Origin of the sequence: Aeromonas sp. S9(2024), assembly GCF_041403185.1 — a bacterium.
Taxonomy (GTDB): domain Bacteria; phylum Pseudomonadota; class Gammaproteobacteria; order Enterobacterales; family Aeromonadaceae; genus Aeromonas; species Aeromonas enteropelogenes.
Window position 1 is genome coordinate 1 of the sequence record NZ_JBGLRE010000014.1, and the last position, 114,138, is coordinate 114,138.

At 59.2% G+C, this 114,138-nt stretch carries 106 protein-coding genes and 1 pseudogene (1 of these 107 only partly in view); 39 read left to right on the plus strand and 68 right to left on the minus strand.

Annotation, left to right across the window (positions count from 1 at the left end; genetic code table 11):
- Positions 1–356: 356 nt before the first annotated feature.
- Genes ACB028_RS18510 through ACB028_RS18535 form a run of 6 tightly spaced genes read right to left on the minus strand, consistent with a single transcriptional unit; the run spans position 357 to position 5,184 of the window.
- Positions 357–1,535, minus strand: a complete 1,179-nt coding sequence (locus tag ACB028_RS18510; protein WP_371144911.1) for a hypothetical protein — start codon at positions 1,533–1,535, stop codon at positions 357–359.
- 2 nt (positions 1,536–1,537) lie between these two features.
- Complete coding sequence (locus tag ACB028_RS18515) at positions 1,538–2,200, minus strand: TonB family protein (protein ID WP_371144912.1); 663 nt, start codon at positions 2,198–2,200, stop codon at positions 1,538–1,540.
- Positions 2,197–2,598, minus strand: a complete 402-nt coding sequence (locus ACB028_RS18520) for a biopolymer transporter ExbD (protein ID WP_026456830.1) — start codon at positions 2,596–2,598, stop codon at positions 2,197–2,199. Before ACB028_RS18520 ends, ACB028_RS18515 begins: the two co-directional genes overlap by 4 nt.
- Positions 2,595–3,122 carry a MotA/TolQ/ExbB proton channel family protein gene (locus tag ACB028_RS18525; protein WP_371144913.1) on the minus strand — a complete coding sequence of 176 codons (528 nt, stop codon included), beginning with the start codon at positions 3,120–3,122 and terminating at the stop codon, positions 2,595–2,597. The genes ACB028_RS18520 and ACB028_RS18525 overlap by 4 nt, the downstream gene beginning before the upstream one ends.
- Entirely contained in the window at positions 3,119–4,426 is a 1,308-nt protein-coding gene (locus ACB028_RS18530; protein WP_371144914.1) for a MotA/TolQ/ExbB proton channel family protein, read from the minus strand. The genes ACB028_RS18525 and ACB028_RS18530 overlap by 4 nt, the downstream gene beginning before the upstream one ends.
- A complete protein-coding gene (locus tag ACB028_RS18535) occupies positions 4,423–5,184 on the minus strand; it encodes a DUF3450 domain-containing protein (protein ID WP_216993348.1) in 762 nt (253 codons plus the stop codon). Before ACB028_RS18535 ends, ACB028_RS18530 begins: the two co-directional genes overlap by 4 nt.
- Before the next feature lie 210 nt (positions 5,185–5,394).
- On the opposite strand from ACB028_RS18535, the gene ACB028_RS18540 reads away from it, so the two are divergent.
- The gene (locus tag ACB028_RS18540; protein ID WP_026456834.1) at positions 5,395–6,171 is read left to right on the plus strand and encodes a LuxR family transcriptional regulator; all 777 of its coding nucleotides are present in this window, start codon (positions 5,395–5,397) and stop codon (positions 6,169–6,171) included.
- 69 nt (positions 6,172–6,240) lie between these two features.
- On the opposite strand, the gene glmS is transcribed toward ACB028_RS18540, so the two are convergent.
- Both glmS and ACB028_RS18550 read right to left on the minus strand, forming a co-directional pair.
- Positions 6,241–8,073, minus strand: coding sequence for a glutamine--fructose-6-phosphate transaminase (isomerizing) (gene glmS / locus ACB028_RS18545; RefSeq protein ID WP_371144915.1), 1,833 nt, complete (start codon positions 8,071–8,073; stop codon positions 6,241–6,243).
- 57 nt (positions 8,074–8,130) lie between these two features.
- Positions 8,131–8,904, minus strand: a complete 774-nt coding sequence (locus tag ACB028_RS18550; protein ID WP_042073506.1) for a DeoR/GlpR family DNA-binding transcription regulator — start codon at positions 8,902–8,904, stop codon at positions 8,131–8,133.
- A gap of 122 nt (positions 8,905–9,026) precedes the next feature.
- Here ACB028_RS18550 and blrA point away from each other — a divergent pair, with 122 nt between their 5' ends.
- The 3 genes from blrA to creD all read left to right on the plus strand — a co-directional run bounded on the left by blrA (position 9,027) and on the right by creD (position 12,676).
- Positions 9,027–9,701 (plus strand): beta-lactam response regulator transcription factor BlrA, encoded by a 675-nt coding sequence (gene blrA / locus ACB028_RS18555; RefSeq protein ID WP_371144916.1) that lies wholly within the window; start codon positions 9,027–9,029, stop codon positions 9,699–9,701.
- A gap of 37 nt (positions 9,702–9,738) precedes the next feature.
- A complete protein-coding gene (gene blrB / locus ACB028_RS18560; protein WP_371144917.1) occupies positions 9,739–11,160 on the plus strand; it encodes a beta-lactam sensor histidine kinase BlrB in 1,422 nt (473 codons plus the stop codon).
- Positions 11,161–11,305: 145 nt separating this feature from the next.
- Positions 11,306–12,676: a cell envelope integrity protein CreD gene (gene creD, locus ACB028_RS18565; RefSeq protein WP_371144918.1), complete on the plus strand. Its 1,371-nt coding sequence runs from the start codon at positions 11,306–11,308 to the stop codon at positions 12,674–12,676.
- 52 nt (positions 12,677–12,728) lie between these two features.
- On the opposite strand, the gene glmU is transcribed toward creD, so the two are convergent.
- The 15 genes from glmU to mioC all read right to left on the minus strand — a co-directional run bounded on the left by glmU (position 12,729) and on the right by mioC (position 26,504).
- Complete coding sequence (gene glmU, locus ACB028_RS18570; protein WP_371144919.1) at positions 12,729–14,090, minus strand: bifunctional UDP-N-acetylglucosamine diphosphorylase/glucosamine-1-phosphate N-acetyltransferase GlmU; 1,362 nt, start codon at positions 14,088–14,090, stop codon at positions 12,729–12,731.
- Between the two features lie 95 nt (positions 14,091–14,185).
- Positions 14,186–14,614 carry a F0F1 ATP synthase subunit epsilon gene (locus tag ACB028_RS18575; protein WP_026455855.1) on the minus strand — a complete coding sequence of 143 codons (429 nt, stop codon included), beginning with the start codon at positions 14,612–14,614 and terminating at the stop codon, positions 14,186–14,188.
- Between the two features lie 18 nt (positions 14,615–14,632).
- Complete coding sequence (gene atpD, locus ACB028_RS18580; RefSeq protein WP_026455856.1) at positions 14,633–16,021, minus strand: F0F1 ATP synthase subunit beta; 1,389 nt, start codon at positions 16,019–16,021, stop codon at positions 14,633–14,635.
- A 33-nt stretch (positions 16,022–16,054) separates the two neighbouring features.
- The gene (atpG, locus tag ACB028_RS18585; protein ID WP_026455857.1) at positions 16,055–16,921 is read right to left on the minus strand and encodes a F0F1 ATP synthase subunit gamma; all 867 of its coding nucleotides are present in this window, start codon (positions 16,919–16,921) and stop codon (positions 16,055–16,057) included.
- Between the two features lie 42 nt (positions 16,922–16,963).
- Positions 16,964–18,505 carry a F0F1 ATP synthase subunit alpha gene (gene atpA / locus ACB028_RS18590; RefSeq protein WP_026455858.1) on the minus strand — a complete coding sequence of 514 codons (1,542 nt, stop codon included), beginning with the start codon at positions 18,503–18,505 and terminating at the stop codon, positions 16,964–16,966.
- A 15-nt stretch (positions 18,506–18,520) separates the two neighbouring features.
- On the minus strand, positions 18,521–19,054 hold the full coding sequence (gene atpH / locus ACB028_RS18595; RefSeq protein WP_026455859.1) for a F0F1 ATP synthase subunit delta: 534 nt from the start codon (positions 19,052–19,054) through the stop codon (positions 18,521–18,523).
- Positions 19,055–19,067: 13 nt separating this feature from the next.
- Positions 19,068–19,538, minus strand: a complete 471-nt coding sequence (gene atpF / locus ACB028_RS18600) for a F0F1 ATP synthase subunit B (protein ID WP_026455860.1) — start codon at positions 19,536–19,538, stop codon at positions 19,068–19,070.
- A gap of 55 nt (positions 19,539–19,593) precedes the next feature.
- A complete protein-coding gene (gene atpE, locus ACB028_RS18605) occupies positions 19,594–19,836 on the minus strand; it encodes a F0F1 ATP synthase subunit C (RefSeq protein WP_005307205.1) in 243 nt (80 codons plus the stop codon).
- 58 nt (positions 19,837–19,894) lie between these two features.
- Positions 19,895–20,677, minus strand: a complete 783-nt coding sequence (gene atpB, locus ACB028_RS18610) for a F0F1 ATP synthase subunit A (protein WP_042025369.1) — start codon at positions 20,675–20,677, stop codon at positions 19,895–19,897.
- A gap of 8 nt (positions 20,678–20,685) precedes the next feature.
- Entirely contained in the window at positions 20,686–21,096 is a 411-nt protein-coding gene (locus ACB028_RS18615) for an ATP synthase subunit I (protein WP_042025370.1), read from the minus strand.
- Between the two features lie 190 nt (positions 21,097–21,286).
- Positions 21,287–22,195 carry a ParB/RepB/Spo0J family partition protein gene (locus tag ACB028_RS18620; RefSeq protein ID WP_354688683.1) on the minus strand — a complete coding sequence of 303 codons (909 nt, stop codon included), beginning with the start codon at positions 22,193–22,195 and terminating at the stop codon, positions 21,287–21,289.
- On the minus strand, positions 22,192–22,995 hold the full coding sequence (locus ACB028_RS18625; RefSeq protein ID WP_026455863.1) for a ParA family protein: 804 nt from the start codon (positions 22,993–22,995) through the stop codon (positions 22,192–22,194). Before ACB028_RS18625 ends, ACB028_RS18620 begins: the two co-directional genes overlap by 4 nt.
- Positions 22,996–23,021: 26 nt before the next feature.
- A complete protein-coding gene (rsmG, locus tag ACB028_RS18630) occupies positions 23,022–23,648 on the minus strand; it encodes a 16S rRNA (guanine(527)-N(7))-methyltransferase RsmG (RefSeq protein ID WP_026455864.1) in 627 nt (208 codons plus the stop codon).
- Between the two features lie 8 nt (positions 23,649–23,656).
- Positions 23,657–25,546 carry a tRNA uridine-5-carboxymethylaminomethyl(34) synthesis enzyme MnmG gene (gene mnmG / locus ACB028_RS18635; protein WP_124239393.1) on the minus strand — a complete coding sequence of 630 codons (1,890 nt, stop codon included), beginning with the start codon at positions 25,544–25,546 and terminating at the stop codon, positions 23,657–23,659.
- A 508-nt stretch (positions 25,547–26,054) separates the two neighbouring features.
- The gene (mioC, locus tag ACB028_RS18640; protein WP_042025374.1) at positions 26,055–26,504 is read right to left on the minus strand and encodes an FMN-binding protein MioC; all 450 of its coding nucleotides are present in this window, start codon (positions 26,502–26,504) and stop codon (positions 26,055–26,057) included.
- Positions 26,505–26,887: 383 nt separating this feature from the next.
- On the opposite strand from mioC, the gene ACB028_RS18645 reads away from it, so the two are divergent.
- The 5 genes from ACB028_RS18645 (at position 26,888) to fhuB (ending at position 34,429) form a co-directional block, all read left to right on the plus strand.
- The gene (locus ACB028_RS18645) at positions 26,888–28,984 is read left to right on the plus strand and encodes a TonB-dependent siderophore receptor (RefSeq protein ID WP_371144920.1); all 2,097 of its coding nucleotides are present in this window, start codon (positions 26,888–26,890) and stop codon (positions 28,982–28,984) included.
- A gap of 83 nt (positions 28,985–29,067) precedes the next feature.
- Complete coding sequence (locus ACB028_RS18650; RefSeq protein ID WP_371144921.1) at positions 29,068–30,714, plus strand: multidrug ABC transporter permease/ATP-binding protein; 1,647 nt, start codon at positions 29,068–29,070, stop codon at positions 30,712–30,714.
- Positions 30,715–30,760: 46 nt separating this feature from the next.
- Positions 30,761–31,525, plus strand: coding sequence for an ATP-binding cassette domain-containing protein (locus ACB028_RS18655; protein ID WP_371144922.1), 765 nt, complete (start codon positions 30,761–30,763; stop codon positions 31,523–31,525).
- 31 nt (positions 31,526–31,556) lie between these two features.
- Complete coding sequence (locus ACB028_RS18660) at positions 31,557–32,450, plus strand: ABC transporter substrate-binding protein (RefSeq protein ID WP_371144951.1); 894 nt, start codon at positions 31,557–31,559, stop codon at positions 32,448–32,450.
- Positions 32,447–34,429 (plus strand): Fe(3+)-hydroxamate ABC transporter permease FhuB, encoded by a 1,983-nt coding sequence (fhuB, locus tag ACB028_RS18665; protein ID WP_371144923.1) that lies wholly within the window; start codon positions 32,447–32,449, stop codon positions 34,427–34,429. Before ACB028_RS18660 ends, fhuB begins: the two co-directional genes overlap by 4 nt.
- Before the next feature lie 106 nt (positions 34,430–34,535).
- On the opposite strand, the gene ACB028_RS18670 is transcribed toward fhuB, so the two are convergent.
- Entirely contained in the window at positions 34,536–35,468 is a 933-nt protein-coding gene (locus tag ACB028_RS18670) for a LysR family transcriptional regulator (RefSeq protein ID WP_371144924.1), read from the minus strand.
- A gap of 115 nt (positions 35,469–35,583) precedes the next feature.
- Between ACB028_RS18670 and ACB028_RS18675 the strand changes: the two genes are divergently transcribed.
- Both ACB028_RS18675 and ACB028_RS18680 read left to right on the plus strand, forming a co-directional pair.
- The gene (locus ACB028_RS18675; RefSeq protein WP_371144925.1) at positions 35,584–36,684 is read left to right on the plus strand and encodes an NADH:flavin oxidoreductase; all 1,101 of its coding nucleotides are present in this window, start codon (positions 35,584–35,586) and stop codon (positions 36,682–36,684) included.
- Positions 36,685–36,691: 7 nt separating this feature from the next.
- Positions 36,692–37,309: a LysE family translocator gene (locus tag ACB028_RS18680; RefSeq protein WP_371144926.1), complete on the plus strand. Its 618-nt coding sequence runs from the start codon at positions 36,692–36,694 to the stop codon at positions 37,307–37,309.
- A gap of 492 nt (positions 37,310–37,801) precedes the next feature.
- On the opposite strand, the gene ACB028_RS18685 is transcribed toward ACB028_RS18680, so the two are convergent.
- The gene (locus ACB028_RS18685; protein ID WP_266135150.1) at positions 37,802–39,121 is read right to left on the minus strand and encodes a type II toxin-antitoxin system HipA family toxin; all 1,320 of its coding nucleotides are present in this window, start codon (positions 39,119–39,121) and stop codon (positions 37,802–37,804) included.
- Positions 39,121–39,375: a helix-turn-helix domain-containing protein gene (locus tag ACB028_RS18690; RefSeq protein ID WP_042878568.1), complete on the minus strand. Its 255-nt coding sequence runs from the start codon at positions 39,373–39,375 to the stop codon at positions 39,121–39,123. The genes ACB028_RS18685 and ACB028_RS18690 overlap by 1 nt, the downstream gene beginning before the upstream one ends.
- 319 nt (positions 39,376–39,694) lie before the next feature.
- Here ACB028_RS18690 and ACB028_RS18695 point away from each other — a divergent pair, with 319 nt between their 5' ends.
- Genes ACB028_RS18695 through ACB028_RS18705 form a run of 3 tightly spaced genes read left to right on the plus strand, consistent with a single transcriptional unit; the run spans position 39,695 to position 42,374 of the window.
- Positions 39,695–40,189, plus strand: coding sequence for a permease (locus ACB028_RS18695; RefSeq protein ID WP_151286439.1), 495 nt, complete (start codon positions 39,695–39,697; stop codon positions 40,187–40,189).
- 39 nt (positions 40,190–40,228) lie between these two features.
- On the plus strand, positions 40,229–41,353 hold the full coding sequence (locus ACB028_RS18700) for an HlyD family secretion protein (protein ID WP_151286438.1): 1,125 nt from the start codon (positions 40,229–40,231) through the stop codon (positions 41,351–41,353).
- Entirely contained in the window at positions 41,343–42,374 is a 1,032-nt protein-coding gene (locus ACB028_RS18705) for a DUF2955 domain-containing protein (RefSeq protein WP_167565534.1), read from the plus strand. The genes ACB028_RS18700 and ACB028_RS18705 overlap by 11 nt, the downstream gene beginning before the upstream one ends.
- 449 nt (positions 42,375–42,823) lie before the next feature.
- On the opposite strand, the gene ACB028_RS18710 is transcribed toward ACB028_RS18705, so the two are convergent.
- Entirely contained in the window at positions 42,824–43,252 is a 429-nt protein-coding gene (locus ACB028_RS18710; protein WP_151286436.1) for a DUF86 domain-containing protein, read from the minus strand.
- A gap of 604 nt (positions 43,253–43,856) precedes the next feature.
- On the opposite strand from ACB028_RS18710, the gene ACB028_RS18715 reads away from it, so the two are divergent.
- Complete coding sequence (locus ACB028_RS18715; protein WP_107683433.1) at positions 43,857–44,474, plus strand: recombinase family protein; 618 nt, start codon at positions 43,857–43,859, stop codon at positions 44,472–44,474.
- Here ACB028_RS18715 and ACB028_RS18720 read toward each other — a convergent pair.
- Positions 44,471–44,794, minus strand: a complete 324-nt coding sequence (locus ACB028_RS18720; RefSeq protein ID WP_021231525.1) for a hypothetical protein — start codon at positions 44,792–44,794, stop codon at positions 44,471–44,473. The genes ACB028_RS18715 and ACB028_RS18720 overlap by 4 nt on opposite strands.
- A gap of 738 nt (positions 44,795–45,532) precedes the next feature.
- Between ACB028_RS18720 and hsdR the strand changes: the two genes are divergently transcribed.
- The 9 genes from hsdR (at position 45,533) to repC (ending at position 56,170) form a co-directional block, all read left to right on the plus strand.
- Positions 45,533–47,980 carry an EcoAI/FtnUII family type I restriction enzme subunit R gene (hsdR, locus tag ACB028_RS18725; protein WP_266135151.1) on the plus strand — a complete coding sequence of 816 codons (2,448 nt, stop codon included), beginning with the start codon at positions 45,533–45,535 and terminating at the stop codon, positions 47,978–47,980.
- 120 nt (positions 47,981–48,100) lie between these two features.
- Positions 48,101–49,576, plus strand: a complete 1,476-nt coding sequence (locus ACB028_RS18730) for an N-6 DNA methylase (RefSeq protein ID WP_266135152.1) — start codon at positions 48,101–48,103, stop codon at positions 49,574–49,576.
- Positions 49,576–51,333 carry a restriction endonuclease subunit S gene (locus ACB028_RS18735; protein ID WP_266135153.1) on the plus strand — a complete coding sequence of 586 codons (1,758 nt, stop codon included), beginning with the start codon at positions 49,576–49,578 and terminating at the stop codon, positions 51,331–51,333. The genes ACB028_RS18730 and ACB028_RS18735 overlap by 1 nt, the downstream gene beginning before the upstream one ends.
- Entirely contained in the window at positions 51,333–52,301 is a 969-nt protein-coding gene (locus ACB028_RS18740; RefSeq protein ID WP_266135154.1) for an Abi family protein, read from the plus strand. The genes ACB028_RS18735 and ACB028_RS18740 overlap by 1 nt, the downstream gene beginning before the upstream one ends.
- A 204-nt stretch (positions 52,302–52,505) precedes the next feature.
- Complete coding sequence (locus tag ACB028_RS18745) at positions 52,506–53,291, plus strand: hypothetical protein (RefSeq protein WP_266135155.1); 786 nt, start codon at positions 52,506–52,508, stop codon at positions 53,289–53,291.
- Between the two features lie 20 nt (positions 53,292–53,311).
- Complete coding sequence (locus tag ACB028_RS18750; protein ID WP_266135156.1) at positions 53,312–53,914, plus strand: hypothetical protein; 603 nt, start codon at positions 53,312–53,314, stop codon at positions 53,912–53,914.
- Between the two features lie 235 nt (positions 53,915–54,149).
- The gene (locus ACB028_RS18755; protein ID WP_266135157.1) at positions 54,150–54,485 is read left to right on the plus strand and encodes a helix-turn-helix domain-containing protein; all 336 of its coding nucleotides are present in this window, start codon (positions 54,150–54,152) and stop codon (positions 54,483–54,485) included.
- A 7-nt stretch (positions 54,486–54,492) separates the two neighbouring features.
- A complete protein-coding gene (locus ACB028_RS18760; RefSeq protein ID WP_266135158.1) occupies positions 54,493–55,344 on the plus strand; it encodes a helicase RepA family protein in 852 nt (283 codons plus the stop codon).
- A 46-nt stretch (positions 55,345–55,390) separates the two neighbouring features.
- On the plus strand, positions 55,391–56,170 hold the full coding sequence (repC, locus tag ACB028_RS18765) for a replication protein C, IncQ-type (RefSeq protein ID WP_266135159.1): 780 nt from the start codon (positions 55,391–55,393) through the stop codon (positions 56,168–56,170).
- Positions 56,171–56,414: 244 nt separating this feature from the next.
- Here repC and ACB028_RS18770 read toward each other — a convergent pair.
- From ACB028_RS18770 to ACB028_RS18815, 10 genes are all read right to left on the minus strand, one after another.
- A protein-coding gene (locus ACB028_RS18770; protein WP_266135160.1) for an IS3 family transposase occupies positions 56,415–57,619 on the minus strand; the annotation gives its coding sequence in 2 pieces (ribosomal slippage) (positions 56,415–57,301 and positions 57,301–57,619; 1,206 coding nt in all).
- Positions 57,620–57,802: 183 nt separating this feature from the next.
- The gene (locus ACB028_RS18775) at positions 57,803–58,942 is read right to left on the minus strand and encodes a site-specific integrase (protein ID WP_266135161.1); all 1,140 of its coding nucleotides are present in this window, start codon (positions 58,940–58,942) and stop codon (positions 57,803–57,805) included.
- 163 nt (positions 58,943–59,105) lie between these two features.
- A complete protein-coding gene (gene mnmE, locus ACB028_RS18780) occupies positions 59,106–60,467 on the minus strand; it encodes a tRNA uridine-5-carboxymethylaminomethyl(34) synthesis GTPase MnmE (RefSeq protein ID WP_371144927.1) in 1,362 nt (453 codons plus the stop codon).
- 98 nt (positions 60,468–60,565) lie between these two features.
- Positions 60,566–62,212 (minus strand): membrane protein insertase YidC, encoded by a 1,647-nt coding sequence (gene yidC, locus ACB028_RS18785; RefSeq protein ID WP_026457270.1) that lies wholly within the window; start codon positions 62,210–62,212, stop codon positions 60,566–60,568.
- 5 nt (positions 62,213–62,217) lie between these two features.
- The gene (gene yidD / locus ACB028_RS18790) at positions 62,218–62,466 is read right to left on the minus strand and encodes a membrane protein insertion efficiency factor YidD (protein WP_010672280.1); all 249 of its coding nucleotides are present in this window, start codon (positions 62,464–62,466) and stop codon (positions 62,218–62,220) included.
- Entirely contained in the window at positions 62,433–62,792 is a 360-nt protein-coding gene (gene rnpA / locus ACB028_RS18795) for a ribonuclease P protein component (RefSeq protein WP_026457269.1), read from the minus strand. The genes yidD and rnpA overlap by 34 nt, the downstream gene beginning before the upstream one ends.
- A complete protein-coding gene (gene rpmH / locus ACB028_RS18800; RefSeq protein ID WP_005307156.1) occupies positions 62,792–62,926 on the minus strand; it encodes a 50S ribosomal protein L34 in 135 nt (44 codons plus the stop codon). Before rpmH ends, rnpA begins: the two co-directional genes overlap by 1 nt.
- 270 nt (positions 62,927–63,196) lie before the next feature.
- The gene (locus ACB028_RS18805) at positions 63,197–63,931 is read right to left on the minus strand and encodes an amino acid ABC transporter ATP-binding protein (protein WP_216993362.1); all 735 of its coding nucleotides are present in this window, start codon (positions 63,929–63,931) and stop codon (positions 63,197–63,199) included.
- A gap of 11 nt (positions 63,932–63,942) precedes the next feature.
- Entirely contained in the window at positions 63,943–64,611 is a 669-nt protein-coding gene (locus ACB028_RS18810; protein WP_124239400.1) for an amino acid ABC transporter permease, read from the minus strand.
- A complete protein-coding gene (locus ACB028_RS18815) occupies positions 64,612–65,370 on the minus strand; it encodes an amino acid ABC transporter substrate-binding protein (RefSeq protein WP_216993363.1) in 759 nt (252 codons plus the stop codon). It lies immediately after the preceding gene.
- A gap of 312 nt (positions 65,371–65,682) precedes the next feature.
- Here ACB028_RS18815 and dnaA point away from each other — a divergent pair, with 312 nt between their 5' ends.
- From dnaA to gyrB, 4 genes are all read left to right on the plus strand, one after another.
- Positions 65,683–67,053: a chromosomal replication initiator protein DnaA gene (gene dnaA, locus ACB028_RS18820; RefSeq protein WP_042027058.1), complete on the plus strand. Its 1,371-nt coding sequence runs from the start codon at positions 65,683–65,685 to the stop codon at positions 67,051–67,053.
- Between the two features lie 83 nt (positions 67,054–67,136).
- Positions 67,137–68,240, plus strand: coding sequence for a DNA polymerase III subunit beta (gene dnaN, locus ACB028_RS18825; RefSeq protein ID WP_026456354.1), 1,104 nt, complete (start codon positions 67,137–67,139; stop codon positions 68,238–68,240).
- A 2-nt stretch (positions 68,241–68,242) separates the two neighbouring features.
- A complete protein-coding gene (gene recF, locus ACB028_RS18830; protein ID WP_371144928.1) occupies positions 68,243–69,346 on the plus strand; it encodes a DNA replication/repair protein RecF in 1,104 nt (367 codons plus the stop codon).
- Entirely contained in the window at positions 69,343–71,754 is a 2,412-nt protein-coding gene (gene gyrB, locus ACB028_RS18835) for a DNA topoisomerase (ATP-hydrolyzing) subunit B (protein WP_026456353.1), read from the plus strand. The genes recF and gyrB overlap by 4 nt, the downstream gene beginning before the upstream one ends.
- Positions 71,755–71,874: 120 nt before the next feature.
- Here the strand turns inward: gyrB and ACB028_RS18840 are convergent.
- Positions 71,875–72,027 (minus strand): annotated as a pseudogene (locus ACB028_RS18840) (drug:proton antiporter); the annotation flags it as partial.
- A gap of 283 nt (positions 72,028–72,310) precedes the next feature.
- Here ACB028_RS18840 and ACB028_RS18845 point away from each other — a divergent pair.
- Both ACB028_RS18845 and ACB028_RS18850 read left to right on the plus strand, forming a co-directional pair.
- The gene (locus ACB028_RS18845) at positions 72,311–72,724 is read left to right on the plus strand and encodes an Hsp20 family protein (RefSeq protein ID WP_010635612.1); all 414 of its coding nucleotides are present in this window, start codon (positions 72,311–72,313) and stop codon (positions 72,722–72,724) included.
- A 93-nt stretch (positions 72,725–72,817) separates the two neighbouring features.
- Positions 72,818–73,258 carry an Hsp20 family protein gene (locus tag ACB028_RS18850; protein ID WP_026456288.1) on the plus strand — a complete coding sequence of 147 codons (441 nt, stop codon included), beginning with the start codon at positions 72,818–72,820 and terminating at the stop codon, positions 73,256–73,258.
- Between the two features lie 75 nt (positions 73,259–73,333).
- Here ACB028_RS18850 and ACB028_RS18855 read toward each other — a convergent pair whose 3' ends face one another.
- A complete protein-coding gene (locus tag ACB028_RS18855) occupies positions 73,334–74,584 on the minus strand; it encodes a valine--pyruvate transaminase (RefSeq protein WP_026456289.1) in 1,251 nt (416 codons plus the stop codon).
- A gap of 282 nt (positions 74,585–74,866) precedes the next feature.
- On the opposite strand from ACB028_RS18855, the gene ACB028_RS18860 reads away from it, so the two are divergent.
- A complete protein-coding gene (locus ACB028_RS18860; RefSeq protein WP_080630621.1) occupies positions 74,867–75,100 on the plus strand; it encodes a hypothetical protein in 234 nt (77 codons plus the stop codon).
- Here ACB028_RS18860 and ACB028_RS18865 read toward each other — a convergent pair.
- Positions 75,030–75,854, minus strand: a complete 825-nt coding sequence (locus ACB028_RS18865) for a helix-turn-helix transcriptional regulator (RefSeq protein ID WP_371144929.1) — start codon at positions 75,852–75,854, stop codon at positions 75,030–75,032. The two genes, ACB028_RS18860 and ACB028_RS18865, sit on opposite strands and share 71 nt — an antisense overlap.
- 92 nt (positions 75,855–75,946) lie before the next feature.
- Here ACB028_RS18865 and ACB028_RS18870 point away from each other — a divergent pair, with 92 nt between their 5' ends.
- Positions 75,947–77,074: an MFS transporter gene (locus tag ACB028_RS18870; RefSeq protein WP_371144930.1), complete on the plus strand. Its 1,128-nt coding sequence runs from the start codon at positions 75,947–75,949 to the stop codon at positions 77,072–77,074.
- 96 nt (positions 77,075–77,170) lie between these two features.
- On the opposite strand, the gene ACB028_RS18875 is transcribed toward ACB028_RS18870, so the two are convergent.
- The 11 genes from ACB028_RS18875 to glpE form a co-directional block, all read right to left on the minus strand.
- Positions 77,171–77,854, minus strand: a complete 684-nt coding sequence (locus tag ACB028_RS18875; RefSeq protein ID WP_017766638.1) for a response regulator — start codon at positions 77,852–77,854, stop codon at positions 77,171–77,173.
- A gap of 38 nt (positions 77,855–77,892) precedes the next feature.
- The gene (locus ACB028_RS18880) at positions 77,893–80,481 is read right to left on the minus strand and encodes a DUF4118 domain-containing protein (RefSeq protein ID WP_371144931.1); all 2,589 of its coding nucleotides are present in this window, start codon (positions 80,479–80,481) and stop codon (positions 77,893–77,895) included.
- 102 nt (positions 80,482–80,583) lie between these two features.
- On the minus strand, positions 80,584–81,111 hold the full coding sequence (locus tag ACB028_RS18885) for a potassium-transporting ATPase subunit C (RefSeq protein WP_274438675.1): 528 nt from the start codon (positions 81,109–81,111) through the stop codon (positions 80,584–80,586).
- Between the two features lie 60 nt (positions 81,112–81,171).
- Positions 81,172–83,229: a potassium-transporting ATPase subunit KdpB gene (gene kdpB / locus ACB028_RS18890; RefSeq protein ID WP_342011204.1), complete on the minus strand. Its 2,058-nt coding sequence runs from the start codon at positions 83,227–83,229 to the stop codon at positions 81,172–81,174.
- 55 nt (positions 83,230–83,284) lie between these two features.
- On the minus strand, positions 83,285–84,967 hold the full coding sequence (gene kdpA, locus ACB028_RS18895; protein ID WP_371144932.1) for a potassium-transporting ATPase subunit KdpA: 1,683 nt from the start codon (positions 84,965–84,967) through the stop codon (positions 83,285–83,287).
- A gap of 10 nt (positions 84,968–84,977) precedes the next feature.
- Complete coding sequence (locus ACB028_RS18900; RefSeq protein WP_371144933.1) at positions 84,978–85,262, minus strand: hypothetical protein; 285 nt, start codon at positions 85,260–85,262, stop codon at positions 84,978–84,980.
- Positions 85,263–85,268: 6 nt separating this feature from the next.
- Positions 85,269–86,618: a glutathione-disulfide reductase gene (gene gorA / locus ACB028_RS18905; RefSeq protein ID WP_371144934.1), complete on the minus strand. Its 1,350-nt coding sequence runs from the start codon at positions 86,616–86,618 to the stop codon at positions 85,269–85,271.
- Between the two features lie 76 nt (positions 86,619–86,694).
- A complete protein-coding gene (locus ACB028_RS18910; RefSeq protein WP_216993374.1) occupies positions 86,695–88,662 on the minus strand; it encodes an ATP-binding protein in 1,968 nt (655 codons plus the stop codon).
- 250 nt (positions 88,663–88,912) lie between these two features.
- Positions 88,913–89,170, minus strand: coding sequence for an accessory factor UbiK family protein (locus ACB028_RS18915; protein ID WP_042027076.1), 258 nt, complete (start codon positions 89,168–89,170; stop codon positions 88,913–88,915).
- A gap of 89 nt (positions 89,171–89,259) precedes the next feature.
- Positions 89,260–90,090, minus strand: a complete 831-nt coding sequence (gene glpG, locus ACB028_RS18920; protein ID WP_371144935.1) for a rhomboid family intramembrane serine protease GlpG — start codon at positions 90,088–90,090, stop codon at positions 89,260–89,262.
- Complete coding sequence (gene glpE / locus ACB028_RS18925) at positions 90,087–90,410, minus strand: thiosulfate sulfurtransferase GlpE (protein ID WP_042073460.1); 324 nt, start codon at positions 90,408–90,410, stop codon at positions 90,087–90,089. Before glpE ends, glpG begins: the two co-directional genes overlap by 4 nt.
- Positions 90,411–90,579: 169 nt before the next feature.
- Between glpE and ACB028_RS18930 the strand changes: the two genes are divergently transcribed.
- Complete coding sequence (locus ACB028_RS18930; RefSeq protein WP_224212247.1) at positions 90,580–91,173, plus strand: LysE family translocator; 594 nt, start codon at positions 90,580–90,582, stop codon at positions 91,171–91,173.
- Here ACB028_RS18930 and ACB028_RS18935 read toward each other — a convergent pair.
- The 6 genes from ACB028_RS18935 to ACB028_RS18960 all read right to left on the minus strand — a co-directional run bounded on the left by ACB028_RS18935 (position 91,152) and on the right by ACB028_RS18960 (position 97,034).
- Positions 91,152–91,997 carry a helix-turn-helix domain-containing protein gene (locus tag ACB028_RS18935; protein WP_371144936.1) on the minus strand — a complete coding sequence of 282 codons (846 nt, stop codon included), beginning with the start codon at positions 91,995–91,997 and terminating at the stop codon, positions 91,152–91,154. The genes ACB028_RS18930 and ACB028_RS18935 overlap by 22 nt on opposite strands.
- Before the next feature lie 72 nt (positions 91,998–92,069).
- Positions 92,070–92,771: an ABC transporter ATP-binding protein gene (locus ACB028_RS18940; RefSeq protein WP_026457081.1), complete on the minus strand. Its 702-nt coding sequence runs from the start codon at positions 92,769–92,771 to the stop codon at positions 92,070–92,072.
- A 14-nt stretch (positions 92,772–92,785) separates the two neighbouring features.
- Entirely contained in the window at positions 92,786–93,553 is a 768-nt protein-coding gene (livG, locus tag ACB028_RS18945; protein ID WP_371144937.1) for a high-affinity branched-chain amino acid ABC transporter ATP-binding protein LivG, read from the minus strand.
- Positions 93,554–93,650: 97 nt separating this feature from the next.
- Positions 93,651–94,919 carry a high-affinity branched-chain amino acid ABC transporter permease LivM gene (locus ACB028_RS18950; RefSeq protein ID WP_042027083.1) on the minus strand — a complete coding sequence of 423 codons (1,269 nt, stop codon included), beginning with the start codon at positions 94,917–94,919 and terminating at the stop codon, positions 93,651–93,653.
- On the minus strand, positions 94,919–95,845 hold the full coding sequence (gene livH, locus ACB028_RS18955) for a high-affinity branched-chain amino acid ABC transporter permease LivH (RefSeq protein ID WP_042073454.1): 927 nt from the start codon (positions 95,843–95,845) through the stop codon (positions 94,919–94,921). The genes ACB028_RS18950 and livH overlap by 1 nt, the downstream gene beginning before the upstream one ends.
- Before the next feature lie 67 nt (positions 95,846–95,912).
- Positions 95,913–97,034 (minus strand): branched-chain amino acid ABC transporter substrate-binding protein, encoded by a 1,122-nt coding sequence (locus tag ACB028_RS18960; RefSeq protein WP_371144938.1) that lies wholly within the window; start codon positions 97,032–97,034, stop codon positions 95,913–95,915.
- Positions 97,035–97,468: 434 nt separating this feature from the next.
- On the opposite strand from ACB028_RS18960, the gene ACB028_RS18965 reads away from it, so the two are divergent.
- From ACB028_RS18965 to ACB028_RS18975, 3 genes are all read left to right on the plus strand, one after another.
- A complete protein-coding gene (locus ACB028_RS18965; protein WP_042073452.1) occupies positions 97,469–98,473 on the plus strand; it encodes a substrate-binding domain-containing protein in 1,005 nt (334 codons plus the stop codon).
- A 190-nt stretch (positions 98,474–98,663) separates the two neighbouring features.
- Entirely contained in the window at positions 98,664–99,881 is a 1,218-nt protein-coding gene (locus ACB028_RS18970) for a 4Fe-4S binding protein (protein WP_371144939.1), read from the plus strand.
- 250 nt (positions 99,882–100,131) lie between these two features.
- A complete protein-coding gene (locus ACB028_RS18975) occupies positions 100,132–101,358 on the plus strand; it encodes an aromatic amino acid transporter (protein WP_042073449.1) in 1,227 nt (408 codons plus the stop codon).
- 71 nt (positions 101,359–101,429) lie between these two features.
- Here ACB028_RS18975 and ACB028_RS18980 read toward each other — a convergent pair whose 3' ends face one another.
- The 5 genes from ACB028_RS18980 to glyQ form a co-directional block, all read right to left on the minus strand.
- Positions 101,430–101,837 carry a g-type lysozyme inhibitor gene (locus ACB028_RS18980; protein ID WP_371144940.1) on the minus strand — a complete coding sequence of 136 codons (408 nt, stop codon included), beginning with the start codon at positions 101,835–101,837 and terminating at the stop codon, positions 101,430–101,432.
- Between the two features lie 376 nt (positions 101,838–102,213).
- Positions 102,214–103,161 (minus strand): transposase, encoded by a 948-nt coding sequence (locus ACB028_RS18985; protein WP_371144941.1) that lies wholly within the window; start codon positions 103,159–103,161, stop codon positions 102,214–102,216.
- Between the two features lie 151 nt (positions 103,162–103,312).
- Positions 103,313–104,803 (minus strand): AAA family ATPase, encoded by a 1,491-nt coding sequence (locus tag ACB028_RS18990; protein ID WP_371144942.1) that lies wholly within the window; start codon positions 104,801–104,803, stop codon positions 103,313–103,315.
- Between the two features lie 232 nt (positions 104,804–105,035).
- A complete protein-coding gene (glyS, locus tag ACB028_RS18995) occupies positions 105,036–107,105 on the minus strand; it encodes a glycine--tRNA ligase subunit beta (protein WP_371144943.1) in 2,070 nt (689 codons plus the stop codon).
- A 9-nt stretch (positions 107,106–107,114) separates the two neighbouring features.
- Positions 107,115–108,044 (minus strand): glycine--tRNA ligase subunit alpha, encoded by a 930-nt coding sequence (glyQ, locus tag ACB028_RS19000; protein ID WP_010672400.1) that lies wholly within the window; start codon positions 108,042–108,044, stop codon positions 107,115–107,117.
- A 209-nt stretch (positions 108,045–108,253) separates the two neighbouring features.
- Between glyQ and ACB028_RS19005 the strand changes: the two genes are divergently transcribed.
- Positions 108,254–108,850, plus strand: a complete 597-nt coding sequence (locus tag ACB028_RS19005; protein ID WP_371144944.1) for a DNA-3-methyladenine glycosylase I — start codon at positions 108,254–108,256, stop codon at positions 108,848–108,850.
- Positions 108,851–108,996: 146 nt separating this feature from the next.
- Positions 108,997–109,653, plus strand: coding sequence for an OmpA family lipoprotein (locus ACB028_RS19010; protein WP_026456800.1), 657 nt, complete (start codon positions 108,997–108,999; stop codon positions 109,651–109,653).
- Between the two features lie 117 nt (positions 109,654–109,770).
- Here the strand turns inward: ACB028_RS19010 and ACB028_RS19015 are convergent, their stop codons facing one another.
- Both ACB028_RS19015 and tusA read right to left on the minus strand, forming a co-directional pair.
- Positions 109,771–110,118, minus strand: coding sequence for a RidA family protein (locus ACB028_RS19015; protein ID WP_371144945.1), 348 nt, complete (start codon positions 110,116–110,118; stop codon positions 109,771–109,773).
- Positions 110,119–110,138: 20 nt separating this feature from the next.
- On the minus strand, positions 110,139–110,384 hold the full coding sequence (gene tusA, locus ACB028_RS19020) for a sulfurtransferase TusA (protein WP_026456802.1): 246 nt from the start codon (positions 110,382–110,384) through the stop codon (positions 110,139–110,141).
- Positions 110,385–110,553: 169 nt separating this feature from the next.
- Between tusA and ACB028_RS19025 the strand changes: the two genes are divergently transcribed.
- Entirely contained in the window at positions 110,554–110,745 is a 192-nt protein-coding gene (locus ACB028_RS19025) for a hypothetical protein (RefSeq protein WP_026456803.1), read from the plus strand.
- 63 nt (positions 110,746–110,808) lie between these two features.
- On the opposite strand, the gene ACB028_RS19030 is transcribed toward ACB028_RS19025, so the two are convergent.
- The 3 genes in view from ACB028_RS19030 to ACB028_RS19040 are tightly spaced (at most 51 nt apart) and all read right to left on the minus strand, a layout consistent with a single transcriptional unit that may run on beyond the window.
- A complete protein-coding gene (locus ACB028_RS19030) occupies positions 110,809–112,047 on the minus strand; it encodes an ABC transporter substrate-binding protein (protein ID WP_371144946.1) in 1,239 nt (412 codons plus the stop codon).
- A 7-nt stretch (positions 112,048–112,054) separates the two neighbouring features.
- The gene (locus ACB028_RS19035; RefSeq protein WP_042027102.1) at positions 112,055–113,497 is read right to left on the minus strand and encodes an ATP-binding protein; all 1,443 of its coding nucleotides are present in this window, start codon (positions 113,495–113,497) and stop codon (positions 112,055–112,057) included.
- A gap of 51 nt (positions 113,498–113,548) precedes the next feature.
- Positions 113,549–114,138 carry the 3' portion of a response regulator gene (locus ACB028_RS19040; protein WP_042073435.1) on the minus strand. Its footprint extends 133 nt past the window's final position, so the window shows 590 of its 723 coding nt (coding positions 134–723); its start codon lies beyond the right edge, outside the window — the gene reads right to left on this strand; the stop codon is at positions 113,549–113,551.

Sequence of the window (114,138 nt, forward strand, 5' to 3'; positions counted from 1 at the left end):
ACTTAAAAGTTGCTTTGGTCACTTCATCAGACATTGATATCAAAAATTGTTTTTGATGCTCGATGCTGTGAGTGCCCACACAGATTGCTTGATTCAAATTGTTAAAGAGCGCTACGCTTGTCGCGTTGAGGAAGCGCATATTACGCCTCTCACTTCGAAAGTCAAGCGATTGTTTTCGCTTTTCTTTCGGCGCCTGCTTCTTAAGGAAGCTGGCTCATCAGGTTGGCGTGTTCTGCCGTGCTGGTGAGGGCGCATTATAGGGAGCCGCGCCGGGATGACAAGAGCTTTTTGTAAAAAATCGTTCGTTTGCTGAAAAAGCGAACTGAAAGCCCTAAAACCTTCTGTATACTCTCGATTTATGCAGCTTTTTTGCTCAACTCTTCGCTTTGCGCCTGAATATAGTTGACCCAACTGGTCGCCCGCTGTTGCCAGTTGCCTTGTTGTTGCAGCTCGCGAGCCAGTTCCAGCGCCTGGGCATACTGCTCCTTATTGAGGTGTACCTGCACCAGCAGCGCCTTGGCACGATTGCCCTGCTCTCCCTTCACCGACTTCATCGCCATCAGCTGGGCCATAGCGGCATCCAGCTTGCCCTGTTGCAGCAACAGCTCGGCGGCACGCATGGCAGCTTTGGGCCTGGCGTGCTGTTTGGCCAGCAGCTGCCAGCTATCGACAGCCTTTGGCCACTCACGAGCGCCTTCCCACAGCTGAGCCAGCAGTTGCTGGTTTTCGGCGCTCTGCTTCATCTGCCCCTTCGCTATGGCCGCCTCCAGCAGCCGGGCTCCACGATAAGGCAATCCTTGCCAGGCATAGAGACGGATCAACTGGTTGCGGGCAGCGGCATCATCCATCAGTTTTTTATCGATAGCTGTCTGCAACAAGGCCAACGCCTGATCGCCGCGCTTGGCGGAGAGGTTGAGAGACACCGCCTGTTGCCACCACTTGCTCTCTTGTGGTTCATGGCGGATCAGCTCTGCGGCCTGATCGGCAGCAACCCCGTAACGCTGCAGCGCGGTGAGAGCTGAGAGACGAATGATGGCAGCCTGCTTCTGCCAACTCTTTTTAAGCAGTTGTTCGCTCTGGCTGACCGCCTTGCTGTATTGCTTGTTGTGGTAGCAGAGGCCGGCCAGACGCAGGCGAAGAGCATCGTCGGCCTTGATGGCCAGCGCCGCCTTATAGCTGGCGATGGCCCCGGACCAGTTGGATTGCTGGGCCTGGATATCACCGCGCAGTCGCAGCAGCTCGAGCTGTTGCTGCTCTGGCCACTCTTTATAGGCCAGAGCCTGTTCTACATAGCGACTCGCCTGCGCGGTCTGCTGCAGGTTTGCGGCGAGCGATGCCTGCAGCTGGGCGAGCCAGGCACGTTCTACATCTGTGCCTGGCTTGAGTCCGACCGCCTTGCCCTGGGCCTGTTGCCACTGGCCGGATTGATAGAGCTTCATCACGGGTTCAAGCTGGCGAGAGAAGTGCGGGCTCACCTCCATCGCCAGACAGGCTTGGCTGACCAGGGCCAGCAGACAGATCCAGATCCGCAACATGGTTATGACTCCAGTTTGAATTTGAGCGTGATGACTTGCACCAGCTTGTCTCTGGCGCCGGGCCTTGGCTGATAGCGCCACTTGTTGATCGCCTGAATGGCCGCACGTTCGAACTGCCGCTTGGGCTTGGCCTCGACCACTTCCACATCCTGCACCCGTCCCTCGGCATCGACGCTGAAGCGCAAGGTGACGGAGCCTTCGATCCCCGCCTGCTGGGCACGGTAGGGATAAACAGGTTCGACTCGTTGCAGCGGCATCAGCATGTCACCGGCACCGATCCCGGCGCCCTGTTGCTGGCCATGGAAGTTGCCGCTCGCGACCGGTGTGGGGCTGGTCGCCACGCCGGGGGCTGAGACCTGTACCGTACTGAGGCTGGAGACCAGATCCAGGCTGGGTTGCACCGCAGGCAGGGGGGCTGCTGCAGGAAGAGGCAATGGGGTGGATGCCAGGGCAGCAGGGGGCTCCGGCAAGGGTTCTGGTTCCTGGGGAACGGGGCGCTCTCGCACCTGCACCTCGGTCACCTCATTTTGCATGTTGATGACGATGGGCTTTTGTTCGCGCGCCATCTTCTCCCCCTTGGGGGGCTCCACCAGAGTGGCCATAAACAGCAGGATCGCCAGACTGAGGGCAACCCCCAGGCCCAGGCTCATCAGCTTGTATCTCATTTCGGCGCCACCGCTACGGCGATGTTGGCGATGCCCGCCGCCTTGGCCTCATCCATCACCCGCACCACCTTGCCATGGGGCACCCGTTCGTCGGCCTGGATCACCAGGCTGGCATCTGGCTGCTCCGCCAGCAGTCGGGCGATGCTGACCTGCACCCGCTCCACGTCGATCTGCTTGCGGTCGAGGAAAATCTGCCCCTGGGCGCCGATCGCCAACATGATGCTGGAGGATTTCTGTGCCTTGGCCTGGCTGGCCTGGGGTCTGTGCACCTCCAGCCCGGCTTCGCGCACGAAGGAGGTGGTGACAATAAAGAAGATCAGCATGATGAACACGATATCCAGCATGGGGGTCATGTCGATCTGCACTTCATCACGCTGGCGTTTGGATTGCCGTCTCATTGTATTTTCTCTTCTCGCAGGCCGTCCCGGGTCTTGGCCAGCGCTCGCTTGGCCTGGCTCTCGAGCCGACTGAGTAACAACACGCCGGAGAGGGCCACCACCATGCCGGCCATGGTGGGAATGGTGGCGCGGGAGATCCCGCCCGCCATGCTCTCGGGGTTAAAGCGGTTGGCAGCTGCCAACGCATCGAATACGCCTATCATGCCGGTCACTGTGCCGAGCAGACCCAGCATGGGGCAGAGCACAACCAGGGTGCGGATGAAGATCAGATGTCGGTTGAGTGCAAGCTCCGCCTGGGCCAGCCAGCGGCCGCGAATGGCCCTGGCATGCCAGCTGTGGCGCTCGCTGCGCGCCTGCCAGCGAGTGAACAGCTGGTGCTGCCGTGGGCCAAAACCCAGACTGAGGTAGAGCAGCCGCTCGATCATCATAATCCACATCAACACCAGCAGGGCCAGAATGACCCAGAGCACGGGACCACCTCGGCCCATGAAACTCTGCAGCTGCTGCCAGATGTCGAACATCATGCCGCCCGCTCCATCCCTTGCAGATTGCTCTCGGCTCGTTCTGCCAGAATGCCGGCCACCTGTTGCTCCAGCACATTGGATAGTTCGCTGAAACGGGATTGCAGCAGACTGTGGGCCAGGATCAGCGGAATGGCCGCCACCAGCCCCTGCACCGTGGTGACCAGGGCCATGGAGATACCACCGGCCATGATCTTGGGATCACCGGTACCGAACTGGGTGATGGCCTGGAAGGTACCGATCATCCCGGTCACGGTACCGAGCAAACCCAGCATGGGGGCGATGGCCGCGATCACCTTGACCATGCCGATACCGCGCTCGAGACGGGGTGTCTCCTGCAGGATCGCCTCATCGAGACGCAGCTCCAGCGTTTCCATGCTCAGTTCGGGATGCTGATCCGCCACCGTCAGTACCCGACCAAGGGCATTGTCGGCGTGGTATTCACCCTGCTTGAGCTGGCGACGCACCAGGGTCAGCTCGCGGGTCAGAGTCCACAGCCGTACCGCAGCGATGCCAAGGCCGGTGAGGGCCAGCAGCACGATAATGGCGCCAACCTGTCCCCCCTGCAGAACCTTCTGCCAGAAGGTAGGAGTCTGGGCCAGCATTTCGAGCAAGGTGCCGTGGGAAGGATCCAGCGGCAGCGCTTCTCCCTCCTGGCCCTGATAAGACGCCAGCTCGGAGTGTACGCTGCCAGGCAGACCCAGCACCGGGCTCAGTCCCTCTGCGGTCGGTTGCAGGAAGCCCGTATCGCCAAACAGGGCAAAGCTGCCTAGCCGGCTCAGCGACTGCTCGCTGGCATTCCCCTGAGCGTCGAGCACCTTGCCGTTGAACTGGGCTACCCGACCCGATTCACGGATCTCCTGTAGCAAGGTCGCTGGCAACAAGGCGAGGGCGGCGCGATCCGGCACATCCTTGTCTTGTGCCATGGCTTTCAGAGGAGCAAGGCGATCCGGATATTGTCCCTGCACTGCCGATTCGGAGAGCAGCTTGACCGCCTCGCCAGCTCCCTGGCGGACAACCGCGAAGATCTCGTTCATGTCACCGGAGGCTTGCTCCCACTGGCCGTTGAGTTCGACCAGCTGTTTTTCATTGCTGGCAAACAGGCTGGCCAGCTGCTTGCTGAGGTTCTGGGCTTCCTCCAGCCTGGCACGGGCGCGATTCAATTCGCCGGAAACTGCCGCCAGATCCTGTTGTGCCTGCTGCTCGCGCGCCTGTTCCTGCTGTTGCCACTCATCATTGGCAATGGCGGCATTGGTCCCGAGGGAGAGGGCTATAACAAGGGGAAACCACTTCATGGCGACTCTCATGATTGGGCCTCCTGACTACGGCTGACAGACAGGGGGACATTCAACAATTGCGGTACCTTCTTGTCGGCCGCGATATCCAGGGCATCGGCAATGGGGGAGAGCCACTGGCCATCGAGGGCTTGCCACTGTTTGTTCTCGACAGACCAGCGCCAGGCCTGGCTGCGATCCGCAGTCATGGCCAGCAGGGCCACGCGGCCTACCGCCAGTACATCGACCCGGCGCGAGGCACCGTCCAGGGCGATTTCGGTGGAGTAGCTGTCCATCCGGCTGCCATATTCGGCTTCGATCTGGTAGGCCTGCAGCAGCTGGCGAAACTTCTCGGCCTCGCTCACATCGGCTCTGGCCATGGTGGCTTTCAACTGTTCGACTCGCGCTACACGCTCTTCCTTGCGCAGCGGAATATCCTCTTGCACCAGTTGTTCCAGATCGGCCTGCATCTGCAGCATCAGGGGGATCAGGCCCTGACGGGTCTCTTGTACCGCATCCAGCTGGCGGGTGAGCTTGTCCAGCTCATTTTGCTGATCGGCCACCAAAGACTGCATGTAGCGGTTGTAGGCTTCCAGATCCCGCAGTTGCAGCTGGGCATTTTGCAGTTCCAGTCGGGCGGCGACGGCCGCATCGGCGGCTTTTTCCACCCGCTGCTGGGAGGCTTTTCCGGCAGCGATGCTGTTTTTCAGGGAGGGCGCAACCAGATCATCGGCACTGGCGGCGAAGTGAACTGTTAATGGCAACAGGGCCAAACCCCAATACTTGTGCATGATATAATTCTTAACAATGATAACTATTCTCATTGTCTCAGAGAGTGGGGACAGTATCAATCAGAGGATTTCCTTGGCCTTCGACGGCAAAAAACAGGATAATTTTTAAACACGCACGGAATAATGGCATTGGATGCCATCTCAAAAATTATAAATAACTAGAAAAATCTTTTCGGTCAGACGGATAGCTGGTCGAGAGAGGAGAAAGTCATGCTCAACGATGCGATCTGGGAACACATAGACCAGTTCACCAAGGCCACCAAAACCAGCGACATCCAGCAACTGCTGGAGCGTTTTAGTCATCAGATGGGCTTTGATTACTTCCGGCTGCTGATTATTTTCCCCATCAGCATGCAAAAATCCCACGTGGCACTTTTCAACAACTGCCCGACCAGCTGGTTCGATGCCTACAGCGAGAATCAGTATCTGACCCAGGATCCGGTCGTCTATCTGGGATTGAAGCAGACCCAGCCGATCTTCTGGAACAAGCTAGATTGCGACTCTCCCTGGTTACCCAGTGCCAGCCGGGATGTGATGAACCTGGCGGCGGACTTCGGGGTGCGCAACGGCGTCTCCTTCCCGCTACACACTCCGCAGGGGGAACATGGCATCCTCTCATTCATTACCAAGGACAAATCCAATTCCGACCTGATGTTTGAAAACGTTCCCCTGCTCTCTTTCTGTGCCAGTTACATCTTCAATTCTGCGCTGCAGCTCATCAAGAGCAGACCGGACCTGATGAGATACCTGACCGAGCTCTCCGATCGGGAGAAGGAGTGCCTGTTCTGGGCCAGCGAGGGCAAGACCTCCTGGGAGATCGCCACCATCCTTGGTATCAGCGAGCGGACCGTGAACTTCCACCTCACCCAGGTCACCAACAAGACCGACTCGAAGAACCGCAGTCAGGCCATCGCCAAGGGGATCACCAGCGGCATCATAGTGCCCTCACTGGATGAGGTGACCATCACCAACCTGCGGCTGTCATGACGCCAGCCTGACAACACAGCCAATAAAAAAGAGCCGCATTGCGGCTCTTTTTTCATTTGTGGCAATGGCTTATTCCACGGTCACGGACTTGGCCAGGTTACGCGGCTGATCCACGTCGGTGCCCTTGATCAGGGCCACGTAGTAGGAGAGCAGCTGCAGCGGCACGGTATAGACGATGGGCGCGATCACCTCTTCCATATGGTTGAGGTTCATCACCCGCATGGTCTCGTCGCTCTTGAAGCCGGTCTCGGCATCGGCGAAGACGTAGAGGATACCGCCGCGGGCGCGCACCTCTTCCACGTTGGACTTGAGCTTCTCCAGCAGGTCGTTGTTCGGCGCCACCACGATGATGGGCATCTCGGCGTCGATCAGGGCCAGCGGGCCGTGCTTGAGCTCACCGGCGGCATAGGCCTCGGCGTGGATGTAGGAGATCTCCTTGAGCTTGAGTGCCCCTTCCATGGCGATGGGGTACTGATCGCCACGGCCCAGGAACAGGCTGTGGTGCTTGTCGGCGAACTCTTCGGCCAGGGTCTCGATCTGCTTGGCGAGCGACAGGCTCTCCTTGATGCGCTGGGGCAACGCCTGCAAGGACTTGACCAAGGCGGCCTCGGCAGCGGCGTCCAGGTTGCCGCGGCAGCGGCCGATGGCGGCCACCAGCATCAACAGGCCGGCCAGCTGGGTGGTGAAGGCCTTGGTGGAGGCCACGCCGATCTCGGCGCCGGCACGGGTCATGAAGGCCAGATCCGACTCACGTACCAGGGAGGACCCCGGCACGTTGCAGATGGCCAGCGAGCTCATGTAGCCGGAGGCCTTGGCCAGACGCAGGGCTGCCAGGGTGTCGGCTGTCTCACCGCTCTGGGAGAGGGTGATGAGCAGGCTGTTGGGACGCACCACCGACTTGCGATAGCGGAACTCGGAGGCGATCTCCACGTCGCAGGAGACGCCGGCGATAGACTCGAACCAGTAGCGGGCCACCATGCCGGAGTGGTAGGAGGTACCGCAGGCGACGATCTGGATGTGCTCGACCTTGTCGAAGATGGCGCGCGCGCCGTTGCCGAAGGACTCGACCACCACGTGATCGATGCCCAGGCGCCCGTCCAGGGTCTGGTTGATGGCGGCCGGCTGCTCGTGGATCTCCTTGAGCATGTAGTGACGGTACTCGCCCTTGTCACCGGCATCGTGGGAGATGTCGGACTCTTTCTCCTCGCGTACTACCGGCTGGCCGTCGATATCGAACACCTGCACGTCGCGGCGGGTCACCTCGGCAACATCACCCTCTTCCAGGAAGATGAAGCGGCGAGTTACCGGCAGCAGGGCCAGCTGGTCGGAGGCGATGAAGTTCTCGCCGATGCCGCAGCCGATCACCAGAGGGGAGCCGGAGCGGGCCACCACCAGACGGCTGTCGTCACGGGTATCCATCACCACGGTACCGTAGGCGCCACGCAGCTGCTTGACCGCCTTTTGCATGGCGGTGATCAGGTTCGGCGCCTCTTTCAGCTCGTGGTGCACCAGGTGGGCGATCACCTCGGTGTCAGTGTCGGAGGTGAATACGTAGCCTAGCTCCTTCAGGCGATCGCGTAGGGGCTCGTGGTTCTCGATGATGCCGTTGTGCACCACCACAATATGCTCGGAGACGTGAGGGTGGGCATTGCGCTCGGAGGGCTCGCCGTGAGTGGCCCAGCGGGTGTGGGCGATACCGGTGCCGCCGTGCACGGACTGCTCTTCCAGGGCCTTGGCCAGCTCGGCCACCTTGCCAAGGCGGCGCACCCGCTGCAGGGGGTGCTGGGCGCTGAACACGGCCACCCCGGCCGAGTCGTAGCCGCGGTACTCGAGGCGGCGCAGCCCCTCGACCAGGATTTCAGCCACATCACGCTGGGCAACAGCCCCGACGATGCCACACATAGACTTCTCCTTGAGACGTAAAAACGAAACTTCGTTTGGATAATTCAGACTTCAATATCAGCCTGCAACAGGGGCACAGATCAGTGTCACCCCTTTGGCTTGAATCAGTTCACGGGCCTCGGCAGCCAGCCCGTCATCGGTGACCAAGGTCTGGATACTTGACCAGGGCAACTCGAGATTGGGGATCTTGCGACCAATCTTCTCGGACTCGACCATGACGATCACCTCCCGCGATACCTCGGCCATCACTCGCGACAGCCCCACCAGCTCGTTGAAGGTGGTAGTGCCGCGTTCCGGGTCTATGCCATCGGCGCCGATAAACAGCTGGTCGAAGTCGTAGGATCGCAGCACCTGCTCCGCCACCTGACCCTGGAAGGACTCGGAATGAGGGTCCCAAGTGCCTCCAGTCATTAACAGGGTAGGCTCATTTTCCAGCTCGCGCAGGGCACCGGCCACATTGAGAGAGTTGGTCATCACAATGAGGCCGCGCTTGTTGCCGAGCAGCGGGATCATGGCGCTGGTGGTGCTGCCGCTGTCGATGATGACGCGGTTGTGATCGCGGATCCGCTCCGCGGCGGCACGGGCGATTGACATCTTTCGGTTCGAAACTTGCTCCGGATTGGACTCCACCACCATCTCGCTCGGCAGGGGCACGGCCCCCCCATAGCGGCGCAGCAACAGGCCGCCGGTTTCCAGCACCGCCAGATCCTTGCGAATGGTCACCTCAGAGGTGGAAAAGTGTTTGGCGAGGGCATCGACACTGACCTCACCCTGTTCGTTAACCAGCGTCACTATGGTGTGACGACGCTGCTGGGTATTACGTTTAGTCATCTTTAAGTTTCGATTCGAAAGAATGTCGAAATATTAGTGCCTTTTTGGCAAAAATCAAACAGCAAATAGGATCCAATTTGGTTAGGTGCCAGAATGAGGTGCCGACTTGCGACGAGGATGCCATGCAAAAACGACTCATCTGGCTGGTGGAAGATGAAGCCAGCATTGCCGATACCCTGATCTATGCCCTACAAACCGACGGGTTCGAGGTGGAGTGGTTCATGCTGGGCCAGCAGTTGCTAACTAGGCTGGCACAGGTACAACCCGATTTTCTGATTCTCGATGTGGGACTGCCCGACATCAGCGGGTTCGAGCTGTGCAAGCAGGTACGGGCCCGCAGCGATGTACCCCTGATGTTTCTGACTGCCCGCAGCGAGGAGATAGACAGGCTGATTGGGCTGGAGATCGGCGCCGATGACTATGTGGCCAAGCCCTTCTCGCCACGGGAGGTATGCGCCCGGGTGCGAGTCATTCTGCGCCGCAGTCAGCCGACGGCCCCCAAGCAGAGTGCAGCTCTGACTCTGGATGAGGAGCGGGCCCGCATCCACTTTCACGGCCAGCCTCTGGTACTTACCCGCTACGAATACCTGCTGCTCAAGACGCTCATGCAGTCACCAGGCAGGGTCTACTCGCGCCAGCAGCTGATGGATCTGGTGTGGCAGGATGCGGAGGAGAGCCTGGATCGCACCGTCGATACCCACATCAAGACCATCCGCGCCAAGCTGCGAGAGCAGGACCCGGATGCCAACCTGATCCTGACCCATCGCGGACTGGGCTACAGCCTGGAGCTGGCATGAGAACAAGAGTGCAACGGCGGCAAGACAGGGAGCGGATATGAGACTGGGGCTGCAACTGCTGTGCGGACTGCTGCTGATCTTCGCACTGGCCGCCTGGTTCGTGATGGAGATCTTCGTGGAGGAGATCAAACCCGGTGTGCGCAGCGCCACCGAAGATACCCTGGTGGATATGACCCAACTGCTGGCGCCACTGGCACTCGACGATTTGCAGGATGGCAATATGATGAACGGGCGGCTGGCCAGAGCCTTCGCCGGACTCAACCAGACGCCCATCAATGCCCTGATCGACGGTCACCTCAAGCAACAGGCCGAGTACCGCATCTATGTGACCGATGCACACGGCGTAGTGATTTACGACTCCGACGGAACGGATCTGGGCAAAGACTACTCCCGCTGGAACGACGTCTACCTGACCCTGCGTGGCGAATATGGCGCCCGCAGCACCCGCACCGATCCCGATGATCCCGCCAGCTCGACCATGCATGTGGCGGCTCCCCTGCGGGATGGGGATAACATTATCGGCTCCCTCACCGTCGCCAAACCCAACCGCACCCTGATGCCAGCCATCAAACGGGGGGAGCAGGAATTGTTGCGCGCCGGGGGTCAGATGCTGCTTGTCTCCCTGCTGATCGGCAGCCTGCTGGTGTGGTGGCTCAACCGCTCCATCGGCAAACTGGTGCACTACGCCGATTCGGTCAGCAAGGGGGAGGTGGCGCCCTTGCCACGGCTGCATACGGTCGAACTGGATCGCCTCGGTCATTCCCTGGAAACCATGCGCCATCAGCTCGATGGCAAACGCTATATCGAACGTTACGTACATGCCCTGACCCACGAGCTGAAGAGCCCGCTGGCCGCCATTCGCGGGGCTGGGGAGATCCTGGCCGAAACACCGCCCCCCGAGGTGGCCAGCCGCTTCATCGGCAACATCAACCAGGAGACGGCCCGCATGCAGCAGTTGATCGAACGCATGCTACAACTGGCCAGACTGGAGTCGGGGCAGGGGCTGGATCGCCAGCCGGTGGAGCCGGCAAGCCTCGGCAAACGCGCCCTCGACGCCCGCCAGATCATCGCCCAGCGCCGCCAGGTCAGGCTGGTGGGCGAACTGGCCAGCGCCCCCAGGCAGAAGTGGGATCCCCTGCTGGTGGAGCAGGCGATTGGTAACCTCTTGGACAATGCCATCGACTTTTCCCCCGCCGAGGGGGTGGTGACCCTGAGCGGTACCCGCCTGGATGGCGGCTATTGCTTTCGGGTTTGCGACCAAGGGCCGGGCATTCCTGACTATGCCCTGCCCAGGATCTTCGAGCGTTTCTACTCCCTGCCTCGTCCCGACAGGGGCAAGAGCAGCGGCCTTGGCCTCAGCTTCGCCCATGAGGTGGCCCACCAGCATGGTGGCCGCCTGACACTGGTCAATCGTCAGCAGGGAGGCGCCAGCGCCGAGCTCTGGTTGCCACTCGCCTGACCGCGCTCCCGCCGCTTTGTATGCGAAATGCAAAGCGGCGCCCGATACCGGTTTTTTTTGTCTTCCTTCACAGTAGCTTCACACAGCCCCATCTCCCCTTCACCCGTGCACGGCACACTCGCCCCATTCAACAAGGAGAGGTGTCATGGTCAAACAGATATTCAGCCACAAGATCGTCCTGCTGCTGTTGCTCAGCCTGCTACTGATGGTACCGGTGCACTCCATCATGGAGCTGAACCGGGAGCGCCAGGCCTACCGCAGTCAGGCCATTCACAGCATCATGGCCAGCAGCAGCGGCCCGCAACGCCTGCTCGGCCCCGTTCTGGTGCAGCCTTATACTCGCACCGTCACGGTGGAGCAGGATGGCAAGCGATTCGAACGCACCGAACAGCTTTACCGTTATCGGCTGCCCGAACAGCTGAACGTGCAGGCCGGCATGGTGGTCACCCCGCGCAAGCTCGGCATCTATCAGGCACAGGTTTATCAGACCCGGCTCTCCCTTTCCGGACGTCTGTCAACCGGGAAGGACGACAAACCACAGGATCTCGATGACACGGATCCCACACTGGTAGCTGGCAACCCTTATCTGAGCCTGGTGCTATCCGATGCCCGCGGCATCAGCAGCGTGCCAGCGCTGCAACTGGGCGAACAGCGGATCCCGTTTGCCCCCGGCGCCAGGCTCGGGGGCAAGCTGGCCGGCATCCATGCACCGCTGCCAGCCTTGGCTGATGATGAGGGCATCTTTCATATCGAACTGGATCTGCAGGGGATGAATGCGCTGGAGGTGGTGCCCCTCGGCCAGGACAGCAAGCTGAATTTAAACGGCAACTGGCCCCATCCCAACTTCATCGGCGACTTTCTGCCGGCCAGTCGCACCCTCACCGAAAAAGGGTTCGACGCCAGCTGGCAGAGCAGCTGGTTCGCCACCGACATGGAGAGCCGTTTCAACCGCATGATGAAAGGAGAAGGGGATCCGCTGCCCGCCTTCAGCGTCAGCCTGGTACAACCGGTGGATCACTATCAGCTGAACGAACGGGCGGCCAAGTATGCCCTGCTGTTTATCGGTCTCACCTTCATCAGCTTCTTCATGTTCGAGCTGCTCAAGGGATTGCGGGTACACCCGATCCAGTACGCCCTGGTGGGCATGGGCTTGGTCATCTTCTATCTGGTACTGCTGGCGCTGACCGAACATCTGGGTTTTGCCCTGGCCTATCTGCTCGCCGGCCTTGCCAGCGTAGCCCTCAATGGCTTTTACCTCAGCCATGTGCTGGGTGGGCCCAGACAGGGGATCGGCTTCGCGGCCCTGCTGGGGCTGGTCTACGCCATCCTGTTCGGGCTGCTGCAGGCCGAAGAGATAGCCCTGCTGCTCGGCGCCCTGCTGTTGTTCGCCATCCTGGCGCTGATCATGGTACTGACCCGCAAGCTGGACTGGTATCAGGTGATGGACTATGACTCCCCCACCACCGTCTGGGCAGCTCCCCTCCCGTCGACGAGTAACACCAGCCATCAGCCATAAGTCCAAAAAAACCGGCGCCATCAGGCGCCGGTTGCATTTTATTGATCGGGCATCACTTCTTCTTGACCGGGCGAGCCCAGTTCTTGATGTGACGCTGGGGTACCCGGGTGATCACCAGCTCGTTCTCCGCCACATCCTTGGTGATGGTGGAGCCGGCCCCCAGGGTGGCCCCCTTGCCGATGCGCACCGGCGCCACCAGCTGGGTGTCGGAACCGACGAAGACGTCATCCTCGATAATGGTCTGGAACTTGTTCACCCCGTCGTAGTTGCAGGTGATGGTACCGGCACCGATATTCACCTTGGCACCGATTTCGGCATCCCCCAGATAGGTCAGATGACCACACTTGGAACCAACACCCAGCCGCGCCTTCTTCATCTCGACGAAGTTGCCGACGTGGGCGTCCTGCTCCAGCACCGCGCCCGGGCGCAGGCGGGCAAACGGACCGACCGAGCATTGATCAGCCACCTGGGCGCCCTCGATGACGGAGTAAGGCTTCACCTCGGTGTGATCGCCGATCACGCAATCCTTCAGCACGGCTCCCGCACCGATGCGCACATGGTTACCCAGCGTCACCTTGCCTTCGATGATGACGTTGACGTCGATCACCACCTCTTCCCCGATCTCCAGCTCACCGCGCAGATCGAAACGGGCGGGGTCGATCAGGGTGGCGCCGGCAATCATCAGCTTCTCGGCCTGCATCTGCTGATAGCTGCGCTCGAGTGCCGCCAGCTGAACCCGGTTGTTGGCCCCTTCCACCTCCGTAGCACGCTCCGGGTGGACGGCGGCGATGGGGCAACCATCGGCATGGGCCATGGCGATGACATCGGTCAGGTAGAACTCACCCTGGGCATTCTTGTTGTCCAGACGGGAGAGCCAGCCGCTCAGCTGGGCGCCGCTCGCCACCAGCACGCCGGTGTTCACTTCACGAATAGCAAGCTGCTCGGCGCTGGCATCTTTCTGCTCGACGATACCGACCACCTGGCCATTGTCACGCACGATGCGACCGTAGCCGGTCGGGTTGTCCAGCACCACTGTCAGCAGTGCCATGCCATCCGCCGCCTTGGCGGCCAGCAGCCGTTGCAGGGTCTCGGGCTGGATCAGCGGGGTGTCGCCGTACAGCACCAGTACGTCATCTTCGTCGTTCCAGAACGGGATGGCCTGAGCCACCGCATGGCCGGTCCCCAGCTGCTGGGCCTGCAGCACCCAGTTCACATCGGCGGCCTGGATCCGCTCCTTCAGCAGCTCGGCACCGTGGCCATAGACCAGGTGCAGCTGTTCTGCACCGATCTGGCGAGCGGTATCGATCACATGGGAAACCATGGGTTTGTTGGCCACCGGGTGCAGTACCTTGGGCAGGGAAGAACGCATGCGGGTACCTTTACCCGCCGCCAGGATCACGACGTTGAGAGACATGGCTTCAACCTTGAACTTGTGTGGAAATACCCGGCGGAGTCTATCCAACGGGCAAAAAAAAAGCGACCCGCAGGTCGCTTTTTGCATCACCGTTATCAGCGGTAATTCTTTTTGACGATATCGATGACCCGCAGTTGGGCCATCGCCTTGGCCAGCTCGGTAGCGGCCTGGGCGTAGTCGATATCACCATGGGAGCTGTGGATCCGCTCCTCGGCCGCGCGTTTGGCTTCCTGGGCTTTCGCCTCGTCCAAATCGTCGGCGCGAATCGCGGTGTCCGCCAGCACGGTCACGGATTCAGGTTGTACTTCCAGCATGCCGCCGGAGATGTACAGCACCTCTTCAGTTCCGTTCTGCTTCACCAAGCGGACCAGGCCCGGCTTGATGGCAGTCAGCAACGGAGCATGACCGTGGCGGAGACCCAACTCACCTTCGGAGCCTGTTACCTGAGCGGATTGCACGCGACCGGAAAACAGTTTTCCTTCGGCGCTCACCACGTCCAGGTGAAAGGAGATCATCTCTGCCATGGGCCCTCCAGTCGAGGCTTACAGTTTCTTGGATTTCTCGACGACTTCGTCGATACCGCCAACCATGTAGAACGCCTGCTCGGGCAGATCGTCATACTCGCCTTTCAGGATGCCCTGGAAACCACGGATGGTCTCTTTCAGCGGCACGTATTTGCCCGGAGAACCGGTAAACACTTCTGCCACGAAGAACGGCTGGGACAGGAAACGCTCGATCTTACGGGCACGGGCTACGGTCAGTTTGTCTTCTTCTGACAGTTCATCCATACCCAGGATGGCGATGATGTCCTTCAGCTCCTTGTAGCGCTGCAGTACGGTCTGAACGCCACGAGCGGTCTCGTAGTGCTCCTTGCCAACCACCAGCGGATCCAGCTGACGGGAGGTGGAGTCCAGCGGGTCAACGGCCGGGTAGATACCCAGAGCCGCGATCTGACGGGACAGTACGACGGTCGCATCCAGGTGGGCGAAGGTGGTCGCCGGAGACGGGTCGGTCAAGTCATCCGCAGGCACGTAAACGGCCTGTACGGAGGTGATGGAACCAGTCTTGGTGGAGGTGATGCGCTCTTGCAGAACACCCATCTCCTCGGCCAGGGTCGGCTGGTAACCTACTGCGGAGGGCATACGGCCCAGCAGTGCGGATACTTCGGTACCGGCCAGGGTGTAACGGTAGATGTTATCCACGAAGAACAGCACGTCACGACCTTCGTCACGGAACTTCTCGGCCATGGTCAGGCCGGTCAGCGCCACGCGCAGACGGTTTCCGGGCGGCTCGTTCATCTGACCGTAAACCAGAGATACTTTGTCCAGTACGTTGGACTCCATCATCTCGTGGTAGAAGTCGTTACCCTCACGGGTACGCTCACCCACACCGGCGAACACGGAGTAACCGCTGTGCTCGATCGCGATGTTACGGATCAGTTCCATCATGTTTACGGTTTTGCCTACACCGGCACCACCGAACAGACCGACCTTACCACCCTTGGCGAACGGACATACCAGGTCGATAACCTTGATGCCGGTCTCCAGCAGCTCGGTGCTGTTGGACTGATCTTCGTAGCTGGGGGCCTCACGGTGGATGGACCAGCTCTCTTCTTCACCGATCGGGCCTTTCTCGTCGATTGGCTCGCCCAGTACGTTCATGATCCGACCCAGAGTCGCAGTACCGACCGGAACCTGGATGGATTTACCGCTATTCATTACTTCCAACCCACGACGCAGACCGTCGGAGGAACCCATGGTGATGCAACGAACGACGCCGCCACCGATCTGCTGCTGAACTTCCAGCACCAGACCCTGGCCTTGACCTTCGCTGACGACCTTCAGAGCATCGTACACCTGGGGCACGGCATTCTGCGGGAACTCGATGTCCACCACAGCGCCGATGATTTGGACGATGAAACCGTTACTCATGTCAAATCCTCTAAACCTTTGATAACCCTTGCCTTACACCGCAGCAGCACCGGAAACGATCTCTGTGAGCTCCTGGGTAATACTGGCCTGACGGGCCTTGTTGTATACCAGTTGCAGATCGTTAATCAGGTTGCCGGCGTTGTCAGTCGCGGCTTGCATGGCAACCATTCTGGCTGCCTGTTCACTGGCCAAGTTTTCCACTACGCCCTGGTACACCTGGGATTCGACATAACGAACCAGCAGGGTATCCAGCAGCTTCTTGGGATCCGGCTCATAGAGGTAATCCCAGTGGTGTTTCTTGACCAGCTTGCTGTCTTCAGTTACGGGCAAAGGCAGCAGTTGATCGACCCGTGGTTGCTGCACCATGGTGTTGATGAACTTGTTGTACACCAGATACAGCCTGTCAATCTCACCGTTGTCGTAAGCCTTCAGCATGACCTTGACTGAACCAATCAGGTCATTGACGCTCGGGTTATCGCCCAGTCCTGCGACGTGAGCTTTCACCTTGGCGCCGTGCCGTTCAAAGAAGTTGGAGGCTTTGTTGCCGATCAGGGCCAGGTCAACCTTGGCTCCTTTCGCGCTCCATTGCTTCATATCATTGAGGGCAGCCTTGAACAGGTTGATGTTCAGACCACCACACAGGCCACGGTCGGTGGAGACGACGATGTAACCCACTCGCTTGACCTCACGTTCGATGAGGTAGGGGTGCTTGTATTCCAGGTTCCCCTGAGCGATATGGCCGATCACCTTGCGCATGGTTTCAGCGTACGGACGGCTGGCAGACATGCGATCCTGCGCACGGCGCATCTTGCTCGCTGCCACCATTTCCATAGCGCTGGTGATCTTCTGAGTGTTTTTCACACTCCCGATCTTGTTACGTATCTCTTTTGCGCCGGCCATCTCTTCTCTCCATCAGGTGGCAGCTTGCGCTGCCACACACGCTTACCAGGTCTGGGTTGCCTTGAAGTTATCCAGCAACGCAGTCAGCTTGCCAACGATCGCGTCGTTGTAGTCGGCCTTGGCATTGATTTCAGCCATCAGCTCGGCATGCTGGGTATTGGCGTAAGAGAGCAGAGCGGCTTCGAAGTCGAGGATCTTGTTCAGTTCGACATCGGAGAGATAGCCTTTTTCCGCAGCGAACAGCACCAGAGACTGGTGAGCCACGCTCATCGGAGAGTACTGCTTCTGCTTCATCAGCTCGGTCACTTTCTGACCGTGGTCCAGCTGCTTGCGAGTCGCGTCATCCAGGTCGGAAGAGAACTGGGCGAATGCGGCCAATTCGCGGTACTGGGCCAGCGCGGTACGGATACCACCGGACAGCTTCTTGACGATCTTGGTCTGGGCAGCGCCACCCACACGGGACACGGAGATACCCGGGTCAACCGCAGGACGAATACCGGCGTTGAAAGACTGGGAGGTCAGGAAGATCTGGCCATCGGTGATGGAGATCACGTTGGTCGGTACGAACGCGGAAACGTCGCCGGCCTGGGTTTCGATGATCGGCAAGGCGGTCAGAGAACCGGTCTGGCCTTTCACTTCACCCTTGGTGAACTTCTCAACGTACTCTTCGTTGACGCGAGCAGCACGCTCGAGCAGACGGGAGTGCAGATAGAAAACGTCACCCGGGAATGCTTCACGTCCTGGCGGACGGCGCAGCAGCAGGGAGATCTGACGATATGCGACGGCCTGCTTGGACAGGTCATCGTAAATGATCAGGGCATCTTCACCGCGGTCACGGAAGTATTCACCCATGGAGCAACCGGAGTACGGAGCCAGGTATTGCAGGGCAGCCGCTTCGGACGCAGAAGCCACCACCACGATGGTGTTGGCCAGGGCGCCGTGCTCTTCCAGCTTGCGCACCACGTTGGCGATGGTGGAGGCCTTCTGGCCGATCGCAACGTAGACACACTTAATGCCGGAGTCTTTCTGGTTGATGATGGTGTCGATCGCGATGGCAGTTTTACCTACCTGGCGGTCACCGATGATCAGCTCACGCTGGCCACGACCGATGGGGATCATGGCGTCGATCGCTTTCAGACCGGTCTGGACAGGCTGGTCAACAGACTTACGCTCGATAACGCCCGGGGCGATCACTTCTACCGGAGAGAAGCCATCGTGCTCGACCGGACCTTTACCATCGATAGGCTGACCCAGGGTGTTGACCACCCGGCCCAACAGACCACGACCAACCGGCACTTCCAGGATGCGGCCAGTACCTTGTACTTTCATCCCTTCGGCCAGATCGGCGTAGGGACCCATTACTACGGCACCAACGGAGTCACGCTCCAGGTTCAATGCCAGAGCGAAGCGGTTACCCGGCAGCTCGATCATCTCACCCTGCATGGCATCGGCCAGGCCGTGGATACGAATGATACCGTCGCTCACGGAGACGATAGTACCTTCGTTACGCGCTTCGCTCTTTACATCAAACTGCGCAATGCGCTGCTTGATCAGCTCGGCGATTTCAGTGGAATTCAGTTGCATGCTCTAATACCCCAATCAAGATTGCAGCGCGTCAGCCATGCGATCCAGCTTGCCGCGGACAGTGCCGTCGATAACCAGATCACCGGCCTTGATGAGCACTCCGGCCATCAAGGACGCATCAATGCTGCAATTCAGCTTCACTTTGCGCGCGAGACGTTGTTCCAGAGAAGCCTGAATATTGGCTTTCTGCTGGTCGGTCAGTTCGATCGCCGAAATCACGTCAGCCTGAACTTCTTTATCCAGTTCAGCCTTGAGCACCACAAATTCGGCAACGACCGCCGGCAGCACACCCAAGCGACCATTCTCAGCCATCACCCGGATCAGGTTCTGGCCATGCTCGTCGAGTTGCTCACCGCAGATGCTGACAAACAGTTTTGCCAGTTCTTCGGCAGCCACAGAGCCGTTTACCAGGGAGTGGATGGTCTCGTTCTTCACGACTTCCGCCGCGAAGCTGAGCATCCCCAGCCACTGATCAACCGCCTTGTGCTCAACGGCAAACTCGAAAGCAGCCTTGGCGTAGGGGCGAGCGATTGTAGTCAGTTCAGACATAGCCCCGTTCCCGTTACAGTTCTGCTACCAGTTTGTCGACGATGTCGCTGTTGGCAGCCTGGTCGATTTGGCGCGCCAGGATCTTCTCTGCACCAGCGATGGCAAGAGTTGCAACCTGCTTGCGCAGTTCTTCTTTGGCACGATGACGTTCAGCTTCAATCTCGGCACGGCCTTGAGCCAGGATTTTTTCCCGCTCGGCCTGGGCCCCGACAGTAGCCTCATCAATGATCTGGGCCTTGCGTTTGTTGGCCTGTTCAATGATTTCAGCAGCCTGGAGCTTGGCTTCTTTCAGCTGATCGACGGCGTTGGCCTTGGCCAAATCCAGATCTTTCTTGGCTCGTTCGGCAGAAGAGAGACCGTCAGCAATGGCTTTCTGACGGGCTTCGATGGCAGCCATCAGCGGCGGCCATACGTACTTCATGCAAAACACTACGAAGAAGAAAAAAGCAATTGCTTGGCCGAGGAGGGTGGCGTTGATATTCACAGCCGATGTCCTCTTTAGTTAGTTAATGGGTTATGCCTGGAGATGTCGTATCGACTTAGCCAGCAACCGCAAACATCACGTACAGACCCAGACCAACGGCGATCATCGGAATCGCATCCACCAGACCCATTACGATGAAGAACTGGGTACGCAGAACAGGGATCAGATCAGGTTGACGAGCAGCACCTTCCAGGAACTTACCACCCAGAATACCGATACCGATGGATGCACCGATAGCAGCCAGACCCATCATCATTGCAGCAGCGATGTACAGCAGGTCCATGTTCAAGTTTTCCATGAGGATCTCCATTTATTAAGATGTAATTGATTGTATAAAAAGGATTATTTGAGTTGCATCAACCATGATCTTCCTGCGCCATCGACAGATAGACGATGGTCAGAACCATGAAGATAAACGCCTGCAAAGTGATGATCAGGATGTGGAAGATTGCCCAAGGCACGGACAGAATCCACTGTGACCACCAGGGTAACAAACCCGCAATCAGGATAAAGATCAGTTCGCCAGCATACATGTTGCCGAACAGTCGAAGACCCAGAGAAACAGGTTTGGAAATCAGCGTAACAGTTTCCAGGATGAGGTTAACCGGGATGGCCGCCGGGTGGTTGAAAGGCTGAAGCGTCAGCTCCTTCACAAACCCGCCGATTCCCTTGACCTTGATGCTGTAATACAGGATCAAGAAGAACACGCCCAAAGCCATGGACATGGTGATGTTAACGTCAGCAGAGGGAACCACACGCAGATAGGGAATACCCATCAATTGTGCAGCGTGGGGGATAAAGTCAACGGGGATCAGATCCATCAGGTTCATCAGGAAGATCCACACAAACACCGTCAGGGCCAAAGGTGCGATGACCTTGTTTCGACCATGAAAGATGTCCTTGACGTTACCACTCACAAACTCGACCAGCATCTCCACAAAGCACTGCAGCTTACCCGGTACCCCGCTGGTAGCCTTGACGGCGACACGGCGGAACAACCAGATAAACAGGGCGCCCAACAGAACAGAAAATACCATTGAGTCGATATTGACTGTCCAGAACCCAGACCCGACTTGCAGGTGGGTCAAGTGGTGGGAGATATATCCCTGAGGAGTCAGGACTTCTCCGGTTGCAGACATGAGTTTTCCTAATAGTGGTTGTTAAGTGTGAATGAGACCATCCACTGTACAACGAGGGCGAGGATATAAGTGGTGAAGAACGAAGCGGCATGCACTTCAACACCTGCACCAAACAGCAGGCCAAAGAGTCCTGTTGTAGTTATGAGCTTAATCCCTGCCCCACCATAAAAGTCCCGCAAGACCAAGCCTACACTCTCGGCATCCACCTTGCGGCGCAATACCCAGACCGTAAACAGGGCTTGAGGAACCCAGTACATCCCCCCTCCATAGAGGGATGAGTAACCAGCGCTGGCGCCAGTCAGGTAATACCAGACGGCACTCATCGCCAGGATCAGGACCAGCTGACAAACGAGCATAACCAAGGCCAGTGTCAAACCTTCCAAGGCTATTTTCTGCTTCACCAACGTACCCCTGAACATTACAGAACTGTAAAAAATCGGGATCCGAAGACCCCATGTTAACAGCTCTTAAAGCCGGTCAAATTATACCCTTGAGGGCAGCTATTGCAATATGACAAAAATCCTTATTTTTTGCGGCTTTCAGCGCTAAATTCAGGTTATGTACATATCAAAAGGAATGGATGTTTTATTACTACAAAAAGCGTAAAAATCACGATTCCGACACGCCAAAATAGCCCAATATACGGTCCAAATCGGACAAGTTCTCGTAACTAATTACTAACTTTCCGCTATCCCGCTTGCCAGGCTGAAGTTGTACCTGATTACCAATTTTTTCCGCCAGCTGGCGTTCCAGGTAGCCAAACTGGGGATCGCGTGCCGTTTCCACCCTGACTTTTTCCGGCTCCAACGCCTTTTTCACCAGTTTCTCGGTATCTCGCACGGTCAACCCTTTCTGGGCAACCAGCTTGGCCAGCTCGGACTGAGCCTGGCCGCTCAGGGCCAGCAGGGCACGGGCATGGCCCATGTCGAGATCGCCGTGTTCGACGAAGCGCTTCACGTCATCGTTGAGCTGGTTGAGGCGCAGCAGGTTGGTGACCGTGGTGCGAGACTTGCCTACCGCCTCGGCCACCTGCTGGTGGGTGAGTTCGAACTCGGTCAGCAGCCGCTGCAGGGCGACAGCCTCTTCGATGGCATTGAGATCTTCGCGCTGGATGTTCTCGATGAGGGCGATGGCCACCGCCGACTCGTCGGGCACATCCTTGACGATACAGGGAACTACTTCGAGACGGGCCAGTTGGGAGGCACGCCAGCGTCGTTCCCCGGCGATGATTTCGAAAGACTTTTCGGCGACAGGGCGCACCACGATGGGCTGGATCACCCCCTGGGCGCGGATGGAATTGGCCAGCTCTTCCAGTGCATCCTGCGACATATCCTTACGCGGCTGGTACTTGCCGGAGTGCAACCACTCCACCGGCAGCTTGCGCAGCTCCCCCTGGTTGGCGGGGGCCATGGCCTGCTCGGTGCGCTGATCGCTCATCACCTGTTTCTGGCGGGCAGCCGTGCTGGTACTGAGCAGGGCATCCAGCCCCTTGCCCAGACCACGTTTTTTCAGAGTCATATGCTCTCTCGGTCTGCGATGGTCGCCTGACGCTCCTGTTCCTGGCGGCGCAGTATCTCGCCGGCCAGCGCCAGGTAGGCCTTGGCGCCCACCGATGATTTGTCATAGTGCATGGCCGGGGCACCGAAGCTCGGCGCCTCTGCCAGTCTTACGTTGCGGGGGATGATGGTGCGGTAGACCCGGTCACCGAAATGCTGTTTTAGCTGATCGGACACATCATTGGCCAGCCGGTTGCGGTGATCGAACATGGTGCGCAGCACCCCTTCGATCTTGAGATCCGGATTGACCACGGCCGCCAGCTTGCTGATGGTATCGACCAGGGCGGTAAGCCCTTCCAGCGCGTAATATTCGCACTGCATGGGCACCAGCACCGAGTCGGCGGCCGCCATGGCGTTCACCGTCAGCATGTTGAGAGAGGGCGGACAGTCGATGAAGACGTAGTCGTACTTGTCCCGTACCGAGGCCAGCGCGTTGCGCAGGCGGATTTCGCGGGCAAAGAACTCCATCAGACGGATTTCGGCCGCCGTGACGTCGGCGTTGGCGGCGATCAGGTGATAGCCCCCTGTGGTTTCGGGGATGATCACCTCGCCGATGGGGGCATCTTCGATCAGCAGCTCATAGGCGGTGCGCTCGACATCGTACTTGTCGACGCCACTGCCCATGGTGGCATTGCCCTGCGGATCCAGATCGATCACCAGCACCTTGCGCCGGGTGGCAGCCATGGAGGCGGCCAGGTTCACACAAGTGGTGGTTTTACCCACCCCACCCTTCTGGTTGGCTATGGCGATGACTTTTCCCACACGATCCCCTAATTGATACTGCGACCCTATTCGGGCTGGATATGTTTGAATTCCAGCAGGTGACGTTCCCCTTCCAGTTCCGGCACCCGCAACTCGTGACAGGCTACCAGACGGATATTGGCAGGCAACTGGGCCAGCTCCTGTTCGGGATATTGTCCCTTGAGGGCCAGGAAGCAGCCCTGTGCTGACGGCAGATGGTGACACCAGCTCAGCATGTCTTCCAGCGAGGCGAAGGCCCGGCTGAGCACACCGTCAAATCCCTGTTCGGGTTGATACTCTTCCACCCGGGATTTGACTGGCGTGACGTTGGTCAACCCCAGCTCCAGAATGACCTGGCGGATGAAGTTGATCCGCTTGCCCAGACTGTCGAGCAGCACGAACTGCTTGTCCGGATTGATGATCGCCAGCGGCAGGCCAGGCAAGCCGGGGCCAGTGCCCACGTCGATGAAGCGTTCCCCGTGCAAGTGGGGACTCACCACCAGGCTGTCGAGAATATGCTTGACCAGCATGGCGTCCGGATCACGCACCGAGGTGAGATTGTAAGCCTTGTTCCACTTGTGCAGCAACTCGACCAGCTGCACCAATTGGCTCTTTTGGGTATCGGTGATAACAATTCCGGCCTGCATGAGCAGGCCGTTCAATCTTTCCAACATGGGATTCCTCAGGCGGTTTTACGCAGCAGGCCGTGTTTTTTCAGGTGAACCAGCAGAATGGAGATGGCTGCCGGGGTGATCCCCGAGATGCGGGAGGCCTGACCAATGGTCTGTGGCTTGGCATCGTTCAGCTTGGTTTTCACCTCGTTGGAGAGGCCGTTTACATCGCGGTAGTCGAGATCCAGCGGCAGCAGGGTGTTCTCGTTGCGCAGCTGCTTCTCCACCTCGTCGTGCTGGCGCTCGATGTAACCGGCGTACTTGATCTGGATCTCCACCTGCTCGGCGGCAGCCGGATCGGCGATGGCCGGACCGACCCCGTCGATGGCCATCAGGGCATCGTAGGTTACCTCGGGACGACGCAGCAGCTCTTCCAGGCTCTGCTCGCGAGTCAGCGGGGTGTTGACCAGGGCGTTGACCGCCTCCAGAGACGGATGTTGCGGGTGGATCCAGGTCGAGCGCATGCGCTGACGCTCCAGCTCCACCTGTTCCATCTTGGCGTTGAACTTGCTCCAGCGCTCGTCGTCGACCAGACCCAGTTCACGACCGATGGTGGTCAGACGGATATCGGCGTTATCTTCCCGCAGCAGCAGGCGATATTCGGCACGGCTGGTGAACATGCGATAGGGTTCGCGGGTGCCCAGGGTGGAGAGATCGTCCATCATCACGCCCATGTAGGCCTGATCCCGGCGCGGATGCCAGGGATCCTTGTCCTGGGCACGCAGGGCGGCGTTCAGACCGGCCATCAGGCCCTGGGCTGCCGCCTCTTCGTAACCGGTCGTCCCGTTGATCTGGCCGGCGAAGAACAGGTTGGGGATGCATTTGCTCTCCATGTTCGCCTTGAGATCCCGCGGATCGAAGAAATCGTACTCGATGGCATAGCCGGGGCGAGTGATGTGGGCGTTCTCGAAGCCACGGATCGAACGGACGATCTGCACCTGCACGTCGAATGGCAGGCTGGTGGAGATCCCGTTCGGATAGAGTTCATGGGTAGTCAGGCCTTCCGGCTCGACGAAAATCTGGTGCGCGGTCTTGTCAGCGAACCGGGTGATCTTGTCCTCAATGGAGGGACAGTAACGGGGGCCTATCCCTTCGATCACTCCGGCGTACATGGGGCTGCGATCCAGATTGTTGCGGATCACGTCGTGGGTACGCTCGTTGGTGTGGGTTACGTAGCAGGGGACCTGGCGCGGATGCTGGCTGGCATCTCCGATGAAGGAGAACACAGGACGCGGATCGTCACCGTGCTGCGCCTGCATCACGGAAAAATCGACGCTACGGGCATCGATGCGAGGCGGCGTGCCGGTCTTGAGGCGATCGATGCGCAGCGGCATTTCACGCAGGCGCTGGGCCAATGCGATCGAGGGAGGATCCCCGGCGCGACCACCCTTGTAGTTTTCCATCCCGATGTGGATCAAACCGTTCAGGAAGGTACCGACGGTCAGTACCACTGTCTTGCCACTGATGCGGATCCCGCTCTGGGTCACCACACCTGCGACGCGATCCCCGTCCATGATCAGATCGTCACAGGCCTGCTGGAAGATCTTCAGGTTAGGGTAGTTCTCCAGCATCTGGCGCACGACCGCCTTGTAGAGCAGACGATCCGCCTGGGCGCGCGTGGCGCGTACCGCCGGGCCCTTGGAAGAGTTGAGGGTGCGGAACTGGATCCCGCCAAGATCGATGGCACGCGCCATGATCCCGCCGAGTGCGTCAACTTCCTTGACCAGGTGTCCCTTGCCGATCCCGCCGATCGCCGGATTGCAGGACATGTGCCCCAGCGTATCGATATTGTGGGTGAGCAGCAGGGTATTCATGCCCATGCGGGCCGCCGCTGTTGCTGCTTCTGTTCCGGCATGACCGCCACCGACGACGATCACATCAAATTGTTCATGGTATTGCATTGGGATCACCTTGATCTGCACGCCTGAAGATCTTTCTCTGCCTGGGCTAAAAGGGCGGATCATTCTATCTGTTTAGCGTCCTGAGGGGAACGTCTACTTAACGTTCAGTATGAAGGGAGGATCTGCTTATTAGATCTTAAGGATCTTTAGATCGATCTTTTACTGGATCTTTTATTAGGATCCGCCGCTTCTGTTGATAAGCACTTTTTGATCATAAAGATCATTCAGTTAAGAACGATCCATGACTGTGGAAAAGCTTGGATCCTACCCCTTTAAACCCGGGGACAACCCTTGTGTTTATACACAACACCAGGTGGGTCTGGATCTAATTCATAGGATAACTATAGGTTTTACAGAGGTTAAATCTGTAGTTATTCACAAAACTGACGGTTGCTGTGGGTAACCTTGTAGAACAACTTATCCGGATCCGGCTGTTAATAACCTGGTGGATAGCCGATCTGGGGATAAGTCGGGAGATCGCATTTTTTTGCGGATCTCCCGCTCCTGATCAGGCGATCATCGCCATCCACTCCCGGATCCACATTTCCGCCGCATCTTCCGGGATCTCGTGCTGGGTCACATCGATGTCGAGCCGCTCGCCGATCCGGCTGGCACCACACTCGCTCAGCAGATGATCCAGCGTCTTGCCGCCTTGGCAGAAAGTGTCATAACTGCTGTCACCCAGCGCGATCACGCCATACCTGAGGTTATCGAGATCCGGACGCTGCTCGGCAAGATCCCTGGCGAAAGGCTGCAGGTTGTCAGGCACATCACCGGCGCCGTGGGTTGAGGTGACCACCAGCAGGATCTCCTCTGGTTCGCCCAGCACCTCGGCCAGTCGGGCCGGGTTGTGGATCCTGGTCTGATGGCCCGCCTGTTCCAGCAGGCTGGCAACGTGGTCTGCGACATATTCGGCGGCGCCCAGCATGGAGCCGACGACGATATTGAGTTTGGCCATGGAATGGATCCTGATTTCAGACAAGAAAGGAAGAGACGGATTCTACCGCCAAAGGGTGTGGATAAATATGGATAAAGCTTGGGGATAATGGATCCACCCAGAACGGCGATCTGGATCCGGGGGCTTTGGGCCCTGTTCTGCTTCCTTATATGCCTCTCTTTACGGGGCGCTCCTGATGACTCCTTCTGGCGGCGAGATCGGCTGGCAAGGCGCCCACAAGAAGCTAATGCGGATGGTAATGATTGCTAATAACTATATCGATTGAGCTGTTTCCTGTAGTAGGATTGCGCTGCTTTATTCACCCACGGAACAGGGTGATGTCGCTAAAAACGACCAAAAATAACAATTAAAACAACATAACTCATTGATATACGAGACTTAATATGATTGCGCAAAAAAACACTACAGGACTCTGCAGAAAGAGAGGGCTGGGTATGCTCTCGCTGTCCGGCCTGCTGGCCTCTCTGCCTGTGATGGCCGAACAGACTCCCGCCGAGCTGCCCAAGGCCAGTGAAACCATGGTGGTCACAGGGACCGCCATGAAGGTGGAAGTGCCCATGGCCGAGACGCCTCGCGCCGTCTCAGTGGTTAACCGTGAAGAGCTGGACCAGCACGCCGTGCTGAAGCTGGACGAGGCGCTGCGCTATCGCTCCGGCGTGCTCTCCCAGTCTTATGGTGCCGATACCGATGCCGACTGGTTCAAGGTGCGCGGCTTCGATGCAGCCTCTTATCTCGATGGCAACCGTCTGTTCAGCACCGGCTACTATGTCTGGACGCCGGAACCGTTCGGTCTGGAGAGTGTGGAAGTGCTGAAAGGCCCGGCCTCGATCCTCTACGGCGAGGCGCCTCCCGGCGGGGTGATCAATGCCATCAGCAAGCGACCGACTGCTACTCCCCAGGGGCAGGTGGATCTTCAGCTGGGCAACCGGGATCACCGACAAATCGGGGTGGATGTCTCCGATACGCTGACCGACAACAGCCGCTATCGCATGGTCGCCCTCTATAGCGAACGGGACGGCGTGCTGAACGGCAGTTACAACGATCGCGTCTATCTGGCGCCGATCGTCACCCTGGATATCTCGGATCGCACCAGCCTGACCCTGCTGGCCAGCTTCAAGCACGACGAAGGGATACCCACCAACGGCTTCTTCCCGGTCTACGGTACCCTCAATACCTCGGGTGGCCAGATCGATCCCGCTACCAACCTGAGTCAGCCGGATTACGATCGCAACCGCAACACCCAGATCTCCGCCGGCTACGAGCTGGCCCACCAGCTCAACCAGACCTGGGAGTTCAAGCAGAACGTCCGCTTCAACTACAACGATCTGCTGCTGCGCCAGACCTATATCTTCCCCACCTATGAAGGTACCACTGCCTACCGTGGCCTGGTTTACCGCGATGGCGATACCAAGAGCGCTACCATGGACAACCAGATGGTGGGCTACTGGAACACGGATCGTACCGAGCAGACCTTGCTGCTGGGGGTGGATCTCCAGCGCCATGTCAACGAAGGGGTCGAGGCCGACAACTACGGCATGGGATCCATCAACACCTTCCACCCTGATTACAGCGGCTTCCCCGGGTTTGACGAGTCTACCGCCACCCACCAGAAGAGCACCAAGGGCCAGAGCGGCTTCTATGCCCAGCACCAGATCCGCTGGGATGATCGCTGGTTGCTGACCGCCGGTGGCCGTTTCGACTATGTGGAGACCCACAACACCAACGCGACCAAGGACGAGAAGCAGTATGACCACGAGCTCTCCCTCTCCGGCAGCCTGATGTACCTGGCCGATAACGGCCTCTCTCCCTACGTGGCCTATGCCGAGTCGTTCGAGGTGTTGCCGGGGATCGATCCCAATACCAGAAGCTCCTACAAGCCGCTCGAGGGCAAGCTCTACGAAACCGGCATCAAGTATGCGCCTGCCTTCCTCGACGGTTACATCAACCTGGCCCTGTTCGATCTGGCGCAGACCAATTCGCTTGTCTCTACAGGATCCGGCCAGCAGACCCAGGCGGGTGAAGTCACCTCCCGTGGCGTCGAGCTGGAGGGAAGCGTACAGGCCACCGACGCGCTGCGCCTGACCGCCGCCTACACCTATACCGATGCCAAGACCAACGACACCGGCAACGGCGATCGTCGTGCCAGCCTGATCCCGCGCCACATGGCCTCCTTCTGGGGTAACTACAAGGTGCAGCAGGGTGTGGCATCGGGTCTCGAGCTGGGTACCGGCGTGCGTTACGTCGGTTCCAGCGTCGGTATTGGTGCCGTGGATGCCGGTTACAACCCCATCTATGGCTCTGCCGAGGTGCCGGCTCATACCGTGTGGGATGCGATGATCGGGTATGACTTTGCCAAGAACTGGCGAGCCCAGATCAACGTCAACAACCTGCTGGGTGAAACCTATGTGGCCAGCTGTGACTACTACTGCTACTACGGCGAACCGCGCAGCGTAGTGGGCAGCATCAACTACCGCTGGTAATGAAGGCAGGGCGGGGGCCGAGGTTCCCGCCCTGTTTTTCCCGGCATCTTGTTTTGAGCATTCCCCTGAAATAGCGGTCCTTTATGGAACTTTTGTCTCTGGTTTACCGCCAATACCGTTGGCCCTTTCTCGCCATTGTTCTGCTCAGCTTGCTCAGTGCCGTCAGCGGAATTGGCGTGATAGCCTTTATCAATCAATCTCTTATCGAATCAGTTGGTGAGCCGCTACCGGTACTCTGCCAGCTGATCGGCCTTATTCTGTTGCTGCTGGTGATCACCCTCGGCTCCCAGCTGGCCCTGACCACCCTTGGTCATCATTTTGTCTACCGGCTGCGCGGCCGTCTGCTCAAGCAGCTGCTGGATACCGATGTCGGCCGCATCCGCCAGATAGGGCAGGGGCCATTACTCGCCTCTCTCTCCAGCGACATCGGCCAGATCACCATCGCCTTCGTGCGCCTGCCGGAGCTGGTGCAGGGGCTGGTGCTCACCTTGGGATCGGCCATTTACCTGGGCTGGCTGTCGCCGGCCCTGCTCGGCGTCACCACCCTCTGGGTCACCGTCACCATGGTGGTGGGTTGGCTGCTGGTCAACCGGGTCTATCGCCACCTCTCCCGCATGCGTCAGGCTGAGGATCGGCTCTATCAGAACTACCAGGCGATCATCGCCGGCAGCAAGGAGCTGGCGCTCAACCGTGAACGGGCCCATTTCGTCTACCACCAGCTTTATCTGCAGAATGCGCAGGATTACCGCCAGCAGATCATCCGTGCCGACACCTATCACCTGAGCGCGGTGAACTGGTCGAATATCATGATGCTGGGAGCCATCGGTCTGGTCTTCTTCCTGGCCAATGGCCTGGGCTGGGCCAACACCAATGTGGCCGCCACCTTTGCCCTGACTCTGTTGTTCCTGCGCACCCCCTTGTTGCAGGGGATTGGTGCGCTGCCGACCCTGCTTGCCGCCCAGGTGGCATTCGACAAGATTGGCGCTCTGGCGCTGGCCGAGCCGGAACCCGATTTCCCGCTGCCGCCTGCCACCCGCGCCTGGCGGCGCATCGAGCTGGAGCAGGTGAGCTTTCACTATCAGGGGGAGGGCGGCTTTGCCGTGGGCCCCATCGATCTCACCATCGAGAAGGGGGAGCAGATCTTCATCATCGGTGGCAACGGTTCCGGCAAATCGACTCTGGCCATGTTGCTGACTGGCCTCTATCAGCCTGTTTCTGGCCGGATCCTGCTGGATGGCGAGCCGGTTACCGATCGCAACGCCTATCTGGCGCTCTTCTCCGCCATCTTTACCGACTACCACCTGTTCCAGCACCTGCTGGGGCCGGAACCGAAGGACGCGCTGATCGCCGAGTGGCTGGAGCGGCTGCAGATGGACAGCAAGCTTGCCATCAAGGAGGACTTCATCTCCGATATCGACCTCTCCCAGGGTCAACGCAAGCGGGTTGCCCTGCTGCTGGCACTGGCGGAGCAGCGCGAGGTGATGCTGTTTGACGAGTGGGCAGCGGATCAGGATCCCCAGTTCCGCCGCATCTTCTATCAGGTGCTGTTGCCACGACTGAAGGAGATGGGCAAGACGGTGATCGCCATCAGCCACGACGATCACTACTTCTCCCTGGCGGATCGCCTGCTGGAGATGCGTCAGGGCCGGCTCAGCGAACTGACCGGTGAGCGGCGCGAGCAGGTGAGCCGGGATGCGGTCGCCCATCTGGATTGCGAGGTGCCGGCCTGATGCCGGCAGCGATGAGACTGGCCTTTGGCCAGCACAGGTAAAGCTTATGTTTGAGATGAAATCAGCCAGCTTTGCGGTCAATGACCGCACGCTGCTGCACCCCACCGATCTGCGCTTCGAGCAGGGGCAGGTCTATGGCCTCATCGGTCACAATGGTTCGGGCAAATCCACCCTGCTCAAGCTGCTGGCCCGCCAGCAGCCGCTCAGTGGTGGCGAGATCCGGTTCGATGACAAGCCGTTGCAGGCATGGGGCAATCGGGATTTTGCCCGCCAGGTGGCCTATCTGCCCCAGCATCTGCCGAGCGCCGAGAACCTGCTCGGCCGGGAGCTGGTGGAGATGGGGCGCTACCCCTGGCGCGGCCTGCTGGGCCGCATGGGAGAGGAAGATCGTCGCCAGGTGGACAGGGCCATCTCCCTCACCCATACCGAACGCTTTGCCGACCGACTGGTGGACACCCTATCCGGTGGCGAACGGGGGCGGGTCTGGCTGGCCATGCTGCTGGCCCAGGAGAGTCGCTTCATCCTGCTGGACGAGCCGCTGGCAGCGCTGGATGTTGCTCACCAGGTGGAGGTGCTGACCCTGGTCAAACAGCTCAGTCGTCAGCTCAACATCGGGGTCATCATCGTCATTCACGACATCAACATGGCCTCCCGTTTCTGCGATCGGCTGGTGGCGCTGCACTCCGGCCGCCTGCTGACCCACGGCGAGCCCGGGCAGATCATGACTCGCGAGACTCTGCACGCCATCTATGGCATCCCGATGGAGGTCATTCGCCACCCGGCCCATGACCACGCCATTGCCATCGTCTAACAGGGGGTCTCTCTTGAATCGTTTTTTGAAGATGGCTCCCTGCCTCGTCAGCCTGCTGCTGCCACATGCAGCGCTGGCCGAACCGCAAGCCGTTGCCACAGAGGTCGGCAGCGGGACGCCCCGTATCGCTACCGTCGACTGGACCATAGCCGAAACCCTGCTGGCGCTGGGGGTGACGCCGCTGGCAGTGGGGGATGTCAGCTCCTACCATGCCTGGGTCGGTGAACCCAGGCTACCTGTCGCAGTGGTAGACATAGGCCTGCGGGCCGAACCCAACCGCGAGCTGCTGGCCGAGCTGAAACCCGATCGCATCCTGATATCTCCACTGGCGGAGCCTTTGACCGCCACCTTGTCCCGCATCGCCCCCGTGCAGTCCATCGCCCTCTATGAACCCGGCAGCGATCTGTGGCAACGGTTGCACGAGGCGACCCTGACTGTGGCCGGATTGGTGAACAAAACCGCCGAGGCCAGGGAGCTGCTGGCCAGGCTGGATTCGGATCTGGCGCAGATGAAAGCCACTCTGCCCGCCGATATTCCCCCTCTGCTGGTGGTGCAGTTCATCGACGAGCGTCATGTGCGGGTATTTGGTCGCGACAGCCTGTTCGAGGCTGTGATGCAGCGGCTCGGGCTGCGCAATGCCTGGACCGGGCAGACCAATGCCTGGGGCTTTTCGGTGGCCAGCATCGAGCAGTTTTTAGCCTTCCCCGAGGCGCGGCTGGTGGTGGTCGACCCCATTCCCGTCGGGGTGAACGAGCGGCTGCAGGAACCCGGATTGTGGCAGCACCTGCCACTGGTCAAGCAGGCGCCCGTGCTGCATCTGCCCGCGGTGTGGAGTTTTGGTGGCGTCATCGCCGCCCGCCGTTTCGCCACCCTGCTCAGCGAGGCATTGCTGCAGGATGCCAGGGCCGGAGGAGAGCCAAGATGACGCGCCTTTTCCCGTTGCCGCTGCGGCGGCCCTCCCTGATCCTGCTGGGATTGACCCTCTTGCTGATTTGCTGGGAGTTGTCACGCCAGTTGCCTGCGTCACTCTGGTGGCAGAGCCTCTTCTCGCCCGAACTGGAGGATGCCCGCCAGGCTGTGGTCTATTTCAGCTGGCTGCCCCGTCTCGCCATCTGCCTGCTGGCCGGCTCCGCCCTTGGGTTGGCGGGTACCCTGATGCAGCAGGTGCTGCGCAATCCGCTTGCCTCGCCGACCACCCTAGGGGTCGCCTCCGGCGCTCAGCTGGCTCTGATGATGGTGACCCTGTTCGCCCCCTCCTGGTTGCTGCTGGGGCGGGAGTGGATCGCCATGGCTGGTGGCAGCCTCGCTATGGCGCTGGTGTTCGCCCTGGCCTGGCGCCGTCAGCTCAATCCCGTGGTCATCGTGTTTGCCGGTCTGGTGATCAACCTCTACTTGGCGGCCATCAGTATGGGGCTGCTGTTGTTCTTTCAGGAGGAGCTGAAAGGGTTGCTGGTGTGGGGCAGCGGCTCCCTGGTCCAGAACAGCTGGAGCGGGGTCAGCTATCTGCTGCCGCGGCTGCTGGTGGCCGGTGTGCTGGCCGCTGTGCTGGTGCGCCCGCTGGCGGTGCTGGAGCTGGATGATGCCAGTGCCCGCAACCTGGGGGTCTCCCTTCAGCATCTGCGCTTCGCCGGTCTGGGGTTGGCTGTCTTCATCACCGCCTGCGTGGTGAGCGTGGTGGGGTTGATCGGTTTTATCGGGCTGGCGGCCCCCGCCCTGGTGCGACTGCTGGGCATTCGGCGACTTACCCAGCGGCTGCTGTGGGCGCCTGTCCTGGGAGCCTTGCTGCTGACGGCCACCGATCTGCTGCTGCAGACCCTGAGCCGCTTCTGGCCCGTGCTGATCCCGACCGGCGCCATGACGGCGCTGCTGGGCGCACCACTGCTGCTCTGGCTGATCCCGCGCCTTGGCATCAAGTCTGACACGCCGAAGGCAAATGCCGCCCTGCTGGTGACCCGTCACCCGGCTCCGGCTCGTCTCATCGGCCTGCTGCTGCTCGGGTTGCTGGCAGCCATCCTGATCTCCCTGCTGTTCGGGCAGGGGATGCATGGCTGGAGCTGGCCAAGCTGGCTCAGATGGCAGGCCCAGCTGGAATGGCGACTGCCGCGTACCCTGGCGGCCGCTGCGGCCGGCGTGCTGCTGGCGCTGGCGGGCACTCTGCTGCAACGGGTCAGCAACAACCCCATGGCGAGCCCGGAGCTGCTGGGGGTGAGTGGTGGCACCTTTATGGGAGTGATAGGGACGGCGCTGCTGCTGCCCGCCTTGCCGCTGCCCATTATGCTGTTGGGAGGGCTGGTCGGCGCCTTCGGTTGCCTGTTGCTGCTGGTGGCGATCAACCGCAGACACGGCTTTCAGCCGGAGCGGATCCTGCTCTCCGGTATCGCCATCACGGCGCTGTTCGAGCCGCTGCAGGCCATCGCGCTCGCCAACGGCGACCTGCGGGTACAGCAGCTGCTCTCCTGGATGTCCGGTTCCACCTACTACGTCACCCTGCCAGTAGCATCCGCGCTGGTGGGCTTGGCGCTCCTGATGCTGGCGGCCTGCCTGCTGATCAGCCGCTGGCTCGATCTGATGCCGATGGGGGCGGCGGTAGCCACCGCGCTCGGCATTCGCCTGAGCTTGGCCCAGCTTGTCATCCTGCTGCTGGTGGCCGTGCTCACAGCCAGTGCCACTCTGGTGGTGGGGCCGCTCTCCTTCGTCGGTTTGCTGGCACCGCACATGGCCAAGCTGATGGGGCTGGTGCGGGCGCGCTGGCACCTGCTCGGCGCCGCCGGATCCGGAGCCCTCCTGATGGTATCGGCCGACTGGATCGGCCAGCAGATCCTGTTTCCGCAGGACGTACCGGTGGGCCTGGTCTCCACCATGTTAGGGGGCGCTTACTTCATGTGGTGCCTGCGCAGGATCTAGCCTGTGGTTTGAAAAATGAGTACAAATCGAACGTTGAGCGAGGGATAAAAATCACGGGGCTGAGTGATCGGCAAAGCGGAGAGGGAGGCATCATGCCTCCCTCTTCTTATTGGTTATCGTCCGGATGTCCGGATTGTGTTTTCCCTAGCGCCTCGATGACGTAGTCGAGGAAGTGGCCGACCAGGGCCGACTCGGCCCGGCGCTGGGTGTAGAGGGCGTAGAAGTTGGCCCCCTTGGGACGGTAGTCGGGCAGCACCTCGCGCACCCCCCCCTCGGCCAGCTCGGTCGCCACCAGATAGCGCGGCAGGCGGGCGATCCCCAGCCCCTGGCGCATCGCCTGGTGGGCAGCCTTCTTGCTGCTGAAGGCCAGCTCGCCCGCCACTTCCAGCGGGATCTCGCGCCCCTGGGCAAGCAGGGTCCAGCGCTCGTGGCGGCTGTACTCCTGGCAGCGGGTGATGAGGGGGTGCTGCTGCAGATCCTGCGGCTCGCTCAAGGGCGGGTGGTGGTCCAGGTAGTCGGCGCTGGCGCAGAGCACCAGATCGTCCACCGCGATGGGGCGCGCCAGATAGGGCTGGGTGCCAAGCTCGGTGCTGCGAAACGCCACGTGCAGGTTGTCGCGCAGCAGGTCGGCCGGGGTATTGCTGAAATCGGCGATGATCCGCACCTCGGGGTGGTCGGCGCGAAAGCGCAACAGCACAGGGGTCAGCACCACCTCGCCCCACAGATCCGGCGCCGTGATGCGCAGCTCCCCGCACAGTGCCGAGCGGCGGCGCTGCAGGCCGTCCAGCAGCTGCTCGTGCAGGGCGATCATCTGGTCGGCCTGGTGGTAGGCGAGCTCCCCCGCGTCGGTCAACTGCACCCGGCGGGTGGTGCGGCTCAGGAGCGTGTTGCCGAGGCTCTGCTCCAGGTGGCGCAGATCCTTGGACGCCTTGCTCGGGGTGATGCCGAGGTGGGCCGCCGCCGCGGCGAAGGATCCGCAGCGGACGATGGCGACCAGCAGGCGCATCAGGTAGAGGGTGTCGAGCTTGTGGTGACTCATGTGTGGCGGCCTATTGTGTCTTGCTGGGAATGAATGCCTTGCTTGTAAGCCTGATTATATCCTGAGTGCCCGGGATTATAGTGGCGACATTCCATTGCGATCCCGGGAGAGGGTGATGAACAAGGCACTTGGCGACAGCTTCCACTTCGAACGGGCCGGATTGCGGCTCAAGAACCGGGCCGTGCTGGCCCCTTTGACCCACAACATGAGCGGCGCCGACGGCGATCCCGGCCAGGCCGAGCTCGACTGGTTGGCGCGCTGCGCCCGGGGCGGTTTCGGCCTGCTCATCGCCGCCGCCACCCAGGTACAGCCCGGCGGACGCTGCTGGGCGGGGCAGCCGGCCCTGATGACCGACGCCCAGCAGCAGGCCTTCACGGCCCTGGCCGACAGTGCGCGGCAGGCCGGGGCGCTGGTGCAGCTGCATCACGGTGGGATGCGGGCCCTGCCCGAACTGAACGACGGGGCGCCGGTCGGACCGTGCGAGCTGGCACCGGGTGGGCGCTACCCCCTCGGGGTCAAGGGGCTGACGGAGGAGGGGATTCTTACGCTCATTGAAGCCTTCGTGCGCGCCGCCGAGCGGGCCCATGGCGCCGGCCTGCACGGGGTCGAGCTGCACGCCGCCCACAACTTCCTGCTCTGCAACTTCCTCAACCCCCTGCACAACCGGCGTACCGACCGCTGGGGTGGCAGCATCGCCAACCGGGCGCGGATCCTGGTGGAGATAGTGCGCGGCATCCGCGCCCGCCTGCCCCAGGGCTTCCTGGTCGGGGTGCGCCTCTCCCCCGAGAGCTATGCCCATATCCAGGGCATCGAGCTGCCCCATCAGCTGGCGGTGGCGCACCTGCTGGCGGATGAGGGGATCGACTACCTGCACTTCTCCATGGGGGACAGCTTCAAGGCGGTGGCGGGGGATCCCGACGGCGGCGCCCTGCTGGAGGCGGTGCGGGTCGGGTTGGCCGGGCGGGTGCCGCTCATGGTGGCGGGCAAGATCCACGACGCAGATTCGGCCGAGCTGGCTCTGGCCGGCGGCGCCGATCTGGTGGCGGTGGGCACGGCGGCCATCGGCAATCCGGACTGGATGGAACGGGTGAGCCGCGGCCTGCCGCTGCAGCGCGCCCCCTTCACGGCGGCGCAGCTCGCGGAGATCGGCTTCACTCCAAGCGCCCTCGACTACCTGGCCGGCATGGGGGTGCTTGCCCCGTGCGATGCGGCCTGAGGGGGGTATGATGAGCGAGTGGACCCTGCTGCTGATGTTTATCCCGACCTTCTTTCTCATCTCGGTCTCCCCGGGCCTTTGCATGATGCTGGCCATGAGCTTTGGCGCCAGTCTGGGGCTGCGCCGCACCTTGTGGGTCATCGCTGGCGAGCTGGTCGGGGTGGGGCTGATCGCCCTCACCGCCTTGCTCGGCTACACCCGGGTGCTGGCCGAGCAGCCGGCCCTGATGCAGGGGTTTAAATACCTCGGCGCCCTCTATCTGCTCTGGATGGGGGTGGCGAGCTGGCGCGGCGGCGGGCAGGCGGGGACGACCCGCCAGGAGGACAGCGGCCGCCCTGGACTGGTGCTGCGCGGCTTTACCGTCGCCATCTCCAACCCCAAGTCCTGGCTCTTCATGATGACCCTGCTGCCGCCCTTCATCAGCCCGGCCCTCTCGACCGAGTTGCAGACCATGCTGTTTGTCGCCCTGGTCATCCTGATCGAGTGCGTCAACCTGCTGCTCTATGCCTATGGTGGGCAGCGGGCGAATCGGTTGTTACAGGGGCAGGGGCGCGGGGACCTGCTGGGGCGAGTCTCTTCCCTGCTGATGATGGGCGTCGCCGGCTACTGGCTAGTCGGGGGTTGATATCAATCGAGGGAGCCCTGTCCGCCATGGTGTTCAAACCATGGCAGACAGGGTTATCAGGAGGCGTCAGGAGCCGCGAGAAGATGGGGATGCCATCAAACGGTATCTGTTTCTTGCCGGCTCCCGGCGTTGTAGTTCGGCCTTACTTGCCGATACAGAATGTAAATAATCTATTATCTTCAATATGTTAGTGACTTTTCGGGGGCCACTTGGGGTAAAAGTAACTAAAACAGCATATTGAGAGGCCGCTCACGGGTTTCTGCCATCGTGCAGCGTTCCCACATAGTCCATTCTCGATCGTGCAGCCTTCCCATATGAATCAACGCGATGCCACCACACGCAGTCAAAGCCGCTTTTTAGGTGAGTTTTGAACATATTTTGAACCGACTATAGCATCGTCCGGTGCCTAGAAAGCCGCTTTTACTCTTCGAACCGTGCAAACTTCACATAGGTGGTTTGGCTAACCGTGCAATCATCCCACATACCGCCAATTTAATCCCAGCCCTTTATCAGCCTGGCTGAGCGGGCTTTTAGGCCCTCTAGAATGGTGCTGCTGATGGCATCGGGGAAGCCCGCTGGCAATTGCTGGGTAACACGCTCAATAACATCATCAACGGAGTTGGCCAGTTCTGTCAGGATCTCTTCCATAGCAGAACGCTCAAATCCCACAGCTTTCGCCGTTTGGAAGAAATGACGCGGGAATACCTGCTCAATGGCGTATTTCTTTCCCTTGCTGCTTGCTAGGCCCATAGCGAGCTTGGCGTCCCTTCGGTTGAGGCCTCGGCCGCCAAACACTGGATAGACAGATAGGATGTCGTAAAAAGGGGTCAGGCGAAAACGCCCTTCCGGTCCAATAAAGACCGAGAAGTTCTTTGCATGGCCATCGGTGGCCGCCAGCAGCCAGAACAGGACCTGAGATTTCATGAACAGGTAGCGATCCTGTTCTGGTGTCACAGAGCCCAGCAAGGTTTTCATGATGTCAGTGATCCCTGGTCCTCCATGGCTCTCGTATTTCCGTGCTGACGGAACATTCAATACCTGACAGAAATCTTCTTGGGGAAGGCGCATGATCCAACTGGGATCGGCAGCGTAACGTCTGTCGAAGCGTTCCACAGCCAGTGCTTTGACCTGGCCAACCTGCATCATGAAGCAGTTAGGTACGGGTAGACCAAACTCCTTGGCAATCAGAGTGCAGAGATATTCGTTTTCTACGCTCTGGGAGAGGTCTATCGAGTAGGAGTGGCTTTCAATCTTGCCGATAGGGAGTTTGATTATGTGGGTTGTCGGCGTTGCATTGAGTGGCAAGTACCAACGGCCATCGAGATAGAGCAGTGCAGTCTTTTCTTGCGCCCCGGCGATAGAGATCCGGAACTCCTCTTGCTCCCTGACCATCCCCAAAGGGATTCCTGATTTGTAGCTGGTCAGGATCTGCTCGAGCTCGTCATCGGAAAGTGCCTTGTAGTCGATTCGCCTGACATCTGGAACATCGTGCCCTTCGGTAACCAGCTGTAATGCCCCTACGCTATCCTGGCCAATGCAACTGAGCAGATCGAAGGGCTGGGTTGATACCGCTTGATAGCGTGCTACAACCCTATTCCTCACCTCTGTATTATCTGGCAGCAGGTTGTCAAAGAAGTTATAGGCTTCATCGCCCCGGTAGGCCTGATGGCGCAATGGCATGGAGAGTGAGATGGGACGGCTGCCCGGTTGTGCTAGCCATGACTCATGGTACTGAAACTGATGGGCGCCGCTGGTAGTTTTGGTGAATGTGCCTACCCGATAGCCGTTCATGTAGACAGCCAGATTGGCCATTACCACTCCTCCTTCCAGCCCGATGCCGGACTCTCGGATGACTCATTGCGGGGTTTGATGTCCAGTGACAATTCGAGTGCCGCGAGGATCTTGAACAGGGTCTCCAGCTTGGTGGACTCAGGATTGAGCTCGAAGCTGGAGACTGTGTCTTGCCTAATCCCTACTTTCTCGGCCACTTTGCCTTGAGAGAGCTTTTGAGAAAGCCTGGCATCCTTGATACAGGCGCTCAGCTGCTTGGCGCTGGTTACTTTCATGATTCGACAACCTGGTAGCGTGCCTTCTTCCAATTTACACGCTATGGCAGGTACATCAAGTTTTACCTGCTGTGGCGGGTAAAGGTTGTTTACACGCTATAGGCAGTATTTAAGATTTATCCTATATAGCGGGTAAGCAGGAGGTTAGCAGGGGAGAAACTTGAGCCATCCGAGTTAATGTAGGCTGTGTACTGACATAACAGGATCCGAAAGAAACGAGTATTATCAACAGTCAGTTCGAGCGGCTGTGAGATGATAGTTCTAGCCGGTTCTTCGCATTTGTAGCCATTTTTATATTCAGTGATGAGGAAGTTAATTAATGTCAAAACCAGATATCCGGCTTCAGGACTCTCTTGTCGCAGGCTTGATTAACGGTGTGATCAACGGCTTGATTGCACACTGGCATTTCAAGGGGGTCGATTTTGTACCCTTGTCGGTCAATGCCATTGCCCACGAGCAGACATCGGTGTGGGGGGAGGCGGTATCCCTGACCTTCGGTCTGGGGATCATACTGTCGCTGATCACCGCCAAGCTGTTCGTCAACCATCTGCACAAGGCTCGTCCTGCGCTGCAAAGCAGCTTCAATCCCTCGTTTTTGCGCACCATGCTGCCTATAGCGATTACCCAGTGTGCTGCCCTGTTCGGCTGGTTTGTGGCGCTGGCGGTGATCTGGACCAAATACATGGGTGAAATGGCCGTCTCCAGCTTCTGGGCCGCCATTCTGGTCGGTGGATTTGCTTTTGTTATCACCCTGTTTATTGAATATCGCACCAAACAGAATCTGATCTTTAAGAAAGTTAGCCTTCTGGATTGATTCTGCCTCCCCATTTATTTCAGAAAAGGAATAACCCTCATGAGTGATCCGAAGAGCGCGGCAACCGAGAAAACGGCCGCTACCGTGCCTGCTGCACAGGACAAGACCAAGCAGGCCCGTTCGCTGACTTATGGTATTTTCCTGGCGGTTTTTATTCTCTGGATTTACAGCCTGTGGGCCGATCGGGTGACCCCCATGACCGATATGGGAAGAGTCAATGGCGAGGTGATCCGTCTTGCGCCGCAGGTATCCGGCCCGGTGGCCAGCATCCATGCCGCCAATAACGATGAGGTGTCGAAAGGGCAGTTGCTGGTCACCATCGAGAAAGCGCCGTTTGAGCTGGAGGAGAAGGCGGCCGAGCTCGCTTTGCAACAGGCTGCCCAGTCATACCATGCCGATTCTGCCTCCATCAAGGTTGCGAAAGCCAATGAGGCTTCCGCCCGCGCTGCTGCTAACAACGCCAGATTGCAGGTGGAGCGATATCGGGCCCTGCTGAAAAAGGGCACCATCAGCCGTGCAGCCATGGATGACAGCCTGACCCAGCTGCAAACCGCCGAGGCCAATCTGGCGCAAACCGTCTCTGCGCTGGAAAAGGCCCGTTTTGAGATTGGCCCGCGCGGTGAAGAGAACCCCGAGATTCAGGCCGTGCTCAACAAGCGAGCCCAGGCCCGCCTCAATCTCGAACACACCGAGCTGAAGGCACCCGCCAATGGTGTCATTACCAATCTGGCGCTGGCCAAAGGCAACTATGCCAGCGCAGGCCAGCCGCTGCTGACGTTTATCAATACCGATAAGCTCTGGCTGACCGCCATGGTGCGGGAGAACTCGCTGGCCTATTTGAAGCGGGATGATGCCGTCAAGCTGGTGTTTGATGCTTATCCGGGCCAGGTTTTCACCGGCAAGATCACTTCCATCGGTTTTGGCAGCAGTGGCAATGGCAGCCTGCAGGTCAATACCGGCACTGGGTTGCTGGATTCCCCTACCTCCCAGCCAAGCGCCCAGCGCTTCCCGGTCAATATCCAGTTTGATGACCTTCCGCCCGGCGTGAACCCGCGCTTCGGCGGTCGTGCTGTCGTCGCCTTCTACCCGGGAGAGTCCTATCTGGGTGAGCGGTTGGCAGATATCTGGATATGGGCATGGAGCTACATAAGCTATGTTTCATAGTCCAGCCAATGCCTTGCTGCGGGTAGCGCTGTTTCCGGTGCTGCTGCTGTTTTGGCAATTTGTCTTTGGTACGGATTTACCGCTGCTGGCCCCGGCCATGTGCGCGGTATTTCTCACCACCACCCATAACCCGCCACCGCTCATCATGGTGTTTCTGATGGCCGGGGTCTTGTATCTGACCTCCTGGATACAGGCATGGCTGGCAACCTTGTTGCTGGATTACCCCCATGTCTATTACCTCGCGCTGCTGGGCGTCTTCTACTGGTGCATGGATCGCACCCGAAAAAACGCGCAGGACCTGATAGCAATCCTGCTCATCGTGGCGACGGCCATGATTGCGGTGTTCGTCAAACAGAAGGGGATTTCGGTCGACCAGATACCGCTGGCGTTGCTTAAGAACATCTTCGTGGCAGGGTTTACCGCGTATCTGGCCTATTTCATCTTCCCGGGTGGTGAGCCGTTAACGGATGCCTCTGCAGCAGCCAGCAGTGCAGGCAAGACGCCTCATCAGGATTGGCACACTCTGTTCAAGGCGGTGCTGGTGCTGGCTACTCTCTGTGTCGGCATCACCCTGGATCTGGAGCAGAGCACCATCATTGCCATCGTGGTCGCGCTGATCATCAAGGATCCCAATCCGGCGCTGGGGCACAACTACGGTATCCGGCGGTTGCTGACCACCTATGCCAGCGTGCTCTATGCCGTGCCGCCCCTGATCATGTGCGTGTTTCAAACCAACCTGATTGGGCAACTGGGGGTCACTCTGGTGTGCGCCCTGTTTATGGGGATCCACGCCGTCGAGAGAAAGGCCAGTTACAACTCGATTCAGCTGCTCTATTCAAGCTATGTCGTGCTGGTGTTCTACTCGATTACCTCGACCAGCATCGATGCGCTGAGCGATGGCATGATCCGCTTCGGCTCGGTGATGCTGGCGGTGATCCTCGGGGTAATGGCACTGATTATCATGCAGCCCAGATCGCCTGCCGAGGTGGCAGTGCAGCGAGCCGACCACCACCCTGGCTGAGAACCTGCCTCTACTGCTTCAGCCGTAGTCATAAAAAAAGAGCCCTTGAGAAATCAGGGGCTCTTTTTATTGGCAAGCGAGGGTTAATCGATCAATCGATGTGATAGATCTGATTGTATGACTGTAAATGGCTATAAAAATCATAGGAATGATGTAATTTTTCTTATTTTTTTAAGAAACACTACCCAGGCAATGATGACTGCCCCGGTTTATGGTTAACCATCCCCAAAGGGATTCCTGATTTGTAGCTGGTCAGGATCTGCTCGAGCTCGTCATCGGAAATGGCCTTGTAGTCGATTCGCCTGACATCTGGAACATCGTGCCCTTCGGTAACCAGCTGTAATGCCCCTACGCTATCCTGGCCAATGCAACTGAGCAAATCGAATGGCTGGGTTGATGCCGCTTGATAACGTGCTACAACAGGCAAACAGAAAGATGATGTCGAAGTTTCAATCAATATGGGCAGCCAACCAGTCGAGACCTTGCTTTGCAAACGTAAACAGTTGGTCGCTATAGCCAGGAGTAATCACACTGAGAATTATCTCGGGGTCAATATTCAGATAGTCTTGCACCAGCGTATTGCGAAGGCCAATGAGCTTGCTCCAACAGATCAAAGTGTCGGGGCATAGCTCACCACGTAGGACAAGGAACTCGAATGCCTGATTGGCATCCTGTGGGGTATGGCCTGCCAGTGTTTTGGCCCAGTGTTTTGCCACGCCAATACTCGTTTCGATAGAAACCTGCAGGATTCGCTCGGCGGCGCGGTACTCCAGATTGGAAAGGGTACGCTGCGCCAGAATTGCCCGGATCTCTGACAGCTCCGCCTGGTAGCGCGACAAGCTGGTGCGCAAAGCGCCGATATAAGCGTTATCGCTCATCTCTACTTCTCTACTTAAATCGATAACCGAGAGTTTCCCCCAGAACTCATTGCACTACAGCGCCAGCAGTTCTTCAGTGCTGTATCCAGTAGTCCACTCTGTTTAGTCGGAGCAAAGGCCACCGCCAGATCCCAGTTGGTGCTCGGGCAAGCTGTCCCCTTGGTACGGTCATTTGGTAGTTTGAGACAGAATACTTGTCAGTATGGTGTCACATGGTTGGGATTTTGTACGTAACGTTCAATAGCCTGCCGCGCTGCGCTTGGCTGCTGGCTTGTTCGGTGAGTCGAAAAGATGACTCACCGAACAAGCCCAGCTTCTGTAGATTTCCTCCTTTGGCATCCCATTCAGCAGATCAGGAATGGTGAGCAACGTCGCTTAAATACCCAAATACAACTCAAAAGCGACTTTGTGATGACGGATCACACTTAAAGTTTGTGCTGTCAGATCAAAAGGCTATCGAAAGGTTGTGTTTCGATCGTCATGTGGTGGTTCTAAAAAGGTATACCCCATTAAAACCACTTAAGACCCTCTCGAAAATCATATTGAAACCACTTATATTGAACCAATAAGTAGGAACCACTTTAAACAGACTGATGGGGGGTCAATGTTCATACGGGCGTATTTACGTGCATCGACTGTGGAACAGGATGCTGAGCGGGCACGAGAGCTGCTGATTGGTTTTGCTGCTGAGCATGGCCATCAGATTGCCAGTTTCTATGTAGAGAATGAGTCTGGTGCGACGCTGGACAGGCCTGAGCTTATGAGGCTGATCCGCGACGCTGCAGATCGTGACATTGTGCTGGTAGAGCAGATTGATCGTCTGGCTCGCCTCAATCAGACGGATTGGCAAACACTGAAGCAGCTTTTGGCACAGAAACAGCTCTCCATCGTTTCTCCTGAGCTTCCGACTTCCTGGGTGGCATTACAGGGGGACAGCCGCTCCGAGTTCACCAGCGCCATCTTGCAGGCTGTAAATGGCATGCTGTTGGATATGCTCGCAGCCGTCGCTCGTAAAGACTATGAAGATCGCCGTCGCAGGCAGCAGCAGGGTATTGCCAAGGCTAGGGATGAAGGAAAATACCGTGGTAGGCAGAAGGATGAGAAGAAGCGTCAGCACATCGCTAGGCTGTTGGTGACAGGCCACAGTTATTCCGTGATTCAGGAGATGCTTGGTTGCTCAAGGTACCTTATCGCCAGTGTGGCCAAGGAGACACGCCGTTAGCTCCAGAAGTAGTAATTTTTGATGACCGGCCCACCCTTGCGCTGTGGGCGTGGGGTTGTCTTGAGGGTTTTCGCTGTCCAGATGAGTGCGATGCTCAGCGCAGTGAACAGCCCGGCGGGCCAGTGCCAGCAGGTGAGTGCGGCAAGAGCCATTAACTGCAACCTGGCCGTGATGGGGCGCCTAGTGGCCCAGGCCAGTATTGGCCAGCACCAGTAAACCGGTGGCAGGCAGATCAGCAGCCATGCAAACAGCGTGTCGCCAAGTGCCATCAAGCCCAGCGCAACCACCGCCATGAGGGCGATATCAGCGATCGGTTTCATGGTGTCTCTCTTTTGCATGCGCCTTGTAGCTATACAGACTCCACACGAAGACAAGCGTGAAGAAGGCCAGCAAGCCTACCATTCCCCAACTGAACGCATCCATCGTGTTACTCCACCAATGAACATGATTTCAGCATGGCACTGAAGGTCTTAGTAATCAATCAACTTATTGAAAATGTTGACTTTGTTCGTTCGTGACAAAGTTGGAGTACTGGAATCCAGTGGCTTATTGACCAGTGGAATCAGCGCCCTTATCCCCGGCCAATCCCTGTCCAATTCCTTTCCACATAACTATCTATCTGGAATCTTGGTGCGGATATTCCAGATAGTGGAATGTCGCTTCAGAACGAGCACCTGGAATATTGATAGGGGCCTTCCCATCTATCTGGAATGTTCGTGCTGTTTTTCGCTCTGGAATGTTGGCCACTCTGTCTGAGGTGAGTGGGAAAACCCGGTGTGCTGGAATTGATGGGGGCAGATTCCCATCTATCTGGAATCTTGGCCTCTGCATTCAGCGGGAGCCAAGCCGGCTAACTGGCGATGGGACTAACTCAAGCGATGCCCTTCAACAATCATTCACTACGACCTAGTTACGCCATTGCCAGACGTTTCCTTGACCCGAGGGCATGCCATCAAGAGCAGCACCCCATGTTGCTTTATGAGTCTGAAATCAATAAAACCCGGCTGAATTTATGAGAGAATATTGAGCAATATTGTCCCCTGACCGGAAGAGTGCTCATGGCCGAGATCAACAAAGCAACCCTCACCGAAGCCGACATCATCTCGAAATACCTGCTGCCTGCTATCAAGGCTGCTGGGTGGGATGACCTGACCCAGGTTCGCCAAGAGGTGAAGCTGCGGGATGGCAAGGTGGTGGTGCGCGGCCAGATGGCGGCACGCAAGAAGGTCAAATCGGCCGATATCGTGCTCTATCACAAGATGGGCTTGCCACTGGCGGTGATCGAGGCCAAAGCCAACAAGCATGAGATTGGCAAGGGGATGCAACAGGGGCTCGATTATGCCCGTCTGCTGGATGTGCCGTTCACGTTTGCCAGCAATGGCGATGGCTTTGTATTTCATGACAAGACCAATCCGGCCAAGCTGGAATCCGAGATCGCGCTGGAGGACTTCCCCAGCCCCGGCCAGCTTTGGGACAAACTCTGCACCTGGAAGGGTTACACCCAGGCACAGTTGCCTGTCATCAGTCAGGACTATTACTCGGATGGCAGCGGCAAATCTCCCCGCTATTACCAGCTGCAGGCCATCAACAAGACCGTAGAAGCCATCTCGAAAGGTGAGGATCGGGTATTGCTGGTGATGGCCACCGGCACCGGCAAGACCTACACCGCATTCCAGGTCATTTGGCGTTTGTGGAAGGCGGGCGCCAAGAAGCGCATCCTGTTTTTGGCCGATCGGAATGCGCTGGTGGAACAAACCAAGCGTAATGATTTTCAGCCTTTTGGCTCGGCCATGGCCAAGGTCACCGGGCGTACTGTCGATCCTGCCTATGAGATCCACCTTGCCCTCTATCAGGCGCTCACCGGACCAGAAGAGTCACAGAAAGCCTTCAAGCAGGTATCACCCGGTTTCTTCGACCTGATCGTGGTGGATGAGTGCCATCGGGGCAGCGCCGCCGAAGACAGCGCCTGGCGCGAGATCCTCGAATACTTCTCATCGGCCACCCAGATTGGTCTCACTGCCACGCCCAAAGAGACCGCAACCGTCTCCAGCACCGATTATTTCGGTGACCCTGTTTATACCTACTCCCTCAAAGAGGGGATCGAAGATGGTTTTCTTGCCCCCTACAAGGTGGTGCGGGTCGATATCGATGTCGATCTGCAGGGGTGGCGTCCCACCAAAGGGCAGATGGACAAACAGGGCAACCTGATTGAAGACCGTATCTATAACCAGAAGGATTTTGACCGCACTCTGGTGATCGACGAGCGTACCCAGCTGGTGGCCGAAACCATCACCAACTACCTCAAGAAAACCGACCCGATGGCCAAGACCATCGTGTTCTGCAACGACATCGATCATGCCGACCGGATGCGACGGGCGTTGGTCAACCTCAACCCCGAGCAGATGGCTAAAGACGAACGCTACGTCATGAAAATCACCGGCGATGATGAGTTGGGTAAGGGGCAGCTTGAGAACTTCATTGAACCGAAAAAGCCCTATCCGGTCATCGCCACTACTTCCGAGCTGATGACCACTGGCGTCGATGCCAAAACCTGCAAGCTGGTTGTGCTGGACCAAAATATCCAGTCCATGACCAAGTTCAAGCAGATCATCGGCCGTGGTACCCGCATCGATGACAAGTACGGCAAGCTCTGGTTCACCATTCTCGACTTCAAGAAGGCCACCGAGCTGTTTGCCGATCCCCGTTTCGACGGCGAGCCGGAGCGTGTCATGGTGATCAAACCGGCAGACATCAACAATCCGGATGAAGGCTTGGGCGATATCATCGGCGATGCCGATCTGCTGCCAACCGATGAACCCGGCGACAATGACGATCCGTTTGCTCCCGGAGTCGATGAACAACCCGGCAGCTACACAACCGGTAGTGATGGTGGCCAGGGCGCAGGCCCGCTGGGTGGCCCCGAGCCCGGGGTCGGCAAGTATTATGTCAACGGCGTGGCGGTCAGCGTCATCGCCGAGCGGGTGCAGTATTACGATGCCGATGGCAAGTTGGTGACCGAATCCTTCAAGGACTACACCAAGAAGACCCTGCTCAAAGAGTTTGCCACCCTCGATGCCTTCACCAAACGCTGGCAAGCCGCCGAACGCAAGCAAGCCATCATGGATGAATTGGCTCAGGCGGGCGTGCTGTGGGAGGTGTTGGAGCAGGAAGTGGGCAAGGAGCTCGACCCGTTCGACCTTATCTGCCATGTGGTATACGATCAGCCGCCACTGACCCGCCGCGAGCGGGCCAACAACGTCAAAAAGCGCAACTACTTCACCAAGTACAACGACACCGCCCAGCAGGTTCTTACCAGACTGCTCGACAAGTATGCCGATCAGGGGGTGACCGAGATTGAGACCAAGGATGCGCTAAAAGTGGCCCCCTTTACCGAGTTGGGTCGCCCGCTGGAGTTGGCCAAGAAGGGTTTTGGTGGCCCCAAACAGTTCGAGCAGGCCATCACCGAACTGGAACAAGAAATTTACCGTGAGCAGCAGAGCGCCTGACGACCTGACTGCTTCTGAACTACCATGCGGCCATTCCAATGATGGCCGCTTGTTTTATCGATACTCCTGACGCATTCGCCCCTGTATTCGTCACCATTTTTGTAAAAAGCAGAGAACCCCATGTCATCCATCAGCTCAGTCATCAAATCCATTCAGGACATCATGCGCAAGGACGCCGGTATTGACGGTGATGCCCAGCGTCTCGGCCAGCTCTCCTGGCTGCTGTTTTTGAAAGTGTTCGACGCCCAGGAAGAGGAGCTGGAGTTTGAGCAGGATAACTACCGCTGCCCCATCCCCGAGCGCTTCCTGTGGCGCAACTGGGCGGCCGATAGCGAAGGACTGACCGGCGATGCCCTGCTCGATTTCGTTAACAACGATCTGTTCGACAGCCTGAAAAATCAGCCTGCCAATATCAGTCTCAACCCCCGTGGCTATGTGGTGAAAGAGGCGTTCTCTGATGCCTTCAACTACATGAAGAACGGCACCCTGCTTAAGCAGGTGATCAACAAGCTCAACGAGATCGACTTTACCGACAGCAGCGAACGCCACCTGTTTGGCGACATCTACGAGCAGATCCTGCGCGACCTGCAAAGCGCTGGTAACGCGGGCGAGTTCTATACCCCCCGTGCCGTTACCCGCTTTATGGTCAACCGCATCGACCCCAAGCTCGGCGAGCGGATCATGGACCCGGCCTGTGGCACCGGCGGCTTTCTCGCCTGCGCCTTCGATCATGTCAAAGAGCACTATGTCGAGACCTCGGCTGACCATCAGGCCTTGCAGCAGCAGATCCTGGGGGTCGAGAAGAAGCAGCTGCCGCACCTCCTTTGCACTACCAATATGCTGCTGCACGGCATTGAGGTGCCGGTGCAGATCCGTCACGGCAACACCCTCGACAAGCCGCTGTCGAGCTGGGACAGCGATATCGATGTGATCCTCACCAACCCGCCCTTTGGCGGCACCGAAGAAGATGGCATCGAGCAGAACTTCCCGGCCGATCTGCGCACCCGCGAAACCGCCGATCTATTCCTGCAGTTGATTATTGAAGTGCTGAAAAAGGGCGGTCGTGCCGCCGTGGTGCTGCCCGATGGCACCCTGTTTGGCGAAGGGGTCAAAACCAAGATCAAGCAACTGCTCACCAGCGAGTGCAACCTGCACACCATAGTGCGGCTGCCCAACGGCGTGTTTGCCCCCTATACCGGCATCAAGACAAATATTCTCTTCTTCACCAAGGGAGCGCCCACCAAGGATGTCTGGTTCTACGAGCACCCCTATCCGGCTGGGGTGAAAAACTACAGCAAGACCAAGCCGATGAAGTTCGAGGAGTTTGAAGCCGAGATCGCCTGGTGGGGCGATGAGGCGGACGGCTTTGCCGCCCGGGTAGAGACCGAGCAAGCCTGGAAGGTCAGCATCGACACCATTATCGAGCGCAACTTTAACCTCGATATCAAAAACCCCCATGTCGGCGAGCAGATAAGCCATGACCCTGACGAGCTGCTGGCGCGCTATGCCACAGAGCAGGCCGGGATCCAAAACTTGCGTGACCAGCTTAAAGCAATTCTGGGCGAGGCCTTGGGCAAGCAAGGAGGACAGGCATAATGGCGATCGAGAAGCTGATTACCGACCACCTGGATCTCTGGACTGCGGCGGTGCGCCCAAAAAGCAGTGCCGGGCGCTGTAGCAACAGCAAGCTGGAACTGATCGGCATCAAAAAGCTGCGTGAGCTGATCCTGGAACTGGCCGTGCGCGGTAAGCTGGCACCGCAAGACCCCAGCGATGAACCGGCCTCCGTGCTGTTGGAACGGATTACCGCCGGAAAGCTGCGGTTGGTGAAAGAAGGCAAGATAAAAAAGGCCAAATCGTTGCCGGAGATTGGTGAGGAAGAAAAGCTGTTTGAATTGCCGGAGGGATGGGAGTGGGCAAGACTTACTGATGTGTATGATGTGAGAGATGGTACTCATGACACACCAAGATATTGTGAGCAAGGTTACCCTTTAATTACAAGCAAAAACATATCAAGCGGTGTATTAGATTTTTCTGATGTGAAGTATATATCTGAGGATGACCACAAAAAAATATCTGAGCGTTCAGCAGTTGAAAAAAATGACATCCTGTTCGCAATGATTGGAAGCATAGGTAATCCTGTGCTTGTTAATACAAAGCGAGAGTTTAGCATCAAAAATGTTGCTCTCTTTAAATATTACTTAAGTGAGCTATCCTCACCTTCGTTTTTACTGCTGTTTCTACAGTTTGCAGAAAATATATTTCGTAAGGAAGCGTCTGGTGCGGTTCAGTCCTTCGTCTCTCTAGGAAATATCCGGAGTTTTGTTATGGCATTGCCTCCACTTCATGAGCAATTCCGTATCGTCGCCAAAGTCGATGAACTAATGGCTCTCTGCGACCAGCTGGATCAGCGCAGCGAATCACAGCTGGCGGCCCATCAGACGCTGGTGGAGACCCTGCTCGCCACGCTGACAGACTCCAGCGATGCCGACGAGTTGGCGCAAAACTGGGCGCGGCTAAGCACTCACTTTGATACCCTCTTTACCACTGAGGCCAGCATCGACGCCTTGAAACAGACCATCCTGCAACTGGCAGTAATGGGTAAGCTGGTACCGCAAGACCCAAGCGATGAACCCGCCTCCGCCCTGCTGGAGCGCATTACCGCCGAAAAGGCGCAGTTGGTCAAAGAGAAGAAAATCAAAAAAGAGAAACCGCTACCTGCGATTAGTGAAGATGAAATGCCGTTTAAACTTCCTACTAGTTGGAGATGGAGCAGAGTAGCAGAGCTTGGTGAAATAAAATTAGGTCGACAGCGATCTCCTAAAAATCATAATGGGGAGCATATGACCCCATACCTTAGGGTTGCTAATGTCTATGAAGGTTACATTGATGTATCTGATGTGAAGGAAATGAACTTCACGCCGACTGAGCAAGAGATTTTCAGGTTACAAGCTGGTGACATTTTATTAAATGAAGGACAGAGTCTAGAGTTAGTTGGACGCGCTTCTATATATAATGGTGAAGTACCTGGTGCATGCTTTCAAAACACTTTGTTAAGATATCGTACATCTAATTTAATTACGCCAGAGTATGCGCTTCTATATTTTCATTATTGTCTTCACTCTGGTCGATTCCAAAAGGCATCAACGCAAACAACTAATATTGCACACCTAAGTGCTTATAGATTAGCACCAATAGAGTTTCCATTGCCGCCCATTGCTGAGCAGCACAAGATTGTGTCTAAAGTAAAGGCGTTACTAATTTTCTGCGACCAACTAAAATCTTGCCTGCAAACCAGCCAGCAGACCCAGCTTGCGCTGGCCGAGTCGCTGGCGGAAGGAGCCCTTGCCTGATGCCCTACGCTCGCCCTTGGCTTAGTTATCAACAGCAACTGGATCTGCTGATTGGGCGCGGTATCACGGTCACCGACCGAGAGGCCGCACTGAGCTATCTGGAGCGGATCGGCTATTACCGTTTAAGCGGCTACTGGTACCCGTTTCGCCGCTTTGAACCCGCGGCTGAGGGTGAAAGCAAACGGGAGACCCGAGCGACTGACCAGTTTTGCCCCGACACCCATCTGCTGGATGCGGTGGAGCTATATCTGTTCGACAAGAAGCTGCGCCTGCTGGTAGTGGATGCGCTGGAGCGGATCGAGGTGGCCTTGCGGGTCGATCTTGCCTATCTCCTTGGCAAGCGAAATACCTTTGCTCACCTCGATCGCAGCTACTTCCACCCCAGTTTTATCCGGCAGCCCGCATTCAGGGGGAGTCACCAGACCCGCTTTGAGGCGTGGATGGAGAAATACCGGGGGTTGGTAAAGCGCTCCAAAGAGGATTTTGTGCGCCATTACCATCAGCGCCATGGTGAGGAGCTACCGATCTGGGTGGCGGTGGAGGTATTTGATTTTGGCGCTATTTCGCAGTTGATCGGCATGATGAAGGTGTCGGATCAGCAGCATATCGCCAGCAAATACGGTCTGGACTGGCAGGTGTTTGCCAGCTGGATCTACGGCCTCAGTTATCTGCGCAATATCTGCGCCCATCATAGCCGCCTCTGGAACCGCAACGTGACGACGCAGGTGAAGTTGCCCAAGCCAAGAGAGGTGCAATGGTGCGATTTCCTGGCAAAAGACGATGAGCGGCTTGCTAAGCCATTCGTGTTGCTGGCCATCACACGGCATCTACTCAAGGTGATTTGCCCGAATACCCAGTGGCATCTGCGCCTGCGGGATCATCTGCTGACGTTCCCCACACAAAAGTCGGTGCGTAAGCTGGGATTGGCAAACATGGGGTACATAGAGAACTGGCAGGAGTGGTGGTAAATCCACCAAATAAGAACCCCAGCGTAAGTTGCAAAGCAACCAAGAGGCCGGGGTCGTGTTGCGGATAAGACTATGTCCAGTCGACAGGATAGTCAAACTGTTTGTCTCAAATTGAGACAGAGAACCTGATGGTCTGGGACAGATAAAACGGTTTTTTCTGCATATCAGTGCTGATACTTTTTTGTTTTATGACAAGGAGTTGCGATGCTGCATGCCATTTTACGTAACAAAGCTAGCCGCATCGAGCGGGAAGGGGAGTCTCTGCGCTGGCGCGACCTGTTTAAAGGCAGTGAAGATCTGCTGACTGCTACTTTCTTTGGCCGTCTGCCCCACCTCTCGGACGGTGCTTTGGGGGCCGTGCTGCGCTTTCTACTCGGTGACAATCCGCTAGACCCGGCCACCTTTCAACGGCTGGAGCTGTGGCCAAAACTGACATCGCTGCAGGATCGCCGTTATGTCGAGCCCGATGTGCTGCTCCACTTTGGCGACGCGCTAGTGGTTATCGAGGTGAAGCCCTCGTTCGGTGGTGACCAGTATCGGGAGCAGTGGCTGGCGCAGGTCAATGCTGTGGTCAGTGAAGCCGAGTTTGATGACTATGAAGACCGACTCTATTACGTGGCACTTGGCAATATCCCTGTCGCTCCGCTGTCTCCCCCCGATCTGCCCGAACGCTTTATCCAGATGACCTTGCGTGAATGGGAGCCACTGCGCCGCTATCTGCAAACTGCCTCCGAGTTTGTTGAGGGTTGTCGACAGGACCGCGCCATTCGCGATGAGTGGCTGCAGGCGTTTGAGCTGTTTGGCATGGCCCCGGTGGTGCCTGAATGGGCGCCGTTGTTTGCCTACGCAAGGCAGCTGGATCTGGATTGCGGGGGGATGTCTGAGCGGGAAACGCCCCCACCGGCTGAGCCTACTGGTTGGGCTGCTCTGCTCGACTATGCCGGGACATTGCACCTATCTCGCCCCGATTTCTCTTTTTTGAATCACTGACTTTGGCTAAGGATGCCGTCATGCCACACGATCTTGAACAGGCCACCCAGCTGGTGACCCAACTGCAACAAGCTCACCGACTCGCCGCCGGTTTTTATCAGCGTATCCTCCCGCTATTCGATCAGATCGCCAGTCAGGCGCTGGACGCAGAGTTCTGGTATTGGGAGCCCAGCGAAAATAGCCGCCCCTGCCGCTCAGGAACCCGCCCATCCAGCAGCTGGGCATGGGACTATCTGCCACTGTTTGCATCGAATCACGCCTACCGGGACAGGAATAGCGATACGGCTCTGAAAGGTGATAAGACGCTGATTTTTCGCCTCTATATCGATGATGATTTCCGTCAAAACTCAACCTTGCGTACAAGTACGAAGGGCCAGCCCGATCCTTTGCAATTGTCTGGTAACGCAGTGGTTGAAGTGAATCTGTACCGTTGCCTGCAGGATAGTAATAACCACTTCTGGGATCTGCTCAAGCAGGTTAGCTGGCCTGCTCATCAACCTGACTGGCAGCAAAGTGACAAATGTCATCAGCTTGAGATCTGCTCCAATCATCTGCCGCTCGCCCAGCTGCTTGCCGACCCTGATAGCGTGGCTGATTGGATCAAAGAAATGAACCATCGCTGAGCCTGTGGTTGGCTTGGGATAGCCAACCTAGTGGAGCCTGATGACTTTACTGGCGGTCTCTCGCCAAAGTGTCATTTGACCTCCACCCCTTCCTGTTTCCATCTTAAATTTCACATCCGAAAATTTTCCAGAAAACGCTGTAAGTGCCCAAAACGGGCACTTACAGCGGTCTGGATTTCGTTAGGTCCCCGGTACGCTCTTGCATGCTGATGTTTGTAACTAGGAGACAATCTGCATGCGCGAACAAAATTCGTCAGTTTTCAGTGATCCGAATGGGGCAATCCTGAAAGAGCTTTATGAGCTTAAGCAGTTGGTAATCCAGCAAGGACAGGCGCAAAAAGAGGTGCTTTCTGCCGAGGAGTGCGCTGAGTTGCTGGGGGTTTCTGTCTGCTATGTGTACCGGCTGACCAGTGAAAAGCGTCTGCCGCATTACAAGCCACAAGGCAAAAAGATCTACTTCAAGCGCGTTGAGCTGCTGGACTGGCTGCTCTCTCACCGTATCTCCCCAGATGCAGAGCTCAATGAGCATGTAGCCAAACGCGTGCGGCAAGCCCGCCATGGGCGGCTGTGAGACTGTTATGGAGCCGGATCTCATTGCATCTCACTGGCCCCTGGATCTTCAAGCGGCCTTTACCGAACCTCCCAAGCCAATCGACTTTGTTTTGCCGGGGCTGCCGGTGGGCTGTGTCGGAGCCTTGGTATCACCAGGCGGTGCCGGTAAATCCATGCTGGCACTGCAGTTGGCAATGCAGATAGCCGGCGGACCGGACTGGCTTGAGCTTGGCAAGCTGGAACAGGGAGCTGTGCTCTACCTGCCTGCCGAGGACCCTCTGCCAGTGTTACATCACCGGTTATTTGCCTTGGGTCAGAACCTTGATGCAGGGCTGCGTGCGGCGCTTAAACACGACCTTAGGTTGATACCGCTTCAGGGGACCAGCCCCAACCTGTTGGACAGCCAATGGCTGGAAGCGATTGCCCTTTGGGCTGAGGGCGTGAGGTTGATCGTTATCGACACCCTGCGGCGTTTTCATAATGCCGACGAGAACGCGGCCTGTGCCATGACGCAGGTGCTGGGTCAGTTGGAACGGCTGGCCATGGGGCAGGGGTGCGCCGTGCTTTTTTTGCACCATACCAGCAAGCTGGCCGCCTTCCAGGAGGTTGGCGATCAGCAGCAGGCCAGCCGTGGTTCGTCTGTGCTGGTAGACAATGTGCGTTGGCAGGGCTACCTCGCCACCATGACCAGGAAGGAGGCGCAGCAGCTTGGGGTATCGGCACAGCAGAGCCACCGCTACGTGCGGTTTGGGGTCAGTAAAAGCAATTATATGCCGCCGTTACCAGAGCGCTGGCTAGTGCGAGAAGAGGATGGCCTGCTGCGCCCTGCCAGGTTGGACGTAGCACGCCGAGCGGGAGGCAAACGTGTCTTGCTTTGAATTGACCCATGCCCGGCACGACCATATGCACTGCCTGGCTCCAGGATTGTTCAGAGCCATCTCTCGTGGCCAGCGCCGCCGAGACAAGCTGGATGTGGTGTATCGATTCGGTGGGGGCAATCAGATTGAGTTTTCCGGGCCAGAGCCGCTGGGTGCCGATGACCTTCGCGTGCTTCAGGGGCTGGTTGCCCTGGCTGGTATCGAGGACTACAGCGCCATCATCGAACCCATTGCCGCTACTGGGGAGGGTAACACCTTACGGACCCTGTTAGAGCCTCGCTGGGCCGCCAATCAGCAACGCGTCTTGGTGGTCAAAAGCAGCCTGCGCAAACTGGCCAAGGAGGTTGGCTACGCCAACCCTCGTGACACCAATACAGTGCGCCGCTGTGTCGAGCGGTTGTGGAAGGTGTCGGTGATAGCGCAGGTGGCAGGCCAGCGCAGCGGTTTTCGTTTGCTGGCGAACTATGCCAGCGATGCCCTGACCGACGGGCTCTTTGTGGCGCTCAATCCTTTGCTGACCTCCGCCATTATGGGCACTGGCCGCCATGTTCGTATCGACATGACAGAGGTGCGGCGCCTGAGTGGCAGCATTACCAGATTGTTGCATCAGCGGCTATGTGCCTGGGTGGATGGTGGCCAGAGTAGAGTGGTGCAGTTAGACACCTTGGTCGCTTATGTCTTTCCTGAGGAAGCAAACATGGCCACCCACCGCAAGCGGCAATCGCGAGTCCGCAAGGCACTGGATGAACTGGCTGAACTGGGTTGGTCAATCAGTGAACATGCCAAGGGGCGGTTCACCATAGGTCGGCCTGCGCTATCACGATAATGGTCACGGACTATCACGAAAGTGGTCACAAAGTTCACGATATTGGTCACAGGCCTAATCAGTTAAAGCCAGGTGCCACTTGGGCTGCAGGGCGATCCTGAGATCCGATCTAGATTATCTAAGATCATCTACGCCAGCGCTGGGTGGCGCCGGCGCTTTTGTTGGCTCTTCCTGGCCAGGTTCTGCCTCTTTTGGTTGCTGGCCAAGTGGATTTGACCCCATAGATCCAGACACTTTTTCCCGCTTAGGGTTGTGATACCCGACTGCGCAGAAATTCCCGAGGTGAACGGTATCCCAAGGCGCTGTGCGGGTGGTGTTCGTTATAATGCTCAAACGCGATGGCCAAGTTGCCTACCGCTGTTCGGCTATCTGGTTTCGGCATCATCTCGATATAGTCTCGCTTCATCGTCTTGACGAAGCTCTCCGCTATACCGTTGCTCTGTGGGCTTCTCACCGCAGTCGTTCTGGGCTCCAACCCGATTTCTCGTGCAAACGCGCGGGTCTCATGGGCGCGATACGCCGAGCCATTATCAGTCAGCCACTCCACCGGTGATGCCGGCAACGCATCCCCGAAGCGTCGTTCGACAGACCTCAGCATGACATCTTGCACTGTGTCACTGTCGTAACCCCCGGTACTGGCAGCCCAGTCCAAGGTTTCCCTGTCACAGCAGTCCATGGCGAACGTGACTCGTAGTTTTTCACCGTTATCGCAGCGAAACTCGAAGCCATCTGAGCACCAACGTCGATTGCTCTCTTTGACGGCAACACGCCCCTTATGTGCCTGCTGGGCCAATGGTGCCGCCGGTTTTCTTTCCAGCAGCAGGCCATGATCGCGCATAACGCGATATACCCGTTTGGCGTTTACCACAGGCTGTCGTGTTGCCTCTGACTGACGCCGTAACAGCGCCCAGACTCGGCGATACCCATAGGAGGGAAGCTCAGCCATCGCTTCCATGATCCGGCCAAGTAAGGCAGCATCATCATGCTGGCGATGATGACGACCATCTTGCCAACCTGGTTTTCGATGAACACGAACGGATAGCTGCGCACGCGATACATTAAGGGCCTGGCTCACAGCACTTAATCGTCGTCCCCCGGCAACAAGGGCGCATGCGCAATCCATTTTTTTGCTCGACCATACTCCACGGCTTCTTTGAGGATCTCGTTCTCCATGGTCTTCTTCCCGAGCAGACGCTGGAGCTCTCGGATCTGCTTGATGGCAGCAGCCAACTCGGAGGCTGGAACAACATCCTCACCGGCGGTGATCGCCGTGAGAGACCCTTCCTGGAATTGCTTACGCCATTTGAAAAGCTGGTTGGCGTTGACGTCGTGCAAGCGAGCGACATGAGAGACGGTCATTCCGGGCTCAAAGGTCTGCTGCTCGATGGAGATCTTTTCCTGCGGAGTCCGGCGTCGACGGCGCTCAGCCCCTGTTAACACTTCGACCATCTTCTCGTTGCGACTAGTACTGAACATAGTTCCAAGACTACCTCTTAAGTTAAGAGGGGCGAAGTGTCTGGATCTTCAAGGGGCCAATCTACCAAGCAACTGCTCCGCCTGCTGCCTGGCGGCTGCAATTACCTCAGGCTTTTCACTGGCCAGGATTTCTTCAAGGGTGCGTCCCATCTTCCATCACTCCAAAACATTGGGGAAATCGAGCATGGCATCTCGGCGCCGTGATTCAAGGATGTCGGCGTAGATCTCTGTTGTTCTCAGCTCACTATGCCCCAGCAAGCGGGAGAGGGCATAGATATCGACGCCGCGGTTAAGCTGGATCACTGCGAAGGTATGGCGTGCGCTGTGGAAGGTGACCTTCTTGGTTATACTCGCCTGCAACGCCCAGCGGGTGAGCTCCATGTTGTGCCAAGCCGAGTACTTGAGGCCCTTGAAGATCCGCTCTGTTGCCTTGCCTGGGCGCCCCATCAGCTGCATCGCCATGTCATTCAAATCCAGGTATTGCAGGCCGCTGGTCTTCTTCTGGGTGAAGACGATACGGTAATGGCCATAGAAGGGCTCCAGCTCGGCCCAGGTCAGCTTGTGAATGTCGGACCAGCGCAAGCCAGTGCAACAAGAGAACAGAAAGGCGCGCTTAAGAATGTCGTACCGGCACTCGGCCTGGGCCAGCGCTCGTACCTCGTCTTCGGTCAGGTAAACCCGTTTGTTCTTCTCCCCCTGGATAGCTTTGACACGTCGTACCGGATTATCCATCAGCAGCCGCTCCTGCTCTGCCTGGTTCAGGGCTGCCCTTAACTTGTTGAAATAGGCACTTTGGGTGTTGCGGCTCAGTGGCGTGCCGCTTTTGGTGCGGGCTTTGTGCATCAGGTAATGCCGAAAACCCTCCAAGAACAGCTGATCTACTTCCTCGAAAGTCAGTTCTGGCAGCTTATGGAACTGGCGTAAATGCTTGAGGGCTGATATCCAGATGGAATGGTTGCTCTTGCTGCCTGCTGCTTTTTGGTCAGTAACCTCTTGGAAGTACTCGAAGAAGCTGGCCTTGTAGGCGTTCGAGAAATCCAGATGGTGTTTACCTGTCTCGTACTCGAAGAGCCGCTTGGCGCGGATGGCTTCGGCTGCTCGCTGGGTTTCTTTGTTGTGGAGCCGCTGTGCTGGGGTACGCGGCTTGTCGTACAGGAAGAGATCCAGGGTCTCTCTGCTGCGTTTGTGCTTGCGGATGCCTGTGGCTGGGTCAAGGTAGGAGCCGGCGTAGTAGGTTAAGCGAGCAGCGCGCTTGCCTTCGGCGTCCGGTGCGCGGTATTCGATGCTGATCTTCATGAGTGTCCCCCAAAAGTACCCCAAGAGGTTACTTCGGGGTACTCTCGGGGTAAATTCTCACGAAACAAGATCAGGCAAGAACAGCCAGTAAAAAAACAAAGTCCAGCATTTACAATGCCTTATGTTCTTTATGGCTGCTTTTTATTGCTGATTTTTCACCACATTACTTGCCGATGCAGAAGCTGGAGAAGATCCGGCCCAGCAGATCGTCTGAGCTGAACTCGCCGGTGATCTCGGAGAGGGACTCCTGTGCCAGGCGCAGCTCTTCGGCCACCAGCTCACCGGCGACGAATACCTCCAGCTGCTCCTTGGCCACCAGCAGTCGTTCGGCGGCACGCTCCAGCGCGTCCAGATGGCGGCGGCGGGCCATGAAGCCTCCTTCGGTGTTGCCCTGGAAGCCCATGCAGGCCTTCAGGTGCTCGCGCAGGGCGGGCAGCCCCAGCTCGGTCTTGGCTGAGATGCGATAGACGGCGTGGCCCAGCTCCTCGCTCGGCGCCAGATCTTCACCGGTCAGGTCAGCCTTGTTACGAATAACGGTGAGGCCGATGTTTTTTGGCAACCGATCAACAAATTCCGGCCAGATTTCCCGCGGGTCCACCGCATCTGTCGTCGTGCCATCCACCATGAAGAGCACCCGGTCGGCCTGTTCGATCTCGGCCCAGGCACGCTCAATGCCGATCTGCTCCACCTTGTCCTGGGTATCGCGTAGACCGGCGGTGTCGATGATGTGCAGCGGCATGCCGTCGAGGTGGATATGCTCGCGCAGCACATCGCGGGTGGTACCGGCGATCTCGGTGACGATGGCGGACTCGCGCCCGGCCAGGGCATTGAGCAGGCTCGACTTGCCAGCGTTGGGACGACCGGCGATCACCACCTTCATCCCTTCCCGCAGCAGGGCGCCCTGCCTGGCTTCGCTGCGAACCTCGTCCAGCGACCCCATGATGGAGTAAAGATCCCCCGCTACCTTGCCGTCGGAGAGAAAATCGATCTCTTCATCCGGGAAGTCGATGGCCGCTTCCACATAGATGCGCAGGCGGATCAGGCTCTCCACCAGCTGCTGGATCTTGCCGGAGAACTGCCCCTGCAGGGAGTGCATGGCACTGCGGGCGGCCTGCTCGCTGGAGGCTTCGATGAGGTCGGCGATGGCTTCGGCCTGGGCCAGATCCAGCTTGTCATTCATGAAGGCGCGCTCGCTGAACTCGCCGGGGCGGGCAGGGCGCAGCCCCTTGATCTGCAGGATGCGGCGCACCAGCATGTCCATGATGACCGGGCCGCCGTGGCCCTGCAGCTCCAGCACGTCTTCGCCGGTGAAGCTGTTGGGGGCCTTGAACAGCAGGGCGATGCCCTGATCCAGCACTTCGCCTTGCTCATCCCTGAACGGCAGATATTCGGCGTAACGCACTCGCGGGCGTTTGCCGAGTACTATCTCGGCCACCTGTTCGGCGGCGGGACCGGAGACCCGGACTATGCCGACGCCGCCACGGCCGGGGGCGGTGGCCTGGGCCACGATCGTATCTGTAGTCATCTTGCTTGGCTCGTTTGTTCGGTAATTGGTGGACATTGTAATAAAAAAGGCGGCCCGAAGGCCGCCTCTTTTGTCATCACGGGAAGATTGGCTGCGCATCAGTTGCGTGAGTGCAGGCCTTTCTTCTCCAGCTGACGGTAGATGATGGTCTGCTGGATGATGGAGATGACGTTGCTCACCAGCCAGTACAGGGTCAGACCTGCCGGGAACCAGAGGAACATGAAAGTGAAGATGATCGGCATGAACTGCATCACTTTCTGCTGCATCGGGTCGGTAATGGTGGTCGGGCTCATCTTCTGCAGATACCACATGGAGGCACCCATGAGGATTGGCAGCACGAAGAAGGGGTCCTTCACTGACAGGTCGGTGATCCACAGGGCGAACGGCGCGTGACGCAGCTCAACGGATTCCATCAGTGCCCAGTACAGGGCGATGAAGATCGGCATCTGGACCAGGATCGGCAGACAGCCACCCAGCGGGTTGACCTTCTCCTTCTTGTACAGCTCCATCATACCCTGAGACATCTTCTGACGATCGTCGCCGAAGCGCTCGCGCAGGGCAGCAATCTTGGGCTGCAGCATGCGCATCTTGGCCATGGAGGTGTACTGGGCCTTGGTCAGCGGGAACATGATGCCGCGAACCAGCAGGGTCAGCATGATGATGGCCACACCCCAGTTCTGGACAAAACCGTGGAACACGGTCAGCAGCCAGTGCAGCGGTTGGGCGATGAACCAGAGCCAGCCGTAGTCGACGGTCAGGTCGAGGTGGTTGGCTACCTTGGCCATCTGGTCTTGCAGCTTGGGACCGACCCACAGCTTGCTGGTCAGTTCGACCTGCTGACCGGCGGCCACGTCAACCTGCGGCGCCTTGTAACCGATGATGGCTTGGGCTTTGCCCGGGATCACGCGGCTGTAGAAGCTGTTGGTGTCGTTGGCATTCGGCGCCCAGGCAGAGACGAAGTAGTGTTGCAGCATGGCGACCCAACCACCCTGGGTGGTCTTGCTCAGGTCGGCATCCTTCATCTCGTCGAAGGTGTACTTCTTGTAGCGGGTGTCTTCGCTGGAGAAGGCGCCACCACGGTAGGCGCTGGCCACCATGGCATGACCTTCCTGATCCTTCGGCGTCGCAATGGTCTGCTTCAGCTGACCATAGAACTGCACCTGGACCGGCTCGGCAGACTTGTTGTCGATCTTGTAATCGACGCCAACGGCGTAGTCACCGCGCTTGAGCACGAATTCCTTGGTGAAGACCACACCCTTGCTGTCGGTCCAGGTCATGGGAACCACGACTTGATCCTGACCGTCGGCCAGCTGGTAGCTGGTCTGGGCGGCTTCATAGGTGGGACGACCTTCGGCCTGGCTGTCAGGGCCATTGCGACCAACCAGGCCGCTCTGGGCGACATAGATGTGGTCAGGCTGGCTGGTCAGCAGCACGAACGGCTTGTCCTTGCCCTCTTCCAGCTTGTGGGCCAGCAGTTCGGCAGAGACGATGTCACCACCCTGGGTATCCAGGGTCAGCTTGAGCACGTCGGAGGAGACGGTGATCAGCTTGCGTGCGGCGCTCGCATTGGCTTGCTCGGAAACCTGAGGAATATCACCGGACTGACCGGCTTCAGGTACGAATTGTTCGGTTTGGGCCACGGTTGTCGGGGCCGGCTTCGGAGCCTTGTCGGACTCCCACTGTTGCCAGAGCAAAAAGCTCACGAACAGCAAACCGATCAGGAGTAGATTGCGTTGTGATTCCATAGTCTTCAGTTTCTTCGCTTTGGTTGCGGAACCGGGTCATAACCACCCTCGGATAAGGGATGGCATTTTAATAGACGTTTGCTAGCTAACCAAACGCCTTTTATGAAACCGTGAAGTCGGATTGCTTCTATCGCAAATTGGGAACAAGTCGGGGTAAAACGGCAGCGCGGCCCCAGCAGGGGACTAATGATTAGCTGATACAGGCGTATCAGTTTGATAGCTACCCATTGCAACGGCGTGACAGAGTGCGCCATAGCTTTTCCAGTAACTTGAACAGTTCCTCGTTATCCATCTCTTTCACACCGGCCTTGGCGATCACCACGATGTCGATAGCGGGCAGCTGATGCTGTTTGAGGCGGAAACTTTCCCGAACCACACGTTTGACACGGTTACGCCAGACGGCACGCTTGAGTGCTTTTTTGGGCACGGCGAGACCAAGACGTGGGTGTTCGAGTGAATTGGGGCAGGCGAGAAGCGTAATTTGCGGGGAAGCGGCCCGGACAGGCTCGGCGAATACGCGTTTGAAGTGTTCGGGAGTTAACAGACGTAACTCCCGAGAGAAGGTGTGCTGGGTAGGCATTAAACTACCAGACGAGCACGACCCTTGGCACGACGAGCGGCCAGAACTTTACGACCGTTGGCAGTAGCCATGCGGGCGCGGAAACCGTGAGAGCGCTTGCGCTTCAGGTTGGACGGTTGAAAAGTACGTTTCATGATTCGATTCCGTATTACTGTACAGTTTTGATTGTCACACTTAGCCGACGCGCCAGCTATAGCTTGTGACGACTAGCAAAAGAGGCCGAATTCTAAACAGAGTTCGGCTTTTAGTCAATCCGCCGTTCCCTTCCATCCTGTTCCGGTCTTGAAAGGACCATGGCAGGGAGTGAGGATCCGGAGGATCAAGGGCTCCGGATTATACTGGCTGGCCGTTGTTAAACAAGGGATCCACCAATAAAAAAGGCGGCCAGGCCGCCAAAGAGAGAGCTATTTCAGCACTTTGCGCAGGAACTCCCGGGTACGGGGATCCTTGGGATCGACCAGTATCTGATCTGGCGGACCCTGCTCCACGATCCGCCCTCCCTCCATGAAGATCACCCGATCGGCGACATCCCGAGCGAACTCGATCTCATGGGTAACCACCACCATGGTCTGGTGCTGGCGTGCCAGTTTCTTCATCAGCCCCAGCACCTCGTCGACCCATTCGGGATCGAGGGCTGACGTGGGCTCGTCAAACAGGATGACCTTGGAGTGGGCCGCCATGGCGCGGCCTATACCCACCCGCTGCTGTTGGCCGCCGGAGAGGGAGGCCGGGTAGGCATCCTTCTTGTCGGCCAGGCCTATGTCTTCCAGGATGCCGAGGGCGGTGGCGCGAGCCTCCGCCTTCGGCTGCTTCCAGACGGTGATCAGCCCTTCGGCAATGTTGTCCTGTGCCGTCTTGTTGGCAAACAGGGCGTAGTTCTGGAATACGAAGGAGGCTCGCTTGCGCAGTTCGATGGCCTGCTGTTCGCTGGCGTTGGCCAGGTTGAGTTGCAGGTCGTCGATGACCAGCTGGCCCGCATCCGGGGTTTCCAGCAGGTTGAGGCAGCGCAGCAGGGTCGACTTGCCGGTACCCGAGGGACCGATAATGACGACGATTTCCCCCTTTTTGACCTCCAAATCGATGCTGTTCAGCACCTGGTTGCCGTCATATGCCTTGGCGAGGCCGGTTAGCTTGATCATGGCGACCCTCCTTAATAGGCACGGTTGAGGCGCACTTCCAGCAGATGCTGCAAGCGGGTGAAGAAGATGACCACTACCCAGTAGACCAGGGCCACCGCCATGAAGCTCTCGAAGAACTTGAAGGAGGAGGAGGCCTCCATCTGCGCCTTGCCCATGATTTCGGCCACCCCCAGGGTAAACGCCAGCGAGGTGCTCTTGATCATGTCGATGAAGTAGTTCATCAGCGACGGGGTCGCGATGCGGGCCGCCTGCGGCAGAATGATCCGTTGCATCGCCTGGTAACGGCTCATGCCGATACTGAGCGAGGCCTCCATCTGGCTCTTGTGTATCCCCAGAATGGCGGCACGGATCGACTCGGCCATGTAGGCGGCGAAGTGCAGGGTCAACCCTATGATGGCGGCAGTAAAGGCATCCATCCCCACGAAGATGGGGAAGAGTTGCGGCAGCCCGTAATAGAGCAGGAACAGCTGGACGAGCAGCGGAGTACCCCGAAAGAACGAGATATAGAGCATCGCCAGCCAGTGAATTGCGGGAACGCGAAACACCCGTACTATCGCCAGGGCCAGCGACAGTACGAGTGCAAATACGAATCCCCACAGGGCCATTTCCATCGTGGTGCCCAGGTATTTGAGCAGAATGGGAAACAGCCCCAGCGTGTATTCGAAGTCGAAATCCATCATTTATTTGGTCGTGATATCCGCGGCGAACCATTTCTCGGAAATTTGACGCAGGGAACCATCCTTGCGCATGGTGCTCAGGGCCTCGTCAACCTTCTTCAGCACAGCCTCTTTTTCCGGAGTCTTCAGGAAGGGCAGGGCATTCTCGATGGTTTCGAACGGTGCGCCAGCCTGTTGCAGCGGCAGCTTGGACTCCTTGATCAGCTGGGCGGTGGAGACGCGGTCCATCACGAAAGCATCGATACGACCCAGAGCGACGTCCTGCTCGAAGTTGGAGTCATAGGTACGGATATCGATCTTCTTGTTCGGGTCGTTTTTGCGCAGCAGCTCTTCGAAGTTGGAGCCGAGGTTCACGGCCACCGTCTTGCCTTCCAGGTCTTTGAAGCCATGGATGGTGCTGTTGCCTTTGCGGACCACGATCTGGGCGCCGTCATAGACGTAAGGCTGGGAGAAGTTGTACTTGGCCTTGCGCTCGTCGGTGATGGTGATCTGGTTGGAAATGGTGTCGATACGGCCGGTTTCCAGCATGCCGAACAGGCCGGAGAAGCTGGCTGTCACGAATTCGACCTTGTAGCCGGTGCGTTCGCCGATCTGGTTCCACATATCCACTTCAAAGCCTTGCAGCTTGTCCTGCTTGACGAAGGTGAACGGGAAGTATTTGCCGGACATGCCAACCTTGATGGTTTCCTGGGCGATGGCTTGGCCGGACAGGGTGGCCAGCAGAATGGCAGCGCCGGAAATGAGCTTGATAGATGTTTTCATGGGGTTTCTCTCTCTGAATGTCTTGTATTTGTAGTTGGAATAACTGGTTTCGCGCTGATGTTATTGGAATAAAATTTAAAAAATAAATGACATTTTGTTATATGAAATAACATGACGATGAGGTCCGAATCCATCGTTTATGGCGGTGGATCAAGCTGTGGGTAACTTTGGGGATGAATGATGATCCAATGGCGCTGGATCCTTGAAAGTCAAGGATCTTATTTGCTGGATCCACGGGGTGACGGCTGGAGATCCGGCGGCTAAAAAAGTAGAATAGCCGGTCTTTAGTTAATCAATCGACAGGAGTTTAGAGTGACTGCTTCGCTATGGCAGCAGTGCCTTAACCGGCTGCAAGATGAGTTGCCCTCGGCAGAATTCAGCATGTGGATCCGGCCGCTTCAAGCGGAGTTGAGTGACAATACTCTGACCCTGTATGCACCGAATCGCTTCGTTCTGGACTGGGTACGAGACAAGTACCTCATCCGGGTGAACGGCATCATCAATGAACTCTGCGGGGTCGATGGCCCCGCCCTGCGTTTTGATATCGGTAATCGTCCCCATCCCGTGGCCGTCGCCAGAGCGCCGGCACAGGGCGCCGCACCTGTGAATAACTTGCAGAAGAGCTGGGAAAGCAAGGCCGAAGCCAAGCCGGAACCGAACCACAAGAGCAACACCAACGTGAACTATACCTTCGAGAATTTCGTCGAAGGTAAGTCCAACCAGTTGGCCCGTGCGGCTGCCCGTCAGGTGGCGGATAACCCGGGTGGCGCTTACAACCCGCTGTTCCTCTATGGCGGCACTGGTCTGGGTAAAACTCACCTGCTGCACGCCGTTGGCAATGCCATCAAGGAGAGCAAAAAAGATGCGAAAGTCATCTATATGCACTCCGAGCGGTTCGTCCAGGACATGGTGAAGGCGCTGCAGAACAACGCCATCGAAGAGTTCAAGCGCTATTACCGCAGCGTCGACGCCCTGCTCATCGATGACATCCAGTTCTTCGCCAACAAGGAGCGCTCCCAGGAGGAGTTCTTCCACACTTTCAACGCCTTGCTCGAAGGCAACCAGCAGATCATCCTGACCTCGGATCGTTATCCGAAGGAGATCAACGGTGTCGAGGATCGTCTCAAGTCCCGCTTCGGCTGGGGTCTGACCGTGGCGATCGAACCGCCGGAGCTGGAGACCCGGGTTGCCATCCTGATGCGCAAGGCCGATGAGAACCAGATCCACCTGCCGGACGAAGTGGCCTTCTTCATCGCCAAGCGCTTGCGTTCCAACGTCCGTGAGCTGGAAGGGGCTCTTAACCGGGTGATCGCCAATGCCAACTTTACCGGCCGTGCCATCAACATCGATTTCGTGCGCGAAGCGCTGCGCGATCTCTTGGCGTTGCAGGAGAAGCTGGTCACCATCGACAATATCCAGAAGACGGTGGCGGAGTACTACAAGATCAAGCTGGCGGATCTGCTCTCCAAGCGCCGTTCCCGCTCCGTCGCCCGTCCTCGCCAGTTGGCGATGGCGCTGGCCAAGGAGCTGACCAACCATAGTTTGCCGGAGATAGGTGATGCCTTTGGTGGCCGTGACCACACCACCGTTCTTCATGCCTGCCGCAAGATCGAGCAGCTGAAGGAAGAGAGTCACGACATCAAGGAGGACTATTCCAACCTGATCCGTACCCTTTCTTCCTGATAACGGAACCAAGTGCACAGATGCAGATCGAATATTCCAACCTGATCCGAATCCTTTCCTCCTAATCACTACGGAGAGCACAGATGCAGCTCGAAATTAGCCGTGAGGCCCTGTTACGTCCTCTGCAACTGGTGTCCGGCGCCCTCGGTGGCCGACCGACCCTGCCGATCCTCGGCAACGTGCTGCTTGATGTCAGCAACGGTCTGCTGTCACTGACCGGTACCGATCTTGAAGTAGAGATGATCGGTCAGGTCTATCTGAACGGGGCCAGTGAAGATGGCCGCACCACAGTGCCGGCACGCAAGCTGCTGGATATCTGCCGCGGCCTGCCGGAAGGCGCCGAGATCCGTCTCAATACCGAAGGCGAGCGCCTGATCATCCGTTCCGGCCGCTCCCGCTTCAACTTGTCGACCCTGCCGGCGACCGAATACCCGAACATCGAGGACTGGGAGTCCGTGCTCGAGTTCGACATCAGCCAGTTGGAACTGAAGAAGCTGATCGATGCTACCCAGTTCTCCATGGCGAGCCAGGACGTGCGCTACTACCTGAACGGCATGCTGTTCGAGAGCGAAGGGCATGGCTTGCGCACTGTGGCGACCGATGGTCACCGGCTGGCGACCTGCCGCCGCGAGGTAGTGGGGGAATCGCTGCCCGATCATCAGGTTATCCTGCCGCGCAAAGGGGTGCTGGAACTGGTGCGTCTGCTTGAGGCGGAAGACAAGCCGGTGCGGCTGCAGATCGGTCGCAGCAACCTGCGCGCCGCCCTCGACGGTTTCATCTTCACCTCCAAGCTGGTGGATGGCCGTTTCCCGGACTGGCGCCGTGTCATTCCGCGCAACAGCGACAAGGCCCTGATCGCCGGTCGCGAGGATCTGCGCCAGGCGTTTGCCCGTGCCGCCATCCTCTCCAACGAGAAATTCCGTGGTGTGCGTCTCAATCTGCAGGAAAACCTGCTGCGCATCACCGCCAACAACCCGGAACAGGAAGAAGCCGAAGAGCTGCTTGACGTACAATATGCCGCTGGCGAGATGGAGATCGGCTTCAACGTCTCTTATGTGCTGGACGTGCTGAATACGTTAAAATGTGACCAAATCCGGGTCAGTCTGAGCGATTCCGTCAGCAGTGCCATTATTGAGGATTTTGACAATCAGGATGCTCAGTACGTGGTAATGCCGATGCGGATCTAGTCGTGTCTCTGGCCAAACTCCAGCTCAGCGATTTTCGCAATATCCAGCAAGCCAGTCTCAAGCTGTCACCCGGCCTCAACATCCTGGTCGGGTGCAACGGCAGCGGCAAGACCAGCGTGCTGGAAGCCATTCACTACCTCGGTCTGGGGCGCTCCTTTCGCACTCACCTGACCGGGCGGGTCATCCGCCAGGGGGAGAGGGCGTTTACCCTGTTCGCCCAGTGCGAACTGGAGGGGCGCCAGGTCCCCATCGGTCTCGCCAAGGACAAGAGTGGCGAGACCCAGCTCAAGATTGCCGGGGCCCAGGCCCAGCGTCTGGCCGATCTGGCCGAGCTGCTGCCGGTGCAGTTGATCCATCCAGATGGCTTCAATCTGCTGACCGGCGGGCCCCAGGCTCGCCGGGCCTGGCTCGACTGGGGGGTCTTTCATCAGGAACCGACCTTCTTCGCCCTGTGGGGTCGAGTGCGGCGCCTGCTGAAACAGCGCAATGCGCTGCTGCGTCAGAGCACCCAGTATCGCCAGCTGGCATTCTGGGATCAGGAGCTGGTGCGGTTGGGGGGCGAGTTGGCAGAGTTTCGCGCCAACTATTGTCAGGCTATTACGCCCCTTATCAAGGAGATGACGGCGGACTTTTTGCCGGAATTCGATATCAGCCTAGGTTTCTATCGGGGCTGGGAGAAAGATACCCCCCTCAATGAGTTGCTGGAGGCGGGATTTGAGCGGGATCGGTCGCTGGGCTATACCGGCGTCGGTCCACAGAAAGCCGATGTGCGCCTCAAGGCGAACGGGGTGCCTGCTCAGGACATTTTGTCCCGGGGTCAGTTGAAGTTGCTGGTCTGTGCCATGCGGCTGGCCCAAGGGCTCTATTTGAATCAACATAGCAGCCGTGGCTGTATTTTTTTAATTGACGATTTTGCCTCTGAACTGGATGTCGAGAAGCGCCGCTTGCTGGCTGCAAGGCTGAAGCAGTGTGCGTCCCAGGTGTTCATCACCGCCATCGACACCGGTCAGCTCGCAGACATGATGGATGCGAATGACTGCAAGTTGTTCCACGTGGAACAAGGCAAGATCTCCGAAACGTTAGAGAAGGCAGAGAGTAAGCTATGAGTGAAAATACTTACGACTCCTCGAATATCAAGGTACTGAAGGGCCTGGATGCGGTCCGCAAGCGCCCGGGGATGTATATCGGCGATACGGATGATGGCTCGGGCCTGCACCACATGGTGTTCGAAGTGGTCGATAACTCCATTGACGAGGCGCTCGCTGGCTACTGCTCCGAGATTCAGGTCAAGATCCATTCCGACGGCTCCGTCTCCGTCCGCGACAACGGTCGTGGCATTCCGGTCGACATTCACCCGGAAGAGGGCCGTTCCGCTGCCGAAGTCATCATGACCGTGCTGCACGCCGGCGGCAAGTTCGACGACAACTCCTACAAGGTATCTGGTGGTCTGCACGGTGTGGGTGTCTCCGTCGTAAACGCCCTCTCTGACAAGCTGCTGCTGACAATTCGTCGCAACGGTCACGTCTACGAGCAGACTTATCACCTGGGTGAGCCGCAGGCACCGCTCAAGCAGATCGGTGATGCCACCACCACCGGGACCGAAGTGCGTTTCTGGCCGAGCCCGACCATCTTCAGCGACACCCTGTTCCACTACGAGATCCTGGCCAAGCGCCTGCGCGAGCTCTCCTTCCTCAACTCCGGCGTCTCCATTCGTCTGATGGACGAGCGTGATGGCCGTGAGGCGCACTTCTGCTACGAAGGCGGCATCAAGGCGTTCGTCGAGTATCTGAACCAGAACAAGACCCCGATCCACCCGAAGGTGTTCCACTTCACCACCGAGCAGGACGGCATCGGTGTCGAAGTCGCCATGCAGTGGAACGACGCCTATCAGGAAGGGGTCTACTGCTTCACCAACAACATTCCGCAGCGTGATGGCGGCACCCACCTGGTGGGCTTCCGTACCGCGCTGACCCGTACCCTCAACTCCTACATGGACAAAGAGGACTACAGCAAGAAGGCCAAATCTGCCGCCAGCGGTGACGACGTGCGTGAAGGTTTGATTGCCGTTATCTCCGTCAAAGTGCCGGATCCCAAGTTTTCCTCCCAAACCAAGGACAAGCTGGTCTCTTCCGAAGTGAAGACCGCCGTCGAACAGGCGATGGGCGAGAAGCTGGCCGACTTCCTGCTGGAAAACCCGGGCGATGCCAAGATCGTGGTCAACAAGATCATCGATGCGGCCCGCGCCCGTGAAGCGGCCCGCAAGGCCCGCGAACTGACCCGCCGCAAAGGCGCGCTGGACATCGCAGGTCTGCCCGGCAAGCTGGCGGACTGTCAGGAGAAAGACCCGGCCCTCTCCGAACTCTACATAGTGGAGGGTGACTCTGCGGGCGGTTCCGCCAAGCAGGGTCGCAACCGTAAGAACCAGGCCATTCTGCCGCTCAAGGGCAAGATCCTGAACGTGGAGAAGGCCCGTTTCGACAAGATGATCTCCTCGCAAGAGGTGGGCACCCTGATCACCGCGCTGGGCTGCGGCATCGGTCGTGACGAGTACAACCCGGACAAGCTGCGCTATCACAACATCATCATCATGACGGATGCGGACGTCGATGGTGCGCACATCCGTACCCTGCTGCTGACCTTCTTCTATCGCCAGATGCCGGAAATCATCGAGCGTGGCTACGTCTATATCGCCCAGCCGCCGCTCTACAAGGTGAAGAAGGGCAAGCAGGAGCAGTACCTGAAAGACGAGGATGCGCTGCTGCAGTACCAAACTGCCATGGCGCTGGATGGTGCGACCCTGCACGTCAACGAGTCCGCGCCGGCCATTGGTGGCGAGGCACTGGAGCGTCTGGTCAACCAGCATCGCGCCGTGACTCACCTGATCACCCGCATGTCCCGTCGTGCACCGGAAGCCGTGCTGACCCAGCTGATCTATCAGCCGGAACTGAACGAAGCCCTGCTGACCAGCGAGAGCGATCTTCAGGCCTGGTGTCAGAGCATGGAAGCCGTGCTCAACGAGAGCAACCAGGGCATCCAGTACCAGATGCAGGTGCGTCGTGACGAAGAGCGCAGCCTGTTCGTGCCGCACGCTGTGGTACGTCAGCACGGTGTCGACCGCGAATATCCGCTCAGCTACGACTTCCTGCAGTCCGGTGAATACCGCCAGCTGGTCTCGCTGGGCAAGGAGATCGCCAACCTGATCGAGGAAGGTGGTTACATCAAGCGTGGCGAGAAGGTGAAACCGGTCTCCAGCTTCGTTGAAGCGGTCGAGTGGCTGATGAACGAAGGCAAGCGCGGCATCTACATTCAGCGCTATAAAGGGCTGGGCGAGATGAACCCGGATCAGCTGTGGGAAACCACCATGGATCCGGAAGCCCGCCGCATGCTGCGTGTCACCATTGATGACGCCGTCGGTGCCGACCAGCTCTTCTCCACCCTCATGGGGGATGCAGTAGAGCCGCGTCGCGACTTCATCGAGACCAACGCCCTGCGGGTGGCCAACCTCGACGTCTAATTCGACGCATCAGTACGATATTAAAAAGCCGCTCCCTGTGAGCGGCTTTTTGTTTTTCTGGCGGAGAAAGTGGCACGTTCCACGTGAAACATGGCTCCTCCTTAGTGTGACTGTACAGACTTATATGAGTTCGGCGGCCGGACAGTAGAGGCGCAGACGATGGTCGTCCGGATCGAGAGCCATGCAGGTGTAACCAAACTCCATCCGGGTCGTTTCCTGGATCAGAGTGAGCCCGCGCACGTGCCACTCGGCAAACAGGCGATCGACGGCAGAGTATCATCGGAGAAAGTGAAGGTTGGCTCCAGCCCCCTTTCTGGTTTGCAACGGGACATGCTGTGGCCCTCAGCTCTTCAGTCGTTTGTGACTGGGGGAGGAAGCCCAATAAGGAAAAAGCCTGCAAATGGGCGGAGAGAAGATTTTTCGATCAGAGCCCTTGAAAGCCGAAAGCGGGCCCTTATATAGATAACAAGGCCGGAACGCTCGACAGAGGTTTCGACCAGGCGCCCGTCCATCAGGAGGGCAAACAATTGGTTATCGCTCAAAAGAGGATAATACTATGCGTTCTATCGACTTTTCTCCGCTCTATCGTTCTGCTATCGGTTTCGATCGTCTGGCCAATCTCATCGAATCTGCGGCCAGCAATGGCAATGCCGGTTATCCCCCCTACAACATCGAGCAGCTGGGTGACAGCGACTACCGAATCAGCATGGCGGTGGCGGGCTTTACCCAGGAAGAGCTGGAGCTGAGCTTCCAGGAAAATCTGCTGACGGTGAAGGGCAACAAGCAGGCCGACACCGAGCGTAACTACCTCTATCAAGGCATAGCCGAACGCGGCTTCGAGCGTCGCTTCCAGCTGGCCGACTATGTGCGAGTGAAGGGGGCCGACCTGAAAAACGGTCTGCTGCACATCGACCTGGTGCGCGAAGTGCCCGAGGCAATGAAGCCCCGCAAGATCGAGATCAACGGCTGACAGCCTGACCTCGTTGCATTGTTGATGTTTCCCGGGTGCCGATTGACGGGCCCGTGGAGAGTAAACCCTGTTGCTTTATAGAAGGATAGGATCATGCGTAACCTCGATTTTTCTCATCTCTATTCCAATGCCGTCGGCTTCGAGCGGATGGCCCGTGAGCTGGAAGGCCTGTTCGAGCAGAAGACCTCGGCCTACCCCCCGTACAACATCGAAAAGCGCGATCACGACAGCTACCTCATCACGGTTGCCGTGGCCGGTTTCGATCGCAATGAGCTGGAGCTGGAGACCGAAAACGGCACCCTCAAGGTGAAGGGGCGCAAGGTCGCCTCCATGGGCGAGCGCCAGTTCCTCCATCAGGGGATCGCCGAGCGGGACTTCGAGCTCGCCTTCAAGCTGAGCCAGCACGTGGAAGTGCAGGGTGCCAAGCTGGAGCATGGCCTGCTGACCATAGAGCTGGCCCGCGAGCTGCCGGAGGCGCTCAAGCCCCGCGCCATCCCCATCGGCAAACCCGAGCAGCTGGCGCTGCCCGGCTAAACAGTACCGCTGACCAGCTGATAGAAGAGAGGCCTGCATTTGCAGGCCCCTCTGTTTTTGTATCGCCGAACTGGCTTAGCCGGCGTAGAGGGTGTTGATCTCGTCGGCCAGGATGGCGATGCCGCGGCGCACCAGCTCCTCGCTCTGGGAGTAGTTGAGGCGGATGCACTCCCGGCTGTGACGCCACTCGGGATCGTCGATGCCGGGGAAGAAGTAGTGGCCCGGCACGATCAGCAGGTTCTTCGTCTTCAATCGCTCATACAGTTCCTGGCAGTGGATCGGCAGGTCTTCGAACCAGAGCCAGAGGAAGAGGGCGCCTTCCGGCTTGTGGATGTGGAAGCGCGGATCGGGGATGGCCTCGCGCAGCAGCTGCACCGCCAGCTCCGCCTTCTGCCGATAGAAGGGTTTCACCACCTGCTCGCTGAGGGCGATGATCTCGCCGCTCTCGATCATCGGAATGGTGATGGCGGGGCCCAGACTGCCCGGTGCCAGATTGATGATGCCGCTCAGGTTGGTGATGGCCTGAATGATCTTCTCGTCGGCGATGACGATGCCGCAGCGGGTGCCCGGCAACCCCAGCTTGGAGAGGCTCATGCAGAGGATGGTGTTGGCGTTCCAGAACGGCTTGGCCTCGCTGAAGATGATGCCAGGGAAGGGGACGCCGTAGGCGTTGTCGATCAGCAGCGGAATACCCTTGTCGCGGGCGATCTGATCGAGGTGCTCGATCTCTTCGTCGGTCAGCACGTTGCCGGTCGGGTTGGTGGGGCGGGAGACGCAGATCACCCCGATGTCGTCACCCACCTGCAGGCTCTCGAAGTCCACGTGATATTTGAACTGGCCGTCTGGCAATTTCTCGATGGTGGGCTTGTAGGCCACGAAGTAGTCGTCTGCCAGTGCCGAATCGGCATAACCGATGTACTCGGGGGCGAGCGGGAACAGCACCTTCTTCTTGCGGCCATCGGCAAATTCGCCCGCCAGCAGGTTGAACAAATAGAAGAAGGCGTTCTGGCTGCCGTTGGTCAGGGCGATGTTGCGGGCGGAAATCTCCCAGCCCAGCTCCTTGCTGAGCAGGGCCGCCAGCGCCTTGGTGAACCTGTCCTTGCCCTGGGGGCCGTCGTAGTTGGCCATCGCCTTCACCAGCTCACCGTTGTCGAGCAGGCTCTTGGCCTCGGCCTGAAAGCGTTCCAGCATGGCGGGGATGGGGGCCGGATTGCCGCCACCCAGCATGATGGCGTCCGGATTGGTCAGCCCCTGATTAAGGTCATCCATGAGTTGGGTAATACCGGCATGGCGAGTGAACTTCTCGCCGAACAAGGAAAATTCCATTCGGTGACAGATCCAGAGTCAGTTACGGGGAAGCTAGCACCATAGCTCAGTTTAAAAGCGGGTGTCGATCAAAAAAATGGGACGTTCCACGTGGAACAGCAGGCAAAATCTAGTGTGGTGAAAATGACCACTTGTTGGTTCAATCCTGACTACAAGTTGTTTTCCAACTGGCACCACCTCTCATCTAAAAACAATTAATTTGTGTAAAATCATGTCGTTATAGATGTGGCACAACAATTGGAATAGTTATCTGGTCATCTCAACCACACCGGAGCACACCAGATGAAAATCCTGATCGCAACCTTGATTGCCAGCAGCCTGAGCCTGAACGTCATGGCCGACGAATACCCCAGACCCGAACTGGACAGCGTCAAGCTGGAGCAGGAAATATTGGCCCAGCAGCAGCAGGCCTCCCATGCCGTAGTGGAGGAGGCGATCCACAACCTCAAGCCGCTGGCGCTGGATACCCTGGTGGTGGAGGCGAGCTCGGCCGATGCGACTCACCCCGAGAGTTGAGATAGCGCAAGGGGGTCTGCCCCGTGTGTTGCCTGAAGAAGGCGATGAAGGCGCTGTCGCTGGCGAACTCCAGCGCAGCCGCCACCCGGCTGATGGGCTCGGCTTCTGCCAGCAGCTCCAGCGCCCGCAGCAGTCGCCACTGCTGACGCCAGGCCTGGTAGCTCATGCCGGTCTCCCGCATGAAGATGCGGCCTATGGTCTTGTCACTGGCACCCACCCGTTCGGCCAGCCGGTTGAGCCGATCGGGCAGGGCATCGCCCTGTTTCACCTCCTGCAGCCAGCCCACCAGACGTACGTCTGACGGCAGCGGCAACTGCCAGGATTCCCGCGGCGCTTGCGCCAGCTCCTCTTTCAATAATGCCAGTGTGCAGGTCTGCTCTGCCTCCGGCTTGTCCCACGGCCAGAGCGCCATCCGTTCGATGATCTCCCGCAGCAGCGGGTTGACCGCCAGCACCGCCATCTCGGCCGGCAAGCCGGGTTCGGGTTTGAAATAGAGGGAGCGATAGGCCACCACCCCGCGCATCAGCACCCGATGGGGCAGACCCGCCGGCAACCAGGCGGCCCGCGTCGGCGGCAGCAGGCAGACCTGATCGTCCAGCTCTATGGTCATGCAGCCGGCCTGGGCGAACAGCAGCTGATGGCGCCTGTGCTGGTGGCGGCCAGAGTCGTGCCAGCCGAGGGCGGCGGCGATCCCGATGGCACTGCCGTCGTGCTGATCCGGATCAAAAGGGTGATCGGGAAGAATAAAGGCCATGTGTCCTATTCTTGATGTTTATAGTCCTGCTTATTGTAATCGGACAGTCTGCGTCACTCTAGAATGACGGCCTCTAGTGAAGGAGGTTTGTCATGAACAACAAGTTGCCACCGCTCTGGCTGGTGGTTGGACTGATGATGTTTCCACAGATAGTGGAGACCATCTACAGCCCGGTACTGACCCATATCGCCACTGAGTTTCGGGTGAGCGAGGGGCAGGCATCCCAGACCCTATCGGTCTATTTTCTGGCGTTTGCGGCGGGCGTGGTTTGCTGGGGTCGGTTGTGCGATCTCATCGGGCGGCGCCCAGCCATGTTGGCGGGCTTGCTGACCTATGGCGCCGGCACCCTGCTGGCGTTGCTGGCCACCCAGTTTGAAACCCTGCTGCTGGCCCGGGTCATTGCGGCTTTCGGCGCTGCCGTGGGCTCAGTGGTGACCCAGACCATGCTGCGCGACAGCTATCAGGGCAGCGATCTGGCGCGGGTCTTTTCGGTGATGGGCATAGCGCTCTCCCTCAGCCCAGTGCTGGGGCTGGTGAGCGGCGGCCTGCTGGCCGATGGTTTTGGTTATCTCGGGGTATTTGGCGCCCTGCTGGCATTGGCAATCGGCTTGTTGTTGATGGCCTGCCGGCAGTTGCCGGAAACCCGGCCGATCACCACCCAGCGAGTGGCACTCTGGCCGCTGGCATGCCGGATGGTGCGTGATACCGGCTTGTGGCGCAGCGCCGCTCTGGTGGCGCTGTTCAACACCATGCTGTTTGGCTACTACAGCCTGGCGCCGTTTCTGTTTGCCGGGCTGGGGTTGAGCGCGGGCGAGTTTGGTTACTCCGGTATCGTGCTGGCACTGGCGACCCTGGGGGGGAGTCTGGTCAACAAGCGTCTGCTGGGGCTTGGCTGGCTGCCTGCCTCCCTGATCCGGCTCGCCGCCGTGTTGGCGCTGGGCTCGGGTTGGCTGGTGTGGGCCAGCCAGGCTTCACTCTGGTTTCTGCTGCCCATGACGGGAGTGGTAGTGGCGTTCGGGCTGGCGATCCCCAATGTGCTGAGCCAGGCGTTGCTGGCCTATCGGGAGGTGGCGGGCAGTTCTGGCGCCCTGTTCGGGCTCGGTTACTACCTGTTGCTCAGCCTGGGGTTGGCGGTTGCTGCCAGCTTGCAGGATCTCGGTCTGCTGCTCGGTGGCTGCGGTCTGTTGGCCCTGTGTTGTTGCTGGCGTCGTTCCACGTGAAACATCAGCTGCCGATAAAGCGGTAGCCGATGTCGGGCTTGGTCTCGATGAGGGTGGGTTGCTGGGAATGCTGCCGCCCAGCTTCTTGCTGCAATATCAGCTGCCGATAAAACGGTAGCCGATGCCGGATTCGGTCTCGATAAGGGCGGGGTCTTGAGGGTTATCCCCCAGCTTCTTGCGCAGGCTGGCGATGACGATGCGCAGGTAGTGGGTGTCCTCCTTGTGGCTCGGCCCCCAGATGTCGTTGAGCAGCTGGGTCTGCAGCACCAGCTTGCCGGGGTGGCACACCAGCGCCTGCAGCAGGGCGAACTCCTTGCGGGAAAGGGCCACCTCTTCCTCCCCCAGGGTGACCCTGTGGCTGCTGCTGTCCAGGGTCAGCCCGCACTGGGGGAAGTGGCGCTGCTCGCCACTACTGACCCCGGCCCGCTGGCGCAGCAGCACCCGGATACGGGCCATCATTTCACCGACGCCGAACGGCTTGCTCATGTAGTCATTGGCTCCGGCATCCAGCAGGCGCACCTTCTCCTGCTCCGAGTCCCGCGCCGACAGCACCAGTACCGGATGCTGATGGTGTTCGCGAATGGCCTGCAACACCTGAAGGCCATCCCCATCCGGCAGGCCCAGATCCAGGATCACCAGGTCGGGGTTGAGGTGGCGATACTGCGCCAGCCCCTCGTTGACGCCGACCGCCTCGCTGACCTGATGGCCTTCGGCGATCAGGCTGATCCGCAAAAAACGGCGGATGGCCGCCTCGTCGTCGATGACCAGTATGTGAGCCATTCAACCTCCAGCTCGCTGATGAAAAAGGGCGGCGACCATCAGGCCGCCGGAGCATTGAGGGCCAGCGGCAGGGAGATGCGCATGCAGGTACCGTTGCCGTTGGGGCCGGAAAAGGCCCAGATGCGGCCCCCATGGACCTCTATCATAGCGCGGGAAATGGCGAGGCCAAGCCCGGTACCACGGCTGCCGCAATCACCAACCGGCTGGGTGTAGAAGAGGTTGAAGATCTTGTCTCGGTCCGACTCGGCGATACCGACCCCGATATCTATGATGTCGATGATGAGGTCGGGGTCCGCCAGCATCACCTTGAACTCGATGGGGGTGCCGGCCGGCGAGTAGCGGGAGGCGTTGTCGAGGATGTTGACCAGCACCTGCTCGATCAGGGCACCGTGCACATAGAGCCGGGGGATCTGCTGATCGAAGTGCACCAGCAGCTTGTGCTGGCGCCAGGAAGAGTCGAGCCGGCGGCGGGCATTCTCCACCAGATCCGCAAGATCGACCCAATCCCGTTTCAGCTGGAAGTCGGGTGAGCCGATGCGGGTCATGTCCAGCAGGTTCTGCACATAGCTGTGCAGGCGGCGCGCCTCCTCCTGTACCGAGTGCAACAGCTCGCTGCGGTCTTCGCTGCTGATCCGGTCACCATATTCCAGCAGGGTGCTGCCGGCCCCCATGATGGTGGCGAGCGGCGTCTTCAAATCGTGGGAGACAGAAGAGAGCAGGGCGGCGCGCATCCGGTCGGTCTCTGCCTGCAGCTGGCTGTCGGCCAGCCGCTCGTTGAGGTCGATCCGTGCCAGGGCGGCGCGGATATCGGTGAGCAGCGCCTGCAGCTGATGCTCGGCCGAGGAGGCGAGCGGATTGGCCAGCAATATGCCCAGCACCAGGTCATCGCTGAGGTGATGGTACTGGGCCTCGGCCGCGTTGAGGGTGGCGGTGTGGGCGCCAGCGCTCTGCTTCTGGGCCAGACACCAGTCGATGGCCGCCTTGTCGGTCTGCCCCGGCTTGTGCTCGGTCGAGCCGGCCCAGTACTGGTAGTGCCGATCGAGGGCAAACACCGGCTGGCCCAGCGCCAGCGAGATGGCCTGGCTCCCTTGCCTGAGCACCTCGACCGGGCTGCTGGCGGTGGCCAGCCCCTGGCTCAGGGAGAGCAGGGCGTTGCCCAGCTGCTGGGTCTCGCGCAGGCCGACCAGCTGCTGGCGCTGACGGGAGGCGAGCCGTCCGGCCGTGATGCCGACGATCAGCAGCACGAACAGGGTGAGCAGGTCGCTGTGGCTGGCCACGCTGAGGGAGAAGTAGGGGACGGTGAACAGCAGATTGTGGCCGACGAAGCCCAGCACGGCAGCCAGGATGGCGGGCACCAGGCTGGTGGTGAGCGCGGTGGCCAGCACCCCCAGCACGAACAGCATGGGCAGGGAGGCGGGCGGCAGCCAGTGGGAGAGGCCCCAGACGGCGGCAGAGGTGGTCCCCATGATGACCACCGCCAGCAGGCTCTGGCGAATGTCCTTGGGGTGAAGCGGTTGCCAGTTCAGGCGGGGTTTGCGCTTCTCTGTGTCCACCAGGGTGATCTCGAGCCCCTGTGCCTGCCTGAGCAGATGCTGCACCAGGGAGCGGCGCCACGGCGCCTTGTGGGGCTTGCCCAGCAGCAGTTGCGACACCTGCTGCTGTTCGGCCGTCTCCAGCAGGGCGTCGGCCACCGCCGGGCTGGAGAGGGTCAGCACCTTGGCACCCAGCTGGGAGGCGAGTGCCAGCGCCTGCTCCTGCTCGGCGGAACGCTGCCCCTTGCTGTCGACGTGCACCACCAGCCAGGGCAGCTGACGGCGCTGGGCGAAGCGGTGGCCGTAGCGCACCAGGGCGGCGCCGTGCTCGTCGCCGAGGCAGACCATCAGCTTGCCTCTCAGCGGCAAGGTGGTCTTGCCGGCGGCCTGCCACTGCAGTTGCAGATCCCCCTCCACGTGGCTGGCGGCGGTCTGCATCGCCAGCTCCCGCAGGGCGGTCAGGTTGTTGAGGGAGAAGAAGGACTGCAGGGCGGCCTTGGCCTGGTGGGGCACATAGACCTTCCCCTCCTTGAGGCGGCCGAGCAGCTCCTTGGGGGGCAGGTCGATCAGCACCAGGCTGTCGGCCTCCAGCAGTACCTGGTCGGGCAGGGTCTCCTTGACCCTGACCCCGGTCAGCTGCCACACCAGATCGTTGAGGCTCTCCAGGTGCTGCACGTTGAGGGTGGTGTAGACGTCGATGCCGGCGCCGAGCAGCTCCTCCACATCCTGCCAGCGCTTCTCGTGGCGGCTGCCGGGGGCGTTGCTGTGGGCCAGCTCGTCCACCACGGCGATGGCGGGTTTGCGGGTCAGCAGGCCGTCCAGATCCATCTCCTCCAGCCGCTGCTGGCGGTGCAGGTGCAGCTTGCGCGGCTGGATGGCGAGCTTGTCGAGTAGAGCGAGCGTTTCCTGACGACCGTGGGTCTCCACCACCCCGATCAGGATGTCGACCCCCTCCCTGGCCTGTTCCCGCACCGCCTGCAGCATGGCGTAGGTTTTGCCCACACCGGGGGCCGCGCCGAGAAACACCTTCAGCTTGCCCCTGTGCTCCTGTTCCAGGCTCGCCAGCAGGGCGTCCGCCCTCACTTCATCACGCATCCCCGCGCTCCCGTTGCATCGGCCGAACCGCGGCCGTGACCTCATTGCTCATGCTTGTCCCCGTTGTCGAACGAGAGCCTTCCCGAACGGCAAGGAGCGCCCTCAGGCGCCCTTTTGATGATCGAGTTGCAGGTTCAACTGGAGAATGTTGACCACCTGCGGGCCAAGGATACCAGCTTGTGCCGCCGACTTGACCTGCTCCGTCAGCCGAACGGGATCCAGCCCCCGTTGCCCGGCAACCCGCTCCACCTGAGCCAGCACCGCATCGAGCGGCAGATGGGGATCGAGGCCGGAGGCGGAGCGGGTCAGCAGGGCGGGGACCCTGGCTTCCGGCTGCGCCCTGGCCACCGCTGCGGCAAACTCGGCCCGCAGCGGCGAGCTCATCCCCAGGTTGCTGGCGCCACCACCTATGGTGGCGAAGTCGCTGGCGGAGGGGCGGGAGTGGAAGTAGTCGGCCCGCTCGAACTTCTGGGCCAGCAGGGCGCTGCCGACCACCTGCTGCTTGTCGTTGGTGAGCTGGCTACCGTTGGCCTGCCAGGGGAAAACAAGCTGGGCCAGCCCGGTGACGGCCAGCGGATAAGCCACCCCCAGCAGCAGGGTCAGGGTCAGCAGGGTTCTGATTGCTATCATGATTTTCTTGCTCCAAATGCGTTGAGTGGATGCGGGTCTGCCCCGCATCCGGTGATGCTGTTACACCAGCCCCAGGCCGGTGATGACCAGGTCGATCAACTTGATTCCGATAAAGGGCACGATCAGACCACCGACACCGTAGAGCAACAGGTTGCGGCGCAGCAGGCTGGCTGCCGTGCCCTGCAGGCTGACCCCGCGCAGGGCCAGCGGCACCAGCGCGACGATGATCAGGGCGTTGAAGATGATGGCCGACAGGATGGCGCTCTCGGGGCTGCCCAGCTGCATCAGGTTCAGCGCCCCCAGCTGCGGATAGGCGGCGATGAACAGGGCCGGCAGGATAGCGAAGTACTTGGCCACGTCGTTGGCGATGGAGAAGGTGGTCAGGGCGCCACGGGTCACCAGCAGCTGCTTGCCCACCAGCACCACGTCCAGCAGCTTGGTGGGGTTGGAGTCGAGATCCACCAGGTTGCCCGCCTCCTTGGCGGCCTGGGTGCCCTCGTTCATGGCCAGCCCCACGTCGGCCTGGGCCAGCGCCGGTGCGTCGTTGGCGCCGTCTCCGCACATGGCCACCAGCCGGCCGTCGGCCTGCTCCTGGCGGATGTAGGCCAGCTTCTTCTCCGGTGTCGCCTCGGCGATGAAGTCGTCCACCCCGGCCTCGGCGGCGATGGCGGCGGCGGTCAGCAGGTTGTCACCGGTGATCATCACGGTGCGGATCCCCATGTGTCGCAGGATCTGGAAGCGGGCCTTGATGCCCGGCTTGATGATGTCTTTGAGGAACACCACCCCCAGCAGCTTCTCGTGGGTGCAGACCAGCAGCGGGGTGCCGCCCTGGCGAGCTATGCTGTCCACCGATTTGAGGATGGGCTCGGGCACCCCCTTGCGATCGAGGGAGAGGTAGCGCAGCACCGCATCCACCGCCCCCTTGCGATAGCGATGACCGTTGCGATCCAGCCCGCTCAGCCGGGTCTCGGCGCTGAAGGGGATCAGGATGTCGCTCTCCAGCTGGCTCGGTCTGGTGTGGCTCTTGCCCGCCAGGGTCAGGATGGATTTGCCCTCCGGCGTGTTGTCACCCAGCGAGGCCAGCATGGCGGCCTGGGCCAGCAGGGCCGGATCGATACCGGGGGCCGGGATCAGTTCATCCGCCATCCGGTTGCCGAAGGTGATGGTGCCGGTCTTGTCCAGCAGCAGGGTGCGCACGTCGCCGGCGGCTTCCACCGCCCGGCCGGACTTGGCGATGACGTTGAGCTTCACCAGCCGGTCCATGCCGGCGATGCCGATGGCGGAGAGCAGACCGCCGATGGTGGTCGGGATCAGGGTGATGAACAGCGCCAGCAGGTAGAGCCGGGGCACCTGGGTGCCGTTGTAGTCGAGGAACCAGGGCAGGGTGGCCACCACCAGCAGGAAGATCAGGGTCAGTCCCACCAGCAGGGCGTCCAGCGCCATCTCGTTGGGGGTCTTCTGGCGCTTGGCCCCTTCCACCAGCGCAATCATGCGATCCAGGGTGCTTTCGCCCGGATTGTTGCTGATGCGCACCCAGATCTCGTCGGAGACGACGGTGGTGTTGCCGGTCACGCCGCTGCGGTCGGTGCCCGACTCGCGGATGACGGGGGCGGATTCACCTGTGATGGCGGCCTCGTTGACCGAGGCGATGCCGGCGACCACTTCGCCGTCGGCGGGGATCATCTCGCCGCTGCGCACCAGCACCAGATCGCCCTTGCGCAGGCTGGTGGCCGGCACCCACTCCCCCTTGTCATCCTGCGGATGGGTTACCCGGCGCGCCCTGAGCTGGCTCATGCCCGCCTTCAGACTGTCGGCCCGTGCCTTGCCGCGTCCCTCGGCCAGGGTCTCGGCGAAGTTGGCAAACCAGAGGGTGAGCCAGAGCCAGGCGGTCAGCTGCCAGGCCAGCGAAGGGGCGACGCCGGAGACCGGCTGCCCCAGCAGGGACTCCACGCTGGCCATCACGGCCGCCAGCCAGAGGGTGAATAGGATGGGGCTGCCGAGCAGCGCCCTGGGGTTGAAGCGATAGAGGGCTTCCACCATGGCCTGCATGATCTGTGATTTCTGTTTCTTGCCCTTCACCTTGAGGGTGTCGGTGCTCATTGAAGCGGACTTGCTCATTGGAAAGCTCCCAGCATCGAATAGTTGACCACGGCGATCAGTGGGGTGTGCAGCATCAGAAGGCACCCCCCAGCAGGCTCAGGTGTTCCGCCACCGGACCCAGCGCCAGCATCGGCAGGAAGGAGAGACCCCCCATCAGCAGCACGGTGACGATCAGCAGGGTGATGAAGAGTGGGCCGCTGACGGGGAAGTCCCCCTCGCTTCGCTCCTGGCGCGGGGCCCTGGCCAGCTGGCCGGCGATGGCCAGCACCGGAATGATGTAGCCGAAGCGGCCGAGCAGCATGGCCAGCCCGATGGCGATGCACTGCCAGTTGTCGGCGGCGGCCAGGCCGGCGAAGGCGGAGCCGTTGTTGCCGGCGGCCGAGGCGTAGGCATAGATCAGTCGGGACAGGCCGTGGGGGCCGTCGTGACCGATGACGGTGGCGGAGTCCGGCATCAGCAGGGTAATGCCGCCGATCACCAATACCCCGACCGGCATCACCAGCATGCTGGCGACCACCCATTTCATCTCGGTGATGCCGAGCCGTTTGCCCAGATAGGTCGGGGTACGCCCCACCATCAGGCCGCACAGGAACACGGTCAGCAGCACGAACAGCATCATGCCGTAGATGCCGGAGCCGACCCCGCCGAAGATGACCTCGCCGAGCAGCATGTTGATCATGCCGACCATACCGCCGAGAGGTGTGAAGCTGTCGTGCATGGCGTTGACCGCACCGTTGGAGGCGCTGGTGGTCGCCACTTCCCAGATGCTGGAGAGCAGGGGGCCGAAGCGGCTCTCCTTGCCTTCCCAGTTGCCGGCGTCAGTGGTGAGCTGGGCGAGGGCTGGGTCCGGTTTCAGCTCCTGGGTGATGGAGACGAAGAGCCCGATCACCATCATCAGGGTCATGGCGACGAGGATGGCGCGGCTGTGGGCCAGGTCCTTCACGTAGCGACCCAGGGTGCAGACCATGGCGGCGGCCAGCGTCAGCAGGGCGACCATCTCCAGCCAGTTGGAGAGGGCGGTCGGGTTCTCGAACGGATGGGCCGAGTTGACGCCGAAGAAGCCGCCGCCGTTGGAACCGAGCTGCTTGATGGCGATCTGGGAGGCAGCCGGGCCGAGCGGCAACAGCTGCTCCTGGCCTTCCAGCGCGTGGAACGGCAGGTAGGCCGACAGGCTCTGGGGCACCCCCTGCCAGACCAGCAGCAGCGCCAGGATCAGCGCCATCGGCAGCAGCACGTAGAGGCAGAAGCGCACCAGATCCTGCCAGAAGTTGCCAAGGTGGGTGGTCTGCTGGCGGGCGATGCCGCGGAACAGGGCGATGGCGACGGCGGCGCCGGTGGCGGCCGAGACGAAGTTCTGGGTGGTGAGCCCCACCATCTGGCTGAAGTAGGAGAGGCTGGCCTCGCCGGAGTAGGCCTGCCAGTTGGTGTTGGTCATGAAGCTGACCGCTGTGTTGAAGGCGAGTTGCCAGTTCAACCCGGGCAGCTGTTGCGGGTTGAGGGGTAGCAGCCCCTGCGCCAGCAGGATCAGGAACAGCAGGCCGAAGCCGGCACCGTTGAAGGCCAGCAGGCTGAGGGCGTAGGACTTCCAGTCCTGTTCGCGCCCGTCCGTGCCGCAGCAGGCCAGGGTGGCGCGCTCGACGGGAGCCAGCCAGCGACTCTTGCCCTCAAACACCCGATACAGGTAGTTGCCAAGCAGAGGCGCCGGCAGCAGCACCAGCAGTACGAACGCGACGGGATAGATGATCTCTTGCCACATATCCGGTTCCTCACTCATGGGTGCGCGCGAGGGCGCGCAGCAGATAGCCCGTGAGGGCGAGGACCAGCAGCAGATATAGCCAATTCATATCGACTCCATTGGTGTAATTGACGACCAAATGGTAGGAATAACCGGCGTAAAGGCGCCATAAAGCCGGATTTGGCAGGCGTAAAATCGGCGTAAAAAAGCAGGTGTGGGCGCTATTTGGGGGAGGGGAAAGATCGAAAAACCCGGCCTGAGTCGGGTTTGGTAGCAAGTCGCTGAGACTGACCTGATAGTGACAGGCCAGCTTCAAACATGCTTATCGCATGGTGACAAACTCTTCCGCGCTGGTGGGATGAATGGCGACACAGTTGTCGAAGTCCGCCTTGGTGGCACCCATCTTCATGGCGACGCCGAATCCCTGCAGGATTTCGTCCATCGCAAAGCCAATGCCGTGCAGGCCGACCACCTTCTCTTCCGGGCCGACACAGACCAGCTTCATCCGGGTGGGTTGGCGATGCTGGGTCAGCGCCGAGTACATGGCGGTGAACTGGCTGCGGTAGACCTTGACCTGGCTCTCGCCGTATTCGGCGATGGCTTCTGGCTCGGTCAGCCCAATGGTGCCGATGGGCGGGTGGCTGAACACCACGGTCGGAACCAGATCGTAGCTGAGGTGCTCGCCCGGCTTGTTGTTGAACAGCCGCTCGGAGAGACGACGGCCCGCCGCGACGGCCACCGGGGTGAGCTGGATGCGGCCGGTGTTGTCACCGACGGCATAGACATTGGCGACGGCGGTGTTCTGGAACTTGTCGGTCGGGATAAAGCCTTTCTCGTCCAGCTCGATACCCGCTGCGGCCAGATTCAGGTTGTCGGTGGCCGGGACACGGCCGATGGCCCAGATCAGGCAGTCCACCGTGAGGTGGCGGCCATCTTCCAGCTGCAGGGTCAGGCTCTCGTCGGCGTTCTTGACCACGGCTTTCGGAATGGCGTGGGTGTGCAGCTTGGGTCCTTCCTGCGCCATGATCTCCACCAGAGTCTCGTGGATCATGGGGTCGAAGTTGCGCAGCGGTGCGTGCTTGCGCACCACCAGGTGGGTCTCGGAGCCGAGCGCCTGCATCACGCCGGCGATCTCCACCGCGATATAACCGGCACCCACCACGGCAACCCGCTTGGGTTGTTCTTGCAACTCGAAGAAGCCGTCGGAGTCGATGCCCAGTTCGGCACCCGGAATGGCCGGCACTTCGGGGCGGCCACCGGTGGCGATCAGTATGTGATCGGCGCTGTACTGCTCGCCGTTCACCTCGATGGTGTTGCTGCTGACGAAGCGGGCGAAGCCCTTGATGACGGTGATCTGGTTCTTGCCCAGCACGTTCTGGTAGGACTGATGAATGCGGCCGATATAGGCCTGGCGGGACTCGACCAGCTTGGCCCAGCTGAAGTGGTTGAGTGTGGTATCGAAACCGTAGTCGGCGCCATATTTCAGGGCATCGGCGATCTGGCCGGCATACCACATGGCTTTTTTCGGTACGCAACCGACGTTGACGCAGGTACCACCCAGTTCTTTGGCTTCAATCAGGGCGACTTTCTTGCCGTACATGGCAGCCCGGTTGGCCGAGGCGATGCCACCACTGCCACCGCCGATGGCGATATAGTCAAAATGCTGTGCCATTGCGAGATTCTCCGCTCATTTGGAATGCAATCACAGCATGATGGGGACAAAGTGGCCAGCTCACAAGAGCTGGCACTCAGTTATGCTGGATTGGCAGGCGAATATGGAACTGGGCGCCGCTGTCAGGTTCGCTGGCGCAGTGGATGCGGCCACGCAGCAACTGTACCACCAGGTTGTAGATGATGTGGGTGCCAAGACCACTGCCGCCATGACCCCGTTTGGAGGTGACAAAGGGATCGAAGATGCGGGGCAGAATGTCGGGCGGGATACCGCGGCCGTTGTCGCTGTAGTCGATCATCAGCTCTTCACCCTGCTGCTCCACCTTGATGGTGATCTTCTTCGGCTTGTCCCAATTCTCGAAACCATGGTTGATGGAGTTGAGGATCAGGTTGGAGTAGATCTGGGTGAAGCTGCCGGGGAAGGAGAAGATCGACAGCTTGGGATCGCACTGGATGTCCACCTCGCACTGGGCCTTCTTCAGTTTGTGGCCGAGGGAGACCACTACCTGGTGCAGGTTGTCGGCGAGGTTGAAGTTGTAGCGAGCCTCGGATGATTGATCGACGGCCACCTGCTTGAAGCTGGCGATCAGCTCGGAGGCGCGGCGCAGATTGCCCTGCAACAGCTGCATGGACTCATCGAGGTTGACGGTGAACTCGTTGAGGTAGGAGCGGGAGAGCTGTTTGGCCTCGATGTGCTGCTTGAAGTCGGCTACCCGCTCCTGCAGGTAGGAGGACGCGGTGACGCTGATACCGATGGGGGTGTTGATCTCGTGAGCCACCCCGGCTACCAGCGAACCGAGAGAAGCCATTTTCTCAGACTCAACCAGGGTCTGCTGGGCCTGCTTCAGGTCGTCGTAGGCCTTGCCAAGCTGGTCGTTGGCATCGCTCAGGCTGCGGGTGCGTTCCACCACCTTGCCTTCCAGCTGTTCGTTGAGCTGGCTGATTTCCCGCTCGATCTTCTTGAGGCGGGTGATGTCATAACCGAATCCGATCAGATACTTGAGGTTCAATCCCTCGTAGAAGGGGGCGAAGGTCCACTGCAGCACCAGCTGGTGGCCCTGCTGATCCTGCATCATGACCTCTTTATCCTCGATATAGCCCTGGCTGGCGAGGGTCAGTGCCAGCTCCTCCTGCTGCTCCTTGCTGACGAACAGATCCAGCCAGTTGTGGTGCAGAATCTCCTGCTGGTGGTAACCGGTCAGCATGATGGCTGCCGGGTTGATGCTGGCGATGGAGAGATCCGGCTCCATGCAGCAGATAACCATGTTGGCCGAGTTGATCAGGGTGGCGGAGAAATCCCGCTCCTGTTGCAGCTGTTCCGCCGCCTGATGGCGTGCGGCAAACTCGTCGTTTAGGCGGGTTCGCATCTGGTTGAGGGAGGCGACCAGGGTGTCCAGCTCGTCAGGATTCTTGCGGGGCAGGGGGCGGCCTTCCAGCTCCAGCTCCATGTCGAGGCTATCCAGAGTGAATCTCTGGGCGTAGTGAACGATGCGATTGAGGTGTCTGACCACCATGTAGTAGATGATGGTCAGGATGCAGAATGAGACCACCAGGGTTTTGATGGTCTGGCTGACCAGGATCAGCACGGATTTTTCGATGAGGCGCTGGTAGATCTGCTCGAGGGAGGCGGCGACGAACAGCTTGCCGACCACCTCATCCTGGTAGGTGAGGTTGAACTCGCGGGAGATGTCGTAGCTCGGGCGCTCCACCCCCTGGGTCAGCAAGGGTACTTCGGTGTTGCCGAGCATCTCCTTGACCATCACGAACTGCATGTTGGGCAGGTTCATGATCCCTTCGATCTGTACCTTGACCTGTTCTTCGTCCAGGTTCCACAGGCTGGCGGCGATGGGCTGCAGGAAGGAGGCTTCAATCTGGCCGATGCTGTCCTCGATGACGGCGACATCCTTGCGATAATCCCAGGCGAGCTGAAGCGCCGTGATGATCATGGCCAATACGGTACTGCACACCAGAATATAAGAGAGCAGGCGGTATGAGAGCCCGTTGCGGCCAACGGCCTTGGCGGTCTTTAAGAAGAGTCCTGACATGGCGTCCTTGCGGTCTGGATGCGGTGTTGTTTAGTTTAACTGCTTCATGTACTTGTGTCGTCATTCCGGCGTGGCGTACGACCACTCCCGTGCTGCGTCCAACTTTCACGGAGGCTAACTCATCTGCTGCCGCCATGCTGCAGCATGGGGTCGCTTTTGTGACACAAGGATGAAAGAGGGCTCTTTTGCAGGAAATCGGGAGTCCGCTTTGTCCGTCCAGCAAAAACCCCGGCCTGGGCCGGGGTTTCGATTATTCGCCTTTGGGGCCGAGCTGTTGTTCCAGCTGTGCCAGCTTGGCTTCGAGAGCGGCCAATTTTTCCCGGGTGCGCAGCAGCACTTTGGTCTGCACGTCAAACTCTTCACGGCTGACCAGATCCAGCTTGTTCAGCTGGGCTTGCAGTACCTGACGAATTTTCTTGTCTGCCTCTTCACCCATGCTGCGGATGCCGGGGGGCAGGGCGTTGTGTACCTGTTTGGCGATCTCTTCCAGTTTCTTCGGGTCGATCATGACGTTCTCCTCAATCGTTGGCGGACATTCTACCGACAATTGCCTCGCTTTGCCGAGATCGGGACGGCGTTTGTTTATGGCAAATCTACTCAGGCGGGTTTGTGATGACGATCCAGCCAGCCTTGCAGTAGACCCACCAGCAGGCCGACCAGATGAGCTGTGTTGGCTGTGTTGCCGAGCAGGTCGAAGAAGCTGAGGGCCAGCCAGAGCAGCATGAAGCCCATCAGTGCCGGCGGCAGGGCGAGGCTGCAGGCCGGTTGCAGCTTGCTGCGCATCCAGCTGTAGCCGAGCAGGGCATAGACCACGCCGGAGAGGCCGCCAAAGCGCGGGCCGCTGACGAAGAACTCAGCGATATTGGGCAGTGCGGCACCGACCAGCAGCAGGATCAAGAGCTTGCCGCTGCCGAGTCGCTGCTCAATCTGGCCTCCCAGATACCACCACCAGAGCAGGTTGAACACCAGGTGCAGCACCGAGAAGTGGATAAGGGCCGGGGTAAAGTAGCGCCACGCCTGCCAGTCGGTGAACTGGGCCAGGGTCGGGTGGAACGCCAGCTGATCGAAGATCGGCAGGCCGATGGCGTCGAGTCCGTAGATGGCCAGGCAGGCGATGATGACCATCAGAGTCAGCGGGCCGGCCTGATGGAGGAAATCGGTGATCGGATCCGTCATCCCCTTGCTGTAGTCGATGCGCGCATCAGCCCGGCCGGATTGCCAGGAGGCCTCCATGTAACGGGGGTGGGTCGGCTCGGCCAGGAAACGCTTCACCTCCTGCTGGGCCTGGGCGAGGCGCTGCTCGTCCGCCAGCCAGACCGAGACACCAAGCTCGGACTGGGTCAGCTCGCACGAGATGCCCAGGGTGGCGAGATAGTCCACTAGCGCCTGGGCCATGCGGGCGTTGTCGAGCACCAGCAGCTGGATCATGCCTCGCCCGCCTCGACGGGGAACTCCCTGCGCCAGGCCTCGAAGCCACCATCCAGGCTGTAGACCTCGTCGTAACCCTGTTGCAGCAGGTACTGGGCCGCCCCCTGGCTGCTGTTGCCGTGATAGCACATCACGATCACCGGGGTATCGAAGTCCACCTCATTCATGAAACGCACCAGGGTGCCGTTGGTGAGGTGGAAGGCGCCGACCGCGTGGGCCGCCGCGAAGGATTGCGGGTCGCGAATATCGACCAGGCGGGCGTCACCGGCGGCGAGCTTCTGGTGGGCATCATGGGCACTGATATGGGCAAACTGGTCCATTGACATGTCCTGCGAATAGGTGGATTACCGGCCAGTGTACCGCAAGCCGGCGCCGCCGCTAAGCCCGCAAAGTGTCGGGTTATTGCCGCCAGCGATCGCAATTTCCTTCAATATCGGGCCGGAGCGGATGGCTAGGCTGGAGGCTCACTCTTTTGTTGGAAGGTATGCCATGGAAATGAGTCTGTTGCTGTCGATGGCCGGGTTTGCCCTGGCCATGTCCATCTCGCCCGGGCCGGTCAATCTGGTTGCCCTCGGCAGCGGAGCCCGTTACGGCTTTCTTGCCAGCCTGCGCCACGTGGTGGGGGCGAGCCTGGGTTTCATCCTGCTGCTCCTGCTGATGGGGCTGGGGCTCGGCGCCGCCCTGTCGCAATGGCCGGTGGTGAGTGGCGCCATTCGCTGGGGTGGCATCCTGTTTCTCTGCTACATGGCCTGGCAGCTGGTGGCGGACAAGGGGGAGCTGGAGGAGGGGGGCGGAGTACCTCCCGCCTTTTGGTACGGCGCCCTGATGCAGTGGCTCAATCCCAAAGCCTGGCTGGCGGCCAGCATGGGGATGGGGGTCTATGGTGCCGTGGGCGGGAGCGGGCAGATGATGCTGTTCACCGGTATCTATCTGGTTATCTGCCTTTGCTCCATCGCTTGCTGGGCCTATGTCGGCAGCTATCTGCAGGGGCTGTTGCTCTCCCCGGTCCGGCTGCGCTGGTTCAACCGGGCCATGGCCCTGTTGTTGCTGTTGAGCGCAGCTTATCTGATGCATTCGCCCTGACGGGCAAGCTGTGACCTGTACTGGCCCGGGGTGGTGGCGACCCGCCGTTTGAACTGACGCTGGAAATGGGCCTGATCGGCAAAGCCGCTCGCCAGTGCCACCTCCGCCAGCGGCTGTCCCTGGCGCAGCAGGGTACGGGCGTGGCGGATGCGTTGATCGAGCAGATAGGCGTGGGGCGTCATGCCGTAGTGGCGGCTGAAGCTGCGCACGAAGTGGGACGGGGTGAGGCCGGCCACTGTGCTCAGCTGCTGCAGGGTCAGCATGCTGGCGCTGTCGTCTTGCATCAGCTCGGCTGCCCGCTGCAGGTGTTGCGGGGGGCGATCATCCCAGGTCGCCGGCGTCAGCCTGGCCAGCAGCTGGCGACTGAACTGGTGGCAGGCCACCTCCCGGACCAGGGAGTCATCCTCTTGAATCAGCTGGCGGTAAAGGCGCTGCAACCCTTGATACAGGAGGGGATCCCGGTTGGCAGTCATGTCGAAGGGGCGAAATTCGCTGCCCAATCCCGCCTCCTCCTGCTGGCTGCGCAGCCATTCCGTATCGAGATAGAACATCAGATAGGACCAGGGCTGATCCGCGACCGGGTTGCAGGCATGCACCTCTTCGGGGTTCATCAGCACCAGGCTGCCGGTGCTGACCTCCTGTCTGTTGCGTTGGTTGAGATAGTGACTGTGGCCACCGGTGATGGCGCCAATGGAGAAGTGAGGGTGGCTGTGCTTGTCATAACAGACGAGACGGCCATCCTGCACCGCTCGCGCCTCGATAAAGGGCAGCGCAGGGTGCCCCCAGAACTGGTGGTGATCCTGCGCCGCCTTTTGCCTGCTCATCGGCCAGCCGTTCGGACACGTTCGCCACGCGATCGCGTGACGGGTTGGTTCGGCGCTGGCCGCTGCAACTGGCTAGCCACCCAGATAGGCCTGGCGCACCGCCGGGTTGGCCAGCAGGGCAGCCCCTGTGTCCTGCAGCACCACGTGGCCATTCTCCAGCACATAGCCGCGGTCGGCCAGCTTGAGCGCCTGGTTCGCGTTCTGCTCCACCAGAAAGATGGTCATCCCCTTCTGGCGCAGCTGCTCTATGGTGTCGAAGATCTGCTGGATGACGATGGGAGCCAGCCCGAGGGAGGGCTCGTCCAGCAGCAGCAAACGCGGCTTACTCATCAGGGCACGGCCGATGGCCAGCATCTGCTGTTCGCCGCCGGACATGGTGCCCGCTCGCTGTTCCAGCCGCTCGTGCAGTCGCGGGAACAGGGTAAACACCTGATCCAGCAGGGCGTGTTGCTCGGACTTGTCGACGAAGAAGGCCCCCATCAACAAGTTCTCCTCCACCGTCAGGCGGGCGAAGATGCGGCGCCCCTCCGGCACCACGGCGATGTCCTTGCGCATGATGCGGGCGGTGGAGAGCGAGTCTATCTGCTCCCCCTCGAACCAGATGGAGCCGCTGCTGGGTTTGGGCTCGCCGCACAGGGTCATCAGCAGAGTAGTCTTGCCGGCGCCGTTGGCGCCGATCAGGGTGACGATTTCCCCCTCTTTCACCTCGACGCTGACGTCGTGCAGCGCCTGAATTTTGCCGTAGTGGGTCGATACGTTGCGAAGTTCTAACATCGTGACTCCTGTGTTTACGATTCGCCCAGATAGGCCTTGATCACCGCCGGATTGCTGCGGATTTCATCCGGCTTGCCGTGGGCCAGCGGGGTACCCTGGTTGACCACGAAGATGCGGTTGGAGATCTCCATCACCAGCTTCATGTCGTGTTCGATCAGCAGCACCGAGACCCCGAACTCGTCCCGCAGGTTGGAGATGAGCTCGTTCAGCTCGTCGGTCTCGTGGGGGTTGAGGCCGGCGGCCGGCTCGTCCAGCATCAGCAGCTCGGGCCGGGTCGCCATGCAGCGGGCAATCTCGAGCCGGCGCTGCTGGCCATAAGCCAGGTTGCCGGCGGCGCGGTTGGCGAGATCCTTGAGCCCCACCTTCTCCAGCCAGAAGGCAGACTGCTCCAGCCCCTCCCGTTCGGCGCGGCGAAAGGCCGGGGTCTTGAACAGCCCGGCCAGAAAGCCGGTATTGAGGTGCCTGTGCTGGGCCACCAGCAGGTTTTCCACCGCCGTCATGTCCTTGAACAGTCGCACGTGCTGAAAGGTGCGCACTATGCCCTTGCGGGCGATGAGGTGGCCGGGCAGCCCCTGGATCTCCTCGCCCTTGTAGCGGATGATGCCGCCGCTCGGGCGGTAGAAGCCGGTCAGGCAGTTGAAGATGGTGGTCTTACCGGCCCCGTTGGGACCTATGATGGAGATCACCTCTCCCTTTTCCACATCCAGCTTGACCCCGTTGACCGCCAGCAGGCCGCCGAAACGCATCGACAGATCAGAGACTTCCATTAACTTGTTGCTCATGGGCGCGGCTCCTCCGTCAGTTGGCAGAGTGCCGGAAGGCGTGCCGATCCGGTCGGGGAGCCCATCGGCCGGGTTGAGACTTCCAACAATATGTTGCTCATTTGCGCAGCTCCAGGTGGGGACGGGTCATCGGCAGCAGTCCTTGGGGCCGCCAGATCATCATGAACACCATCAGCAGACCGAACATCAGCATGCGGTACTCGTTGAATTCACGGGCCAGTTCCGGCAATACCGTCATCACGATGGCGGCCAGTACCACCCCGATCTGGGAGCCCATGCCGCCCAGTACCACGATGGCGAGCACAATGGCCGACTCGATGAAGACGAAGGATTCCGGGCTGATGAAGCCCTGGCGCGAGGCGAAGAAGCTGCCGGCAAACCCCGCGAAGCAGGCGCCTATGGTGAAGGCGGTCAGCTTGATGATGGTGGGGTTGAGGCCGAGCGACTTGCAGGCGATCTCGTCTTCCCGCAGTGCTTCCCAGGCACGGCCCAGCGGCATGCGCAGCAGGCGGTTGATGACGAACAGGGTCGCTACCACCAGCACCAGCGCCATCAGGTAGAGAAAGATCACCTTGTGGTTGGCGTTGTAGGTGATGCCGAAGAACTCGTGGAAGGTCTCGAAGCCGCCATCCTTGACGGTACGGTTGAACTCCAGGCCACCGAGCGTCGGCTTGGGAATGCCGGAGATACCGTTCGGGCCGCCGGTCAGGCTGGTCATGTTGTTGAGCAGGATGCGGATGATCTCGCCGAATCCCAAGGTGACGATGGCCAGGTAATCCCCCCGCAGCCGCAGCACGGGGAAGCCGAGCAGGAAGCCGAAGGTAGCCGCCATCAGGCCGGCAATGGGCAGGCACTCCCAGAAGCTCAGCCCGAAGTAGCTGTTGAGCAGAGCGTAACTGTAGGCGCCGACCGCGTAGAAGCCGACGTAGCCCAGATCCAGCAGGCCGGCGAGGCCCACCACCACGTTCAGGCCCAGCCCCAGCATGATGTAAATCAGGGTGAGAGTGGCCAGATCGATGGCGCCGCGGGAGGCCATGAAGGGCCAGCTCACCGCGAACAGCAGCACCAGCACGGCGGTCAGGTTATAGAGCTTGGGCGCCTCTTCGGGGCTTGGCAGCACCAGCTTGGTGAAGCCGACCGAGAAGCCGCTGATGGAAGCCTGGAACAATCTGGCGATCTGGCCGCGCAGCATCTGGAACCAGAACACCAGGGTGGCACCGCCCAGCAGCCAGGCCAGCGATACATCGAGGCGACTCACCACCAGCAGGCGAGAGCCGTCGGTCTCGAGCTTGAAGCCAAGCAGCCAGAAAGAGAGCACCAGCAGCACCAGGCTGGCGATACAGGCATGGATAAATTGGTGTTTCATCATACCTTCTCCACTTCCGGTCGGCCGAGAATACCTGTCGGCATAAACAGCAGCACAAAGATGAGCAGGGCGAAGGCCATCACATCCTTGTATTCGGTGCTGAGATAACCGGCGGTGAGTGCTTCCACCACGCCGAGCAGCAGGCCGCCGAGCACGGCGCCCGGGATGCTGCCGATACCACCCAGCACAGCGGCGGTGAAGGCCTTCAAGCCAGCCATAAAGCCGAGGTAGGGGTTGATGACGCCGTAATACATGCCGAGCAGTACACCAGCGACGGCAGCCAGTGCGGCCCCCAGCACGAAGGTGATGGAGATGACCACGTGGGTGTCGATCCCCAGCAGGTTGGCCATCTTGATGTCTTCCGAGCAGGCGCGGCAGGCGCGGCCCATGCGGGAGCGGCCGATGAACTGGGTCAGCGCCAGCATGGTGATGAAGGTCACCACGAAGATGATGAGCTGCATGTAGGAGAGACTGGCCTGGAAGCCGTCGGCTTCACCCAGCGACCAGCCGCCGGAGATGAGGCTGGGCATGGCGATGTCGCGCGAGCCCTGGGCCATCCGCATCATGTTTTGCAGGAAGATCGACATGCCGATGGCGGAGATAAGGGGGATCAGGCGGTTGCCGCCCCGGAGCGGCCGATAGGCGACCCGCTCTATGCTCCAGCCATAGGTGCCGGTGATGATGATGCTGACCAGGAAGGCGCCCCCCAGCAGCAGGAAGGTGCTGTCGATGCCCATCATCATGAGCCCCGCCATCACCATGAAAGCGACATAGGAGCCGATCATGTAGACCTCGCCGTGGGCGAAGTTGATCATGCCGATGATGCCATACACCATGGTGTAACCGATGGCGATCAGGGCATAGGTGCTACCTATGGTCAATCCGTTCAGCAGCTGCTGAACCAGATAGAGAAAGTGTTCGGACATACTGCGTTCCCTGTACTTGCCCGCAAAGAGAGGAGGGGGTGAACAGGTTCACCCCCGGATCGGCAGATTATTTGACTTGGCTGGAGGAACCGTCGGCGTGCCACTGGAAGACGCCGAACTCGAAGCCTTTCAGGTCACCATTCGGTGCCCAGGTAAGCGGGCCCATGACGGTGTCGATCGGTGCGGCCTTGATGGCGGCTGCGACGGCAGCCGGATCATCTTCACCCGCCTTGGCGATACCGGCAGCCAGGGTTTGCACCGCGGCATAGGTGGTCCACACGAACGGGCCGGAGGAGTCCTGGCCCTTCTCCTTGAACGCGGCAACCAGCGGGGCGTTGGTCGGCACCAGGTCATACTTGTTCGGCAGGGTGACCAGCAGGCCTTCGGAAGCCGGGCCACCGATGGCGGAGATGTCCTTGTTACCCACCCCTTCCGGACCCATGAACTTGGCCTTCAGACCCTTCTCGCCAGCCTGGCGCAGGATCAGGCCCAGCTCGGGGTGATAGCCGCCGTAGTAGACGAAGTCGACGTTCTCTTTCTGCAGCTTGGCGATCAGGGCGGAGAAATCCTTGTCACCGGCGGTGATACCCTCGAACGCCACCACCTTGACGCCCGCCTTGTCCAGCGCCGCTTTCACGCTGGAGGCGATGCCTTCACCATACTGCTTCTTGTCGTGGATGACGGCCACGCGCTGGGGCTTGACCTGCTCGATGATGTACTTGGCAGCAGTGGGGCCCTGGTCGCTGTCCAGGCCGATGGTACGCAGTACCAGCTGATAGCCGCGTTCAGTGATCTTGGGGTTGGTGGAGGCAGGGGTCACCATCAGGATCCCTTCATCTTCATAGATGTCGGAGGCGGGCAGGGTGTTGTCGGAGCAGAGGTGACCGACCACGAACTTGACGCCGTCATTGACCACCTTGTTGGCGACCGCGACCGCCTGCTTGGGATCGCAGGCGTCGTCATAGATGACCGCCTCGATCTGCTTGCCATTGATGCCGCCAGCCTTGTTGATCTGCTCGACCGCCATCTTGCCGCCGGTAAACTGCATGTCACCGTACTGGGCGACCGGGCCGGTCACCGGGCCGGCGATGCCGATCTTGACCGTATCGGCCGCATGGACCATTGAGGCCGATCCAAACAGAGCCAAAGAAACCGCTGCTCTTACCGCCATTTTTCCGAAGTTATTCATTGATTCGTCCCTTAATCAGTGGATTGTTTCATTTCCATGCGCCATTCCGGATCCTGATCCTACCTGTCCGGCAATATTTAAGGTTCTATCATTCCTCACGGGGCAATAACAAGCTGTTAAAGATACTGACCAGAGCGGGCTTGGAGTGGTTATTTTGAAATAAATAACCTGTTTTTAATTGACTTTTGGAATTAAATATTGACTTATTAACTTAACAACTGAGTAACAAGGTGTGGTGGTGATGAAGTGCAGAGGAATAATCTGGCGATATTTTACTCTGATGCTGCTCCCATTTTGACCACAATCCGTTTGCGCAAATAGAAATGAACGCCTAAATTAGCCAGCATTGACAAATCGCTGGCAGTGCTCGTTAAAACCAAGCCTTTATTCGGGAAATCTGCTAATGTTCCGCCTTTGACAGTCAGGAGACAGAGATGGCCACTATCAAGGATGTCGCCTCCCGAGCGGGCGTATCCATCTCCACCGTCTCACATGTGCTCAACCACACTCGCCGGGTCAGCGAAGACGCGACCCAGAAAGTGCTTGAGGCGGTGGCAGAACTCAACTACGCGCCCAACTCGGTCGCGCGCAGTCTGAAAATCAATTCAACCAAGACCATAGGCATGCTGGTGACCACCAGCGTGAACCCTTTCTTCGCGGAAGTGGTGCAAGGTGTGGAAGCATACTGCTTCGAACAGGGTTACAGCCTGATCCTGTGCAATACCGAAAACCAGCCGCCCCGTCAGCAGCACTATCTGCGCATGCTGATGGAGAAGCGGGTCGATGGCCTGCTGGTGTTGGGAACCGACATCGACACTCCGTTGCGCGACATGCTGCGCATCCACAAGAACGTGCCCCAGGTGGTGCTGGATTGGGGAACCGAGTGCGATTTCGCCAACGTGATCAACGATAACGCCCGCATCGGTGCGCGCCTTGCGGTGCGCCACCTGCTGGAGCTGGGTCACACCGACATCGTCTGCATCACCGGACATCTTGCCAAACCCACCACCCAGCAGCGACTGGACGGGGTGCGCGATGCCCTGGGCGAACGCGGCATGACCCTGAAAGATGAACAGATCTTCGAAGGGGATTACGAGAGCCAGAGCGGGTTTGACCAGATGCAGCGCATCCTGGCCCTCAAGCCGCGCCCGACCGCGGTGTTTGCCTTCGATGACCCCATGGCGATCGGTGCCATCTGCGCCGCCTGGGAAGCCGGGGTCAAGGTGCCGGACGACATCTCCATCATCGGCTATGACGACGTCGAGATGGCGCGCTTCTCCAGCCCGCCGCTTACCACCATCCGTCATCCCAAGGCGGAACTGGGCCAGCTGGCAGTCAAGCAGCTGGTGAGCCGGATCCGCAACAAGGAGCAGGAAGTGGAGTCGATGACGGTCGAGCCCGAGCTCATCGTCCGCCGTTCGGTGAAAGCCCTGCGCTGATTGCCATCCAGTATGGACACCACGAAAAACCCCCTCGCCAGCGAGGGGGTTTTTGTTTGTGGCGATGGCACTTCATGTGGTGGCGGGTAGTTTGGGATGAATCTCCTCCTCTGCCCATGCAGATCAAAATAATCAAACCAGATGTTAGTTACCCTGTTCCCCTTATCCTGATGTGCGTAGTGGGGGAAGAGTGAGCCTGATCGAAGCCGTGACCCTGGCCTGTGGCCTGATCTATCTGGTGCTGTTGCAGTGGCAGGAGAGGGCCGGCCGATCCTGGTTCTTCTCCCTCTCCCTGCTGGCTGCCGCCTGGCTGGTGGCGGCGGATGTTACCCTCTGGTTCGCACTGGGGTTGGTGGTTGCGGCGCTCGCTTTGCTCAGCCGAACCCGACCATTGCCATTTCTGGGTCAGCTCGACGGCCAGTCGCTGCGGGCGTGGACCCGCCACTTGCTGCTGCTCTCCTGGGGGCTGGTGACGGCGCAATATGGCCTTTATATCTGGCAACTGGGGCAGGGGATGAGCCCCTGGCTGGTGCGCCCGGACGTGGTGGATGGCTTCCTGCCCATCGCCGGCGGGCTCGGGCTGCGGGCCTGGCTGAGCCAGGGCATCATGGATCCCCACCATCCGGCCGCCACCGTCACAGTGCTGGTGCTCTCCCTGTCGGCCCTGCTGTTGGGGCGGGCGTTCTGCGCCTGGTTCTGCCCGCTTGGCCTGGCGGGGGAGTGGCTGCATCGGCTGCGCAGCCGGGTATTGCCGGGGGAATGGACGCCGCCGCGCTGGCTGGATCTGATCCTGCGTGGCCAGAAGTTTCTGGTACTTGGCTTTCTGCTGTTCATCGTGCTGCTCGCGGTACCGGATGCCGCCCTGCCCGGCTACTTCGCCAGCGCCTATCACCAGGCGGCGGACATGAAGATGGGGGCCTTCTTCTTCAACCTGACCCTGATCTCTGGCCTGTGTCTCGGCTGGGTGTTGCTGCTCACTGCCGCTTTCCGTCAGGGGTTCTGCCGCTATCTCTGCCCCTACGGTGCCTGGCTCGCCCTGCTGGGCCTGCTGACGCCCCTGCGCATCCGCCGGGATCCGGCCCGCTGCCTGCGAAGCGTCGGCCACGACTGTGACAAATGCAGCCGTGCCTGCCCGTCCCGCATCCAGGTGCATCAGCTGATCGCGGTGCACAGTCTCGAATGTACCAGCTGCCTGAGTTGTGTGGCCGCCTGCCCGAAGCGGGCCGATGCCCTCGCGCTGGGCACCCGGCGTCGTCGGCTCATGCCTCGCTGGCTGCTGGGCCTGCTCTGTCTGTTGCTACTGATCTTGCCGCTGCTCTCTCATGGCGTGTTGGGATTCTGGGTCAGCCAGACCCCGCTGGAGGTGCGCGGCCATCTGCTTCAAATCCTGCCGCAACTTAGCCATTGAGTGGTCGGGGCGGGTGATCTGCCTTCGAATAGGGCACGGAATTTGATACCTGACGGGCTGGCAGGTAAAGTCGCACGGGTGAAACGTTGAGCAGGAGCGTTGAAACATTTTCGAACGAGCCCGCTTTCTGTTTCATCTTCTTTATGAAAACAACATCTTGTCGCCTGCCAGCGCGCGGGCGGCCGTCAGGGCGTAGCCATGGCTGCGCCATTTCTTTGCAGTGCAAACAGGGCAGGAGTTAAGGGGATTTATGGAACACAAACCATCCTTGGTGGGCGGGGCATGCATCATTGCCGGCGTCTGTGTGGGGGCCGGCATGCTGGGCTTGCCGAGTGCCGGAGCGGGTGCCTGGACCCTCTGGTCCCTGCTTGCGGTAGCGCTGACCATGGTGGTGATGACGGTGTCGGGCTGGATGCTGCTCGAATCCTACAAGGGCTATCCGCTGCGCGTCTCCTTCGACACCGTGACCCGGGATCTGCTGGGGGAGAAGGTCAATGCCCTCAACAACCTGAGCGTCTACTTCGTCGGTGGCATCCTGCTCTACGCCTACATCACCTCGTCCGGCCTCATCATCCAGGAGATGACGGGGATCGGCAGCCACGTCGCCTCAGTACTGTTCACCCTGGTCTTCTCGGCCTTGGTGTGGCACTCCACCCGGGCGGTGGACCGCATCTCGGTGCTGCTCATCATCCTGATGATGCTGAGCTTCGCCTTCGGCATCTCGGGTCTGTCGATGAAGATTAGCCCCGAGCTGCTGTTTGACCGGATGAGCGAGCACGCCAGCTACGCCCCCTACGCCCTCGGCATGCTGCCGGTGGCGCTCACCTCGTTCGGCTATCACCACTCGGTGTCGTCGATGCGCGCCTATTATGGCGAGGAGCGCCGCGCCAGCCGCGCCATTCTGGGAGGGACCGTTATCGCTCTGGCCTTCTACACCGTCTGGCTGCTGAGCGTGTTCGGCAATCTGCCGCGCAGCGAGTTCGGCCCGGTGATCGAACAGGGTGGCAACGTAGACGCCCTGCTCAAGGCGCTCGGCTCGGTGATCGAGTCCAAGGCGGTGGCCAGCGCCCTCAACGCCTTCTCCATGGCGGCCATCCTCTCCTCCTTCATCGGGGTGGGGCTGGGGGTGTTCGACTACCTGGCGGACCTGTTCAAGTTTGACAACAGCCGCGGTGGCCGCGCCAAGTCCTGGGCGGTGACCTTCCTGCCGCCTCTGGTGCTCTCGCTGCTGTTCCCGTTCGGCTTCCTGGTAGCCATCGGCTATGCCGGCGCCGTCGCCACCCTGTGGACTTGCATCATTCCGCCTCTGCTGGCGTGGAAGGTGCGCGCTGGCAAGGGTCAACAAGGGGGCAAGCACGAGGGCTTCCGTGCCCCGGGTGGCATTGTCATGATCGCCCTGGTGATTCTGTTTGGTGTGCTGACCGCCGCCTTCCACCTGCTCAATATGGCGGGACTGCTGCCTGCCTATACCGGCTAGGTCACGGACATGGAAAGAGAAAAACGGCGCCTGCGGGCGCCGTTTTTTATGGCTTAAGCACAGCAGGCCGGTTACTGGATGCTGACTGACAGGGTGTGGGGCACCTGCTCGCCGCGGCGGGCGGAGGCGCGCATCTGATAGACCTGGACCAGGTATTTGCCCGAGGTGGGCAAGGTCGATTGCCACTGACCATTGCCATCATTGCGACCCAGTGCCTCGGCCTGACCCGGGATGGCACCGGGGGGGAAGACATTGAAGTTGGCGTTGCTGCTGCCACTGATCTTGACCGTCATGGTCTGGCCAGCCTTGGCCACCAGGGTGTAGTGGAGGGTGTCGTAACCGGAGAAGTTGCCTTTTACCTGGGCGCTGTGGGCTCCCTTGGCAAACTGCACCGGTACCGTAGTGATTTTGTCGGCGGCCTGCGCACCGGTGGCGGCCATGGTGACGGCCAGCAGGGCGGCCTGGATTGCTCGTTTCATCGTTGCACCTCGTGAAGGGGCCCTGTCACCCAGGCAGAGCCGCCCTGACAAGATATGACTAAATCGTCGAGCTGCCTATACGCACCGCAGCGGTTCTCGCTTTGTTTTGGTTTTGTTTTGGGACACCCACCTATGGAAGATATTGCTGTTTCGGGACATCCACCTTGGGGGAAAATGAATAACCAGAAGAGGCGCGTTTGCAGGTTGGCTGATTTGAGGGTCGCTGAGCATGGAACATCATCGGGGAGAGCGGCGACAGATAGGATCGATTGGTTGAAATACGGGAAAGGACAACTTGGTGGCAAGGGGTTATTGTGCCTCGGTGCGGGCACGAGGCTGATGTCAGAAGTTCATCAAGGTGTGCACCAAGCTGATGTCATAAATGGGGTTGGTAACATCGGGTCTGGCCGCAATGCTCGGCGTAACGTTGACAGCAGATTCTGTCACCAACCGCCCGGATGCCGTGGCGTCGAAACAGAGTGACCTGTCCCAACCATTGCTCCTCATGCATACCCAGGCGTTGCAAGACGGGGGCAAGATGATGCGGGATATGGCCACGTTTATCCCGGCGGGTTGCGCGTCCTGTCCAGTCCACCAGGGTCAGGTAGTCGGCAAAACTGCAGGGAAGGGCTTCATTGCCTTCCTTGGCAAAAGGCAACAGCAATGGGGTCGTATTGACGGGATCCGCTGTCTGTTCAATTCGTTGCTGGATGCTGGTGAAATGGCTCTCTTCCGGCGTAGTGGCAATGCCGGCCCGAATGGGGTTGAGGTCAACATAGGCCATGCAGGCCAATAGTGCCGAGTCGGTGAGCAGGGCCTGGCTCTTGAAGCGTCCCTCCCAGAAGTGCCCCTTGCAGCTGTCCTCCTGATTGGCCTGGCGGGCCAGCGACTCATTCAGCAGGCGTACCAGCCAGCTGATGGAATAGAGGCGCTCCCGCCACTGGCCTATCAGCTGGTGCACCACGTCCAGCTCGGGCTCTATCAGTTCATCACCCTGATACCAGCGCCTTACCAGCAAGGGCCACTGAAACAAGCGGGACCAGCGCTCCGCCACCTCCCGTTCGCTCCACTCATTGGCAATATCGGCCTGCACCTTGAGCACCAGATGATAGTGATTACTCATCACGGCATAGGCGCAGATGCCGATGGCAAAGACCTGCGACAGCTGGCCCAGCTTGTCGGCAACCCATTGGCGCCTGTGTTCGTAGCTTTGGCCGGAGTGAGCATCCTGACCGCAGAGGAAGGCCCGCCGGACACAGCGGCTGACCACATGATAATAGGGCGTATCGGCAAGGCTGATCTGGCGTGAACGGGCGATGGTCATGGCAACGTCCTCAGCAGTGATGTATCAAGCCAAGCAGCCAGCTATGTCGTTGTCAAAGAAGTGGGTGTCCCAGAACCATTATGGCGGGAGAATCGATTTACGCGAACGTCCGATTACGCCTGATGGCTAACCGAGCCGACGAGGTAAGGTATTAATTTGCAGGTTGCTCAAGCAATGGGATGATTTTTTCTTGTAACCACGCTCTTATATCTCTCGTATAGTCTTCCCATATATCTGCAGTAGATACCAAGTCTATTATTTTGCTCAGTCCAACACTTCGTTCGAAACCGAGACGATGAATTATGTCATCTATATATTTGTGGCTGTCATCGGCAACATGAATATTGTTGGCTGCGTCTACAATCTCTTGCTGCTCTTCACTTAATAGGCCATCCATATTGGAAATTATTTGGTGAAGAAATGGTTCTGGTTTCGTGTTGTTAGGTAACCGATATTGTTTAATTATTTGTTGCGCTCTTTCTTGGTAATTTCTAGATAGTTGATCTGTACCTGTAATCACTCTCTTTAGTTGGGTTTCTTTATCCTCACGAGAAGCATAAATATCACCATCTAAAACAAATAATGAGTTGCTAATGTCTTGGTTACTAAATAGTAATCCAGCAACTGCAGTGAAGCTATTTATGGCAGCGCCAAATCTTTGCACTGAAATTAGTCTCATGCCTCTAAGTTGTGAGGCTAATTTACAGATGACAGCTGCAGAAAGATCATCTTCTACGAAAATTTCTATTGGCTTTGGCTGATTTCCTGTAAGCCTATTTATTGCATCTGGTTTCGTTTCATTGAAACAAAGAGTTTTTGTTTGTGTGCTAAAAAGATGTCGAATGTTAACAATCTTGGACAGGTTGATAACTGATTCTCTATGTGTTGTGAATATTATTTGAAGATCTTTTGCGACGGCTCTTGAGTGAATGCTTTTTATCAATAAATGCATTGCCTTATCATGCAAAAGAAGGTCAAGCTCATCAATTAAAATCATAGAATACTTGGGGGCGTTATATATTTTATCTAATATGTGAAATACTTTTTGCTCACCAGCGCTCATACTTAACGCTGAGTATTTTAACCCCTCTACTTCTACACCGATAAAGTCTTTTCCTGATGCAGTGTGAATATTATATCTAAGGTATCTCCTATTCAAAATCTGAGATGCTTGTTGGAGTATTATATTGAATACATCCTCTTCCATTGCATTCGTTTCATAATTTATTTTCGCTTGTTTTTTCTCAAGCTCAATCATTGGGACACATTTGTCAATGCCGATGTAATAAACCTCTCTTTTCGGTCTACGAGCATATATTGGTGTCCAGCGAGCCATTTTCTCATAAACAATGGTATTCTTGTGACTTTCTCTTCCATCACGAAAAGAATGCGTTATTTCTAGATTGGAGTCGTTCCACTGAGCATCTGTATTTGGAAGGAAAAACTCACTGAATTTATGATTTTCTCCGCTTGTAATAGGTTGGTAGACACAGGCAAGGGCATGTAAAACTGTTGATTTACCATTTCCATTTGGTCCAAGAATGGCTGTGACTGGTGAACCATTAAAATCTATTTCTAGATCAATTAGATTCTTTAGCTTTGAGACTTTGACGGACTCCAACTTCTGATTACTTATTGCCATCGACTGAACTCGTAAAAGGGAATTGGCAGTATTCTATACTAAACGGGATTAATTTCTATTAAATATAGGTTGTAAGAAGGCCGATGAGTAATCTCGCTTTGGTTACATCAAGCCTCATGCTCTAAGTAGTGAGCCCCTTAAAGGTAACAGTTCAGGATAGGTGTGATTAAAAATGAAAATTAAAAACGGCGCCTCGCGGCGCCGTTTTTTATATCAATCAACCCAGCCAGGATCACTGCAGCAGGGAGATATCCGCCACTTGCAGGAACAGGTTGCGCAGGTTGTTCAGCAGCGCCAGACGGTTGGCCTTGAGGGCTTCGTCGTCGGCCATCACCATCACCTCGTTGAAGAAGGTGTCGACCGGCTCGCGCAGGGCGGCCAGACGGGTGAGGGCTGCCTGATAGTCACCGGCGGCGAACAGCGGGGCCAGTTCGGCTTGCAGTTCGGCAACCTGGGTGGCCAGCGCCTTCTCGGCGGCATCGACCAGCAGTTCCGGTTTGACGGCAGTCGGCAATTCGCCTTCGACCTTGGCCAGAATGTTGCTCACGCGCTTGTTGGCGGCAGCCAGTGCCAGTGCGGCATCCAGAGTGCGGAAGTGGCTGACGGCCTTGACGCGACGATCGAAGTCCAGCGGACGGGTCGGGCGGCGGGCCAGTACGGCCAGCACCACGTCGGCACCGATGCCTTCGTCCTGATAGGCGGCGCGAAAGCGCCCCAGCATAAAGTCGACCACGTCGGTGACGACGGTTTGGTTGGTCAGCTTGTTGCCGTAGACGCGTACCGCCTCTTCAACCAGTTCAACCAGATCCAGATCCAGCTGCTTCTCGGTCATGATGCGCAGGGCACCGATGGCGGCGCGACGCAGGGCGAACGGGTCCTTGTCACCTTTTGGCAGCATGCCGATGCCGAAGATACCGGCCAGGGTGTCGAACTTGTCGGCCAGCGCGACGGCGCAGGCAACCAGACCGGACGGCAGGGCATCACCGGCAAAGCGCGGCATGTACTGCTCGTTGAGGGCCACGGCCACCGCTTCGTCTTCGCCATCGTGACGGGCGTAGTGCATCCCCATGACACCCTGGGTGTCGGTGAACTCGCCGACCATGTTAGTCATCAGGTCACACTTGGAGAGCAGACCGGCACGCTTGGCCTGAGCCACGTCGGCGCCGATGCGCTCGGCGATAAAGCCGGCGACAGTCTCGATGCGCTCGACCTTGGCCTTGACGGTGCCCAGCTGCTGCTGGAACAGCACGGTTTCAAGGCGCGGCAGGCGGGAGGCCAGGGTCTGCTTGAGGTCGGTCTTGAAGAAGAACTCCGCGTCAGACAGACGGGGGCGAACCACCTTCTCGTTGCCGCTGATGATCTGGCTCGGGTCTTTGGACTCGATGTTGGTGACGAAGATGAACTTCGGCAGCAGCTTGCCGTTCTTGTCGTAGACCGGGAAGTACTTCTGGTCACCCTTCATGGTGTGCACCAGCGCTTCAGCCGGCACGGCCAGGAACTTCTCTTCGAAGTTGGCGGTCAGCACCACGGGCCATTCGACCAGTGCGGTGACTTCTTCCAGCAGGTCGTCGTCCAGATCGGCGACGCCACCGAAGGCGGCAGCGGCCGCTTCGACGTCAGCCTTGATCTTGGCCTTGCGCGCCATAAAGTCGGCAATCACCATGCCGCGCTCCAGCAGGATCTGCGGGTACTGGCTGGCGTTGTCGATGGTGAATTCGCTCTCGCCCATAAAGCGGTGACCGCGAATGGTGCGGGCAGAGTCGATACCCAGAATGTGAGCGGGGACCAGCTCCCCATCCAGCAGCAGGGTCACGGTGAAGACCGGACGCACGAACTGGATGGTCTTGTCGCCCCAGCGCATCATCTTGGGGATGGGCAGCTTGGCGAGCGCGGAGGCGACCAGTTCGCCCAACAACTCTTTGGCCGGACGGCCTTCGACCTTGGCGGTGTGAACCAGCCACTCGCCCTTGTCGGTGACCAGACGCTCGGCCTGCTCAACGGTGATGCCGTTGCCACGGGCCCAGCCCTCGGCAGCCTTGGTCGGCTTGCCTTCGGCATCGAACGCTTGCGCCACGGCCGGGCCGCGCTTCTCGACGCTCTTGCTCGGCTGTTCGCCAGCCAGCGCGTGTACCTTCAGCGCCAGACGGCGCGGGGAGGCAAACCACTCGACGTCGCCAAAGGCAAGATCGGCCTTGGTCAGCTCGGCTTTGAAGTTGTCGGCAAAGGCTTCGGCCAGGGAGCGCAGGGCTTTGGGCGGCAGCTCAGCAGTACCGATCTCTACCAGAAATGTATGTTGTGCCATGTCCGTTCCTTAACCTTGCTTGTTCTCGTTGCTGCCACGTTGGCACATCGGGAAGCCCAGCGCTTCGCGGGAGGCGTAGTATGCCTCTGCCACGGCCTTGGTCAGGGTGCGAATGCGCAGGATGTAGCGCTGACGCTCGGTGACCGAGATGGCCTTGCGGGCATCCAGCAGGTTGAAGGAGTGAGCGGCTTTGAGGATGCGCTCGTAGGCAGGCAGCGGCAGCGGTTTTTCCAGTGCCAGCAGATTCTGGGCTTCCTTCTCGTACTGCTCGAAGCAGTGGAACAGGAACTCCACGTCGGCGTGTTCGAAGTTGTAGGTGGATTGCTCCACTTCGTTCTGGTGGAACACGTCGCCGTAGGTGGTCTTGCCTAGCGGGCCGTCAGACCAGACCAGATCGTAGACGCTGTCTACGCCCTGGATGTACATGGCCAGACGCTCGAGACCGTAGGTGATCTCGCCGGTGACCGGCTTGCACTCGAGGCCGCCAACCTGCTGGAAGTAGGTGAACTGGGTCACTTCCATGCCGTTCAGCCACACTTCCCAACCCAGACCCCAGGCACCCAGTGTCGGGTTTTCCCAGTTGTCTTCCACGAAGCGGATGTCGTGGATCTCGGGATCCATGCCCAGCTCTTTCAGGGAGCCCAGATAGAGTTCCTGAATGTTGTCGGGGGAGGGCTTGATGATCACCTGGAACTGGTAGTAGTGCTGCAGGCGGTTCGGGTTTTCACCGTAGCGGCCGTCAGTCGGACGGCGGGACGGTTGCACGTAGGCGCAAGCGATGGGCTCCGGGCCCAGGGCACGCAGACAGGTCATGGGGTGAGAAGTACCGGCACCCACTTCCATATCCAGCGGCTGAATGATGGTACAGCCCTGGCGGGACCAATAGTCCTGCAGCTGCAGGATCAGGCCCTGAAAGGTTTTGACATCGAATTTTTGCATAATTTTTTTCGCGCGAAATGAAATCAGAGCAAGATTTGCTGAATGTGAACCGAAGGAGTATACCGTCTGGCATGGTCGGATAATAGGCGAAATTACAGCAGATTAATGTGATGACGCTGCGCCGGGCCTGGGCGGGAGGGGTTGTCGGCACTCCCACGCCCGGGTTGGCATCGACCCCGGGGATTGGATGAAATGACAGGAGAGAGGGAATGGAGTTGCGTTGCGCCTGGGTGACCAAAGACCCGGAATACATTGAATACCATGACAAGCAGTGGGGAAGGCCGGTCCATGACTCGCGCGAGTTGTTTGCCAAGCTCTGCCTCGACGGTCAGCAGGCGGGGCTGTCGTGGATCACCATCCTGAAGCGCACCGAGAGCTACCATCGCGCCTATGCCGACTTCGATCCGCTGCGCATCGTACAGTTCGACGAGCAGGACGTGGAGCGGCTGATGCAGGACACCGGTATCATCCGCAACCGGCTCAAGGTGCAGTCGATCATCAAAAATGCTCGCGCCTATCTGGCGCTGGAAGCCGAAGGCATCGACTTTGTCGATTATCTGTGGGGCTTCGTGGGTGGCGCCCCCATCGTCAACCAGCGCCAGGGCAACGGCGACATTCCGGCGACCTCGCCCGAGTCGGATGCCATGTCCAAGGCGCTCAAGAAGCGTGGCTTCACCTTCGTCGGCAGCACCATCTGCTATGCCTTCATGCAGGCGGTGGGGATGGTGAACGATCATCTGGTGACCTGCCCCTGCCACGCCGAATGCCAGCAGGTGATGAGGCCAGCTGATCAGGTCCGCGGGTAGCCAGCCGCGTGGTGGCCTCACTCGGTTTCGTATAAAAAACCAGCACTCTCGCCAGCCGTTCAGGTCTGCGTCAGACAATGGCGCGATGGCACGCTACAATCCGGCCCCCGGCATGGTGCCGGATTGTTTTTACAGAGGTTTTTTTCATGCGAGCCAAGATTCTGGTGCCAGCTCTGGCGCTGACCGTTGCCCTGAGCGGCTGTACTACCAACCCCTATACCGGTGAATCCCAGACTTCCAAGGGCGCCTGGGGCGCGCTGGCGGGTGCGGCGGCCGGGGCGGCCGTGGGGGCACTCTCCTCCAGCAAGGGCGATCGCAAGAAGGGCATTCTGACCGGCGTGGCCGCCGGCGCCGCCTTGGGCGGTGGTATCGGTTACTACATGGACGTGCAGGAAGCCAAGCTGCGCGAGAAGTTGCAGGGCACTGGCGTCAGCGTGACCCGCAACGGTGATCAGCTGATCCTCAACATGCCGAACAACGTCACCTTCGACAGCTCCAGTGCCCAGCTGAAAGCGGCTGGTGCCAACACCCTGTCCGGCGTGGCCATGGTGGTTGCCGAGTTCGACAAGACCCGCCTGAATGTGGTTGGTCACACCGACAGCACCGGCTCCCGCGAGCTGAACATGCGCCTCTCCCGCGAGCGTGCCGACGCCGTCGCCGCCCAGCTGATTGGCCAGGGCGTGAGCGGTAGCCGCATCTCCACCTACGGCGTGGGTCCGGATCAGCCGATCGCCACCAACAGCACGGCCGCAGGCAAGGCCCAGAACCGCCGGGTGACCATTACCCTGACCCCGATCGGCTAAGTGGTCCGGTTGTCGTCTACGAAAAGGCCCCGCCAGCGCTGGCGGGGCCTTTTGTTATCCAGTGGCCGGATGGGCGACCCGGCGGATACTGTGTCGTCGAGTCAATGCCGTCCCGGATCAGATCGCAGCGGTCAGCTGCACTTCCACCTTGTAGCCTTCGTGGGCCAGGCGGGCCTGGACGCAGGCGCGGACGGGGGCTGTACCTGCCGGGATCCAGGCATCCCACTGCTCGTTGAAGGCGGCGATGTCAGCGATGTCTTTGAGATAGATGTTGGCCATCAGGATCTTGTCGACGCCGGAGCCGTTGGTTTCCAGCAGGCGTTGCAGGCTCTCAAGCACTTCGCGAGTCTGCTGGTGGATGTCGGCCTCTTCGCTGGCAGGCACTTCCACCACATAGAGGGTGCCGTTATGGATGACCACGTCTGACCAACGCTGGGTAGTGCCGATACGGGTAATGGTTGTCATGGTGTGCTCCGGTGCAGGATTCACTGACCCTTGCGGATCAGATAGCGATAGGGGGCCTGTTCTGTCTCACTGGCGATCAGGGTGTGATCCATGAAGCGGCAGAAGCTGGGAATGTCGCGGGTGGTTGAGGGATCATCGGCGCTGACCAGCAGGGTCTCACCCTCGGCCATCAGGCGTACTTTTTTGCGCACCATCATCACGGGTTCCGGACAACGGAGCCCGATCGCGTCCAACTCATGGTTTGCATCGCAGAATAAATCACTCATCTCTTGTTAACCTTCAACCAATTCGGCTGCCAATGATACTCAGGGCTAAAAAATAAGCAAATTATCGGCCTTTTCTTGGCACATGTAACTGAAATGTTGTCACGGGCCTACCCACCTTGCGCCGGATGAGTAATATAAAAATTGCACCATATTCAACAAGGAGGTGAATATGCAAGTCTCCTACGGCAGATTGCAGGCCTACGCAGGCATGGGGTTCTTGTCTTTCGCCATGATAGTGATGGGCAGCCCGATCGGGAACACAGGCACTTGGTTCGGTTCTCTGGTGATGGTTGGATTGGGGCTCTGGATCGAGCTCAGCGATTACTACGACGAAGATGAGGACGAGAACGATCAACCCTGAACCTGATGCTGGGTTCACCACAAAGGCGGAGCAACTCCGCCTTTGTCATTTCCGCCGTTCTTATCAGCGGGTCGAGCGCATGGCCCGCTCCAGATGCTGCGCCGTCAGCTGCGGGTTGGCTCTGGGGTCGTTGAAGAAGTTGCTCAGCACATCGAAGATCGCCTGGCGCATGTTGGTGGAGGTGGCCATCCCCTCCGCCATGCTGGGCAGCAGGTTGTGCTGTTTCTCGGCTTGCAGGAAGTCCTGATAGGAGCGCACCGCGCAGCGATCGAACTTGCTCATGTCCGGGTTGACCAGTGCCGGGATCGAACCTTTCACCCGATTGAACTCCTGCTGGAAGGAGGGGGTCATCAGCAGGCTGGCCAGCTCGCCCTGGGCCTGCAGCTGTGCCGGATCCCGCTGCTTGAACATGGCGATGGAGTCCAGATTGTAGCTGAACAACCCCTCGCTGCCCGGGCTCGGCAGGCAGGCCACATCCTCGCCAGGCCGGTAGTTGCCGGCACTCAGTTCCCCCTTGACCCAGTCCCCCATCACTTGCATGGCGGCGCCACCGCTCTCCAGCAGGTTGGTGGCCTGGTGCCACTTCAGTCCGGCGTATTTCTCCGGCACATAGGCGCGCAGCTGCTGGAAGCGGGTCAACACCTTCACCATCACGGGGCCGGTCAGGGTGTCATTGTCCTGTTCGATAAAGGCCTTGCGGTAGAACTCCTTGCCCCCTTCACCGAGCGCCACCGTTTCGAACAGTACCGCCAGCTGCCAGGGTTCGTTGCCAATGGCCAGCGGAGTGATCCCGCGCTTTTTGAGCCGTTCGGCGACCGCCACGAACTGGGCCCAGTCGGTAGGCGGGGTGAGCTGGTACTTGTCGAAAATCTTGTGGTTGAGCCACAGCCAGTTGACCCGGTGGATGCCGGTGGGCACCGCCATCAGGGCGCCGTTCTGGCTGAGGGTCTCCCGCACCATGGGGGGCATGCTGTCATACCAGCCGAGGTGCTCGGCCATGGGGGAGAGATCGCGCAGGAAGCCGAGACCGGCCCACTCCTTGAGCTCGAATCCCTTGAGGTGGGCCGCCTCCGGCGGATTGGCCGCCAGCGCCCGACTTTTCAGCACCGTCATGGCACTCTTGCCGCCGCCCCCTTGCACCGCGAAGTCGTTCCACTCGTTGCCCTTGGCGATCCACTCGGATTTGAGCACTTCGACTGCTTTTGCCTCGCCCCCGGATGTCCACCAGTGCAGCACCTCCACCTGGGAGGCGCAGGCAGAACCGGACAACAGAGCAAACAGAGTGAGGGGAAGCCACTTCATGGGAGTACTACCTTGGCAGGGAGAGGGTGGCCTGCAGGCCGCCTTGCGGACGATTTTCCAGCACCAGATCGCCGCCGTGGGCATGGGCGATGTTGCGGGCAATGCCGAGCCCGAGGCCGGTCCCTGCCTGATCCGTGCTGAGTCGGTAATAGGGCTCGAAGATGCGTTCGAACTGATCTTCCGGCAGTCCGGGGCCCTCATCCATGATGAAGAGGATCAGCATCTCCTCGTCGTCCATGATGATGATGCGCACCTTCTGGCCATATTTGATGCCGTTGTCCACCAGGTTGCCGATGCAGCGCTTGAGGGCCAGCAGCTTGCCACGATAAGGCCATTTGCAGTGCCCTTCTATGGTCAGCCGCTCGTCGTGCAGGTTCATCGACTCGGCCATCTGCTCCAGCAGGGCGTTGATGTCGATCTCTTCGATGTTCTCGTGGATGTCGGTCTCTTTCACCGTCTGCAGCGCCCCCTTGACCATCAGCTCCAGCTCGTCGAGATCCTTGTTGAACTTGCCGATCTGGACTTCGTCGTCGAGCAGCTCGACCCGCAGCCGCAGCCGGGTGATGGGGGTCTTGAGGTCGTGGGAGATGGAGCTGAACAGTCGCTCTCTATCGTCGATATAGCGCCGGATGCGGTGCTGCATGATATTGAAGGCGCGGGTGGCGGCGACGATCTCGGAGGCGCCTTCCTCCCGAAGGGGCGGCTGGTCGATATCCTTGCCGAGGTTGACCGCCGCCTTGGCGAGGCGGCGCAGAGGCCGAGTCTGCCAGCGCACCAGCATGAAGGTAAAGAAGCAGAGGAACACCGTCATCAGGGCGATGAAGCGCACCTGGTTGCTCGGCATGACGGTGTCATCCAGCGTCATGTAAGGGGCCGGCAGCAGGGCGGCCAGATAGAGCCACTCGCCCGGCTCTATTTCGATCTGGGTCACCAGCACCGGCGGGTTGATGGGCTCCAGCGACAATGTATAACGGGCCCAGGAGGAGGGGAGATCCGCCAGCAGGGTGTCGTTGTTGAAGACGTGGAGATCCTCGGGCCGGGAGAAATCCACCTTGATCGCCATGGCGTCGGAGAGCTTGCGGCTCAGCACCCCCTCGACCTCCTGCAGCACCAGCATCTTGCGTTCGCTGTCCGGAATGGCGCTGATGTGGATCTCCTCCTCGTTCAGGGAAACGAAGAAGCGGCTGCCCCCCATGTTGCGCAGCTGGTCCAGGGCGATGTGGCGATACTGCAGCGGCAGCGACTTGAAGAAGTTGACGGTGGAGGCGGCCGACAGCGCCAGGTTGCGGGTGGTGCTGAGCATCCCCTCCAGCTCCCGCTTCTGGATCTGTTGCATCCAGATGCCGGTGAGAATGGTTTGGGAGAGCAGGATCGCCAGCAGCAACAGCAGCAGCATCCGCGATAGCAGGGAGCGGGGCACCAGTATCCCCCAGGACCATTTATTGGTCATGGCCGTTCGTGCCTGTGGTCGATCAGCATGCTGTTGCTACCTGTCTGCTCGTCATGGGAGCTCGTGAACTTCGGCGATCAGCATGTAGCCGCTGCCACGGATGGTCTTGATGATGCGCGGGCTCTTGCCGTTGTCACCCAGCTTCTGGCGCAGCCGGCTGATCTGTACGTCGATGCCGCGTTCCATCGGCAGGCTCTCGCGGCCACGGGTCGCATCGGAGATGGTGTCGCGGTCGAGCACCACGCCGGGTTGCTGCAGAAACATGCCGAGCAGCATGGCATCGCTGCCGGAGAGGTCCAGCAGGCTGCCATCCTCGTGGGTCAGCTGGTGGCTCAGGGTGTCCAGGGTCCACTCGGCAAAGCGCAGCCGGCGGCTCGGCTCCTTCTCTTTCTCCGGCTGGCGGAATTCGGCGCGGCGCAGCAGCGCCTTGATGCGGGCCTGCAGCTCGCGTGGGCTGAACGGCTTGGCGATGTAGTCGTCGGCACCGAGTTCGAGACCGATCACCCGATCCGCCTCGTCGGAGGCCGCCGTCAGCATGATGATGGGGACCTGGGAGTCGCGACGGATCTGCTGGCAGAGGGTAAAGCCGTCGTCGCCGGGCATCATGATGTCCAGAATGATCAGATCCGGGCTGTGCTGGG

Coding starts and splice junctions, on each gene's coding strand:
- ACB028_RS18510 (WP_371144911.1), bottom strand. CDS start 1,535: ATGTTGCGGATCTGGATCTGTCTGCTGGCCCTGGTCAGCCAAGCCTGT.
- ACB028_RS18515 (WP_371144912.1), bottom strand. CDS start 2,200: ATGAGATACAAGCTGATGAGCCTGGGCCTGGGGGTTGCCCTCAGTCTG.
- ACB028_RS18520 (WP_026456830.1), bottom strand. CDS start 2,598: ATGAGACGGCAATCCAAACGCCAGCGTGATGAAGTGCAGATCGACATG.
- ACB028_RS18525 (WP_371144913.1), bottom strand. CDS start 3,122: ATGATGTTCGACATCTGGCAGCAGCTGCAGAGTTTCATGGGCCGAGGT.
- ACB028_RS18530 (WP_371144914.1), bottom strand. CDS start 4,426: ATGAGAGTCGCCATGAAGTGGTTTCCCCTTGTTATAGCCCTCTCCCTC.
- ACB028_RS18535 (WP_216993348.1), bottom strand. CDS start 5,184: ATGCACAAGTATTGGGGTTTGGCCCTGTTGCCATTAACAGTTCACTTC.
- ACB028_RS18540 (WP_026456834.1), top strand. CDS start 5,395: ATGCTCAACGATGCGATCTGGGAACACATAGACCAGTTCACCAAGGCC.
- glmS (WP_371144915.1), bottom strand. CDS start 8,073: ATGTGTGGCATCGTCGGGGCTGTTGCCCAGCGTGATGTGGCTGAAATC.
- ACB028_RS18550 (WP_042073506.1), bottom strand. CDS start 8,904: ATGACTAAACGTAATACCCAGCAGCGTCGTCACACCATAGTGACGCTG.
- blrA (WP_371144916.1), top strand. CDS start 9,027: ATGCAAAAACGACTCATCTGGCTGGTGGAAGATGAAGCCAGCATTGCC.
- blrB (WP_371144917.1), top strand. CDS start 9,739: ATGAGACTGGGGCTGCAACTGCTGTGCGGACTGCTGCTGATCTTCGCA.
- creD (WP_371144918.1), top strand. CDS start 11,306: ATGGTCAAACAGATATTCAGCCACAAGATCGTCCTGCTGCTGTTGCTC.
- glmU (WP_371144919.1), bottom strand. CDS start 14,090: ATGTCTCTCAACGTCGTGATCCTGGCGGCGGGTAAAGGTACCCGCATG.
- ACB028_RS18575 (WP_026455855.1), bottom strand. CDS start 14,614: ATGGCAGAGATGATCTCCTTTCACCTGGACGTGGTGAGCGCCGAAGGA.
- atpD (WP_026455856.1), bottom strand. CDS start 16,021: ATGAGTAACGGTTTCATCGTCCAAATCATCGGCGCTGTGGTGGACATC.
- atpG (WP_026455857.1), bottom strand. CDS start 16,921: ATGGCCGGCGCAAAAGAGATACGTAACAAGATCGGGAGTGTGAAAAAC.
- atpA (WP_026455858.1), bottom strand. CDS start 18,505: ATGCAACTGAATTCCACTGAAATCGCCGAGCTGATCAAGCAGCGCATT.
- atpH (WP_026455859.1), bottom strand. CDS start 19,054: ATGTCTGAACTGACTACAATCGCTCGCCCCTACGCCAAGGCTGCTTTC.
- atpE (WP_005307205.1), bottom strand. CDS start 19,836: ATGGAAAACTTGAACATGGACCTGCTGTACATCGCTGCTGCAATGATG.
- atpB (WP_042025369.1), bottom strand. CDS start 20,677: ATGTCTGCAACCGGAGAAGTCCTGACTCCTCAGGGATATATCTCCCAC.
- ACB028_RS18615 (WP_042025370.1), bottom strand. CDS start 21,096: ATGTTCAGGGGTACGTTGGTGAAGCAGAAAATAGCCTTGGAAGGTTTG.
- ACB028_RS18620 (WP_354688683.1), bottom strand. CDS start 22,195: ATGACTCTGAAAAAACGTGGTCTGGGCAAGGGGCTGGATGCCCTGCTC.
- rsmG (WP_026455864.1), bottom strand. CDS start 23,648: ATGTTGGAAAGATTGAACGGCCTGCTCATGCAGGCCGGAATTGTTATC.
- mnmG (WP_124239393.1), bottom strand. CDS start 25,546: ATGCAATACCATGAACAATTTGATGTGATCGTCGTCGGTGGCGGTCAT.
- mioC (WP_042025374.1), bottom strand. CDS start 26,504: ATGGCCAAACTCAATATCGTCGTCGGCTCCATGCTGGGCGCCGCCGAA.
- ACB028_RS18645 (WP_371144920.1), top strand. CDS start 26,888: ATGATTGCGCAAAAAAACACTACAGGACTCTGCAGAAAGAGAGGGCTG.
- ACB028_RS18650 (WP_371144921.1), top strand. CDS start 29,068: ATGGAACTTTTGTCTCTGGTTTACCGCCAATACCGTTGGCCCTTTCTC.
- ACB028_RS18655 (WP_371144922.1), top strand. CDS start 30,761: ATGTTTGAGATGAAATCAGCCAGCTTTGCGGTCAATGACCGCACGCTG.
- ACB028_RS18660 (WP_371144951.1), top strand. CDS start 31,557: ATGGCTCCCTGCCTCGTCAGCCTGCTGCTGCCACATGCAGCGCTGGCC.
- fhuB (WP_371144923.1), top strand. CDS start 32,447: ATGACGCGCCTTTTCCCGTTGCCGCTGCGGCGGCCCTCCCTGATCCTG.
- ACB028_RS18670 (WP_371144924.1), bottom strand. CDS start 35,468: ATGAGTCACCACAAGCTCGACACCCTCTACCTGATGCGCCTGCTGGTC.
- ACB028_RS18675 (WP_371144925.1), top strand. CDS start 35,584: ATGAACAAGGCACTTGGCGACAGCTTCCACTTCGAACGGGCCGGATTG.
- ACB028_RS18680 (WP_371144926.1), top strand. CDS start 36,692: ATGATGAGCGAGTGGACCCTGCTGCTGATGTTTATCCCGACCTTCTTT.
- ACB028_RS18685 (WP_266135150.1), bottom strand. CDS start 39,121: ATGGCCAATCTGGCTGTCTACATGAACGGCTATCGGGTAGGCACATTC.
- ACB028_RS18690 (WP_042878568.1), bottom strand. CDS start 39,375: ATGAAAGTAACCAGCGCCAAGCAGCTGAGCGCCTGTATCAAGGATGCC.
- ACB028_RS18695 (WP_151286439.1), top strand. CDS start 39,695: ATGTCAAAACCAGATATCCGGCTTCAGGACTCTCTTGTCGCAGGCTTG.
- ACB028_RS18700 (WP_151286438.1), top strand. CDS start 40,229: ATGAGTGATCCGAAGAGCGCGGCAACCGAGAAAACGGCCGCTACCGTG.
- ACB028_RS18705 (WP_167565534.1), top strand. CDS start 41,343: ATGTTTCATAGTCCAGCCAATGCCTTGCTGCGGGTAGCGCTGTTTCCG.
- ACB028_RS18710 (WP_151286436.1), bottom strand. CDS start 43,252: ATGAGCGATAACGCTTATATCGGCGCTTTGCGCACCAGCTTGTCGCGC.
- ACB028_RS18715 (WP_107683433.1), top strand. CDS start 43,857: ATGTTCATACGGGCGTATTTACGTGCATCGACTGTGGAACAGGATGCT.
- ACB028_RS18720 (WP_021231525.1), bottom strand. CDS start 44,794: ATGAAACCGATCGCTGATATCGCCCTCATGGCGGTGGTTGCGCTGGGC.
- hsdR (WP_266135151.1), top strand. CDS start 45,533: ATGGCCGAGATCAACAAAGCAACCCTCACCGAAGCCGACATCATCTCG.
- ACB028_RS18730 (WP_266135152.1), top strand. CDS start 48,101: ATGTCATCCATCAGCTCAGTCATCAAATCCATTCAGGACATCATGCGC.
- ACB028_RS18735 (WP_266135153.1), top strand. CDS start 49,576: ATGGCGATCGAGAAGCTGATTACCGACCACCTGGATCTCTGGACTGCG.
- ACB028_RS18740 (WP_266135154.1), top strand. CDS start 51,333: ATGCCCTACGCTCGCCCTTGGCTTAGTTATCAACAGCAACTGGATCTG.
- ACB028_RS18745 (WP_266135155.1), top strand. CDS start 52,506: ATGCTGCATGCCATTTTACGTAACAAAGCTAGCCGCATCGAGCGGGAA.
- ACB028_RS18750 (WP_266135156.1), top strand. CDS start 53,312: ATGCCACACGATCTTGAACAGGCCACCCAGCTGGTGACCCAACTGCAA.
- ACB028_RS18755 (WP_266135157.1), top strand. CDS start 54,150: ATGCGCGAACAAAATTCGTCAGTTTTCAGTGATCCGAATGGGGCAATC.
- ACB028_RS18760 (WP_266135158.1), top strand. CDS start 54,493: ATGGAGCCGGATCTCATTGCATCTCACTGGCCCCTGGATCTTCAAGCG.
- ACB028_RS18775 (WP_266135161.1), bottom strand. CDS start 58,942: ATGAAGATCAGCATCGAATACCGCGCACCGGACGCCGAAGGCAAGCGC.
- mnmE (WP_371144927.1), bottom strand. CDS start 60,467: ATGACTACAGATACGATCGTGGCCCAGGCCACCGCCCCCGGCCGTGGC.
- yidC (WP_026457270.1), bottom strand. CDS start 62,212: ATGGAATCACAACGCAATCTACTCCTGATCGGTTTGCTGTTCGTGAGC.
- yidD (WP_010672280.1), bottom strand. CDS start 62,466: ATGGCGCACTCTGTCACGCCGTTGCAATGGGTAGCTATCAAACTGATA.
- rnpA (WP_026457269.1), bottom strand. CDS start 62,792: ATGCCTACCCAGCACACCTTCTCTCGGGAGTTACGTCTGTTAACTCCC.
- rpmH (WP_005307156.1), bottom strand. CDS start 62,926: ATGAAACGTACTTTTCAACCGTCCAACCTGAAGCGCAAGCGCTCTCAC.
- ACB028_RS18805 (WP_216993362.1), bottom strand. CDS start 63,931: ATGATCAAGCTAACCGGCCTCGCCAAGGCATATGACGGCAACCAGGTG.
- ACB028_RS18810 (WP_124239400.1), bottom strand. CDS start 64,611: ATGATGGATTTCGACTTCGAATACACGCTGGGGCTGTTTCCCATTCTG.
- ACB028_RS18815 (WP_216993363.1), bottom strand. CDS start 65,370: ATGAAAACATCTATCAAGCTCATTTCCGGCGCTGCCATTCTGCTGGCC.
- dnaN (WP_026456354.1), top strand. CDS start 67,137: ATGCAGCTCGAAATTAGCCGTGAGGCCCTGTTACGTCCTCTGCAACTG.
- gyrB (WP_026456353.1), top strand. CDS start 69,343: ATGAGTGAAAATACTTACGACTCCTCGAATATCAAGGTACTGAAGGGC.
- ACB028_RS18845 (WP_010635612.1), top strand. CDS start 72,311: ATGCGTTCTATCGACTTTTCTCCGCTCTATCGTTCTGCTATCGGTTTC.
- ACB028_RS18850 (WP_026456288.1), top strand. CDS start 72,818: ATGCGTAACCTCGATTTTTCTCATCTCTATTCCAATGCCGTCGGCTTC.
- ACB028_RS18855 (WP_026456289.1), bottom strand. CDS start 74,584: ATGGAATTTTCCTTGTTCGGCGAGAAGTTCACTCGCCATGCCGGTATT.
- ACB028_RS18860 (WP_080630621.1), top strand. CDS start 74,867: ATGAAAATCCTGATCGCAACCTTGATTGCCAGCAGCCTGAGCCTGAAC.
- ACB028_RS18865 (WP_371144929.1), bottom strand. CDS start 75,854: ATGGCCTTTATTCTTCCCGATCACCCTTTTGATCCGGATCAGCACGAC.
- ACB028_RS18870 (WP_371144930.1), top strand. CDS start 75,947: ATGAACAACAAGTTGCCACCGCTCTGGCTGGTGGTTGGACTGATGATG.
- ACB028_RS18875 (WP_017766638.1), bottom strand. CDS start 77,854: ATGGCTCACATACTGGTCATCGACGACGAGGCGGCCATCCGCCGTTTT.
- ACB028_RS18880 (WP_371144931.1), bottom strand. CDS start 80,481: ATGCGTGATGAAGTGAGGGCGGACGCCCTGCTGGCGAGCCTGGAACAG.
- ACB028_RS18885 (WP_274438675.1), bottom strand. CDS start 81,111: ATGATAGCAATCAGAACCCTGCTGACCCTGACCCTGCTGCTGGGGGTG.
- kdpB (WP_342011204.1), bottom strand. CDS start 83,229: ATGAGCAAGTCCGCTTCAATGAGCACCGACACCCTCAAGGTGAAGGGC.
- kdpA (WP_371144932.1), bottom strand. CDS start 84,967: ATGTGGCAAGAGATCATCTATCCCGTCGCGTTCGTACTGCTGGTGCTG.
- gorA (WP_371144934.1), bottom strand. CDS start 86,618: ATGGCACAGCATTTTGACTATATCGCCATCGGCGGTGGCAGTGGTGGC.
- ACB028_RS18910 (WP_216993374.1), bottom strand. CDS start 88,662: ATGTCAGGACTCTTCTTAAAGACCGCCAAGGCCGTTGGCCGCAACGGG.
- ACB028_RS18915 (WP_042027076.1), bottom strand. CDS start 89,170: ATGATCGACCCGAAGAAACTGGAAGAGATCGCCAAACAGGTACACAAC.
- glpG (WP_371144935.1), bottom strand. CDS start 90,090: ATGATCCAGCTGCTGGTGCTCGACAACGCCCGCATGGCCCAGGCGCTA.
- glpE (WP_042073460.1), bottom strand. CDS start 90,410: ATGGACCAGTTTGCCCATATCAGTGCCCATGATGCCCACCAGAAGCTC.
- ACB028_RS18930 (WP_224212247.1), top strand. CDS start 90,580: ATGGAAATGAGTCTGTTGCTGTCGATGGCCGGGTTTGCCCTGGCCATG.
- ACB028_RS18935 (WP_371144936.1), bottom strand. CDS start 91,997: ATGAGCAGGCAAAAGGCGGCGCAGGATCACCACCAGTTCTGGGGGCAC.
- ACB028_RS18940 (WP_026457081.1), bottom strand. CDS start 92,771: ATGTTAGAACTTCGCAACGTATCGACCCACTACGGCAAAATTCAGGCG.
- livG (WP_371144937.1), bottom strand. CDS start 93,553: ATGAGCAACAAGTTAATGGAAGTCTCTGATCTGTCGATGCGTTTCGGC.
- ACB028_RS18950 (WP_042027083.1), bottom strand. CDS start 94,919: ATGAAACACCAATTTATCCATGCCTGTATCGCCAGCCTGGTGCTGCTG.
- livH (WP_042073454.1), bottom strand. CDS start 95,845: ATGTCCGAACACTTTCTCTATCTGGTTCAGCAGCTGCTGAACGGATTG.
- ACB028_RS18960 (WP_371144938.1), bottom strand. CDS start 97,034: ATGAATAACTTCGGAAAAATGGCGGTAAGAGCAGCGGTTTCTTTGGCT.
- ACB028_RS18965 (WP_042073452.1), top strand. CDS start 97,469: ATGGCCACTATCAAGGATGTCGCCTCCCGAGCGGGCGTATCCATCTCC.
- ACB028_RS18975 (WP_042073449.1), top strand. CDS start 100,132: ATGGAACACAAACCATCCTTGGTGGGCGGGGCATGCATCATTGCCGGC.
- ACB028_RS18980 (WP_371144940.1), bottom strand. CDS start 101,837: ATGAAACGAGCAATCCAGGCCGCCCTGCTGGCCGTCACCATGGCCGCC.
- ACB028_RS18985 (WP_371144941.1), bottom strand. CDS start 103,161: ATGACCATCGCCCGTTCACGCCAGATCAGCCTTGCCGATACGCCCTAT.
- ACB028_RS18990 (WP_371144942.1), bottom strand. CDS start 104,803: ATGGCAATAAGTAATCAGAAGTTGGAGTCCGTCAAAGTCTCAAAGCTA.
- glyS (WP_371144943.1), bottom strand. CDS start 107,105: ATGGCACAACATACATTTCTGGTAGAGATCGGTACTGCTGAGCTGCCG.
- glyQ (WP_010672400.1), bottom strand. CDS start 108,044: ATGCAAAAATTCGATGTCAAAACCTTTCAGGGCCTGATCCTGCAGCTG.
- ACB028_RS19005 (WP_371144944.1), top strand. CDS start 108,254: ATGGAGTTGCGTTGCGCCTGGGTGACCAAAGACCCGGAATACATTGAA.
- ACB028_RS19010 (WP_026456800.1), top strand. CDS start 108,997: ATGCGAGCCAAGATTCTGGTGCCAGCTCTGGCGCTGACCGTTGCCCTG.
- ACB028_RS19015 (WP_371144945.1), bottom strand. CDS start 110,118: ATGACAACCATTACCCGTATCGGCACTACCCAGCGTTGGTCAGACGTG.
- tusA (WP_026456802.1), bottom strand. CDS start 110,384: ATGAGTGATTTATTCTGCGATGCAAACCATGAGTTGGACGCGATCGGG.
- ACB028_RS19025 (WP_026456803.1), top strand. CDS start 110,554: ATGCAAGTCTCCTACGGCAGATTGCAGGCCTACGCAGGCATGGGGTTC.
- ACB028_RS19030 (WP_371144946.1), bottom strand. CDS start 112,047: ATGAAGTGGCTTCCCCTCACTCTGTTTGCTCTGTTGTCCGGTTCTGCC.
- ACB028_RS19035 (WP_042027102.1), bottom strand. CDS start 113,497: ATGACCAATAAATGGTCCTGGGGGATACTGGTGCCCCGCTCCCTGCTA.